96 protein-coding genes, 2 tRNA genes and 1 pseudogene (2 of these 99 running past the window's edge) are annotated in these 114,583 nt (G+C 64.4%); 66 read left to right on the top strand and 33 right to left on the bottom strand.

Annotated features, from left to right (window positions below; translation table 11 throughout):
* On the top strand, window positions 1-438 hold the 3' portion of the coding sequence (locus V6F88_RS16770) for a tripartite tricarboxylate transporter permease (protein ID WP_332610836.1). The gene continues 1,068 nt to the left of window position 1, outside the view; 438 of the gene's 1,506 nt are visible here — the last part of the coding sequence; its start codon lies off the left edge, out of view; it ends in the stop codon at window positions 436-438.
* Between the two features lie 111 nt (window positions 439-549).
* On the opposite strand, the gene V6F88_RS16765 is transcribed toward V6F88_RS16770, so the two are convergent.
* The 3 genes from V6F88_RS16765 to V6F88_RS16755 form a co-directional block, all read right to left on the bottom strand.
* On the bottom strand, window positions 550-1,098 hold the full coding sequence (locus V6F88_RS16765; protein WP_442880324.1) for a PIN domain-containing protein: 549 nt from the start codon (window positions 1,096-1,098) through the stop codon (window positions 550-552).
* Window positions 1,099-1,629: 531 nt separating this feature from the next.
* Window positions 1,630-3,165: a tetratricopeptide repeat protein gene (locus tag V6F88_RS16760; RefSeq protein ID WP_332610832.1), complete on the bottom strand. Its 1,536-nt coding sequence runs from the start codon at window positions 3,163-3,165 to the stop codon at window positions 1,630-1,632.
* A 57-nt stretch (window positions 3,166-3,222) separates the two neighbouring features.
* The gene (locus tag V6F88_RS16755; protein WP_332610831.1) at window positions 3,223-4,362 is read right to left on the bottom strand and encodes an RDD family protein; all 1,140 of its coding nucleotides are present in this window, start codon (window positions 4,360-4,362) and stop codon (window positions 3,223-3,225) included.
* A gap of 127 nt (window positions 4,363-4,489) precedes the next feature.
* Here V6F88_RS16755 and V6F88_RS16750 point away from each other — a divergent pair, with 127 nt between their 5' ends.
* From V6F88_RS16750 to V6F88_RS16735, 4 genes are all read left to right on the top strand, one after another.
* Window positions 4,490-5,410, top strand: a complete 921-nt coding sequence (locus V6F88_RS16750; protein WP_332610830.1) for a LysR family transcriptional regulator — start codon at window positions 4,490-4,492, stop codon at window positions 5,408-5,410.
* Window positions 5,411-5,600: 190 nt separating this feature from the next.
* The gene (locus tag V6F88_RS16745) at window positions 5,601-6,809 is read left to right on the top strand and encodes a CaiB/BaiF CoA transferase family protein (RefSeq protein WP_332610829.1); all 1,209 of its coding nucleotides are present in this window, start codon (window positions 5,601-5,603) and stop codon (window positions 6,807-6,809) included.
* 72 nt (window positions 6,810-6,881) lie between these two features.
* Window positions 6,882-7,841, top strand: a complete 960-nt coding sequence (locus V6F88_RS16740; RefSeq protein WP_332610828.1) for a Bug family tripartite tricarboxylate transporter substrate binding protein — start codon at window positions 6,882-6,884, stop codon at window positions 7,839-7,841.
* Between the two features lie 53 nt (window positions 7,842-7,894).
* Window positions 7,895-8,824 carry a hydroxymethylglutaryl-CoA lyase gene (locus V6F88_RS16735; protein WP_332610827.1) on the top strand — a complete coding sequence of 310 codons (930 nt, stop codon included), beginning with the start codon at window positions 7,895-7,897 and terminating at the stop codon, window positions 8,822-8,824.
* Between the two features lie 47 nt (window positions 8,825-8,871).
* Here the strand turns inward: V6F88_RS16735 and V6F88_RS16730 are convergent.
* Window positions 8,872-8,959: transfer RNA gene (locus tag V6F88_RS16730), tRNA-Ser, on the bottom strand.
* Window positions 8,960-9,099: 140 nt separating this feature from the next.
* On the opposite strand from V6F88_RS16730, the gene V6F88_RS16725 reads away from it, so the two are divergent.
* The 4 genes from V6F88_RS16725 to V6F88_RS16710 all read left to right on the top strand — a co-directional run bounded on the left by V6F88_RS16725 (window position 9,100) and on the right by V6F88_RS16710 (window position 11,880).
* Window positions 9,100-10,077: an NAD(P)H-quinone oxidoreductase gene (locus tag V6F88_RS16725; protein ID WP_332610826.1), complete on the top strand. Its 978-nt coding sequence runs from the start codon at window positions 9,100-9,102 to the stop codon at window positions 10,075-10,077.
* A 130-nt stretch (window positions 10,078-10,207) separates the two neighbouring features.
* Window positions 10,208-10,954, top strand: coding sequence for a triose-phosphate isomerase (tpiA, locus tag V6F88_RS16720; RefSeq protein WP_332610824.1), 747 nt, complete (start codon window positions 10,208-10,210; stop codon window positions 10,952-10,954).
* A gap of 21 nt (window positions 10,955-10,975) precedes the next feature.
* Complete coding sequence (gene secG / locus V6F88_RS16715) at window positions 10,976-11,443, top strand: preprotein translocase subunit SecG (protein ID WP_332610823.1); 468 nt, start codon at window positions 10,976-10,978, stop codon at window positions 11,441-11,443.
* Between the two features lie 352 nt (window positions 11,444-11,795).
* Window positions 11,796-11,880 (top strand) — tRNA-Leu (locus V6F88_RS16710).
* A gap of 102 nt (window positions 11,881-11,982) precedes the next feature.
* On the opposite strand, the gene V6F88_RS16705 is transcribed toward V6F88_RS16710, so the two are convergent.
* Window positions 11,983-12,288 carry a hypothetical protein gene (locus V6F88_RS16705; RefSeq protein ID WP_332610822.1) on the bottom strand — a complete coding sequence of 102 codons (306 nt, stop codon included), beginning with the start codon at window positions 12,286-12,288 and terminating at the stop codon, window positions 11,983-11,985.
* A 114-nt stretch (window positions 12,289-12,402) separates the two neighbouring features.
* On the opposite strand from V6F88_RS16705, the gene V6F88_RS16700 reads away from it, so the two are divergent.
* Complete coding sequence (locus tag V6F88_RS16700) at window positions 12,403-12,636, top strand: hypothetical protein (protein ID WP_332610820.1); 234 nt, start codon at window positions 12,403-12,405, stop codon at window positions 12,634-12,636.
* Window positions 12,637-12,684: 48 nt separating this feature from the next.
* Here the strand turns inward: V6F88_RS16700 and V6F88_RS16695 are convergent, their stop codons facing one another.
* Together V6F88_RS16695 and V6F88_RS16690 are read right to left on the bottom strand one after the other, a co-directional pair.
* Complete coding sequence (locus V6F88_RS16695; RefSeq protein WP_332610818.1) at window positions 12,685-13,443, bottom strand: tyrosine-protein phosphatase; 759 nt, start codon at window positions 13,441-13,443, stop codon at window positions 12,685-12,687.
* A 153-nt stretch (window positions 13,444-13,596) separates the two neighbouring features.
* Window positions 13,597-14,091: a MarR family winged helix-turn-helix transcriptional regulator gene (locus V6F88_RS16690; protein ID WP_332610816.1), complete on the bottom strand. Its 495-nt coding sequence runs from the start codon at window positions 14,089-14,091 to the stop codon at window positions 13,597-13,599.
* A 147-nt stretch (window positions 14,092-14,238) separates the two neighbouring features.
* Here V6F88_RS16690 and V6F88_RS16685 point away from each other — a divergent pair, with 147 nt between their 5' ends.
* The 3 genes from V6F88_RS16685 to V6F88_RS16675 are packed head-to-tail and all read left to right on the top strand — an operon-like array spanning window position 14,239 to window position 17,002.
* On the top strand, window positions 14,239-15,504 hold the full coding sequence (locus V6F88_RS16685; protein ID WP_332610814.1) for a flavin-dependent oxidoreductase: 1,266 nt from the start codon (window positions 14,239-14,241) through the stop codon (window positions 15,502-15,504).
* Window positions 15,501-15,986, top strand: a complete 486-nt coding sequence (locus tag V6F88_RS16680; protein ID WP_332610812.1) for a DUF3237 domain-containing protein — start codon at window positions 15,501-15,503, stop codon at window positions 15,984-15,986. Before V6F88_RS16685 ends, V6F88_RS16680 begins: the two co-directional genes overlap by 4 nt.
* A 50-nt stretch (window positions 15,987-16,036) precedes the next feature.
* Window positions 16,037-17,002, top strand: a complete 966-nt coding sequence (locus V6F88_RS16675) for a Bug family tripartite tricarboxylate transporter substrate binding protein (RefSeq protein ID WP_143215535.1) — start codon at window positions 16,037-16,039, stop codon at window positions 17,000-17,002.
* 106 nt (window positions 17,003-17,108) lie between these two features.
* Here V6F88_RS16675 and V6F88_RS16670 read toward each other — a convergent pair whose 3' ends face one another.
* Window positions 17,109-17,927, bottom strand: coding sequence for an aminotransferase class IV family protein (locus tag V6F88_RS16670; RefSeq protein ID WP_332610810.1), 819 nt, complete (start codon window positions 17,925-17,927; stop codon window positions 17,109-17,111).
* A gap of 104 nt (window positions 17,928-18,031) precedes the next feature.
* Between V6F88_RS16670 and V6F88_RS16665 the strand changes: the two genes are divergently transcribed.
* The 3 genes from V6F88_RS16665 (at window position 18,032) to V6F88_RS16655 (ending at window position 20,968) form a co-directional block, all read left to right on the top strand.
* On the top strand, window positions 18,032-18,988 hold the full coding sequence (locus V6F88_RS16665) for a LysR substrate-binding domain-containing protein (protein ID WP_332610808.1): 957 nt from the start codon (window positions 18,032-18,034) through the stop codon (window positions 18,986-18,988).
* A gap of 121 nt (window positions 18,989-19,109) precedes the next feature.
* Complete coding sequence (locus tag V6F88_RS16660; RefSeq protein WP_332610806.1) at window positions 19,110-19,709, top strand: nitroreductase family protein; 600 nt, start codon at window positions 19,110-19,112, stop codon at window positions 19,707-19,709.
* Window positions 19,710-19,912: 203 nt separating this feature from the next.
* Entirely contained in the window at window positions 19,913-20,968 is a 1,056-nt protein-coding gene (locus V6F88_RS16655) for a sensor domain-containing diguanylate cyclase (protein ID WP_332610804.1), read from the top strand.
* A 3-nt stretch (window positions 20,969-20,971) separates the two neighbouring features.
* On the opposite strand, the gene V6F88_RS16650 is transcribed toward V6F88_RS16655, so the two are convergent.
* Complete coding sequence (locus V6F88_RS16650) at window positions 20,972-21,910, bottom strand: hypothetical protein (protein WP_332610802.1); 939 nt, start codon at window positions 21,908-21,910, stop codon at window positions 20,972-20,974.
* Window positions 21,911-22,011: 101 nt separating this feature from the next.
* Here V6F88_RS16650 and V6F88_RS16645 point away from each other — a divergent pair, with 101 nt between their 5' ends.
* From V6F88_RS16645 to V6F88_RS16635, 3 genes are all read left to right on the top strand, one after another.
* On the top strand, window positions 22,012-22,920 hold the full coding sequence (locus V6F88_RS16645) for a lysozyme inhibitor LprI family protein (RefSeq protein ID WP_332610801.1): 909 nt from the start codon (window positions 22,012-22,014) through the stop codon (window positions 22,918-22,920).
* Window positions 22,921-23,103: 183 nt separating this feature from the next.
* Complete coding sequence (locus V6F88_RS16640; RefSeq protein ID WP_332610799.1) at window positions 23,104-29,205, top strand: DUF3320 domain-containing protein; 6,102 nt, start codon at window positions 23,104-23,106, stop codon at window positions 29,203-29,205.
* 434 nt (window positions 29,206-29,639) lie between these two features.
* Window positions 29,640-30,362 carry an META and DUF4377 domain-containing protein gene (locus V6F88_RS16635; RefSeq protein ID WP_332610798.1) on the top strand — a complete coding sequence of 241 codons (723 nt, stop codon included), beginning with the start codon at window positions 29,640-29,642 and terminating at the stop codon, window positions 30,360-30,362.
* Between the two features lie 112 nt (window positions 30,363-30,474).
* Here V6F88_RS16635 and V6F88_RS16630 read toward each other — a convergent pair whose 3' ends face one another.
* A complete protein-coding gene (locus tag V6F88_RS16630; RefSeq protein ID WP_332610797.1) occupies window positions 30,475-32,934 on the bottom strand; it encodes a penicillin acylase family protein in 2,460 nt (819 codons plus the stop codon).
* A 331-nt stretch (window positions 32,935-33,265) separates the two neighbouring features.
* On the opposite strand from V6F88_RS16630, the gene V6F88_RS16625 reads away from it, so the two are divergent.
* From V6F88_RS16625 to V6F88_RS16615, 3 genes are all read left to right on the top strand, one after another.
* Entirely contained in the window at window positions 33,266-34,852 is a 1,587-nt protein-coding gene (locus V6F88_RS16625) for a sulfatase family protein (RefSeq protein ID WP_332610795.1), read from the top strand.
* A 305-nt stretch (window positions 34,853-35,157) separates the two neighbouring features.
* A complete protein-coding gene (locus tag V6F88_RS16620) occupies window positions 35,158-36,087 on the top strand; it encodes a Bug family tripartite tricarboxylate transporter substrate binding protein (protein WP_332610794.1) in 930 nt (309 codons plus the stop codon).
* A gap of 241 nt (window positions 36,088-36,328) precedes the next feature.
* On the top strand, window positions 36,329-37,384 hold the full coding sequence (locus V6F88_RS16615; RefSeq protein WP_332610793.1) for a hypothetical protein: 1,056 nt from the start codon (window positions 36,329-36,331) through the stop codon (window positions 37,382-37,384).
* A 3-nt stretch (window positions 37,385-37,387) separates the two neighbouring features.
* On the opposite strand, the gene V6F88_RS16610 is transcribed toward V6F88_RS16615, so the two are convergent.
* From V6F88_RS16610 to V6F88_RS16580, 7 genes are all read right to left on the bottom strand, one after another.
* Complete coding sequence (locus V6F88_RS16610; protein WP_332610792.1) at window positions 37,388-38,533, bottom strand: M48 family metallopeptidase; 1,146 nt, start codon at window positions 38,531-38,533, stop codon at window positions 37,388-37,390.
* The gene (locus V6F88_RS16605) at window positions 38,439-39,509 is read right to left on the bottom strand and encodes a YjgN family protein (RefSeq protein ID WP_332610791.1); all 1,071 of its coding nucleotides are present in this window, start codon (window positions 39,507-39,509) and stop codon (window positions 38,439-38,441) included. The genes V6F88_RS16610 and V6F88_RS16605 overlap by 95 nt, the downstream gene beginning before the upstream one ends.
* A gap of 175 nt (window positions 39,510-39,684) precedes the next feature.
* Complete coding sequence (locus tag V6F88_RS16600) at window positions 39,685-40,005, bottom strand: DUF4148 domain-containing protein (protein ID WP_332610789.1); 321 nt, start codon at window positions 40,003-40,005, stop codon at window positions 39,685-39,687.
* 137 nt (window positions 40,006-40,142) lie between these two features.
* Entirely contained in the window at window positions 40,143-41,228 is a 1,086-nt protein-coding gene (locus V6F88_RS16595) for a LuxR C-terminal-related transcriptional regulator (RefSeq protein ID WP_332610787.1), read from the bottom strand.
* 316 nt (window positions 41,229-41,544) lie between these two features.
* Complete coding sequence (locus V6F88_RS16590; RefSeq protein WP_332610786.1) at window positions 41,545-42,642, bottom strand: ABC transporter substrate-binding protein; 1,098 nt, start codon at window positions 42,640-42,642, stop codon at window positions 41,545-41,547.
* Window positions 42,635-44,158 carry a sensor histidine kinase N-terminal domain-containing protein gene (locus V6F88_RS16585; protein WP_332610785.1) on the bottom strand — a complete coding sequence of 508 codons (1,524 nt, stop codon included), beginning with the start codon at window positions 44,156-44,158 and terminating at the stop codon, window positions 42,635-42,637. The genes V6F88_RS16590 and V6F88_RS16585 overlap by 8 nt, the downstream gene beginning before the upstream one ends.
* 2 nt (window positions 44,159-44,160) lie before the next feature.
* Entirely contained in the window at window positions 44,161-44,865 is a 705-nt protein-coding gene (locus V6F88_RS16580; RefSeq protein WP_332610784.1) for a response regulator transcription factor, read from the bottom strand.
* Window positions 44,866-45,007: 142 nt separating this feature from the next.
* On the opposite strand from V6F88_RS16580, the gene V6F88_RS16575 reads away from it, so the two are divergent.
* On the top strand, window positions 45,008-46,396 hold the full coding sequence (locus tag V6F88_RS16575; protein WP_332610874.1) for a CitMHS family transporter: 1,389 nt from the start codon (window positions 45,008-45,010) through the stop codon (window positions 46,394-46,396).
* Window positions 46,397-46,433: 37 nt separating this feature from the next.
* Window positions 46,434-47,174: an SDR family oxidoreductase gene (locus V6F88_RS16570; protein WP_332610782.1), complete on the top strand. Its 741-nt coding sequence runs from the start codon at window positions 46,434-46,436 to the stop codon at window positions 47,172-47,174.
* A 72-nt stretch (window positions 47,175-47,246) separates the two neighbouring features.
* Here the strand turns inward: V6F88_RS16570 and V6F88_RS16565 are convergent, their stop codons facing one another.
* Window positions 47,247-47,639 (bottom strand): type II toxin-antitoxin system HicB family antitoxin, encoded by a 393-nt coding sequence (locus V6F88_RS16565; RefSeq protein WP_332610781.1) that lies wholly within the window; start codon window positions 47,637-47,639, stop codon window positions 47,247-47,249.
* A gap of 62 nt (window positions 47,640-47,701) precedes the next feature.
* Window positions 47,702-47,881: pseudogene (locus V6F88_RS16560) on the bottom strand (type II toxin-antitoxin system HicA family toxin); the annotation flags it as partial.
* 119 nt (window positions 47,882-48,000) lie between these two features.
* Between V6F88_RS16560 and V6F88_RS16555 the strand changes: the two are divergent.
* Window positions 48,001-48,342, top strand: coding sequence for a hypothetical protein (locus tag V6F88_RS16555; RefSeq protein ID WP_332610778.1), 342 nt, complete (start codon window positions 48,001-48,003; stop codon window positions 48,340-48,342).
* 100 nt (window positions 48,343-48,442) lie between these two features.
* Here V6F88_RS16555 and V6F88_RS16550 read toward each other — a convergent pair whose 3' ends face one another.
* On the bottom strand, window positions 48,443-48,889 hold the full coding sequence (locus V6F88_RS16550; protein ID WP_332610777.1) for a hypothetical protein: 447 nt from the start codon (window positions 48,887-48,889) through the stop codon (window positions 48,443-48,445).
* Between the two features lie 478 nt (window positions 48,890-49,367).
* Between V6F88_RS16550 and V6F88_RS16545 the strand changes: the two genes are divergently transcribed.
* The 9 genes from V6F88_RS16545 (at window position 49,368) to V6F88_RS16505 (ending at window position 58,304) form a co-directional block, all read left to right on the top strand.
* On the top strand, window positions 49,368-49,571 hold the full coding sequence (locus tag V6F88_RS16545; RefSeq protein WP_006217928.1) for a cold-shock protein: 204 nt from the start codon (window positions 49,368-49,370) through the stop codon (window positions 49,569-49,571).
* A 40-nt stretch (window positions 49,572-49,611) separates the two neighbouring features.
* Complete coding sequence (locus tag V6F88_RS16540) at window positions 49,612-49,869, top strand: hypothetical protein (RefSeq protein ID WP_046802513.1); 258 nt, start codon at window positions 49,612-49,614, stop codon at window positions 49,867-49,869.
* A 251-nt stretch (window positions 49,870-50,120) separates the two neighbouring features.
* The gene (locus V6F88_RS16535) at window positions 50,121-51,038 is read left to right on the top strand and encodes a DUF808 domain-containing protein (RefSeq protein WP_332610773.1); all 918 of its coding nucleotides are present in this window, start codon (window positions 50,121-50,123) and stop codon (window positions 51,036-51,038) included.
* A gap of 413 nt (window positions 51,039-51,451) precedes the next feature.
* Window positions 51,452-52,321, top strand: a complete 870-nt coding sequence (locus tag V6F88_RS16530; RefSeq protein WP_332610772.1) for an alpha/beta hydrolase — start codon at window positions 51,452-51,454, stop codon at window positions 52,319-52,321.
* Window positions 52,322-52,382: 61 nt separating this feature from the next.
* Entirely contained in the window at window positions 52,383-53,327 is a 945-nt protein-coding gene (locus V6F88_RS16525; protein ID WP_332610770.1) for an ABC transporter permease, read from the top strand.
* Window positions 53,324-54,160, top strand: coding sequence for an ABC transporter permease (locus V6F88_RS16520; RefSeq protein ID WP_332610769.1), 837 nt, complete (start codon window positions 53,324-53,326; stop codon window positions 54,158-54,160). The genes V6F88_RS16525 and V6F88_RS16520 overlap by 4 nt, the downstream gene beginning before the upstream one ends.
* Entirely contained in the window at window positions 54,157-55,812 is a 1,656-nt protein-coding gene (locus V6F88_RS16515) for an ABC transporter ATP-binding protein (RefSeq protein WP_332610768.1), read from the top strand. Before V6F88_RS16520 ends, V6F88_RS16515 begins: the two co-directional genes overlap by 4 nt.
* A gap of 83 nt (window positions 55,813-55,895) precedes the next feature.
* Complete coding sequence (locus tag V6F88_RS16510) at window positions 55,896-56,516, top strand: GntR family transcriptional regulator (protein ID WP_332610767.1); 621 nt, start codon at window positions 55,896-55,898, stop codon at window positions 56,514-56,516.
* A 225-nt stretch (window positions 56,517-56,741) separates the two neighbouring features.
* Window positions 56,742-58,304, top strand: a complete 1,563-nt coding sequence (locus V6F88_RS16505; protein ID WP_332610766.1) for an ABC transporter substrate-binding protein — start codon at window positions 56,742-56,744, stop codon at window positions 58,302-58,304.
* Between the two features lie 55 nt (window positions 58,305-58,359).
* Here V6F88_RS16505 and V6F88_RS16500 read toward each other — a convergent pair whose 3' ends face one another.
* From V6F88_RS16500 to V6F88_RS16480, 5 genes are all read right to left on the bottom strand, one after another.
* Window positions 58,360-59,931, bottom strand: a complete 1,572-nt coding sequence (locus tag V6F88_RS16500; RefSeq protein ID WP_332610765.1) for an ABC transporter substrate-binding protein — start codon at window positions 59,929-59,931, stop codon at window positions 58,360-58,362.
* 36 nt (window positions 59,932-59,967) lie between these two features.
* Window positions 59,968-61,104, bottom strand: coding sequence for a C45 family peptidase (locus V6F88_RS16495; RefSeq protein ID WP_332610764.1), 1,137 nt, complete (start codon window positions 61,102-61,104; stop codon window positions 59,968-59,970).
* Between the two features lie 323 nt (window positions 61,105-61,427).
* The gene (locus tag V6F88_RS16490; protein ID WP_332610762.1) at window positions 61,428-62,927 is read right to left on the bottom strand and encodes an efflux transporter outer membrane subunit; all 1,500 of its coding nucleotides are present in this window, start codon (window positions 62,925-62,927) and stop codon (window positions 61,428-61,430) included.
* Window positions 62,927-66,091 carry an efflux RND transporter permease subunit gene (locus tag V6F88_RS16485; protein ID WP_332610760.1) on the bottom strand — a complete coding sequence of 1,055 codons (3,165 nt, stop codon included), beginning with the start codon at window positions 66,089-66,091 and terminating at the stop codon, window positions 62,927-62,929. Before V6F88_RS16485 ends, V6F88_RS16490 begins: the two co-directional genes overlap by 1 nt.
* On the bottom strand, window positions 66,088-67,179 hold the full coding sequence (locus V6F88_RS16480) for an efflux RND transporter periplasmic adaptor subunit (RefSeq protein WP_332610759.1): 1,092 nt from the start codon (window positions 67,177-67,179) through the stop codon (window positions 66,088-66,090). The genes V6F88_RS16485 and V6F88_RS16480 overlap by 4 nt, the downstream gene beginning before the upstream one ends.
* A gap of 249 nt (window positions 67,180-67,428) precedes the next feature.
* Here V6F88_RS16480 and V6F88_RS16475 point away from each other — a divergent pair, with 249 nt between their 5' ends.
* The 12 genes from V6F88_RS16475 (at window position 67,429) to V6F88_RS16420 (ending at window position 83,998) form a co-directional block, all read left to right on the top strand.
* Entirely contained in the window at window positions 67,429-68,097 is a 669-nt protein-coding gene (locus tag V6F88_RS16475) for a TetR/AcrR family transcriptional regulator (RefSeq protein WP_332610758.1), read from the top strand.
* A 160-nt stretch (window positions 68,098-68,257) separates the two neighbouring features.
* Window positions 68,258-70,228, top strand: a complete 1,971-nt coding sequence (locus tag V6F88_RS16470; protein WP_332610756.1) for a BCCT family transporter — start codon at window positions 68,258-68,260, stop codon at window positions 70,226-70,228.
* A 206-nt stretch (window positions 70,229-70,434) separates the two neighbouring features.
* Window positions 70,435-71,553: an efflux RND transporter periplasmic adaptor subunit gene (locus tag V6F88_RS16465; RefSeq protein ID WP_332610754.1), complete on the top strand. Its 1,119-nt coding sequence runs from the start codon at window positions 70,435-70,437 to the stop codon at window positions 71,551-71,553.
* Entirely contained in the window at window positions 71,550-74,651 is a 3,102-nt protein-coding gene (locus V6F88_RS16460) for a MexW/MexI family multidrug efflux RND transporter permease subunit (RefSeq protein ID WP_332610753.1), read from the top strand. The genes V6F88_RS16465 and V6F88_RS16460 overlap by 4 nt, the downstream gene beginning before the upstream one ends.
* A 10-nt stretch (window positions 74,652-74,661) precedes the next feature.
* Entirely contained in the window at window positions 74,662-76,176 is a 1,515-nt protein-coding gene (locus V6F88_RS16455; RefSeq protein WP_332610752.1) for a TolC family protein, read from the top strand.
* Window positions 76,177-76,267: 91 nt separating this feature from the next.
* The gene (locus V6F88_RS16450; RefSeq protein WP_332610750.1) at window positions 76,268-76,963 is read left to right on the top strand and encodes a helix-turn-helix transcriptional regulator; all 696 of its coding nucleotides are present in this window, start codon (window positions 76,268-76,270) and stop codon (window positions 76,961-76,963) included.
* Window positions 76,944-77,840 carry a LysR family transcriptional regulator gene (locus V6F88_RS16445; RefSeq protein ID WP_332610748.1) on the top strand — a complete coding sequence of 299 codons (897 nt, stop codon included), beginning with the start codon at window positions 76,944-76,946 and terminating at the stop codon, window positions 77,838-77,840. Before V6F88_RS16450 ends, V6F88_RS16445 begins: the two co-directional genes overlap by 20 nt.
* 129 nt (window positions 77,841-77,969) lie before the next feature.
* Entirely contained in the window at window positions 77,970-79,472 is a 1,503-nt protein-coding gene (locus tag V6F88_RS16440) for an ABC transporter substrate-binding protein (RefSeq protein ID WP_332610746.1), read from the top strand.
* Between the two features lie 84 nt (window positions 79,473-79,556).
* Window positions 79,557-81,356 (top strand): gamma-glutamyltransferase family protein, encoded by a 1,800-nt coding sequence (locus tag V6F88_RS16435; protein WP_332610744.1) that lies wholly within the window; start codon window positions 79,557-79,559, stop codon window positions 81,354-81,356.
* 98 nt (window positions 81,357-81,454) lie between these two features.
* Complete coding sequence (locus V6F88_RS16430) at window positions 81,455-82,429, top strand: diacylglycerol/lipid kinase family protein (RefSeq protein ID WP_332610743.1); 975 nt, start codon at window positions 81,455-81,457, stop codon at window positions 82,427-82,429.
* Entirely contained in the window at window positions 82,426-83,226 is an 801-nt protein-coding gene (locus V6F88_RS16425; RefSeq protein WP_332610742.1) for a metallophosphoesterase family protein, read from the top strand. The genes V6F88_RS16430 and V6F88_RS16425 overlap by 4 nt, the downstream gene beginning before the upstream one ends.
* 7 nt (window positions 83,227-83,233) lie before the next feature.
* Window positions 83,234-83,998, top strand: coding sequence for a phosphatase PAP2 family protein (locus V6F88_RS16420; RefSeq protein WP_332610741.1), 765 nt, complete (start codon window positions 83,234-83,236; stop codon window positions 83,996-83,998).
* On the opposite strand, the gene V6F88_RS16415 is transcribed toward V6F88_RS16420, so the two are convergent.
* Genes V6F88_RS16415 through V6F88_RS16405 form a run of 3 tightly spaced genes read right to left on the bottom strand, consistent with a single transcriptional unit; the run spans window position 83,972 to window position 85,490 of the window.
* Window positions 83,972-84,421, bottom strand: coding sequence for an NAD(P)-binding domain-containing protein (locus V6F88_RS16415; RefSeq protein WP_332610740.1), 450 nt, complete (start codon window positions 84,419-84,421; stop codon window positions 83,972-83,974). The two genes, V6F88_RS16420 and V6F88_RS16415, sit on opposite strands and share 27 nt — an antisense overlap.
* Window positions 84,418-84,861, bottom strand: coding sequence for a PaaI family thioesterase (locus tag V6F88_RS16410; RefSeq protein WP_332610739.1), 444 nt, complete (start codon window positions 84,859-84,861; stop codon window positions 84,418-84,420). Before V6F88_RS16410 ends, V6F88_RS16415 begins: the two co-directional genes overlap by 4 nt.
* Entirely contained in the window at window positions 84,858-85,490 is a 633-nt protein-coding gene (locus V6F88_RS16405; RefSeq protein WP_442880321.1) for a TetR/AcrR family transcriptional regulator, read from the bottom strand. The genes V6F88_RS16410 and V6F88_RS16405 overlap by 4 nt, the downstream gene beginning before the upstream one ends.
* 469 nt (window positions 85,491-85,959) lie before the next feature.
* Here V6F88_RS16405 and V6F88_RS16400 point away from each other — a divergent pair, with 469 nt between their 5' ends.
* The 17 genes from V6F88_RS16400 to V6F88_RS16320 all read left to right on the top strand — a co-directional run bounded on the left by V6F88_RS16400 (window position 85,960) and on the right by V6F88_RS16320 (window position 104,971).
* Window positions 85,960-87,075 (top strand): porin, encoded by a 1,116-nt coding sequence (locus tag V6F88_RS16400; protein ID WP_332610738.1) that lies wholly within the window; start codon window positions 85,960-85,962, stop codon window positions 87,073-87,075.
* 298 nt (window positions 87,076-87,373) lie between these two features.
* Window positions 87,374-87,733, top strand: a complete 360-nt coding sequence (locus V6F88_RS16395) for an NADH-quinone oxidoreductase subunit A (protein WP_006217959.1) — start codon at window positions 87,374-87,376, stop codon at window positions 87,731-87,733.
* 43 nt (window positions 87,734-87,776) lie between these two features.
* On the top strand, window positions 87,777-88,253 hold the full coding sequence (locus tag V6F88_RS16390; RefSeq protein ID WP_006217960.1) for a NuoB/complex I 20 kDa subunit family protein: 477 nt from the start codon (window positions 87,777-87,779) through the stop codon (window positions 88,251-88,253).
* A gap of 75 nt (window positions 88,254-88,328) precedes the next feature.
* The gene (locus tag V6F88_RS16385; RefSeq protein WP_332610737.1) at window positions 88,329-88,955 is read left to right on the top strand and encodes an NADH-quinone oxidoreductase subunit C; all 627 of its coding nucleotides are present in this window, start codon (window positions 88,329-88,331) and stop codon (window positions 88,953-88,955) included.
* A gap of 3 nt (window positions 88,956-88,958) precedes the next feature.
* A complete protein-coding gene (locus V6F88_RS16380; protein WP_006217962.1) occupies window positions 88,959-90,215 on the top strand; it encodes an NADH-quinone oxidoreductase subunit D in 1,257 nt (418 codons plus the stop codon).
* A gap of 47 nt (window positions 90,216-90,262) precedes the next feature.
* A complete protein-coding gene (nuoE, locus tag V6F88_RS16375; RefSeq protein WP_006217963.1) occupies window positions 90,263-90,757 on the top strand; it encodes an NADH-quinone oxidoreductase subunit NuoE in 495 nt (164 codons plus the stop codon).
* Window positions 90,754-92,121, top strand: coding sequence for an NADH-quinone oxidoreductase subunit NuoF (gene nuoF / locus V6F88_RS16370; RefSeq protein WP_046802540.1), 1,368 nt, complete (start codon window positions 90,754-90,756; stop codon window positions 92,119-92,121). The genes nuoE and nuoF overlap by 4 nt, the downstream gene beginning before the upstream one ends.
* A gap of 15 nt (window positions 92,122-92,136) precedes the next feature.
* Entirely contained in the window at window positions 92,137-94,464 is a 2,328-nt protein-coding gene (nuoG, locus tag V6F88_RS16365; protein WP_332610735.1) for an NADH-quinone oxidoreductase subunit NuoG, read from the top strand.
* Window positions 94,464-95,537 (top strand): NADH-quinone oxidoreductase subunit NuoH, encoded by a 1,074-nt coding sequence (nuoH, locus tag V6F88_RS16360; protein WP_332610734.1) that lies wholly within the window; start codon window positions 94,464-94,466, stop codon window positions 95,535-95,537. Before nuoG ends, nuoH begins: the two co-directional genes overlap by 1 nt.
* Window positions 95,538-95,558: 21 nt before the next feature.
* Complete coding sequence (nuoI, locus tag V6F88_RS16355) at window positions 95,559-96,047, top strand: NADH-quinone oxidoreductase subunit NuoI (protein WP_006217967.1); 489 nt, start codon at window positions 95,559-95,561, stop codon at window positions 96,045-96,047.
* Window positions 96,048-96,064: 17 nt separating this feature from the next.
* Complete coding sequence (locus tag V6F88_RS16350; RefSeq protein ID WP_120154225.1) at window positions 96,065-96,721, top strand: NADH-quinone oxidoreductase subunit J; 657 nt, start codon at window positions 96,065-96,067, stop codon at window positions 96,719-96,721.
* A complete protein-coding gene (nuoK, locus tag V6F88_RS16345; RefSeq protein WP_332610732.1) occupies window positions 96,718-97,026 on the top strand; it encodes an NADH-quinone oxidoreductase subunit NuoK in 309 nt (102 codons plus the stop codon). Before V6F88_RS16350 ends, nuoK begins: the two co-directional genes overlap by 4 nt.
* A 17-nt stretch (window positions 97,027-97,043) precedes the next feature.
* Complete coding sequence (gene nuoL, locus V6F88_RS16340; protein WP_332610731.1) at window positions 97,044-99,098, top strand: NADH-quinone oxidoreductase subunit L; 2,055 nt, start codon at window positions 97,044-97,046, stop codon at window positions 99,096-99,098.
* Complete coding sequence (locus V6F88_RS16335) at window positions 99,095-100,597, top strand: NADH-quinone oxidoreductase subunit M (protein ID WP_046802545.1); 1,503 nt, start codon at window positions 99,095-99,097, stop codon at window positions 100,595-100,597. The genes nuoL and V6F88_RS16335 overlap by 4 nt, the downstream gene beginning before the upstream one ends.
* Before the next feature lie 9 nt (window positions 100,598-100,606).
* Complete coding sequence (gene nuoN, locus V6F88_RS16330) at window positions 100,607-102,091, top strand: NADH-quinone oxidoreductase subunit NuoN (protein ID WP_332610730.1); 1,485 nt, start codon at window positions 100,607-100,609, stop codon at window positions 102,089-102,091.
* Window positions 102,092-102,104: 13 nt separating this feature from the next.
* On the top strand, window positions 102,105-102,434 hold the full coding sequence (locus V6F88_RS16325; RefSeq protein ID WP_046802547.1) for a DUF2818 family protein: 330 nt from the start codon (window positions 102,105-102,107) through the stop codon (window positions 102,432-102,434).
* 260 nt (window positions 102,435-102,694) lie between these two features.
* A complete protein-coding gene (locus V6F88_RS16320; RefSeq protein WP_332610729.1) occupies window positions 102,695-104,971 on the top strand; it encodes a TonB-dependent receptor in 2,277 nt (758 codons plus the stop codon).
* 94 nt (window positions 104,972-105,065) lie between these two features.
* On the opposite strand, the gene serB is transcribed toward V6F88_RS16320, so the two are convergent.
* Both serB and mfd read right to left on the bottom strand, forming a co-directional pair.
* Entirely contained in the window at window positions 105,066-105,923 is an 858-nt protein-coding gene (gene serB / locus V6F88_RS16315) for a phosphoserine phosphatase SerB (RefSeq protein ID WP_332610728.1), read from the bottom strand.
* 24 nt (window positions 105,924-105,947) lie between these two features.
* Window positions 105,948-109,430: a transcription-repair coupling factor gene (mfd, locus tag V6F88_RS16310; protein ID WP_332610727.1), complete on the bottom strand. Its 3,483-nt coding sequence runs from the start codon at window positions 109,428-109,430 to the stop codon at window positions 105,948-105,950.
* Window positions 109,431-109,459: 29 nt separating this feature from the next.
* Between mfd and ispD the strand changes: the two genes are divergently transcribed.
* The 3 genes from ispD to V6F88_RS16295 all read left to right on the top strand — a co-directional run bounded on the left by ispD (window position 109,460) and on the right by V6F88_RS16295 (window position 112,903).
* Complete coding sequence (ispD, locus tag V6F88_RS16305; RefSeq protein ID WP_104142975.1) at window positions 109,460-110,143, top strand: 2-C-methyl-D-erythritol 4-phosphate cytidylyltransferase; 684 nt, start codon at window positions 109,460-109,462, stop codon at window positions 110,141-110,143.
* Window positions 110,140-110,631 carry a 2-C-methyl-D-erythritol 2,4-cyclodiphosphate synthase gene (gene ispF, locus V6F88_RS16300; protein WP_332610726.1) on the top strand — a complete coding sequence of 164 codons (492 nt, stop codon included), beginning with the start codon at window positions 110,140-110,142 and terminating at the stop codon, window positions 110,629-110,631. Before ispD ends, ispF begins: the two co-directional genes overlap by 4 nt.
* 205 nt (window positions 110,632-110,836) lie before the next feature.
* Window positions 110,837-112,903: a DUF4344 domain-containing metallopeptidase gene (locus V6F88_RS16295; protein ID WP_332610724.1), complete on the top strand. Its 2,067-nt coding sequence runs from the start codon at window positions 110,837-110,839 to the stop codon at window positions 112,901-112,903.
* Window positions 112,904-112,998: 95 nt separating this feature from the next.
* On the opposite strand, the gene V6F88_RS16290 is transcribed toward V6F88_RS16295, so the two are convergent.
* The 3 genes from V6F88_RS16290 to risS all read right to left on the bottom strand — a co-directional run.
* On the bottom strand, window positions 112,999-113,517 hold the full coding sequence (locus V6F88_RS16290) for a carboxymuconolactone decarboxylase family protein (RefSeq protein WP_006223770.1): 519 nt from the start codon (window positions 113,515-113,517) through the stop codon (window positions 112,999-113,001).
* A 74-nt stretch (window positions 113,518-113,591) separates the two neighbouring features.
* Window positions 113,592-114,140: a peroxiredoxin gene (locus V6F88_RS16285; protein WP_006217982.1), complete on the bottom strand. Its 549-nt coding sequence runs from the start codon at window positions 114,138-114,140 to the stop codon at window positions 113,592-113,594.
* A 59-nt stretch (window positions 114,141-114,199) separates the two neighbouring features.
* Window positions 114,200-114,583: the 3' end of a sensor histidine kinase RisS gene (risS, locus tag V6F88_RS16280; RefSeq protein ID WP_006217983.1), read on the bottom strand. Its footprint extends 1,011 nt past the window's final position; the window shows 384 of its 1,395 coding nt (coding positions 1,012-1,395); the start codon falls outside the window, past its right edge; the stop codon is at window positions 114,200-114,202.

Below are 114,583 nucleotides of genomic sequence, written 5' to 3'. Positions count from 1 at the left end.
GGCCTGATCGCGTCCATGTGGATCGGCAACCTGATGCTGGTGATCCTGAACCTGCCGTTGATCGGTATCTGGGTGAAGCTGCTGCGCGTTCCCTACCGCATGCTGTTCCCGGCAATCCTGGTGTTCTGCACGATTGGCGTGTATTCGCTGAACTACAACGTGTTCGACATCTTCATGTTCGCCATCTTCGGCATCATCGGGTATGTGTGGAGCAAGCTGGGCTGCGAAGGCGCGCCGCTGTTGTTGGGGCTGGTGCTGGGCCCGATGATGGAAGAGAACTTCCGCCGGGCATTGCTGCTGTCGCGCGGTGAGTTCAGCACTTTCGTCACGCGTCCGCTGTCCGCCACATTGCTGGCGCTGGCCGCCATTCTGCTCGTGCTGGTGATGTTGCCGGCGCTGCGCAAGAAGCGCGAAGAAACGTTCGTCGAGGTCGACTGACCACGGGAAACACGCTTGGCTCCGGGCCTGGTGCGGCGCAAGCCGGCCAGGCCTTTTTTTTCAGGCCCGTATTTCAACCTGCATTTTTCACGGCGCCTTCCGCTGGGGCTTTCACCCAGCGTCGCGCGCCACCAGGCTCTTCAAGCCATACAGGCGCTCGCGATGCAGCGTCGTAGCCAGTGGTTCGGGCTCGCGGCCCAGTGCGACGTAGTCGTCGGGAATCTGTGCAATGGCCGTGCGCATGGCGTTCGCGTCGGCTTGCCACCATTGCACCAGCATGCGGTCGGGGTTGTACACGTCCAGCCCCTGGCGCCGCAACTCCGATCGGTTGAAGTCCTTCAGGTTCCACGTCAACACCTGCACCACGGGCGGCTGCTGCAAACCACAGCGCGCGCGGCGCGCCAGGCCGGCGGCAATCACATGGAAGTCCTTGGGGTCGCTGTAGCGCAAAGAAGCTTCATACACCTGCGTGTCGGCTTCATTGGCCTCGGGAAAGCGCGCGTTCATCTCGGCCCAGAATTCGGCCAGCACGTCGGGCGGGATATCCCAGATGCGCGACGCGTTGCGTCGCCATTCCTCGCCAATGCGTTCGGTCCATACCGGCGTGTACACGCCGGCATCCGCCAGACGCAACAGCAGCCGCCGCAAAATGCCGGACATCAGGACGCAGGCGTCCAGGACGATGAAAGGGGGGCGGGCGGCGGGGGCGTTCAAGACGACAGAAAGGAAGGGAAAACAGGGGAAAGCAGGCGAAAGCGCAGGGCAGGCGCAAGACAGGCGACCCGAAAGGCCGATGCCTTTCGATCGCAAAAGTGGTGCCCGAGACCGGAATCGAACCGGTACGACCTTGCGGTCGAGGGATTTTCTTACCACTTCGGCTTTCGCCGCCAGCGCGCGTGCGCTGTTCGTGGTCTGGAGCACGCCTTCACCATAGCCTTGCGGCCTTAGGTGCCCGCCGTCTGCTCTCTACACCTTCCCCGATTTTTCAATCGGGGCTTGGCTCGGCGTTGGCTCGGAACAAGTCCAGGGCATTCGCCGAGTTTGACGGGCTACACCTTTGAAGTTTCCTCCAAAGGGCTCAAATTTTTTCAAGTCCCTTGTGTCTACCAATTTCACCACTCGGGCGATGCGCGGCGCTTTGCAAGGGCCGGCAGCGGGCGTGACTATAACATCCCGCCGCCTGCGTACCGGCTACTTGCGGCCGAACAGCCGGCCAAGAAAGCCGGCGGGTTTGGCGGCGGCTGCTTCGGCTTCCAGGGCGTTCTTCATCGACAGCTCTTGAAAATAGGTTCTGCCGTTTTGCTGGTACGACGACGATGCCTGGCGGTAGGCCACGGCCGATTCGGCGTGACGCTTCATCTGGCCGTAGATCCGGCCGCGCGCAAATAGCGCCCAGCTGCGGTAGTCCGGGTCCAGACCCAGCAGGCGGTCGCAAGCGGCCAGCCCTTCGTCATTGCGCTTGGCGGCGATCAGCGCGTTGATGCGCTCGGCGTGCAGTGGGCCGCTGTCGGGCCAACGTTCCAGGGCGGTGTCGGCATAGGCCACGGCCTCGTCGGCGCGGTTCAAATGCGTCAGCGCTTCGATGCGCACGCGGCGCCATTTCAGCCAGTCCGGGTCCAGCGAAATGGCCACCTCGGCCAGAGGCAGCGCTTCGTCATGGCGTTCCAGGTAGTTCAGCATGTCGGCCGCGTTGCCGGGCAGGAAGTCGTCGCTGGGCGCCAGTTCGTACCCTTTCAGGTAGTACGCCAGCGCGGCCTCCCAGTTGCGCTGGTCGCGCTGGGCGTTGCCCGCCACGAACAGCAGCTGCGCGTCGCCGCTGTCAAGCGGGTCCAGGCCGATCAGCGCCTCTTCGGCACGTTTCGGTTCGCCACTGCGCACGTATTCGCGGGCCTGTTCCTTGCGGCCCTCCCAGCCCGTGTCGGATAGCGCATCCAGATGGCGCCACAAGGGCACGGCTTCGTCCGCGCGACCCAGCCGGTGCAGGGATCGCGCCTTGCCTTCCAGCGGCCAGTCCCAGTCGGGCTCGCGTCGCAGCAGGCTGGTCCATTCCTCGATGGCGTCGGCGTGGCGATCCATGGCTTGCAGGCAGGACGCGCGGTTGTGCTGGATGGCGTTCTGTTCGCCCAGGATGGCGCGCGCGCGGTCGAACATGGCGATGGCGTTTTGCAGGTCGCCCAGGCGCCGGTAGTTGTTGCCGGCGTCGTACAGAAAGCCGCCGTTGTTGGGCGCCAGCGCAACGGCGCGCTGGTGGTAGGGCAGGGCGTCCGTGTAGCGGCCGGCGTTGTGCAGGTTTGAACCGATATAGCAATGCGGCGCGGCGGCGGTCGACCGGATCTGAGAGGCACGGGTCCAGCTGGCGATGGCATCTTCCAGGCGGCGGTCGTTGATCAGCAGATAGCCTTCGGCCATCAGCAGGCCAAAGTGCGAAGGCGCGCGTTGCCGGGCGTCCCGCAATCCGCGCCAGGCTTGCTGCTTGTCACCGTCGTCGTATTGCACCACCGCCTGCACGGCAATGGCGTCGCTGCATTGCGGATCCAGCGCCAGGGCGCGCGCCAGGTCAGCGTCACGCTGAACGTAAGCCTTGCGCTGGGCGTGGCAGCGGGCACGCAAGGCCCACGCGGTGGCCCAGTTGGGCTGTTCGCGCACGGCTTGGTCGCACAGCGACAACATTTTTGGAAGGTCGCTACCGTCTTCGGCGCGGTGAATGGCTTCGATCAAGGCGGACATGCGTGGGTTCCGTCGTTACGTCGGTGGCTGGGCGGGTGCTGAGAATGGCCGGGTGGCCTAGCGCGAGAACGCGCTGGCGTCGTGGCGGCAACTGTAGGTGCGGTCGCTGGCGGGGATGTCGTCGCTGCCGCATTCCCACCGGCGCACGCCGCCGCCTTTGCGTTCGGCGCGCAGTTCGGGCACGTAGACCAGATGCTTGCCCGCCAGGCTGGGCGTGCCGTCGGTGCTGGGCGTGCCGGCAATGGTGAAGCGCAATACGCCGTTGACCGGGTTCATCTCCACCTTGGAAAAGCCGCTGTCCTGCATGGACTGCTGGCTGATGCCAAGGTCGTCCAGGCTGGCCGGGAACTTCTGCGTACGGCGATAGTGGTTCTCCGCCAAGCGGCGCACCGGGTCGGACACCAGGTCGTAGCGGTTGATGTCCGCATGCAGCGGGTTGTCGCTGTTGCGGTCGCCGGTGGCGTTCACGCCAATGACGATGCCCACCACCACCAGCACCAGGGTGCCGAACACGAAAAACAGAAACTTGCCCGCGCCGGTGACGGACGGGGCGCGCGCCACGGCCGCCTGCATCGCGTGCGGGTTCGCCTCCTGCGTGACCACATGCGTGCCGGCCAAGGCGTTGTGCATGGCGCGTTCGCCAAAGATCATTTGCTGCAAATGGTGGAACAGGCCGGGCAGCAGCATGTTCACCGTGTACTTCAGGGTGTGCCGCCACAATGACCGCACCAGGCCGGGCGCCTTGCCCTTGCGATTGACCACGCGCAGTTTCACGGCGCGCTTGCCCGGCGAGCCATTGCCCCACGCGTCCATGAAGGCGGGCAGGAACCAGCCGATCAAACCGGCGACCAAGGCAATCCAGAAAGGCGCCTGGTCACCGGTCAAGCCCTCGTAGGTCAGCTGGGACGCCAGGATCAAGACGGTCATTCCCACCGCCATCACGACGGCGTCGATCGCGCTTGCACCCAGCCGGGGCCAGATGCTGGGAAACACCAGCGCGCTGCCCGGTCCGGCGGCGGCGGAACGGGCGGCGGCCTTGGGCGCGGAGGTTTTCGTGGGTTTGGTTTTCTTCTTGCCCGTGGCGAATGCGCCGGTGGGCTGGGCGGCCGACGAAGCCGGGACAGGCAGCGGCGCCTGGCAACTGAAGCATTGCGTATTCGAGGCGGGGTTCTGCCAATTGCAGCGAGGGCATTGCATGGAAACTGAGATCCTGGGAGCGCCTGGAGGCCGTACAACAACGACCGGAGCGCGGATGATACTCAAGTCTTGCGCTAGGGAAAACCCGGATCACCGCGTGTGCGAACAACGCGGGACACTTTCGTCCATGAAGCCCGCCCAAGCCCCCGTCAGTCCGCCGCGCGATATTGATCCGATATCGCTGCGCCTGTTCTTATCCGCCCTGGAAGAGGGCAGCCTGGCGCGTGCCGCCGCGCGCGAGAACATCGTGCCCTCGGCCGTCAGCAAGCGCATGTCGGAAATGGAGGAAGCGTTTGGCGTGCCGCTGCTGGAGCGGGGCGTCAAGGGCGTGCAAGCCACGCCCGCCGGCAACGCGCTGGCCCCGCATGTACGCCGGCTGTTGCAGGACGTGGAACACATGCACCGCGAGATGGCGGGCTTTGCGAAAGGCGTGCGCGGGCGCGTGCGCCTGGCGGTCAGCGTGGCGGCGTTGTCGGGCGACCTGCCCGCGCAAATCCAATCGTTTCGCCGCGCCCACCCCGAGATCGACATCCTGCTGCAAGAAGACACGACGCAAGCCGCTTTTCGCGCCGTGCTGGAGGGGCAGGCCGACGTGGCGGCCGGATCCGACTTCGGGCATGACGGCTTGCAGGTGTTTGCCTGCGGCCATTGCGAGTTGGCCGCCGTGGTGCCGGGCCAACATGTACTGGCCCAGCGAGAAACACTGGATTACGCGCAGCTGCTGCCTTTCGAACAGATCGAACTGAACCGTGAAAACGGCATCAGCAGCGTGTTCGAACGGACTGCGCAGGCGAGGGGGGTGACGCGACGCATCAGCGCCCGGGTCAGCGGGCACGAAACGATCTGCACGCTGGTCGCGCGCGGCATGGGCGTGGCAGTCGTGCCGCTATACCTGAAGGCGCGCCACACCCACCTGGATATCCGCTTCATCCCGCTGACGGGGCCGTGGTCCAGCACGCCCTTGTGCATCGCCGTGCGCGACCCCGATGCGCTGGCCCCCGCCGCGCGCACCTTGCTGGCGCATTTGGGCGTGCTGCCTTCGGCTTGAAAACCAAGGTATTGCACCAAACGCTTTACGGGCTTTCCCGAACGTTCCGTAACGAGAATGCCCCAGTGCTGAAAGACCGCTACCCGCGATGCGGTCGCGCCCGCGATCATGCTTGCATCGTGGCTGCGGCAAGCTCACTTCGACTTGTGCGCGCCGATTCATTTCCACCGGCCAGCAAGAGGACCACCCGATGAGCGCAGCACCCCCTTCACCTTTCATGGACAGCTCTGAATTGCCCTTGCGCGGCATCAAGGTGCTGGAACTGTCGCACATGATCATGGGGCCGGCGGCGGGCCTGTCGCTGGCGGATCTGGGCGCCGATGTCATCAAGGTCGAACCTATTGATGGCGATCGCACGCGTCGGCTGAAAGGCTCGGGCAGCGGGTACTTTCCGGTGTTCAACCGCAACAAGCAAAGCCTGGCTATCGATTTGAAATCGGCGCAAGGCCAGGAACTGGTGCGCCGGCTGGCGCTGCAAACAGACATGATCGTGGAGAACTTCCGCGACGGCAGCCTGGCGCAGTACGGGCTGGATTATGAATCGCTGTCGGCGGAAAACCCTGGCCTGATCTATGTGTCGCTCAAGGGTTTTTTGTCCGGGCCATACAAGCACCGGACGGCGCTGGATGAAGTGGTCCAGATGATGGGCGGACTGGCCTATATCAACGGCGGCGCCGACACGCCCCAACGCGTTGCCGCATCGGTGAACGACATCCTGGGCGGCACGTTCGGAGTGGTGGGCGCGTTGGCCGCCTTGCATGACCGCCACGCCACCGGGCGCGGCCGCCACGTGCGGTCGGGCTTGTTCGAAAACAATCTTTTGCTGGTTGCGCAGTTCATTGCGCAGTTCCAACTGACCGGCACCGCGCCCAAACCGATGGGCGCCGAACGCAAGCCTCCATGGGGCGTGTACGACGTTTTCGAGACGGCTGACGGCCGCGTCTTCGTGGCGGTGGTGGGCGACGCGCAATGGCGCAACTTCGCGCAGAAATTCCTGCCGCCGGAATGGGCCGCCGACCCGCGCCTGGCCACCGCGGTCGATCGCGAAGCCGCGCGCTCCTGGTTGGTGCCGGGGGTGGCCGAGATCCTGAAATCCTGGAAGACGGCCGACCTGTGCGCCGCGCTGGAGGCGGCCAACCTGTCGTACGGCCCGATCCGCCAGCCCCACGACTTGCTGGAGGATGCGCACTTGAACGTCGGAGGCGCACTGCTGAAGACACGCCTGCCCGACGGCGGGGAGATATCGGCGGCGGCGCTGCCGCTGGAATTCGACGGACGCAAGGCCGGCAAGCGCATGGACCCGCCCCAGCAAGGCGGCCACACCCAGGCGATCTTGCAGGGGCTGGGGCTGGATGCTGCGCGCATCGATGCCCTGCGCGCTCAGGGAGTCATCGCATGACCGGGCCATAACGCCCGGATCCCTGTCGAGGCGGCGTCAGACCGCCAAGACATCCATCAAAGAGGAGACAACATGATCCGCAAACTAGTCGCGCTGGCCGTATTGGCCGTCGCCTGCACCGCCCACGCCGAGGACTATCCCAGCAAGCCCATCCGCATCATCATTCCGTCCACGCCGGGCGGGGGCACCGACTACATCGGGCGCCTGATGAGCAACAAGCTGCACGAATTGAATGGCTGGGCGGTCGTGCCCGAGAACAAACCGGGCGCGGGCACGGCACTGGGGCTGGCCGAAGCGGCGCGCGCGCCCGCGCAGGGCTATGACCTGGTAATCGGCCAGTCGGACAATGTCACGCTGATTCCGCTGCTGATGAAAGTGGCCTACGACCCCATCCGCGACCTGACGCCGGTTGCGCTGGTGGCCACCACGCCGATGGTGCTGCTGGTGTCGGATGCCTCGCCTTACAAGACGCTGCCGGAAGTGATCGAAGCGGCCAAGAAAGAGCCCAACACAATTTCATACGGCACCTCGGGCACCGGCGGCGGCGTGCATATCGCCATGGAAATGCTGCAACACGAAGCCGGCTTCAAGATGCAGCACGTGCCCTACAAGGGCTCGGCCCCCGCGCTGGCGGACCTGATGGGCGGACATTTGCAGTTTGCGGGGTCGTCGATTTCGTCGGCGGCGTCGCTGATCAAGTCGGGCAAGGTCCGGGCGCTGGCGGTGACTTCGCCCAAGCGCAACGCGGCCTTGCCTGATGTGCCCACCGTTGCCGAGCTTGGCTACAAGGATTTCAGCGTGGTGACCTATTACGGCGTGCTGGCGCCCAGCAAGACGCCCACCGACATCGTGCAGCGGCTGAACGCCGACTTCAACAAATTGCTGGCCAAGAAGGACGTGCGGGACGCGTTGGCGGCGCAGGGTCTGGAGGCCGAGCCCGTGTCCCCCGCGCAGTTCGCCTCGCTGATCCAGGCGGACATCGGCAAGGCGCGGCAAACGATCAAGAGCGCCGGGATTGTGGTCCAGCAATGACGGGACATCGACAAGGCGGCATCGATCGGGCGGCATTGACAACGGAGCGGCAGATGAACCAGGACGTCAGGATTTGCGAAGTTGGCCCGCGCGATGGGCTGCAAATGGCGCGCGGCATGATGTCCGCCGCCGACAAGTCGCGGTGGATCGGTCAACTGGCCGACGCGGGATTGCGTGAGATCGAGGTGGGCAGTTTTGTGTCGCCCCGGCTTGTGCCGCAAATGGCAGACACGGGCAGCGTGTTGCCCCAGGCGCTACGCATCGACGGCCTGACCGTCTGCGCACTGGCCTGCAACCTGAAAGGCGCCATCGCCGCGTACGAGGCCGGCGCGCACGTCGTGGCGTTTCCCATTTCGGTCAGCGACACGCACAGCCGCGCCAATGTGGGCAAGGGCACCGACGCGCAGGTGGAGATGATGGCGGCGATTGTTGACTGGGTGCGCGCCCAACCGCGCCCTATGCGGATCGACGCGGCGGTGGCCACGGCGTTCGGCTGTTCGCTGGAAGGGCCCGTGGCCGTGCGCCGCGTGGCCGAGGTGGCCGCCGCCGTGGCGCGTACGGGGATCGATGAAATTGCCTTGGCTGACACGGTGGGCTACGCGCATCCGGCGCTGGTCCGCGAGGTGGTGCGCGCCACCCAGGACGCGGTGGGCGCACAACTGACCAAACTGCATCTGCATGACACGATGGGGTTGGGGCTGGCCAATGCACTGGCGGGGCTGGACGAAGGCATCCGCGCATTCGATTCCTGCCTTGGAGGCCTGGGCGGTTGCCCTTTCGCGCCGGGCGCCTCGGGCAATATCGTCACTGAAGACCTGGTGTTCATGCTGGAAAGCATGGGCTACCGCACGGGCGTGGACCTGTCCCGCCTGTTGGCCGCGCGCGCGCTGCTGGCAGACGCCTTGCCGCAGGAATCGCTGCGCAGCGGCGTGGCGGCGGCCGGCATTCCGAAGACGTTTCGGGCCGGTCTACCACACAGGTAGGGGAACGCAGCCGCGCCGCAAAGGCGCGTTGGCTGCTGTCGAGGGTCTGGCGGAAGCGGTGAGATTCGAACTCACGAACGGTTGCCCGTTGCCGGTTTTCAAGACCGGTGCAATCGACCACTCTGCCACGCTTCCGGGGTGATGCCGCGCCGCGCGTCGGGTCGCGGCGTTACGGCTTGGGGATTCGGCCGTCAGGCAAACATTCTGCCCGATCGATCCCGCGAGATGCCGTAAAGGGCGCAATAATAATCTATTTGCTGCAAAGGAGGCACGCGATGCACGCTGTAGAAATCTCCCGCCCCGGCGGCCCCGAGGTCCTGGTCCCCGTAGAACGCCCCACGCCCGAGCCGGGCACGGGTGAAGTCCTGATCAAAGTCAGCGCCGCGGGCATCAACCGCCCCGACGTGTTCCAGCGCAAGGGCAACTATGCCCCGCCGCGTGGCGTGTCCGACCTGCCGGGCCTGGAAGTGGCCGGTGAAATCGTGGGCGGCGACGTCGCCGACAGCGGCTTTGCCATCGGCGACAAAGTCTGCGCGCTGGTGGCCGGCGGCGGTTATGCCGAATACTGCGTTGCGCCCGTGGCGCAATGCCTGCCCATCCCCAAGGGCTTGTCCGACGTCGAAGCGGCCGGTTTGCCCGAGACGTATTTCACGGTCTGGAGCAACGTGTTCGATCGCGGCCGTTTGTCCGAAGGCGAAATCTTGCTGGTGCACGGCGGCGCCAGCGGCATCGGCACCACGGCGATCCAGTTGGCGCGCGCCATGGGCAACCGCGTGTTCGCCACGGTCGGCAGCGACGACCGCGCCCGTGCCGTCGAGGCGCTGGGTGCTGAAAAGGGCATCAACTACAAAACCCAGGATTTCGTGAAGGAAGTCATGGACGCGACCGACGGGCGCGGCGTGGACGTCATCCTGGACATGGTGGCCGGCGACTACATCGCCCGCGACATGCAGTGCCTGGCCGATGACGGCCGCATCGTCATCATTGCGCAGCTGGGCGGTTCGCGCGCCGACGTGGACACCTCGCAGGTGATGCGCCGCCGCCTGACCATCACGGGCTCGACCTTGCGTCCCCGCCCGGTCGCCTTCAAGGGCGCCATCGCTCGCGCCCTGCGCGAACAGGCCTGGCCCTTGCTGGAAAAAGGGGCCATCAAGCCCATCGTGCACGCCACCTTCCCGCTGGCCGAGGCCTCCAAGGCCCACGCCATGATGGAAGGCGGTGAAAACATCGGCAAAATCATCCTGACAATGTAAGAATCGCGCGGCGATCGGCGTATCGCCGCGCAACAGGATACAATCTTGGGTTTCGCCTGGAATTTTTTCCAGGCAGGCCCGTGGGCGGTTGCATCATTGCCCGGGGCTCACCCCCACTCTGACACCTGCCATGACTTCAGTCGACAATCGCGCCCGCCTTGTGCTGGGCAACTGGAAGATGCACGGCAACCTGGCCGAGAACGCCGCGTTGCTGACCGAGCTGCGCGCCGCGGATGCCGCGAGCCACTGCGAGATCGGCATCTGTGTTCCGTTTCCCTATCTGGCGCAAGCCGGCTCGGCCCTGACCGGAAGCAGCGTGTCGTGGGGCGCGCAGGACGTCAGCGCACACCAAAAAGGCGCCTACACCGGTGAAGTGTCCGGTGCGATGCTGAAAGAATTCGGTTGCCGCTGGGCATTGGCCGGCCATTCCGAGCGCCGCGTACTGCACAACGAAACCGACGAAATCGTCGCCGCCAAGGCGCAAGCCGCGTTGGCCGCCGGCCTGACCCCGGTGGTCTGCGTCGGGGAATCGCTGGCGGATCGCGAAGCAGGCAACACGCTGGCCGTCATTGAACGCCAGTTGAAGCCCGTGCTGGCGCTGGGCGCCGAATCGGTCGCCCGCATGGTCCTGGCCTACGAACCCGTCTGGGCCATCGGCACCGGCCGCACCGCCAGCCCCGAGCAGGCGCAGGAAGTTCACGGCGCCATCCGCGCCGCCCTGCGCACGCTGGGCGCGGCGCAAGTACAAGTTTTATACGGCGGTAGCGTCAAAGCTGCCAACGCCGCCAGTTTGTTCGCCATGACAGATATCGACGGGGCCCTGGTCGGCGGCGCGTCGCTAGTGGCTGAAGAATTTTTGCGTATTGCCGCCATCTAAGTTTCCGTTCCGGAGTCTGTAATGCCCTTGATGCTTAAACTTTTGCTGGCCGTCCAAGTACTTTCCGCGCTGGCTATCATCGTCCTGGTCCTGCTGCAGCAGGGCAAGGGCGCCGACATGGGGTCCGCTTTCGGTAGCGGTTCGTCCGGCAGCCTGTTCGGTGCCACTGGCGCCGCCAACTTCCTGTCGCGCGCCACCAAGTGGGCCGCCGTGGTCTTCTTCGCGTCCACCGCCGGCTTGGCCTACGTCAGCCACAAGGGCACCAGCGGCCCGGCCGTTGACTCCGGCGTGATGCAAAGCTTCCCGGCCGACCGCTCCGTGCCGCAAGTGCCGGGTGCAGCCCCCGCTGCTCCTGCCACCGGTGGTGCTTCGGTTCCGGGTGCTGCTTCGGTTCCGGCGGCGCCTGCCGCGCCGGCCAAGCCCGACGCCTCGGTGCCCACTGCCCCGGCCGCTCCGGCCAGCAAGCCGGCTGAAACGCCCGCTAAGTAAGATCGGGCAAGGTTGAAAAAGCCGGCGTGCGCGCCGGCTTTTTTATTGGATCGGCCCGAAAAATTATCCAAATTATGCAGACGATTCCCGCCACCGAGGCATGTCGGTCGCGGGTTTTTTACGCCAAGAAAATATTGAGGATTGTTCTCGTGATCGATATGCTTCGCCGACTATTTCCAATAGCCCATGGCGTGCCCCGCAACGTGATGCTTCGCGCTCGGTACGCATACTAGAGGCGGGAAGGGGTCGGGAATGGCTCCGTTTTGGAAGGGATTCCGGGTTGAATAATTTCCATGCTAGAATGCTCGACTTTCTGGCACTGCCTATGGCGGTGACCGGAAATCTGGTGAAAGCCGACGTGGTGAAATTGGTAGACACGCTATCTTGAGGGGGTAGTGGCGAAAGCTGTGCGAGTTCGAGTCTCGCCGTCGGCACCAAGAATTCCTCGTAAAAAGCCCGCTGAAACGCTACGTTTCAGCGGGCTTTTTGCTTTGAGTTCGCGTTTGCTCCTGGCCTTGGACGCATGACCATTGAATGGCTCAATGCAGGTTCCCGCCAAACGCCACCACCGCCACCACGAACGTCGTGACCCCAACTGCCGCCAATCGATATGCCCGCTTCGCGGCATGCGCGTTGTTTCGGCTTAGCCCGATCAGCGTCGCCACCGTCGACCACAACCCCGTGAACGCCAGCAGCGCCAGCGTGTACACCCAATCCGACAGGTCATAGCCGCCACCCCCGATCGACACGGACGCCGACGTCCGTGGCCACAGCAACGCAATCAGTGTGCCGGCCACCACGGCAAAGACGGCAAGCCAGGCCAGAAATGCGCGGTCCTTCAGCATGGTTTCGATCCTAGGGTTTCAGTTAGGGGATGTAATGCGCACGGCAATACGCGCCAGATCCGTGATCCGGCACTGTTATAAAGGGCGTTGTGGTTTCAACAGTAGGGCAAGCTTATGTCGATTCAACAGTTGATCCGTTGCGGTGCGGCGGTGTCGCTTATCGCGATGGGTGCAGGATGTTCCATGGTTGGCTTGGGAGACTCCCGTAGCAGCGAGTGTCAGTGGTATCGCAGCAGCTGCATGCACGAAGGCTCGTACGACCCGGGCGAAGAAGACTACGCCGAGGACGAGGCAAAGCGGTTGAACAAGCAGTCTTCCGACCGGCTGCGCCGCAGCTCGGGCAACTGAAGCGGCTGAACCTGCCGACGCAGCCGAGCCCCGCCCGCGCGGCAAGGGTCAGGCTTCCAGATAATGGTTACGCAAGACGTCGGCGTCTATCTTCAGCGCGTCTTGCAGATACCGGTCCATGGTGCCGTATTCCTGCTTGATGGCTTGCACCGATGCGTCCAGATACGCCGGCGCCACTTCCAGCTGCGGCATCATCACGTCTTCCTTGATGCCGCTAGCGCTGGATTTTGCCAGGATGTCCTGGAAGAACCGGGCGTTGCAGTGATTCGATTCCAGATAATTCGACAGGATATCGTCCTGCGCCACGCCCAGCGCCGATAGCAGTAAAAGCGATGCAAAGCCCGTGCGGTCCTTGCCTGCCGTGCAGTGAAACAGCAGCGTCTTGCCGGTCATTGCCGTGTTCATGAAGCCGCCGAACGCGGCTTGGTAGCGCGAGGGAAACTCGCGGTAGATCTCGACCATCATGGTCGTCGCGAATGCCGGGGTGGCGTCGCGAAGGCGCGGCAGCAGGGACGCCATCGCCATATTGCCGTCCAGGACGGGCGATGCAATCCAGTGAAAGCGTTGGCCGAAGTGCGCCTCGTCGTGGGCTTTTTCGGGTTCAGCGCGAAAATCGATGACGGCTTCCAAACCCAGCGCGCCCAGCCGTTCCAGGTCGGTGGCGCTGGCCCGGCCCGGGTTGCCGCTGCGAAACAGTTTGCCCCGCCGCACGCGCCTGCCGTCGATCCCGGTCAACCCGCCCAGGTCGCGCGCATTGTGCACGTTCTCAAGGTCCAGGCGGCGTTGCATGGCCTCCGGCGTTGGCATGAATGGATCTTGTTGGCGCATGGGGGTCGGCATGGGTTCCTTCACGTGTAAACGGGTCGGACGATCGTAGCACCACCGACTCACTCACAGCGGTCATGCCACCCTTGCGCGAGGTGCGGCGCCGGCACTCGTTTCGGCAATAGCCGCCCGGGCCTAAGCCCCCAGTTTTCCCAGCAATTCAATCAGCTGCCGCTTTTCCGCCGCACCCAGTTCCTGGCTGATCCGCGCGTCATGCGCCTGCACGGCCTCTGTGATGTCGGCCAGCACGGCGCGGCCGGATTCGGTTGCTGCCAGGGAATAGGCGCGCTTATCGTGCTCGGCGTCCTGCCGTTCCACATAGCCCAGCGCTTGCAGCTGATTCACGATCTGCACGGCGCCCGACCGCGCAATGCCCTGGATGCGGGCCAGGTCCGTCAGTTTCAGGCGGGTATTTGCCGCAATCAACGTCAATGCCGAGAAGCGCTGGGGGGTGATGTCCCAGGGCGCCAATGCCGCCAGGAAGTCTTCATAGATAACGATCTGCGCACGTCGGATGGCGTAGCCGACCAGACCGTCCAGCGCGCCGTACTGGACGCCGGGAACGTGGGGCTGAAACTGCTCGCCTCGCGCGCCAGGGCGGCGGGGGCGTTGGGATGCGGCTCGTGACATGGCGGTGGCGCGGGGCAGGGTCCTGGTGTCAGGGGGCTCAACACTAATGCAGTCATGCGCGCCGCGCTACCGGATTACGGGAAATCCCCGGTGCGGAAATGGCGACGATTTTGTTATGTTGCATAACAAATAAGACCAGGAGTAGACATGCAAATCGTCATCGCCGGCGCCGGCATCGGCGGGCTGACGCTCGCGTTGATGCTGCATCGGCGCGGCATCGATTGCCGCGTATATGAAAGCGCCCAGGAACTGAAGCCGCTGGGCGTGGGCATCAACCTGCTGCCGCACGCGGTCAGCGAACTGGAACAGCTGGGGCTGATGCCCGCGCTGGCCGAACGCGCCATTGAAACGTCGCAACTGCACTACTACAACAAGTTCGGCCAGCCTATCTGGCGCGAGCCGCGTGGGGTGCAAGCCGGCTACCCCCTGCCGCAGTTCTCGGTGCACCGGGGCGAATTCCAGATGTTGCTGGCCCAAGCGGTGCGAGACCGTCTGGGCAACGACGCCATCGTGACGGGCATGGTGCTGGAATCGGCCGAGCAGGACGCGGACGGCGCCACGGCAGTGTTCCGGCGGCGCGCGGACGGATCGATGCACCGCGTGCGCGGCGACATCCTGGTGGGCGCCGACGGCATCCATTCCGCGTTGCGCCGCCAACTGCATCCGGTGGGCGATGAACCGCGCTTTTCCGGCCGCATGCTGTGGCGCGCGGTCACCGAGGCCCCGCCCTACCTGGACGGGCGCAGCATGTTCATGGCCGGTCATCAGGACCAGAAGTTTGTCTGCTACCCGATCTCTGAACCGCTGCGCCGCGAAGGGCGATCGCTGATCAACTGGATTGCCGAATTGTCCGTGCCGGGCGCCGAACTGCCGGCCACCGACTGGAACCGCCAGGTCGACAAGTCAGTGTTCGCGGACAGGTTTGCCAACTGGCGCTGGGACTGGATCGACATTCCCGCGATCATCGACGGCGCGCAAGCCATCTACGAATTCCCCTTGGTGGACCGCGACCCACTGCCGCGCTGGACACGGGGACGCGTGACGCTGTTGGGCGACGCCGCGCATCCCATGTATCCCATCGGTTCGAACGGTTCGGCGCAGGCCATACTGGACGCGCGCTGCCTGTCGGACTGGCTGGCGCAGGCGGCTGGCGGTCGGGTGCGCACGCCGGAAATCGCGTTGTTGGAATATGAGGCCGAGCGCCTGCCGCGCACCGCCGGCATCGTGCTGCGCAACCGCTTGAATGGCCCCGAACAGGTCATGCAGATGGCCGAAGAGCGGGCGCCGCAAGGTTTCACCGACATCCACGATGTGATTGCGCACGAGGAATTGGCGGCAGTATCGCTGCGCTATAAACAACTGGCGGGATTCGATCCCGCCGCCTTGAAGAAAAGCCGGGAAGCCACGCCATGAGCACCCACAACACACCGACCGACCCCGACGCTCCCCGGCTGGAACCCGTGACGACCGTGATCGTCCAGGTGGGCGCGCCGCAGGAAGTGGGCGACACGCCGCAAGGCCGCCGCCGCGTCATCCCGATTACGGGCGGCACCGCGCAAGGCCCGCGCCTGACAGGCAAGGTGCTGCCGGGCGGCGCCGATTTTCAGGTGATCCGCTCGGCCACGTATACCGACATCCACGCGCGCTACGTCATCGAAACGCCCGAGGGCGATCGCGTCTACGTCGAGAATACCGGCATCCGCACCGGGCAGGCGGACGACATTGCCCGTCTGGTGCGCGGCGAACCCGTGGACCCCGCCAGGATCTATTTCCGCAGCTATCCGCGCTTTGAAACGGCAGCGCCCGCATTGGGCTGGATGAACGAAAGCCTGTTCATCGGCACGGGAGCACGCTATCCCGACCGGGTCGAACTGCGCTTCTACCGCATTTGCTGAACCCGCGGCATCCGCCGCGGCATGACGATAAAAACGACTCGGAGACAACCATGACTTCAATGCTGCGCCGCCTGTTGGGCGGCTTCCTGCTGTGCGTGCCACTTGCCGCGATGGCGCAATTTCCCAATGGGCCGGTGCGGCTGAACGTGGGGTTTCCGCCCGGCACCGGGCCCGACATCGTGGCGCGCACGCTGTCGCAACATATGGGTCCGTTGCTAGGCCAAAGCGTGGTCGTGGAAAACAAGGTGGGCGCGGGCGGGCAGATCGCCGCGCAGACCGTGGCGCGCAGCCCGGCCGACGGCCAGACAATTCTGCTGGGCGAAGTTGGCTCCATCAGCATCTCGCCCGCCACCTACCGCAACCTGAACTACGATCCGCCGCGCGACTTCGCGCCGATCTCTGAAGTTGTGCGCGCCGACTTCGTGCTGGTCGTGCCGGCCGACTCCCCGTATCAGGACCTGACGGCGTTTATCGACGGCGCGAAGAAGGCGTCCGATCGCATCAACTTCGCCACTTTCGGGGCGGGTACGCCGGGCCACTTTGGCGCCGAGCTGTTTGCGCGCGAAGCGGGCATGAAGATCGAGGCCATCCACTACCGCTCGACGGGCGACGCGGTGTCCGGCCTGGTGTCCGGCGCGGTGCAGGCCGCGTTCGTGACGACCGCGCTGGCCGTGCCGCAAGTGCAGGGCGGCAAGCTGCGCGCCTTGGCCATCACCGGCGCGCAGCGCTCGCCCGCGCTGTCGGCGGTGCCGACCTTTGCCGAACGCAGCCTGCCCGCCGTGAACTTCGGCGCGTGGTTCGCGCTGTTCGCGCCCGCCGGCACGCCGGATGCGGTACTGGACCGCCTGCAAAAGGACAGCGCCGCCGCGCTGCGTCAGCCCGCTGCCGTACGCAGCCTGGCCGAGGCCGGCTTCGTGGTGGTGGGGTCCGACCGCCAGACGCTGCAAGCGTTGTTGACCAGCGAATCCAAGCGCTGGAGCGATGTGGTGAAGGCCACGGGTTTCCGCGCCGACTGATCGTTGCCGGCCCCCCGTTTGCCGGCATCCCGTTGCCGGCATCCCGTTGCGTGCATCCCGTTGCGGGCATCCCGTTGCCGGCATCCCGTTGCGTGGCCGAAAGCCATCACGGCGCCATCAGCGCTTCGGCCTGATAGGCGTCGTGCAGCAATGCCATGAACACGGGCGCGTCAGGCATCGCGGTGTCACCGATACGCCTCACCGCGACGCCGGGCGTCCAGGAGTTCATCACGGCGGCCCCCGCCATGGCCGGCAGGTCGGCCAACGTCACGGGCTGCACCCGCTGCGGTATCTGCCTGTCGTGCAGCTGCCGCTGCACGATGCCCATCGTCGTGCCGGTCAGCATTTGGGCATCGGGCCACACCACGGCCTGCCCATCCCAGAACGCAAGGTTCCAGATGGACGCCTCGCTCAAACGACCCTGCCGGTCGACAAAGGCTGCGTCGTCGGCCCCTTGTCGGGCCGCCTGCCGCAACAGATACGTCTTGGCGACTTCGCCCACATGCTTCACGGCTGGCAGCATCCGCTCGTGCTGCATCGCCGCCAACGACAGGGGCCCGGGCGGCCCGTTTGACGGCGGCCCGGTCCGTACCAGAATGTCCAGCGGGGTATCGCCTTGGGCAACGGTGAATTCGCCGGCTGGGGAATAGACGGTGGCGACCAGGGATAAGTCCTCGGGGCTGGCGCCGATGGCCGAACGCAGCGCATCCACGATGGCGGTATCGGGCAACGCCTGCCCGAACATCGTCAGCGAGGCCGCGCGCAAACGTGCCAAGTGCAGGTCCAGGCCCCTGAGCCGTCCGCCGCGTACCTGCATCGCGGTGAAGTGGGCGTAGCCGGCAAACGCCAGCGGGGCCAGGTCGGCGGCGGTGGCGGGCAGGCCGTTGCGTTGCGTGACATAGGGAAAACTATCTAGGGCGGGCATGAAGGACATCCGGGCTGATCATCAAGTTTCGCCACTATCCTGCATTGCCATTACCAGGGGAAACGAGTTATTTTCACGCCATTATCAAATTTGGCTTGAAGATCATGAATCGCCTGCTGCCCGGCACCCGTGCTCTGCGCACCTTGGAGGCCGCAGCGCGTCACCTGAACTTCACGCGCGCCGCCGACGAACTTGGGCTGACCCCGGCAGCCGTCAGCTATCAAATCAAAGAGATCGAAGAACAACTGGGCGTGGTGCTATTCACGCGCACCAGCCGCAGCATTCAATTGACGCCTGCCGGCACTGTGCTCTTCGACGCCGCTGCCGACGCGTTGCACACGTTGCAGCAGGCAGTGTCCAAGGCGCGACGGCTGACGCGGGGCGATGCCCAACTGCGGCTGTCAGTGGGCGCGCGCTTTGCCACGCAATGGCTGTTGCCGCGCCTGCCTCAGTTTCAGGCCGAACACCCCGGCTTGGCATTGACGTTCGACATCAGCGATGCCGTGCGCGACTTTGCCGCTGATGATGTGGACGCTGCCATCCGATTCGGCGCGGGCGCATACCCGGGCGCGCAGTCCCATCGGCTTTTTCATACCGTCGTCGTTCCCGTGTGCAGCCCGGCGCTGTTGCAATCTGGCCGCCCATTGGGTCGCCCGCGGGACTTGTTCAACCACACGTTGTGCTACGTAGACTGCCGGCCCGGCGGCATTGTCTGGCCGAACTGGCCGATGTGGATGGCGGCGGCAGGCGTTGATGGCTTCGACGATAGCCGTAGCGTCGCCTTCGCGGAATCCAGCCACGTGGTGCAAGCCGTGATGGACGGCGCGGCAGTGGGCTTGGTGGAATGGGAACTGGTCGAGCGCGACGTGCAAGCCGGCCGCCTGATCCGGCTGTTCGAAGTGGGGGTTCGGGTGGCGCCGGAATACGCCTATCACTTGGTGTATCCGGCGGCCAGCGCGTCCGACCCCCGGGTATGCGCATTGCGGGATTGGATGCTGCGGACCGTCAGCGGCGCGGATGTCACCAAACAGCACTATCAACCCGGCTCGTTCCACGAATAGAACAGTTTGTTCCGTCCAAAATCGGCCGTTTTGGCCCTTTTGCTAGTGCGCGTGTCAGGGTTCGGCCGTTAGAATTCGTTCCCATATCACCCCCTATCTACCAGTCGAAAGGTCAAGTCCCATGAGCAACGCTTATCTCGAGGCACTCAAGAAGCGCCGTACGCAGTATTCGCTGGGCCGTAATGTGTCGGCCTCCAAAGAAGAACTGGCCAGCCTGATCCAGGAAGCCATCAAGCAAAGCCCTTCGTCGTTCAACTCGCAAAGCTCGCGCGCCGTCATTCTGTTTGGCGATGAAAGCGTGAAGCTGTGGGACCTGACCATCGAAGAAGTGCGCAAGGTGGCGCCGGCCGAAGGTTTCGACAAGACCGAAGCCAAGCTCAAGAGCTTTGCCGCCGGCGTGGGCACCGTGCTGTTCTTCGAAGACCAGGACGTGGTGCGCAGCTTGCAGGAAAAATTCGCGCTGTACGCCGACAACTTCCCGGTGTGGTCCGAGCAGTCGGGCGGCATGGCTCAACTGTCCACCTGGGCAGCCCTGGCCAACGCCAACGTCGGCGCCAGCTTGCAGCATTACAACCCGCTGATCGACGGCGTGGTCGCGCGTGAATGGAACGTGCCGGCCTCGTGGAAGCTGCGCGCGCAAATGCCGTTCGGCTCCAACGAGAACGGTTTTGGCGACAAGCCTTTCATGGACGACGCCGAGCGTTTTCGCGTGGTTGGCTGATTGCCCCTGACCTGAATCAGGCGCCGGTCGCCTGATCAAAAACGTCCTGCAAGCCCGCCCTTCCGACAAAGGAAGCGCGGGCTTTTTCGTGGGGCGGTGCAAATTGTCGACAAGTGCATAATGGTCGTTTGTCCCGCCCGACCCATGTGGGCCGGGCAGCAATGCCGCGCGGCAGCAAGCGCGCCTTGAAGGAGAGATGCCTTATGGATCCGATACTTGCCGGGCTGTCCAAATCCTTGCCTCAGGCCAAGACGGTCGAGCAATTGACCCGCCCGCTGCTGGACATGCTGGGCAGCGTGACGGGATTGGAATCCACGTATCTGACCGAGATCGATCTGAAGGCGGATTTGCAGCATGTGCGCTACGCCCGCAACGTGGGGGATTTACAGATCCCCGAAGGCTTGTCCGTGCCATGGTCGGACACGCTGTGCAAGCGTGCCCTGGAAGGCGGGCGCTTGTGCACCAGCGATGTGGCCAATTGTTGGCCGGATTCCGAAGCCGCGCGCCAGCTGGGCATCCAGACCTACGTCAGCGCGCCCGTGCGTACCGACGACGGCCAGCTGTTGGGCACGCTGTGCGCCGCCAGTGCGCGCCAGTTGCAACTGGCACCGCAGGCCGAGTCCGTGTTGAAGCTGTTCTCCAACGTGATCGCCAACTTCCTGCAACGCGAAATGTTGATGGAACAACTGCACTCGGCCAACGTCCAGCTGATGTCCTACGCGATGACGGACCCGCTGACCGGCCTGCCGAACCGCCGTGCGCTATACGAAGAGCTTGAGCGCCTGGAACAGCGTGCGCTGCGCGAAGGCGGCAGCGTGTTGGTGGGCGTGATCGACCTGGACGGTTTCAAGGGCATCAACGACACGTACGGCCATCAGCAGGGGGATGTGTTTCTGCAAGAGATCGCACGCCGCGTCGCCGCCGCCTTACGCACGTCCGACATGCTGGGTCGCATCGGTGGCGACGAATTCGTACTGGTGGGGCCGGGGCCGGCGCTGGATCGCATGGACACCACGGCAGGCGCCGCCGCGCAACGCGGTGACGCCATGGAAGCCGCGCGGTCCCTGGAAGAACGCGCGACGGCGGCCACGATAGGGCGTTACCAACTGGGTGACGCCGCGGTGTCTTATGAAGGCGCCAGCGTCGGCGTGGTGGCCGTGGACCCGCGCGGCCTGGACGCCGAGGCGGCGGTCCGGCTGGCCGATGCACGCATGTACGAGATCAAGCGCGCGCGCAAAGCGGCGCGCACGATCCATTAAGAATCACCGATAGGCCCGCTCGGCCGCCGACCACTTCAACGTCTTGCGCCACTTGCCACCTTGCTGGCGCAGTTGCAGGTCAAAGTAGCCGTCCGTCTTCTCCGGCAGCACCACCAGGATGTTGCTGGCGTCGGACATGTCGTGATCGCGGGTGCCGTCGGGATGCCAGTCGCCCGCGATGGACTTGAAGAAGGACATGGGCTGGGCGAACACCACGCGCAGGGTAGGGCCGTCGATGTGGAACAGGTACAGGGCCTCGAAGTTGGCGCCGCCGCCTGAATAGCCTTCGCTCCATCCGGCGCGCACGCCGAAGGCCACGGCGCCGGGGGCGATTTTGTAGGCCGCCAGGTCGAAGCGTTTCCATTCGGTGGGCACCGACAGCACCGGGGCGTTGGCGTCTTCCGTTGCCACATCCTGGGGCAAGTCGATGTCGGTATCGCGCCAGTCGGTGGGCGTCTTGACGGGGCCGTTGGTGCGCGCCAGCAACGTGGGGGCCGCGCCCGGCGTCGTGCCGAACACGCCGAACCAGACGCCGTTCTTGTCGTCGTCGCTGGACAGGTCGGCGCATTCGCCGCCGCCGTATTTGATCAGCTGCGCCGCGCGTTCGGGCGTGGACGCCAGGCAGACCATTGCGACAAATGTGCCCGGGCGCTGCCCCCAGGGCTTTGCGCCGGCCACCAGCAGCCGCTTGGGGTCTTGGCCCGGGGCCAATTGCTGCACCAGGAATTCACGCGTGAAGCCGTCGGGCAGCGCAACGCCTAACCCGTCGGGTTGGGGCGCGCCACTCATCTGGCTGTCGTACATCCGGCGGGCGTCTTCCGTCTGGATGGCGCCGCGCGCCTTGTCCAGCGACGGCACCGTCGTGTCTGCCCATGCTTGCGGCACATACGACGCGCAGGCCAACAGGGGGGTCAACAGTAGCGAGGCGAATCGGATGCGCATGGGTAAGGGTAGCGTGTTGGGGGTTGAGGAAGCCGGCGCAGAATAGCGCGGGTGCACGTTTCAGAACGTTGAACTCTGTTTCTATTTTGTAAGTTGATTTCATGCAGAATGGCACGCCGGGTGCCCGGCGCCACGCCCAAGCGCGGGCTTACGCAAAGAGAGAAGACGCAATGACATTGGCACGTTTCGCACTGAACGCAGTAAAGAGCGTTTTTTTGGCCGGTATGTTCGCGTTGTCCGCGCCGGCGATGGCCATCAATTGCGCCAAGGCGAACACCGCCGTCGACAAGCTGATCTGCGCCGATAAGGCCACGGTGGCGGCCGATGCGAACCTGAATCGCGCGTACCAGGCAATCTTGAAACAGGCGCCCGACGACGGCATCCGAGCAATGCTGGTCGCGAGCCAGAAGCGGTGGCTGGCGGCGCGCGATCGTGCGCTTGAGCGCTTGCTTGGCGACCCGGACACCGTGCCCGATGACAAGACCGCCGGCGAGATCGCGCGCGAGCTGATCGAGAACCGCAGCGCGCAATTCACGGAAACCGGCAAAGGGGCCACCACGCCCGCGATCATACGTAGAGCGGTCGAGCAGCAAAAATTTCAATCGCAATTCACGGGCGGCGCGTTCGCCGGCTATTGGACGACTTGCGACGTGTTGCCGCACGATTATGTCGACTACGAGTGCTTCGCAATCCGTCATTACCAAAACAATGACCGCGTGTGCTCGGTGGACGAATCCTGGGCGTCGGGCGCCGTCTACACCAAACGCTACGTCGCCAACGTGGTTGATGGAAAACCGCGCGTCATCGCGTCGTGCTCGTTCAATAGCGCCGACGAAGCCTGCGCGACGGTCGCGGACACGAAGGCGAATTGGAACAGGCATCCCGAGCCACCAAAGTACGTGTATGCCGACGAGCCGCTGCCCAAGCTGGATGGCGAGATCGATGCGTCGGACGATGCGGAATGGGTGCAGGCCTGCCTGACCGACCCGGCGTATCCGCCGGCGCAATAACCGGGCGGCGGGGGCGCGCACATGGGGCGCGCTCGGGCGCTCAGGCCGGATTTCATCGATATTCAAACCGATACGCAAAACTTGCTGTTTCCAGAAGGCAGGGGCGTCATCGCGCCTTAAAATCCGGCATTGCAGATTTTCGCTGCCGGCATCGGCCCGCGCGGAACGAACCGAGAGATATCGATGGATAAGCGACAAGACCTGGAACCTCCGGCGATCCAGGAGGGCGCGGCCCAGACCGGCGCGGAGCAAACCGGCGCGGAGCAAACCGGCGCGTTGCGGATCGACGTGGTGCATGCTGACGTGCTGCATGCCACGGCGTCCGGCGCGCTGGATGCTATCGACGCCGAGGCGCCCGACGTCATCGATGCTACCGACGCCGCCAACACCGCCACCACCGCCGTCGCGACCATCGCCACCACCGCCATCGACGCCATCGCCATCGACATCGAAGCCGATCCCACGCTGGGCTACGCCTCGATTCAGAACGCGGTGCCCATCGTACGTACGTTGCGCGTGACGAACCGCTCGGCGCACACTTTCGAGAACATTGAAGTCCGGCTGCGCTGCAACCCCGCCTTTGCCCATCCTGTAACGCTGCGCTTTGACGCGCTGGTGCCGGGGGAAATCCGCCGTGTTTCGCCGCTGGACCTGACGCCGGACCACAGCTACGTAGCTGATCTGCAAGAGGCCGTGCGCGCCAGTATTGATGTCGTGGTGCAGTCAGCCTCGCAAGAACTGGGGCGGGCCTCGCAACCGATATCCGTGTTGGCGTATGACCAATGGGCCGGCACGCGCGCCCTGCCGGAATTGCTGGCCGCGTTTTCCATGCCGAATAATCCTGCCGTGGATGGGCTGATCGGCAAGGCATCCAAACTGCTGCGCGCACAGTACGCCGACCTGCAAATGAACGGCTACCAGTCCAAAAGCCGCGACGTCGTCTGGAAGCAGGTCTCCGCCATCTACAGCACACTGGCCGCTGAATCGCTGCATTACGCCGAACCGCCCGCTTCTTTCGGCGTGGACGGGCAGAAGATCCGCACGCCGGATCGCATCCTGGACGCGCGCGTCGCAACGTGCCTGGACCTGGCGATGCTGTTCTCGTCCTGCCTGGAGCAGGCGGGATTGCGCCCGGTGATTCTGATGAAGGACGGGCACGCCTGGGTAGGCGTTTGGCTGCATCAAGCGTGTTTTGCGGACCCGCTGACGGACGATGTGCAGGCGATAAGAAAGCGCGTGGACAGCGGTGAATTCCTGGTCTTCGAAACGACCGGCATCGCGCAGCATCCCAACTTCCGCCCGTCATTGCGGCGCGCGTTGGAGCAGGGCGCGGCGCATCTGCGCGAAGAAAATACCTTTCGCTACGCCATCGACGTGCACCGCGCGCGTGAGTTGCAGATCAAACCGCTGCCCTCGCGCGGGGTGTCGGTGGCGCCCACGGACGCCGATGACGTCGAGCGTCCCGCTGCCATCGAGCCCACGCCCGAGCTGCCGCCGCTGGACCCGGAGTTCGTGATCAGCCTGGAGCCCGCCGACGACACGCCGGAAGGGCGGCTGGCCAAGTGGAAGTCGCGCCTGCTGGACCTGACGCTGCGCAACCGGCTGCTGAACTTCAAGCTGACCAAATCCACCTTGCCGCTTGTGGTGCCCGACCTGGCAAAACTGGAAGACGCCATCGTCGACGGCAGCGAATTCCGCATTCGTCCGCTGCCCGCCGCGTTGATGGACGGCAGCGACCCGCGCGTTGCCGAGGTGCATGTGGGCCGGGGCGGCCGCGCGCCGCTGGACGACATGGCGCTGGACGCGCTGGGCAACAAGGAACTGATCGCCCGCGTCACCCAGGAAGCGCTGGACGCCAACCTGCTGACGATCTTCGGCGCGGCGCGCATCGGCCTGGAAGAGGGCGGCGCCAACACGCTGTACCTGGCGATGGGCATGCTGCGCTGGACGGAAAGCCCCGGTGCGGAAAGCGCGCATCTGGCGCCGCTGATCCTGGTGCCGGTGTCGCTGCAACGGCAGTCGGTGCGCAGCGGCTTTCGCCTGGTCCGCCACGACGACGAGACCATCATTAACCCCACGTTGCTGCAAATGCTGCGCAACAACTACGAACTGCGCATTCCGGGGCTGGACGTTTTGCCCGCGGACGACAAGGGCGTGGACGTGGCCCGGGTGTTGCAGGCGTTCCGCTTGGCCGTGCGGGAAATCGCCGGCTGGGAGGTGCTGGAACAGGTGCATCTGGGCATTTTCTCGTTCACCAAATACCTGATGTGGAAGGACTTGCAGGATCGGACCGAGCAGCTCAAAGCCAACCGCGTCGTCAAGCATCTGATCGACCACCCCGGTCAGGCGTTTGCCAAAGAGCCTTTCGACCAGCGCTTTGATCGCCTGGACGACAGCTACCGGCCTGAAGACCTGCTGACGCCGCTGCTGTCCGATTCGTCGCAACTGAAAGCGATCTGTGCGGTGGACGCGGGCCGTGACCTGGTGTTGGAAGGACCGCCCGGCACGGGCAAAAGCCAGACCATCACGAACCTGATCGCGCATCTGCTGGCGCGCGGCAAGACGGTGCTGTTCGTCTCGGAAAAAATGGCCGCGCTGGAAGTGGTGCATCGCCGTTTGGCCAATATCGGGCTGGGCCCGTTCTGTCTGGAATTGCATTCTTCCAAGGCGCGTAAATCCGAGGTCTTGCTACAGCTGGGCCGTGCCCTGGACCACAGCGGGCAGCGCACCAGCGACGATTGGGCGCGCGAGGCCGAACGCCTGAGCGTGCTGCGCCAGGATTTGAACGGGCTGGTCGATGCGCTGCACCACGCGCATGCCAACGGCCTGACGGTTTATGACGCCATCGGCACCTGCATACAGAACGCGGGCAAGGAGCCGTCGCCGATGTTCTGGGCCGACGCGCAGGCGCATCAATACAAAGACCTTGCGCAGCTGCGTGAGACCGCGCGCCGCATGTCGACCTTGTCCAAGGAACTGGGCGTGCTGCACGGACATCCTCTGGCGCATATCGGCATGGCCGAATGGAGCCCCAGCTGGCAAGACGCGTTACTGGAGGCGGCCCGGGTGCTGGACCAGGCGGTGGCAAGCTTGCAGGCGCAGGCGGCTGCCGTGGGTGATGGGCTGGGTGTGCCGGCGCGGTGCTTGAGTCTGAACGCCTATGCGCGTCTGGATACGCTGGCTGACATGCTGCTCGCCGCGCCCCAGGTGCCCGCGGGTCTGGCCACGCAGGCGCACGACCCCGCCGCCCGTTTTCAGGTGCAGGCGCTGGTGCGTCATGGCCAGGCGCGCAACACGCATTGGGCGCAGGTGGGTGGCCAATGGAACGCGCAATTGGCCGAGCTGGATGCCAATACGCTCAAGGCTGAGTGGCTGTCCGCCTGCTCGGCATGGTGGCCGAAGTCTGTCTTCGCCAAGGGCGGTATCCGCAAGCGGCTGGCGGGCTATCGCACGGACGGCCAGCGGCCGGACGAGGCGTCGATTACCGCCATGCTGGCGCCCTTGGCGCGGGTGAACATCGAAGACCGCGAACTGGCTGCGTTGAAGGCGGACGCGCAGCGCTTGCTGCAAGAGCGCTACACGGGGCTGGCCACGGATTGGGAGCAGGTGCAGCGGCATGAGCAATGGGCCGAGCGCTTTGCCGATGCGGTCACGCAGGCGGCGGGCGACCCGGTGTCGGCAGCGGACCTGCGCACCCGGCTGCAAGCACTCGTGGGCCAGAACCGCGCCTTGCTGCAACCTGGGGCACCGTTGGGCAAGGCTTTGCTGGCCTATCGGGATGCGTGGCGCGGCCTGCAAGATGGTTTGGCGCACGTGGATGCGCTGGCCAAACCGCCCGAAGCGCTGGCGGGCGCGCCGGACGCCAACGGTGCGCTTGAACGCATTCAGGGTGTACTGGCGGGCTGGCGCCACAACAGACAATTCCTGATGCCGTGGTGCGTGTGGCGTCAGGCGCGCGAGCAGGCCATAGCGATGCAACTGCAAGGCCTGGTCGCATCCCTGGAGCAGGGCCGTGTTCCGCTGGAGCAGGTCGAAGCGCATTTTGAATTCAGCTATCGCAACTGGTGGGTCAAGAAGGTCATTGACCATACGCCCGTGCTGCGCGCGTTTTCCAGCGCGGACCACGAACGCAAGATCCGGGAATTCCGCGACGCAGACGACCGCTTCCAGACGCTGACGTCGGCCTACATCGCGGCCGTGCTGGCTGCCAAAGTGCCCGATGGCAACGGCGTGCTGGTCAGCCCGGATAGCGAGCTAGGCCTGCTGCGCCGCGAACTGCAAAAAAAGACGCGCCACGTTCCCGTGCGCCAGCTGATGCAGCGCTTGCCGTCGCTGCTGCCCAAGCTAAAGCCATGCCTGCTGATGTCGCCGTTATCGGTGGCGCAGTATCTGGATGCGGGGCATTCGCAGTTTGACGTCGTGGTGTTTGACGAGGCCTCGCAGATTCCGGTCTGGGACTCGGTAGGCGCTATCGCGCGCGGCCAGCAAGTGGTGGTGGTGGGTGACACCAAGCAGTTGCCGCCCACCAGCTTCTTCAGCAAGTCCACGCCCGAAGACGATGGCGCGGGGGATGACGGACAGGTCGAAGACCTGGAAAGCATTCTGGATGAATGCCTGGGCGCCGACATGAACCGTTTGCGTTTGCAATGGCATTACCGCAGCAAGCACGAAAGCCTGATCACGTTCAGCAACGTGACCTATTACGACTCGCAGCTGATCACCTTTCCGTCGCCCGTGACGGATGACGTGGCCGTGCGTCTGGAAAAGGTTGCGGGCATTTACGACCGGGGCGGCAGTCGCACCAACCGCCTCGAAGCGGAAGCCATCGTGCAGGGCATCGAGCAGCATTATCTGGATAAGTCGCGCCGCCGCCAGACACTGGGCGTTGTGACCTTCAACCAGCCGCAGCAAGCCCTGATCGAAACCCTGCTGGACGCCCGCCGCCGCGCCAACGCTGAACTGGACAAGGCGATCTCGGCGCAATCCCGTGAGCCGCTTTTCATCAAGAACCTGGAGAACGTGCAGGGCGACGAGCGCGACGTTATCTATTTCTCGATCACCTTCGGTCCGGATGCCGCCGGCAAGATGACGATGAACTTCGGGCCGCTGAACGGCGAAGGCGGACACCGCCGTCTGAACGTGGCCATTTCGCGTGCGCGCGAAGGCGTGGTGATCTACAGCACGCTGATGCCGGAACAGATCGACCTGTCGCGCGTGCGCGCCACGGGTGTGCGCGACTTGAAGCACTACCTGGAATTTGCGCTGAAAGGGCCGCGCGCCTTGGTCGAGCAGTCGCTGCCGACCGGCCGCGAACCCGATAGCCCTTTTGAAACGCAAGTCATCAAAGTGCTGCGCGACCATGGCTGGGTAGTGCACCCGCAGGTGGGCTGCTCGGGCTACCGCATCGACATGGGCGTGGTCGACCCGCGCGCGCCGGGACGCTATCTGATGGGTATCGAATGCGACGGCCGCGCGTATCACTCGGGCGCCACCGCGCGGGATCGCGATCGTTTGCGGCAGGTGGTGCTTGAAGGGCTGGGCTGGACGCTGCATCGGGTGTGGTCCACCGATTGGTGGATCAACCCCGAACGCGAAGTGCAGAAGATGCTTGCCCGCTTGAACGCGGAGCTGGAACGCACGGTGGAGGACGAATCGCCCGTCGAATTCGTGATCACCACAGAGGAAGGCGATACCGCCGGGCCGCCGGCAGACGGCGTGACCCCGCGTGGCGTTGCGCCCTATCGCGTGGCGGACTTGAGCGCTGCCCCGGAGGGCCCTGACGCGTTCTACAGCCGCGCCAATAACGCGCGGTTGGCGGAACAATTGCGCTTGGTGATTGACACGGAAGGCCCCATCGCCGAGACGGTGCTGCACCGTAAAGTGGCCCGCGCGTGGGGCCTGGAACGCACGGGTGTCCGGATCATTGAACGGTTGCGCACGCTGACGCCGATGGACGTGGGTCAGACAGACGAAGGCGAGGCCACCTTCTATTGGCCGGCCGGCGTCAGCCCCGAAACCTGGAGCGGCTTTCGAGGGGCAAGCGACGACGACGCCACGCGCCGCCGCGTGGACGATGTCTGCATTCAAGAACTGGCGAACGGTGTCCTGCACGTACTGGCCATGACCGGCAACGCGCCGAAAGCGGATGTGATCAAGTCAGTGTGCCGGCTACTGGGCATGTCACGTACGTTGGCCGATGCGGAACCACGCATCGGGATCGCGATAGCGGGGCTGGCGCAACGGGGCGTGGTGCAAGAGGAAATGGGGAGGTTGCAGGCGGGGTAGGGGCGTGCACCAGCGTGAGTTTTCTGTCGCTGCCCGAAGAGAGCGGGCCCTCCACAATCGGGAATGTTCCATTGCCGGTTGGGGCATGAAACCATATCGCCCGGACGTAAGGTGTCATTCTGTAATCACCAGGGCGAGACGGCAGGGTTAATGACCTCGATGTTTTGGTCCTCCGACCTCCGTATGAAAGCACGGCTCGTCAGGCGGGCAAATAGCGGGCCCGCCATTCCCATCCTTCAGCAAGATTTTGAAACCCTCTGCCCGGCGCTTGGCCTGACCCGTCCACACCACGGACGTAGAATGCCGCTTTGCTTTAAGTGCCATTCGGCTTCCAGGAACGAACCATGAAAAAAATAATTCTTCTTGCGTCCGCATGCGCCGCGCTGCTTTCCGCTTGCGCTCCGGTTTCCTCTCCCAGCGTAGGATCCTCTTCCATGCCCGACACGACTGCCGCGTCGCCCGCCAGCCAGCTGACCTTGCCCGCGTATTACTGGCGCCTGGTTTCTGCCACCGATGCATCCGGCAAGTCGATTCCGACGTTGCAGCCGGGCGTTGAGCATCAGCTGCGCCTGGCCTTCACCAACGATGCGTTGAATATCCGGGGCGGTTGCAATACGCAATTTGGCGGCTACCGCTATCAGAACGGCGTGTTGAAGGTGGATAACCTGGCCTCCACGATGAAGGCGTGCGAGCAGAGCTTGATGCAGCTGGATGCCGAGATCAATGAGCGCCTGAAGGGCGACTTGCGTGCCACGCTGTCGGGCGACACGCACGAGCCCGCGCTGGAACTGGTGGGTAAGGACGGCACCGTGCTGAAGTTTGTTGGCGAACCCACGCCGGAAACGCTGTATGGCAGCGCCGGACAGGTCATGTTCCTGGAAGTGGCCGCGAAAAAGGCCGAATGCAGCCACCCCATGATTCCCAATTACCAGTGCCTGATGGTGCGCGAACGCCGCTACAACGAAGCGGGCGTGCAGCAGCCGACGCAGGATAAATGGCATCCGCTTTATCAATCCATCGAAGGGTTCAAGCACCAGGAAGGCGTGCGTACCGTGTTGCGCGTAAAGCGCTACGACTGGAAGAACCCGCCGGCGGACGCGCCGTCCAAGGTGTATGTGCTGGATATGGTGGTGGAGCAGGACGCATCGAAGAAGTAGTCGCAAGTAGTCGCGATTACTGCAACAAAAACGCCAAGCAAAACGCCAACCAAAACCCCAACAAAAATGCCGGGCCGCCCAAGCGACCCGGCATTTTTTTGTGGCCCGCCCGTCAATTCCCCGACGGCTTGAGCGTCAGCGTATCGGCGCGTTCGCTATCCACCTTGGCGCGGGTGAACGCCATGGGGAAGTACTCGCCGGTTGCCCAGCCCTTGAGCAAGTCCTGGTAATGCGGGCTGCGCGGGTCAGCCGATTGGCCCGGCACGTTCTGCACGCGTGAATTATCCCAGTTGGCCACGTCGATCACCTGTCGATACGACGACCCGCTGATCTGCCGGAAATCGCTCTTGCGGAACGTCGCGCGATGCACCGTGTCGTTGTCGCCGCCCACGGGATAGCGCGGCGTGCCCCAGGCCTTGGCGGTGTCCGGCGGCAGCAGGCTGGCCAGGCTGTGTTCGAACTGGATGTGATGCAGTTTGCCCCACTGCCACTGCGTGGAATCCGGCCCAAGCTTGGCGCGCAATTTCTGCACGCCATCGTTCAGCGCTTGCAGCAACAGCGCGTCGCGGCCCCGATCCGGCGGCGTGCCGAAGGCGGCATCTGGCGTGGCCAGCTTTTCCAGCGTCTTGCGGGTGGACAAGTCACCGAACGCCGCGCGGCCGTTCGCGGGCACGTAAAGGTCGGACACCCGCTTGACGACCTCGGGCAACCAGAACGCGTAGACCGTGGCGGCGCGCGAATCGGTCTCCATGCGGTAGTCCCAATCCTTCAGCAGGCCCAGCGCGTCGTTCAGCGCCGGGTCGGCGGAATTGAGCGCTTTGGCATAGCCGCCCAGTGCGCGCGCGGGTATCGACAGGTTGTCGTACTGCAAGTCCTGCGATTGCTGCACCGACAGCCGGCTGCCATCGGCCAGCACTTCGCGGATACGCTGAACGCGATAGGGTTCGGCCCAGGTGCGCGCCGACATGTCCTTATAGGCGTAGTCCGCCGGCAGGTTGTATTCGTTGGCGGTGGCAACATAGCCTTCGGGCGGGTTGTACGCGCGGGGCAGGGCGCTGCCGGGCAAGACGCCGCGCCATTCGAAATCGCCATTGCCCGGCACGGGCAACATGCCCGACCAGTCGTTACGCGGGCGTATCGGCGCGATGCTGCCGCCGAACCAGCCGATGTTGCCGTCCACGTCCGCGTACACCATGTTTTCGCTGGGCGTGTAGTGCTTTTCCATGCCGGCCACGAATTCATTCCAGTTCTGCGCCTGGTTCAAGCGCAGGCTGGCCAGGTAGGCCGCCGTGCCCGGAAACTCAAGATAGGCGGCGCGCAGCGCGTACGCCTTGTGGCGTACGGGGTCTTCGTGAATCACCGGGCCGTGACGCGTGAATTTCAGCTGGCGCACCGCCGCCGCCTGGCCGCGCACGGGAATGGACTCGTCCATCTGCCGCATTTTTTCCCAGCCGCCGCGATAACGGTATTCGTTGGGGTTGGCGGGGTTGGTGTCATAGACGTACAGGTCTTCTTCGTCGCCGAAGGCGAAGATCGTCAAGCCGAAGGCGATGCGGTCGTTATGGCCCATCGACACGCCGGGCAATGACGGTTCGCCCGCGCCGATCACGTTCCAGCCCGGCGCGTTCAAGTGCACCATGTAGCGCAACGACGGCATGGTGATCGACCGGTGGGGGTCGCCGGCCAGGATGGGTTTGCCGGTGTCGGTATGCTGCCCGCCAATGGTCCAGTTATTGCTTTCGTATCGCGTCGCCATCGGATCAAAGTTCGGATCCAGTGACGCCAGCTTGCCTTCGGACAGCGCGCTGGCAAGCGCCTCGCGCTTGTCCAGGGCCAGGGGGCTTTGCGGGAAGTCCGCCGCCACAAATTTCTGCCCATCGCGCGCCAGGGCGTAGTTCGCCAAGACCGACTTGTCGATCTGCCGCACATCCAGGCCGGCGGGCACCTGCAACGCCAAGGGCGGCTCGAAGGTGCTCAGGCCTTGCACGGCATTCAAGCCCAGGCCGGCCACCTGCTGCGCCATTTTCACTTCTTCATTCAGGTTGCGCGTCAGCCCGTAGATACGGATCAGCGAGGTCTCGGGGCGCCAATAGCCGGGCAGCGTGCCGGTCAGCTTGAACTCCGGCGGCAACTGATCGGGGTTTGCCTTCACCCAGTCCACATAGGCGTTGATGCCGGCGGCAAACGCGGTAAGGATCGCCTGGCCCTCGGGGTGATAGCTGGCGAATTCGGCCTGCATATCGCCCCGGAACAGGAACAGGCGCGCCGCGCGGTCCTGTTCGATGAAGCGCGGCCCGAACTGCTCGGCCATCTTGCCTTCGCCTTGTCGGCGCCACAGGTCCAGCTGCCACAGCCGGTCGCGCGCGGCCGAAAAGCCTTGTGCGAAGAACAGGTCATTCTGGTTTTGTGCATAGATGTGGGACACGCCATGTCGGTCCCGCACGATTTCCACCGGCTGGCTCAGCCCGGCCATGTTGATGGTGTCCTTCTTGCCGGTCGACGCGCAACCCGCCGTCAAGGCAATCAGCCCACTCGCCAGCAATGCGGCGATCCTGCGATTAAACAAACGCATGGCTCCTCCTCCAGGTTTATTGCTTTTGTATGCCTGTGGGCCCCGGGGCTCCTGCCGCCGGGTCAACCGCGCAAGCAACTGCTAGAACTAAATCAGTTGGCGCGGCAAAACTGTTTTATTTGTTGAGATTTGGGATGGCTTGTAACGCCGCGGTCGGTTGGAAGGCCAATCGAATCTGATGGATACATGTGTGGGCCGCAAAACACAGAGTGAGCGGACCGGTGAATGGGTCCGACAACCGGGGCATCTCTCTGTTCGACGCGCAAACCGCTACGCACAATGGCCGCATCAACACAGCCATGCCGGCATGAGCCGCAGGCAAGGAGATCTGATGCAGCCCAACTTTCTGCTATTCATCACGGATCAGCAGCGTGCGGACCACGTAGGCAGTTACGGCAACGCCGTGCTGCGCACCCCGGCCCTGGACGCCCTGGCCACCCAAGGGTGGTCCGCCGACCGCTTCTACGTTGCCTCGCCGATCTGCATGCCCAACCGCGCGACGTTGATGACGGGCCGCATGCCGTCGGTGCACGGGGTGCGCCACAACGGCATCGCGCTATCGCAGCGCGCAACGACCTTTGTGGGACGGCTGCGCGACGCGGGCTATTCCACGGCGTTGATCGGCAAATCGCACCTGCAGAACATGACGGGCATCGGCCCCGCATGGCCACCGGCAGGCGCCGCCGCGACGCAAGGCGAGGCCTGGCAGCTTGATGCGGGTGACTACGACCAAGAGTGGGCTCCCAAGTGGCGAGCCGACCCGGGTCACGAGGTGCAGACGCCGTTCTACGGTTTTGACCACGTGCGCCTGGCGCTGGACCACGGCGATCAAATCGGCGGCCATTACGCGCGCTGGCTTGCCCGGCAGCATCCCGAGGCGCGGCGGCAGTGGGGGCCGGAGCACGCGTTGCCCACGCCGGACTTCATGCTGGCGCAACATCGGCAGGCGTGGCGCACTCGCGTTCCCGAAGAATGTTCCGCCACCGCCTACATCGGCGACCAAACCATCACACAGCTGCGCCGGCAGGCCGGCAGCCGTGCGCCTTTCTTTATCCAATGCTCGTTTCCCGATCCGCATCACCCGTACACGCCGCCGGGAAAGTACTGGGGCCAATATCGGCCGGAGGACGTAACGCTGCCGGTATCGTTTCACGCCAGCCGGGCTGCTCACCATCACCCGCCGCCGCACGTGGCCTGGCTGTATCGGCAGCGCGATCTGAACATGGCGGTCAAGCACACGCCCGCCGTGTTCGCCTGCACCGAACGCGAGGCGCGCGAGGCCATCGCGCTGAACTACGGGTCCATCAGCCATATCGATGCCACGATCGGCCGCGTCATGCAGGCGCTGAGCGAGACCGGGCTGGACGCCAACACCGTGGTGATCTTCACCAGTGACCATGGTGACTTTTTCGGCGATCACCAGCTGCTGTTCAAGGGGCCCATCCATTACCAGGGGCTGATCCGCACCCCGTTTATCTGGCGCGACCCGCACGCAGCGCCCGCCGCGCCGCGCAGCCGGGCGCTGTGCGCCACCCCCGATGTCGCTGCCACCGTGCTGGCCCGCGCCGGGCTGCCGCCCTACAACGGCCTGCAGGGCCAGTCGATGCTGCCGCTGATGTCCGGTGCGGTCGACACGCTGCGCGACGCCGTGCTGATCGAAGAAGAGGGGCAGCGCACGATGTTCGGCTTTCCCGGCCGCACGCGGATGCGCACGCTGCAAACGGCGCGCTATCGCCTGAGCGTATATGCCGATGCGGACTGGGGCGAACTGTACGACCTGCACGAAGACCCGCACGAACTTCGCAATCTGTGGCACGACCCCGCAGCCGAGGCGCGGCGCGGTGAACTGCTGATTGCGCTTTCGCAAACAATGATCCGCCATGCGGAAACCAGCCCCCACCCCACGGCCATTGCCTGAAGCATGGCCAAAGAAACGGCGGCCTGCCGGCCGCCGCCACACCGGAGAGCAACATGAGTAACCCGTTCAAGCGCTTGTGGTTTGTCACAGTCTCGTTTCTTGCTGGCCGTTTCGCCGCGGCGCCGCCTTTCTCTGCTTCTCCTGTCTCTGCTTCGCCTTTCTCTGCTTCGCCTGTCTCTGCTTCGCCTGCCTCTGCTTCGTTTTTCGGTGCTTCGCTTTCCCCCGCCCTGTTCTTCGCTGCTTCGCTTTTCGCAGTCCCGGCTTTCGGCGCCTTGCTTGTCGGCGCCTTGCTTGTTGCAGCCCCCGTGTCGACGGCCGGGGCCGCCCCGGCCGATTACCCATCCCGCCCCATCCGGCTCATCGTCAATTCCTCTCCGGCCGGGCCATTGGACATCGGCGCCCGAGCCATCGCGCTGTACGCCAGCAAACTGATGGGCCAGACGATCATTGTCGAGAACCGCCCGGGCGCGTCCGGCAACGTCGGTGCAAAGGCGGTGGCCAATGCCGCGCCCGATGGCTACACGCTCTTGATGACGCTGGACACGCTGATGACCGTCAACCCGCACGTCTTCAAGGACGCCGGTGACACCTACCTGCGGCTGCTGGACCCGCTTAGCATTGCCGGCAGCTTCGGTCTGGCACTGACGGTGCGGCCCGACCTGGGCGTCGCCACCGTGGATGAGTTTCTGCGTTATGCCCAGGCCAACCCGGTGACCTATTCGTCAGCCGGCTACGGCAGCCCGGGCAACCTGGCATTTGAAAAACTGAAGCTGGCCACCGGCATCAACATCACCCACATCCCGTTCCGGGGCAGCGCGGGCGCGGTCAACGCCTTGCTGGGCAACCAGATCCAGGCCGGCTTCCTGGCAGCGTCCGCGGTGCAAGCTCATGTGCAGGCAGGCAAAATGCGCGCGCTGGCCATCTCGGCTCGCGAACCGGACCCCGACCTGCCCGGCGTGCCGGCCCTGCGCAGCGTGGGCGTGCAATCGCTGCAAGATTTTGACGCAGCCTTCGCTTTCCTCATCATGGCGCCGCAAGGCATGCCGCCCGACATCGCCCGCAAATGGGATGAAAGCCTGGCGGCCGTCTACGCCATGCCGGAATTTTCACGCAGCATCGCAAGCCTGGGGCTGGGCGCGCCGTTCGCGGGTAGCGCCGGGGCCAGGGAATGGGTATCGGCGCAGATCGAGAACTGGGCCCAGGTGGTTGAGGGGGCGGGGATCAGGGGGGAGTAGGGAATAGGACATAGGGTATCGGGATAGGAATTACGCGGTAGGGAACAGGAGAAGGGAACAGGAGTAGGGAACAGGAGTAGGGAAAAAGGGAATGGGGGCAGGCACGCAGGAAAGGTCGGGAAACACCTGGCGGAGAGCGGCCTGCGGAGCGTGCCGCGTGCGCAATCATGTGCGGTGTTGCCAATGGAAGAATCCTCGTCTATGTTTCCGCGACCCCCTCCCAATATTCCAAAGGCCGCGCATGCCGACCCCTTTCGCCGATCTCGCCAGCGTCCTCTCCGTGCCCGTCCTATCCGCCGACGACCTGGATACCCTGGAGCAGTTCTTCGACCGCCCCGAAGTTCGCGCGTTCTATGCGCAGAGCCAAGACCCGGCTTACACGTCTGCGAACCTGTTGGCGTGCGCCACGCTCCTTCCTGACCTGCATCCGAACCGGGCATCGGCCCTGGCGTTGTTGTGTGGGTCGATGGTCGAAGATGGCGCCGACCCTGCCATTCTGTTCGACAGCCTGCACGCCATGCTTCGCCAGTGGCTGCGCGCGCTGCGACCCTATTGCGCGCAAGAGGTGGAAGAGGACGACGACGAGGTGGACGAGGCCGACCGCAAAGCGTGGGTCGACGCCCAGGCGGAACTGGCCGCCGTGCCGTTGGACACGCGTTGGGAAGTGGAATCCTTACAGCAGGCCGTTGACGTGCTTGTTCTGCCTATGATGGCGATGCTGATGCGCAGTCAGCGCAACCATGAGTCGTTTATCGCGGACACAAGCCTGATGGCGCTGCTGCACCCCATGGCCACGAACAACGACAGCTTTCCCTTTGAAGAGCTGCATTTTTTGTGGCTGGCATCGCAGATCAGTTATGTGGACGAGCTTGTGGTGGTCTTGCCGACGTCGAAAACCGGATTCGTGGCGCGGGCGCACGGCGTCAACAATAGTTTCCATGCTTTCACACTGCTGCAAATCTTGATTGGCGAGCATGCACAAGCCCTGCAAGTCAAACGCGAGATCGCCGCCCGCCAGCCGGACATGGACCGCGACTCGGCCGATTTCCAATGGCTGCAAGCCGGCGCCTACGCCGACGGTGAACTGACTCAGCCCATGTTGTGGGCCTGGGGCGAAGCAGCCTTGCGCCACAACATGGCGCGGCACGGCAGGCCCGTGCTGATTGCGCTGGAAACGGACGAGGGCACAAAACGAAACTGGTCCGGCTTTAACGGCGCCATCCACGACGCGCAAGCGCCATCGATGACGTTCAAGCGTTATTTGACGGCGGAAGAAGTCGCGTCTTACCTGGCTTGAGCGTCATCGCGGCCTTCGGTCGGCGTTTTGCTCTGCGGCCTGCTGCCGGATGCGTTGGACACGCTCTGGCGTTGAGGGGTGGGACGAAAGCCATGCGGGAATAATGCCGCCAGCCTCGGTAAGACCCTCCAGGCGTTCCAGAAAAAAGGCCAATGATTCCGGGTCTTTGCCGGCCTGCCGCATCAGCGCGACGCCGCGCGTGTCAGCTTCCCGTTCGAAGTTGCGCGAGAACGAAAGTTCAAGCAACCCCGCGCCGAACACGCCGACGTCGTTCGCCATGCTGCTGGCGTCGCCCGTCATCAACAGGACGACGGCTGATAGGCCCATGACGCGACCTAATTGCCGGACGCCATGCCGATGATCGACGTGGCCGATCTCATGGGCCAAGACACCCGCCAGCGCCTCGGGCGACTCCGCGAGCGCGACGAGTTCGTCCGTGATAATCACGTGGCCGCCCGGCAGGGCAAGGGCGTTGGCACCGACCAGCGAACCGCCGCGTCGAAACGCCAAGCTAAGGCTTTCCGGCGCGTTGGCATGCGTCTTCAACTCGTCGAACACGGCAAGAAGTGCCTGCCGTGTCGGAGCCGGCAGTTCAGAAGGGTGCAAGGCTATGCGGTCCAGAGCTTTCAGGGTGTTCACGCCGATATGCGCTTCGACCGCCTGAGGCAGAAACGCGGCGGCGGTGTCTCCAAGCCACGGCAGCGTCCAGCGCAGGCTGATGAAGAAGGCCAACGTGGCAACCACAACAAGCGATAACAGTGCAGGGCGCAAGCGTTCCAGTCGGGACAGCGGAATGACAAAAGCACCACCACGGCGGCGCACCAGACGGTCGACTTGATCGTTGTCGCGGGTTTCGAAGACGGACCCGTCGGGTAGCGTGGCGCGACGCGACGTCGAGCCGATTCGGCTTGTCCAACTTAGCGCACTCTTGGGCAGATCGCGGCGCGTTTCGCCGTCGTCCAGGCAGACGGACCCATGCTCGGGTACCGATAACGTAGCCATGCGGCAGGCGGATGCGCCTGCCGCAAAAAGCCGCCCATGCAAAAGGAAGGAGTCAGAGCGATGCAACGCTGCCGAAGCCTTCAAATTCGCTGAGTTCTCCGCCGAAACTGTCTGGTGAAGCACGTTGCTCGGAAGCAAAATTTTCAAGGCCGGACGCTGCATGCAGGGTGGTGCATTTCATCAGATAACGATGTTGGCGCACGCACGCCCAAGGATAGGCCAGCGTTAGCGACGCGGCGGTGGCGACGAGCCCGGAAGCGACGATCCAGGTATAGACGGCCGGGTCTACCTGACTCTGTAGCCGGTGTCCGCCATCGATGGTGGTTTGCGTAAGCAACTCGTTGCGCACGTAAACGCCGTAATGGACCGACGCAATAAACAGCGCAACATAAAGGTCCATCGCGGCCAGTGGAAGGCTCTCAGGCCCCCAAAGAACGATTGCCAGCAGCCCAGGCAACAGGGCGACGAAGAACAGCACCGCGCTACGGATCAGGCCGCCGTACATCGTGGATACCTTGGGCTGCGTGGTGAACCGCGCGCCACCAAAGCGATAGCCTTCAGAAAGATACTTGCCCAGCATCTTCGAATAGAACGGCGCCAGCAGCCCCAAAGACAGCATGACAAGGATGGGCATCAACATGAACAGCAGTAGCGCGCGGCCGTAGTTGCCCTGGAATTCAAATCTGACGTTGCGCCATGAGGTCATGTGCGCGTTAAAGCGCAGGCCGGCATTAATGGCGGCGGGCATTGCCAGCATCCAGATTAGCCAAAGTACCGGGAAGAGACTTGGGACGAAGTAGCTGATTGCGCTCATGATGCCGATTACGACGATCGCAATGATGCGCCCTTGCAATATTTGCAATGGGCTGGCGTGGTAGTCGAAAGCATGGCCGTCGATGGTCGTATTGCCGAGGAACCACCGTTTGGTGCGGACTTTAGCCCAGGCAGACCAGATGCCCAGGGTGACAACCGTAAGCAAGAGGTTGACGATCCAGAAGCCAAAGAACTCGCTAGCCGTACCGTGAAACGCTACCGGCATGGGCTGCAATGCCGGGGAATCGTGCAAAGGACGAACGCTAGCTCCGTCCGTTGGGAAGGCACGTACCGGGCCATGCTGAATCATCGCGTTCTCCGTGGGATGGGATCCGATAAAGCTGGGATCCTATCGAACGAAAATCTCCGGGTACATCTGATGATTCTGAAATTGCTTGACTATCGATGGCACCGCGCCGACGGCACGGGGCCGGCGTCGTGCGACTGGCGACCGGCGGCCGTGCCGTCAAGAGCCGTCTCCAGCCCTACCACTTGCCCGTACTTTGCGACTGCATGGGCGGCACGGCATTGCTGGGGTGCACCGTGTCCACGTACTTCCTGTAGCTGGCGATGTATTCCGGGCTGTTGATGTCCGGCGTGTTGTCGCTATTCCAGTTTTTTTCGACGCCGGATTCGCGCCACGCGGCCAGGTCGCGCATGACATCGTCGCGGCTGAGAGCAACGTTGGGGCCCGGCATGGCGGTGGCGGGCGCGACGGCCTGCTGCGCGTGGGCGGGGCCGGACAGCAGGGTGGCCGCGATCAAGGCGGCGGGGGCAAGGGCGCTGAACAATTGAATCGTCTTCATGATGAATCCTTAATAACGAGAGCGACCCCTCCCTCTCATGGCTTCGGACACATCGTAGGGCCGCATGGGTGCCCACCGCATACCCAAGATTGATTACGCCTGCTCGGGCCGACCGGTCGGCTACCGGGGGCGGGGTGCTACAGCAGCGAGGCCAGCCTGACCAGTTCCGCCTGCCGGCTGCATTCCATCTTGTTGAGCAGGGACGCGACCTGTTTGCGTACCGTCAGCACCGATGATTGGCGCAGCGTGGCGATCTCTTCGACACTGTGGCCGGCGGCCAGGCCCGCCAGCACGGCGGCTTCGGCGTGGGTGATGGCGAACACGGATTCCAGCTTGTCCACGTCGGGCATGGCGAATGCACTTTTGCGGCGCAGGCGGGCCAGCAGCAGGCGGCCGCCGATCAGGCTCAATGAATCGGGCGCGACGCTGATGTCCATCCAATGGAATTCGCCCCAGCCCGTGGTGGTGGCCAGTGACCGGGAATGGCCATCGCGAATGGCGGCGGCGCAATGGGCATCGAACAGACGCTGGCATTTGGAATCGGCATGGCGCAGCTTGCCGCCCTGAACCCGCCAGCCGCGCGCGTCGTCCAGCAGCTGTCGGGCCAGCGCCGACATCTTGTTGACCATGCCGTCCCGGTTGATGAGCAGCACCGCCTCGTTAACTTCCGAGAATGCGCTTTCCACCGACTTCCAACCAATGGACAACGCCTTTTCCCGCTGACCCAACTGGCTTTGCAGCGTGCGGAAGTACTGCCCGAAATTGCCGGACTGCAAGCGTTCGCTGGCCTTGGGGTCAACCGTTGAACGCTGGAACCCGATCGAGGCGTGCAGCACGGCGTTGGATTCGACGATCAGCGACAGAATTTGCGCCATGCGGTGCTTGAGCATGAAGTCGGCGTAGAACTCGGTGCGTTGCAATTGTGAACGGCTGTACATGCGTGCCGTGTCAAGCCACGTGCCGGCCGGCGCATGCCGCGAATCGCGTTCCAGCACGTCGTGACGGTAGTAGTGCCCTTGGTAGTCGGCAAAGCAGGCGTCCGAAAAACCGATCGCGGACAGGTTTGAAAGGTGGTTGCGTGCGTCAAAGACGATCAGCGTGCCGCTGTCGGCGCCTACCAGGTCGCGCGCGGTGCGCAGAATGTCCTGCCAGGGGGGATCCGGATCAGTCAGATGTTGTACGGCGTCCATCGCGCGCGTGAAGACAAGCTGAGGCTCGACCATGGTGCGTCTCCAACGGGGCTGAATCGCAAAGGCGTTGCTGCGCGCCGCCAGGGGGCGGCTGCGGGCGCGGCTACGGGTGCGGCTACGGGAGCCGGTACGGTGCTGCCTTGCCATCGCGCGGCGGCCATGCGCCGGCGGAAAGCGGATCAGTGCGGGGACGGCGTTGGAGAAAGCAGGTGGGTGCCGTTGGCCCGAGCGGAAATTATGCTCGCGAATTTGTGATCAGTGGGCAAATTCCATAGGCCTGCATGGCCGCCGCCACGCCATGCGTGCACCAACGGTGCACGCGCACCGGGTCAATTCCATCAACACGCATTCAGCGCGCGTCGGTGGGCGCAAGAATGGCCGCGCGCCAGAGATCCAGGAAGTGGCGCTTTTTCAGCGCATCCAGATACACCAGCAGGCCGACGCCCAACGCCATGGGGCGCACGCCCGCTTCAGCGATGACCGACGCGTTGACGGGCCGCATGCCGGATTGCTTGGCCAGCATCTCTTGCCCACGCGGAGAAAGCAGATAGTCCAGCAGCAATGCGCCCAGGTCGCCGCGCGGCGCCTGCCTGGGAATGATGGCGGACCGCGACAGCATCAGCGTGTAGTCCTGCGGATAGATGATGGCAAGCCTGGCGCCCTGATCGATACGGTGGCGCGTGTAGGATTCCAGCAGGTTGTACGCCAGCGTTACTTCGCCGCGCTCCAGCTTGTCCAGCGCGTCTTCGGTGGATTGGTGCGTGGTGACCCCGTTGCGGCCGAACGCGGCCAGCAGTGCGCCGGCCATGCTGTCCAGCCGCGTGTCCTGCGTGGCGGCCAGATAGCCGATGCCGCTGCCTTGCACGTCGTATGTCGATATGCTTTGCGCCAATGGCCGGTCGGGCGCCTGCAACAGGGACAGCAGCTCGCGGCGCGTGTGCGGTGCGCGCGCGGCATCCAGTTTGTCGGTGTTGTAGACCATCACAATTGGGTCCGTGCCGATGCTGAATACCTCGTCGCGCCAATTCGCCCAGGCGGGCAGGGCGCGGGTCTGCGGTGAGACATGGGCTTGGGCGTAGCCGTCGTTCACAAGCTTCGTCTGCAAATCCATGGCGCTGCTGATGATCAGGTCGGGGCCGCGTTTGTTCGGCGCGTCCCGGCTCGCGCGATCCACCGTGTCCTGGTACAGCTGCTGCGTGGATAGCTCGGTGTATTCCAGGCGGATGCCTGGGTTCAACCGGCTAAAGTCCTCCAGCACGCCCTTGAAGACCTGCACGCTGTTGGACGCGTGCAGGACCAGTACCTGCGAGCTATCGGCCGGGCCCAGCGTAAGGCCGTCGCGGCTGACTTCGGCGGCCTGCGTGGCGGTATTGCCGGCGCAAAGCAGCAGCAGGGCAGCCGCGCCAAGCAGCCGTTTGGCCCAATGCCAGGCGCGTGGGTCAAGCATCGCGACGCTCCGCCGGCAAGACGATCACCGCGTCCAGACCGCCGCCCACTCGGTTGCTGAGGCTGAGCGTGCCCTGATGAATATCGACGACACGCTTGACGATGGACAGGCCCAGGCCCGCGCCGGGCGTGCGGGGATTGGGGCCACGGGCAAAGCGCTCGAAGGCGGTGTTGGCAAGGGCGGGTGGGATGCCCGGCCCGTGGTCGGCAACGGTGACGCGCCAGCCGCCGCCGTGGTGGTCCAGCGTGATGTCGATGCGGCCGTGGGCAGAGGCGTCGGTGTTGCCGTCGAGGTGGCCCTCAGTGCTGCCCTCGGTGCTGCCATCGATGCTGCCCTCGGTGCTGACATCGCCGGCCCCGCCGCGCATCACGCGCGCATCCCCCAGTCGGGAAGATCCGTGGCGCAGTGCGTTGTCGATCAGGTTCTTGAGCGCTTCGCGCAGCATCAGGCTGTCGCCCATGACGCGCGGTGCCGGGTTTGCACCCGTGGCGGGCAGGTGCAGGCGCACATCGGGAATGGGATCGGCTTGCGGCACGGTGTCGTAGGTGGCCTGGCGCAGCAGCTCGGCAAGGTCCACGGGCTGGAACTGCTTGACGTTGCTGCGATGGATGACGCTGGCGTCACTAAGCAGCTGGTTGACCAGCCGCGACAGCTTTTCAGCGTTGCGCAGCACTGCCAACAGGCTGCGGCGCTGCTCGCCCGGGTCTTCTTCGTCCAGCGCCACTTCCATCTGGGCGTGTAGCGCGGCAAGCGGCGTGCGCAACTGGTGCGCGGCTTCGGCAATGAACAGGCGCAGCGTGTCCAGGTTGTCGGACAGGCGCGCCATGAAGCCGTCCAGCGATTGCACCAGGGTGTCCAGTTCTTCGGGCACGGGCGCGGCGATGGGGTGCAGGTCGGACGCACTGCGGGCGGCCAGTTCCCGTTCGATGCGCTGGATAGGCGACAAGGAACGCCGTAGCCCCCAATAGGCCAGCGCCAGCGCCGCACCGGTGAACCCGATCAGCGCCAGGGTGCCTTGCCACAGGATGCTGTCGGCCAGCGCGTTGCGCGCTTCGCGCGTTTGCGCCACCTGAATCACGGCGGCCTCGGCGTTGCGCGGGCCGGCGATCTTGCGTTCCATCCACGCGACGCGCACGGGCTCGCCCTGGTAGCGGGACGTGTATAGCTGCGGCGTATCGGCCGTGTCGTTACGCTGGGGCTCGGCGGGCAGGTCGGCATAACCGGAAACCAGCGCGCCGGCTGCGGTCGCAACGCGATAGAACACCCGGTCGCGTGGGGCCTGTTCCAGCAAGGCCAAGGCGGCATAGGGCATGTCCATCTGCCATTCGCCTTGCACCAGTTGCAGGCTATCGGCCATGGACAGGACCGAGGCGCGCAGCAGTTGATCGTAAGTGGTGTCGGCGGTTTGCTGGGCGTAGCCGCGTACCAGCAGGTACAGCACGGCCAGGCCGACGGCGAACAGGCCCAACAGCATGGCAAGCAAGCGGCGGCGGACTGAAATGCGGCCAGGCTGCACGGTCAGTCCTGCTGCGGGCCGGGTGAGGGGCTGTCCGGCGGCGTTGTCGACGTCAGCAGGTAACCCGTGCCGCGCTGTGTTTCGATGCGCAGCGGAGACCCTTCCAGCTTGCGGCGCAGGCGGGCGATGTAGACCTCGATGGCGTTGGGCGCGGCATCGTCATCGAAGGCGAACAGCTTGTTGGCGATCTCTGTTTTGCTGACGGCGCGGTTCATCCCGGCCAACAGGATTTCCAGCAGGCTGTATTCGCGCTTGGGCAGGTCGATGCGCTGTCCGGCCAGCGACACATGGCGCGCGGCGCTGTCGATGACAAGCTCGCCAAAGCGCTGCACGCCGGTGGCCTGGGCGATGGGGCGGCGCAGCAGGGCGCGGCAGCGGGCTTCCAGTTCGCGGAAGTCAAAGGGCTTGGCCAGGTAGTCGTCGGCGCCGGTATCCAGGGCGTGAACCCGGTCTTCGATGTCGATGCGCGCGGTCAGCGCCAGAACGGGCGTTTTGCTGCCACGGTCGCGCAGCCGGTGCAGGATGTCAAAACCCGACATGCGAGGCAGGCCGATGTCCAGGATGACGAGATCGAAGGTTTCGTATTGCAGCACGCCATCGGCGCTGAGCCCGTCGCGTTGAAGGTCCACGGCGTGGCCAAGACGGCGCAACCGGCGGACAAGGGCGTCGGCCAGATCCTCGTCGTCTTCGATTACCAGGATGCGCATCGGCCGATTGTAGCTGCCTGGAGCGGGCCGATTTTCGGGCTTCCCGGGGGTGGGGCGTCGGGTTGAAACAGCGCGCCGGATTTCAAAAAACGACAGGTTCCAGACAGCTTTTATTCCTAGTCTTCGGCTCCTGCTTCCCTTGCTGGAAGCTGCGTCAAACATAACAACGACTAGTCGGAGATACCCCCTCATGCTTCTGACCCTGCTTGGCTTCGGCATGGTGATCACGTTCATGACGCTGATCATGACCAAGCGCCTGTCGCCGTTGGTCGCCCTTATCCTTGTCCCTATTATTTTTGCGTTGCTGGGCGGTTTTGGCGCCGGCATCGACAAGATGATGCTGGACGGTATCCGCAAGATCGCGCCCACGGGCGTGATGCTGATGTTTGCCATCCTGTACTTCGGGGTGATGATCGATGCGGGCCTGTTCGACCCCATCGTCGGCCGCATCCTGCGCGCGGTGAAGGGCGACCCCTTGAAAATCGTGGTGGGCACCACGGTGCTGGCGCTGGTGATCTCGCTGGACGGCGATGGCTCGACCACCTACATGATCGTGGTGGCTTCGATGCTGCCCCTGTATCGCCGTCTGAAGATGAACGCGCTGTCCATGACCTGCCTGGCGATGCTGGCCAGCGGCATCATGAACCTGACGCCGTGGGGCGGGCCGACGGCGCGCGCGGCCAGCGCGCTGCACGTGGACGCGGGGGATATCTTCATCCCGCTGGTGCCGGTGATGGGCGTGGCCATCGTCTCGCTGCTGATGTTGGCGTTCTTCCTGGGCCTGAAGGAACGCCGTCGCCTGGGCGTGCTGTCGCTGCCCGACGGCGCATCGCTGCATGCCGGCTATGACGAGGACGGCCCCAAGAACCTGCCCGAGATCGACGTCGATCACGACCTGCGCCGCCCCAAGCTGCTGTGGGTGAACGCCGGCTTGACGCTGGCGCTGATGGTCAGCCTGGTGATGAACATCCTGCCGCTGCCGGTGCTGTTCATGATTGCGTTCGCGATTGCGCTGATCATCAACTATCCGAACCTGGCCGAACAGCGCCGCCGCGTCGCGCAGCATGCGGGCAACGTGCTGTCGGTGGTGTCGCTGATCTTCGCGGCGGGAATCTTCACGGGAATCCTGTCCGGCACGGGCATGGTGGAAGCCATGTCCCGCAGCCTGCTGGCCGTGATCCCGGACGCGATGGGCCCTTACCTGGCGGGCATCACCGCGCTGGTCAGCCTGCCGTTCACGTTTTTCATGTCGAACGATGCCTTCTACTTCGGCGTGCTGCCGATCCTGAGCGAAGCCGCGCAGGGCTATGGCATTTCGGCGGTGGAAATGGCGCGCGCGTCCCTCATCGGCCAGCCGGTGCACTTGCTGAGCCCGCTGGTGCCGTCCACCTACCTGCTGGTGGGCTTGGCCGGCGTGGAATTTGGCGATCACCAGCGCTATGCGCTCAAGTGGGCCACCTTGGTCTGCATGGTGATGCTGGTTGCCGCCCTGGCGTTCGGCCTGTTCCCGCTGATGGGATCGGTTGGTTGAATCGCGGCGCACGCCGCACGTTGATAAAGGAAGGGTCATGGCTTTGCGTATCGCTTATGTCACCAGCGGAATGGGCCACACGGGCACCGCGATCTGCCAGGCGCTGCATCGCGCTGGCCACCGCGTGGTGGCCGGCTGCGGGCCGCGTTCGTCGCGCCGCGATAGTTGGTTGAAAGAGCAGAAGTCCCTGGGGTATGACTTCGTCGCTTCCGAGGGCGACGCCACGGACTGGGCGTCCACCGAAGCGGCGTTCGACAAGGTGCGGCGCGAAGTCGGCGAGATCGATGTGCTGGTCAACAACGCCGGCTCCACGCTGGACATGCGCTTTCGCCAGATGAGCTATGCCGACTGGTCGGCCGTCTTGCGCAGCAACCTGGACACGCTGTTCAACAGCACCAAGCAGGTGGTGGACAGCATGGCCGACCGGGGCTGGGGACGCGTCATCAACATCGGGTCGGTGGCGGCGGAAAAAGGCCAGATCGGGCAGATCAACACTGCCACGGCCAAAGGCGCGGTGATCGGCTTTACGCGGTCGCTGGCCCAGGAAGTGGCGGCGCGCGGCGTGACGGTAAACCTGGTGTCGCCCGGCTTCATCGCCGACGATACCGTCAAGGCATTTCCCCCGGCGCTGCTGGACCGCATCATCGAAAGCGTGCCCGTCGGCCGGCTTGGCACCGCGCAGGACCTGGCGGGCCTGTGCGCCTGGCTGGCCTCGGACGAGGCCGCCTTCGTAACGGGCGCCAACTACGCCATCAACGGCGGCGTTTATATGAGTTGAGTTGACGTGGGCCCGCGCGCGGGACAGGCCTGGTCGGGCCAGCTTGCAAGTCTGGCCCGGGCGCGCCCGGGTTCAGTGCGTCAAGGCCAGCTGCGCGATGTAGCCCGATCGGCTTTCGCCGGCGGCGCGGGCCTTCGCATCGATTCTGGCCAGGATGCGGCGCGGCAGCGTGATATTGACTCGTTCGATCGTGTCGTCCATCACGGCGGGGTCGATGTCGACAATGGCCCAGACCCACCCCGCGAATTCCGGATTGGCTTGATGAGCCGCGATGCTTCCCGGGGGCGGCACGGCGGCGCCAGTGTGCAGTGCTGTTTCGATCCAGAGCTCTATCGCTTCTTTGGCATTTTCGATGGCATCGTCAATGCCCGTGTCGGATGCGGAATAGCAGCCAGGCAGATCCGGTACGACCACGCCCCACGCTTGCGTGTCGCTGCCGGGCTCTATGGCGATCGGGTATTTCATGAGTTTCCTTGGTAAGCCTTGAAGAAACCAAAGGCGCCAGCCGTAGCGCCGCGAGCGGTCTGCTTCAGTCCTGCCTGCGTCAGCAGCTTGGCGACCAAGCCGATTCCCAAATCCTTTTTCGGATGGGGCACGCTGATATGTCCGGGCTTTTGCGGGTGGACATAAATGTGATGCGAGCCTCTCGCGTTGCGGTAGACCGAACCCGCCAGGCGGAGCTGTCTGATGATTTCGCGGCTGTCCATGATGTGTACCATGCACATCGGAAAGTTGAAAAGGCCGCCAACTGGGACAAACAGGTCCTGGTGTGATGACAGCCCTATGCCAAAATGCACGCCGTTCAACAGTTCAACAGGAGCGGTTCATGCGGCGTATGGGGTGGGCAGTGGCGGGGGTTTTTGTATTGGCGGGGCTTGCCGGTTGTGGCAAGAAGAACGAGTACCCCGAAGGCATACGCCTTGTGACCTATAGCTCGTGCGTGGAAGGCTTCAAGAAAAGCGCCGGGGCGTTGCCAGATGTGGACGCGCGTTCGGCAGCGTATTGCAGCTGCGTGCTGGACGGCTTGCAGAAGTCGGTGCCGCTCAACGACTACACCGCGTATGACCGGATGCTGGTCACGAACGAAAAAGGTCCCGAGCGTGACCGCATCGAAAAGCTGGTCAATAGCGTGGTCAATATGTGCGTGGAAACGCAGATCAAGAAGTAAGCCCGGCAAGCCGGGCAGGGCGTTTGCCGGCCGGGCGGCCGGCGATCCGGCGGCCGGCGATCCGGCGGCCGGCGATCCGGCGGGCTGAAGGCGTAGTGGCCTAGCGGCCCAGCTTCATCGACACGTCGGTGTGCGTGCCCCGGTCCAGGTCGGCGCCTAATGGCTGGTCCCAGTCGGACAGGTTCAACAGTTCCGTGCTGACTTCGCCGGCTTCGATGCGGCGCGCGATGTCGTCCAGCAGCAGCGTGCGGGTAGCGAACCCCTTGCCTTGCAGGTCGCGCGCAAACAGGCGGTAAGTCAGGTTGGGCTCTTCGCCCTTCATGACGCCCAGATTAAGAATGCGGCCTTGTTCATTGCGCATCAGCAGATGCCCGGGGCGGGCATAGATGCGGTAGATGCGCCACGGCGATGAGACAGCGGCATGGTCGCGCGCCACATTGCGCTGGCCGTCCCGACGCGGGGGCTCACCTCGGGGCGCAGGCGCGGACGGAAGCAGCTTGACGCAGGCGTTGGCGAATCGGGCGATAGACTTTTTGAGTGCGCTCACGCCGGATTCACGATTCGCACGGTTGTGCGAGCTGAGCCGGTGGCGATTTCGCGCGCGGAATAATCCGCAAGCGGGCGGATTTGCGCGGTGCGCGGGCAACGATGACGCATGGCCATACTCCTGTATGGCGATACGGCGAGGCGACGCACGTTCAAAGCACCATGGCGCGAGCATACGCGCTTTATCGTTCGCGCGTATGCGCGAGAGCGCCAAGGACGAAAAACGGCGCTTAATACGCGGCTAACCGTTGGCATCATTTTGTCTTTAATCGAGCGTTATTCACCGCGCGCGGGATGAATCCAGTAATTGGAAACGCCAATTGACTTTGCCGACCGCTGCACCCATAGTGGGATTGAAGCTTTTCGAGCATCGTGATTTTCGTCCGGTCTTGCTGCCCACGTGGCGCTACATTGTTCGCTGTCCTTTCCTTGATAGGCTCATCTTCGCGGGCAGTGCCCGCATTTAAAGGAATGAGATTATGGAAACCGGAATCGTGAAGTGGTTTAACGACGCAAAAGGATTTGGCTTCATCATGCCCGAGAATGGCGGCAAGGATTTATTTGCACACTTCTCGGAAATCGTGAGCGACGGACACAAAGTTCTGGTTGAAAACCAGCGCGTCAGCTACGTGACCGCACAGGGCGCCAAAGGCCCCCACGCCACTCAAATCCGCGCTCTGTGAATAAAGGCCCATTGGGCCTTTTTTCCAATTAGGGGGTTATATGTTTCACAATAATATGGTCTACAAGGGCTATCGGCTTACCGCGAACGTGTCGCGGATAGTCGTAGGCGGCACTGGCAGCCCGGCATTTACGGCTACCGTGGCAGTTGAATTGGCCGCTGACCGCGACCAGCTCAATGAACATCACGCCGTACCACTGTTTGAATCGGGCGGGTTTGTATCCAGCCCCGGCATGGCGGTGGATGCGGCGATCAACCACGGACGGCTTGTCGTGGACGCCCATGCCCGGCCTTCTTGATTCCCCGCAGCGCGACGCTGCCCGTTTGCCGACCGGCCGCCCCAATGGGCGGCCTTTTTATTGGCCGGCCTTTTTATTGGCGACACTTTCATTGGCGGCACGTTCATTGGCGGCCTTTTCCTGGGTGGTTTTTCACTACGTGCGCGCGATGGCGCGATACCGATACTTGCAAGCGCGTTTCGATTCGCCACACCGAAATTCGCACGGTCGCCTGTAAACTCGGATCACCTAAAAAGCGCAGGGGATGCTTGATGGCCGGTAGCAGTTTCTTCGCATTGTTCGACGACATCGCCACGATTCTGGACGACGTGTCGGTGATGACCAAAGTGGCGGCCAAGAAGACCGCCGGCGTGCTGGGCGACGACCTGGCGCTGAACGCTCAGCAGGTGACCGGGGTGCCGGTCAACCGCGAACTGCCCGTGGTGTGGGCGGTGGCCAAGGGCTCGTTCATCAACAAGCTGATCCTGGTGCCGTCGGCGCTGCTGATCAGCGCGTTCGTGCCCTGGTTGGTGACGCCGCTGCTGATGCTGGGTGGCGCATTTCTTTGCTTTGAGGGCGTTGAAAAGCTGGCACACAAGTTTTTGCCGCATGACCAGTCCGAAGAGGGCAGCCACGCCGCGCGTGCCCAGGCCTTGCAGGACGAGTCGGTGGACATGGTGGCGTTCGAGCGCAGCAAGATCAAGGGCGCGGTGCGGACCGACTTCATCTTGTCGGCGGAAATCATCGTGATCAGCCTGGGTGCGGTGGCCGGCGCTGACTTCACGCGCCAGGTGGCGGTGCTGTCGATCATCGCTATCGCGATGACGATAGGCGTCTATGGCCTGGTGGCCGGCATCGTCAAGCTGGACGATTTGGGCTTGCACCTTAGCCAGAAGCGCGCGCGAGCCGTGGCTTGGCTGGGGCGCGGCATCGTCGGCGCCGCGCCGTATCTGATGAAGACCCTGTCGGTGGTGGGCACCGCGGCCATGTTCATGGTGGGCGGCGCCATTCTGACGCACGGCATTGCGCCCGTGCACGCGGCCGTCGAACATGCCGCGGCCGCTGTGGGTGGGGGGGCCGTGGTGCAGGCGCTGACGTCCACCGTACTGAACGCGCTGTTTGGCGTGGTGGCCGGCGCCGTGGTGCTGGGCGTGGTCGCCGTCGCCAAGCGGATCTTCAAAAAGCACTGACCTGACGCGGCGAAGGCGGCGTGCCGGGCGCGTGGCGCCGCCATCCTGCGCTGGCGCTGCCATCCTGCGCTGGCGCCAAGCGCCAAGCGCCAAGCGCCACCCGCCAGGCGCCACCCGCCAGGCGCCTCCAGCCAGGCGCCACCCGCCAGGCGCCGCTCGCCTGGCGCCGCCCGCCAGGCGCCACCAGCCACCAGCCACACGCCACACGCCACACCCGCGCGATCGCCCGATTCGCCCGATTCGCCCGATTCGCCCGATTCGCCCGGCCGCCCGCTTCCCCCTAGCCTAGGGAATCCCCTGCCTTGTTGCCCGGAATTGCATCCGCCTAAAATTGGCGCCAATTTATGTGATCATTATTCGATCTTTGGCAGCCACCATGCGCCGCGTCTGGCGGCCATGGAGATGAGGAAAACATGCAGTCCAACGCAGCTATCGCTCTGACTCCCGACGCCGCCATGGCGCGGGCCATCTATGACCTGGGCCACAGCACGGTGTTCGCCGCGCGCACCGACCCGCGTTTTTCGTATTGCATGTACGTGCCGCCGCACATCGACACGGCCAAGCACCCCATGGAACTCGTGGTCATCATGCACGGCACGGGCCGCGCGTTCGTGGAATACCGCGACGCTTTTTCGGAGTTCGCGCGCTGGAACGACTGCATCGTGCTGTGCCCGCTGTTTCCGGTGGGGCCGCTGGGCGACGGCAACCGCGACGGCTTCAAGCAACTGCGCGAAGGCGACATCCGCTACGACCAGATCCTGTTGGACATGGTGGCCGAAGTGGGCGAAAAATTCGGCCTGCGCTTCGACAAGTTCGGCCTGTTCGGCTATTCCGGCGGTGGCCAATTCGTGAACCGCTTTGCCTACCTGCACCCCGAACGCCTGTGGGCCGTGTCGATCGGCGCGCCGGGCTCCGTGACGCTGCTGGACCCCAGCCAGGACTGGTGGGTGGGCGTGCGCGACGCCGAAACGCGCTTTGGCAAAGGCGTGGACATCGAAGCGCTCAAGCAGGTGGCGGTGCACATGATCGTGGGCAAGGCCGACCTGGAAACGTGGGAAATCACGCACCGCGAAGGCGGCAAGTTCTTCATGGCGGGCGCCAACGATGCCGGCAAGACGCGCCCCGAACGATTGGAATCGCTGCGCCGCTCTTTTGAATCGGCCGGCGTGCAAGCCGTGCTGGACCTGGTGGACAACGTGCCGCACGACGGCCTGAAGTGCGTCGGCCACGTGCAGGACTTTCTGGCGCGCGCGCTGCGCAAGCGGCGCAATGCAGAAAACTGAAACCGCGCAATCCGGGCGCCTTTGCCGCCCGCGCCGTCGCGTCCAGGAATAGGAGAGGGCCATGCTGCGTTTCGCGCTATCCCGAATTGTCATGGCTGTACCGACCCTGCTGATCGTGGCGGTGGCGGTATTCGTGATGATCCGGCTGATTCCGGGCGACCCCGCCCAACTACTGCTGGGCGATCTGGCAACGCCGGCCGCGTTGGCTGACCTGCGGGCGCGGCTGGGCCTGGACCAGACCTGGCTGACCCAGTTCGGCATTTGGTTCGGCAACATGCTGCACGGGGACCTGGGATCGTCCATCAACACCGGCCAGCCCGTGCTGGCGCTGGTTTGGGACCGCTTCCTGATCAGCGGCCGCGTGGTGTTGGTGGCCGTGGTGTTTGCCGCGCTGGTGGCGGTGCCGGCCGGCATGATCGCCGCCTGGAAGCAGAACAAATGGCCCGACCTGTTCCTGGTGGGCTCGGCCACGCTGCTGGTGTCGATTCCCACCTTCTGGCTCGGCCTGCTGCTGTTGATCTTCTTTGGCCTGAAATTACAGTGGCTGCCCGTGGTGGGCTATGTGTCGATCGGTGAAGACTGGAAGGCCGGCCTGCTGTACCTGGCCATGCCGATCCTGACCTTGTTCCTGCACGAGATCGGCGTGCTGATGCGCATGGCGCGCGCCAGCACGCTGGAAGTGCTGCGGCTGGACTACATCACCCACGCGCGCGCCAAGGGGCTGTCCGAATCCGCCGTGCTGATGCGCCACGCGTTTCGCAACGCGTTCGGCCCGACGTGGACGCTGATCGGCCTGGTGCTGGGCAACCTGCTGGGCGGCATCGCCGTGGTGGAAACCGTGTTCACCATCCCGGGGCTGGGGCGTCTGCTGGTTGATTCCATCTTTGCGCGTGACTACCCCGTCATCCAGGGCTGTTTATTGTTCGTGGGCGTGGTCTACGTGGTGGTGAACCTGCTGATCGACCTGTGCTATCCCATCTTCGACCCGAGAGTAACCGCCGAATGAAAACGCGAATTCCGACAAGGCGAATTCCCGCCAACGCGCTCCTGGGCGGCCTGATCGTCGGGGCGATGATCGTCGCGGCGCTCATGGGCACGTTCTGGACGCCTCACGACCCACTGAAGATCAACTTCATCTCGCGCCTGAAGCCGCCCGGTGGCGACTTCCTGCTGGGTACCGACGAATTCGGCCGCGACGAGCTTTCGCGCTTGCTGGCCGGCGCGTCCAGCAGCGTGTGGATCAGCCTGTTGACGGTGACCTTCGCCATCGTGGTGGGCACCGCCATCGGCACGCTGACCGGCTTTGTGCGCGGCTGGACCGACCGCATCATCATGGCCTTCAACAATGCGCTGCTGGCCTTTCCCGGCCTGCTGCTGGCGCTGGGGCTGCTGGCCGTGGTGGGCGCGAACAAGTACGGCATCATCCTGGCGCTGGGGCTGGCGTATACGCCGTCGGTAACGCGCATCGTGCGCGGCACGGTGTTGTCGCTGCGTGAAAAAGAGTTCATCGAATCGTCCCGCGTGCTGGGCAATTCCGAGCTCTACACGATGTTCCGACACGTGCTGCCCAACTGCGTGGCGCCCTTGACCGTGCTGGCCACGTCGATGTTCGGCTGGGTGATCCTGGCCGAAAGCGCGCTGTCGTTCCTGGGCCTGGGGGTGCCGCCGCCCGCGCCCACCTGGGGCAATATGCTGGCCGCCGCGCGGCCATTCATGGCGCAGGCGTCCTACCTGTCCATTCTTCCCGGCCTGGCCATCGCGCTGGCGCTGCTGGGCATCAACCTGTTGGGCGACGCGGTGCGAGACCGTCTCGACCCCCGCATGAGGGGCGTGCAATGAGCGCATTGGTATCCGTATCGAACCTGACGCTGACCGTCGGGCAGGGCGGCCGCGAGATCGTCAGCGGGGTGTCGTTTGACGTCGCGCCGGGCGAAATGGTCGGCATCGTGGGCGAGTCGGGCAGCGGCAAGACGCAAGCCGCGCGCGCCATCATGGGCCTGACGCCCGCGCCGCTGGTGGTGGCGGGCGGTGCCATCCTGTTCGAAGGCGTGGACGTCACCAAGGCCGACGCGGCAGTCTTGCGCAAGCTGCGCGGCGCGCGCATCGGCATGGTGTTCCAGGAGCCCATGACGTCGCTGAACCCCTCCATGCCCATCGGCCGGCAACTGGACGAAGGCTTGAAACTGCATCGCCGCGCGATGTCGCCCGCGCAACGCCGCGAGCGCATTCTTGAAATGCTGCGCCGCGTGGGGATCAGCGATCCCAAGGGCGCGATGGACGCCTGGCCGCACGAGTTTTCCGGCGGCATGCGCCAGCGCATGATGCTGGCCTCGGTAATGCTGCTGGAGCCGGCGCTGCTGATCGCCGACGAGCCCACCACCGCGCTGGACGCCGTGGTGCAGCGCGACGTGCTGGAACTGATGGTGGACCTGACGCGCGAACACAACACGGCGGTGCTGATGATCAGCCACGACCTGCCGATGGTGGCGCGTTACACCGAACGCATGGTCGTCATGCAGCACGGCAAAGTGCTGGAAGCCGGCACAACCGCCGGTATCCTGGAACGCCCGCGGCACCCGTACACGCGCAAGCTGCTGGACGCCATGCCGCGCCGCCTGCCGGCCCGCAAGCTGCCGCGGGAAGCGCCCATTGTTGAAGTCAAGAACCTGGTGGTGGATTACGCGGGCCATCAGCGCCTGTTCTCGCGCACCGGCGCCAAGCGCGCGTTGGACGGCATCGACCTGCACGTCAAGCCGCGCGAAGTGGTGGCCGTGGTGGGCGGATCGGGCTCGGGCAAGACGACGCTGGGCCGCGCCATTGCCGGCTTGCTTGCGCCCACGTCCGGCCAGATCCTGTTTCGCAACCAGCCGGTGGATCGGCGCTCGGCCGCGTGGCGCGACTATCGCCTGAATTGCCAGATGGTGTTCCAGGACCCGTATTCGTCGCTGGACCCGCGCATGACCATCGGCCAGTTGGTGGGCGAGGGCCTGCGCATGGTGGGCGACCTGTCGGCGGCGGATAAGCGCCGTCGCGTGGACGAGGTGCTGGCCGAAGTGGGCCTGGGGTCGGAATACGCCAAGCGCTTTCCGCATGAAATGTCCGGCGGCCAACGCCAGCGCGTGGCCATCGCGCGGGCAATCGTGCGCCGGCCGTCGTTCGTGATTGCCGATGAACCGGTGTCGGCGCTGGACGTGACCGTGCGCGCGCAGGTGCTGGATCTGTTCGCCGATTTGCAGGAACGCCACGGGTTTTCCTGCCTGTTCATCAGCCACGACCTGGGGGTGGTGGAACAGGTGGCGGATCGCGTGGTGGTCATGCGCAATGGCACGATCGTCGAGCAGGGCACGCGCGACGCGGTGTTCGACCGCCCGCAAGAGGACTACACGCGCAGCCTGCTGCAAGCCATTCCCGCCCTGGAGTCAACCGAAAACGGCGGCGTGCGGTTGCGGTGGCGCCTGGACGGCCACGAACTGGTGCGCGCCATTGCCTGACGGCGGGCGGGGAACTCCCCGCTTTCCCTGCAAGGACTTACGCCTAAAATACGCGCTTTGGAATTGATAGACGGGAGTGGTCCATGCCGAAAACGGCAGCGACGCAACCCGGCCTGGTCGACCGTATTGCCCATGATATTCAGTCGGGCGTGTATGGTCCTGGCGCCTGGTTGAAACAGATCGACCTGCAAGAGCGCTATGACGCCAAGCGTTTGGACGTGCGGCGGGCGCTGGACCAATTGGCCGCCAAGCGGCTGATTGCGCACATCCCGAACCGGGGCTATCACGTCTACGCGATGGACCCGGACGTGCATCACCAGATTCGCGATATCCGCATCCTGCTGGAAAGCGGGGCGGCTGCGGACCTGATGCCGAACGTCACCGCCGCCAAGGTGCGCGCGCTGCGCACGCTGGCGGAACGCTTTGCCAAGCTGCTGCAAGACGGCACCTTGCTGGAACAGTACGAGGTCAACCTGGCGTTTCACGCGGCCATGTACGACATGTGTCGCAACCGCGAACTGGCTGCGTTGATTCAGGACACGCGGGCGCGTGGCCCGGCCGCGCCGGCCAAGGAATGGGTGACGCGATCGCGCATCGAAATCTCGGCGCGTGAACACTTCGACATGGTCGAAGCGCTGGAAGCGCGCGATGTGAAGCGTTTGCAGAAAATCATTTCCCAACACGTCGGGCAGGATATTTCTTGATGCCTGTGCGCTGATCTGCTGTTGGCTTGTTCGCTTGTTCGCTTGTTCGCGGCGGCCTAAATCGCGGCGGCCCCTTCTGCAAAGGGGCCGCCGTTTTTTTGCCTTTTGCTTTTGCTTCAGGGATACCCCGTATGGCGGCAGGCGCCGCAGCCGCCATAATTAGCAGATTATTTTGGCGCCAAAAATACGCGTGATATCTGCGCCGCACGCCGGGGAGTCTTCTGCATGCACCACCATTTCGTACCCAGAGCGCTTGCGCTCTCCCTGGCGCTTGCCGCCACCGCCGTCCCGGTCCACGCCGCCGTGCTAACCATTGCCCAACCGGCAGACATCCGCTCGACGAACCCGGGCGTCAATCGCGACAACACCACCGATGGCGTGGTGCTCAATATTGTTGAAGGGCTGGTCGGCTACCGCGAAGACGGCACCGTGGGCCCCTTGCTGGCCAAGTCGGTCGATTTGTCGGCGGACGGGCTGACCTATACGTTCACATTGCGCGACGGCGTCAAATTCCACAACGGCGCCCCGCTGACGTCGGCCGACGTGCTGTGGAACTGGCAGCGCTACATGGACGCCAAGACGGACTGGCGCTGCCGCAGCGATTTCGACGGCCGCAATGGCTTGAAGGTCACCGACGTGACCGCGCCGGATGCGAAGACGGTGGTGATGAAGGTAGACCGCAAGTCGGCGGTGTTCCTGGATTCCCTGGCGCGCACGGACTGCGGCATGACGGCCATTATCTCCAAGGACTCGGTGGCGGCGGACGGCTCGTGGGTCAAGCCCATCGGCACCGGTCCGTACATGTTCAAGGAATGGAAGCGTGGCGAATACACGCTGCTGACCGCGTTCAAGGACTACGTCTCGCCCGCGGGCGAGAAGCCGGATGGCTATGTGGGATCAAAGCGTCCGCTGGTGGAAGAGGTGAAGTTCCTGGTGGTGCCTGACCCGTCCACCTCCAAGGCAGGCCTGATGTCGGGCGCCATCGACGCCAGCCAGATCACCAACACCGACGTCGGCGAACTGAAAAGCGTGAAGACGCTGACCGTGTTCAGCCCGCATGACGCCGTCAAGCACGTGCTGCTGTTCCAGACGCAGGACCCGGTGCTGAAAAACGTGAAGATGCGCCAGGCGATCGCCGCGTCGCTGGACATTCCGCAGGTGGTTGCCGCCGCGTCCGAAGGGCTGGGCCAATTGAACAATTCGGCGGTCTACGCGGGCTCGGCCTACTACAAGGACGCTGAGAAGAAGGGCTACAAATACGACCCGGCGCGGGCACAGCAGCTGCTGAAAGAAGCGGGCTACAAGGGCGAGCCGGTGGTGATCTATGCCAACAAGCGCGCCCACGTGCCCAGCTACCAGGTGGCGGTTATCGCGCAGGCGATGATGCAGTCGGTGGGGATCAACGCCAAGATCGAAGTGCTGGAATGGGCTACGCAGCTGGACCGCTACAACACCGGCAAATACCAGATCAGCTCGTTCTCGTTTTCGTCGCGGCTGGACCCGTCGTTAAGCTTCGAGCAGTTCTCGGGCGACAAGGCGAAGCAGCCGCGCAAAGTCTGGGATGACCCGGCCGCGCAGAAGCTGATCGACGACAGTTTCCTGGAGTCCGAGCCGGCCAAGCGGCAGGCGCTGTTCGATCAGCTGCACGCGCTGATGCTGGAACAGACGCCGATGCTGATGCTGTACAACGGCGCCGACGCGTGGGCGACGAACAAGCGGGTCGAGGGGTTCTCGGTATGGGAAGGCAAGCCGCGCGCCTGGGAGACCAAGGTGGTCGGCGCCAAGTAAGCGGGGGCCGGCGCGGCGCTACGACGCCGCCGCGCCACCTTTTTCGTGCCAGGCGCTACGGCGCGACGCGCTCGACTTCCCACGCACGCGGCTTCTTCACCGCCCAGGGTTGGTAGCCCTTGATGTTGCTGCGATACGCGCCGATGTCCAGCCCGTTGTACAGCGGAATGCTGGGCACGTCGGCCAGAAACAGCTTGTGCAATTGATCGAATGAAGCCTGCCGCCTGGTCCGATCGGAATCCACCGAGGCGGCTTCCACCAGCTTGACGGCGTCGGCGTTGTCCCACACCTTGCGCGGCTGCCTGGCCTTGTCGCCCGTCACCATTTCGTAGTTCAACGCCGCATCCAGGCGCGCGGAATACGGGAACGTCATCATCTGGTAAGTGCCCGCGTTATAGCGGTCCAGCTGGGTGGCCCATTCCACGACGGACAACTGCGCATTGATGCCCACGGCTTGCAGCATCGCTTGCACGATCACGGCCGAGTTATACGACTGCGGATAGCGTTTGGTGGTCAGGATCGTCAGCGGCTGCCCCTTGTAGCCGGCCTCTTGCAACAGCTTGGCTGCCCGTGCCGGGTCGTAGTCCCACCCCTGCCTTTGCGCGGCATCGTAGTAAGGCGATACCAGCGGCACGATGGAGTTGTTGGGCTGCGCCAGGCCTTCGGTGACGGCGGCTGCCAGTTGCTTGTAGTCGATGGCATGGGCCAGCGCCTGGCGCAGCTTGGGGTTAGCCAGCACGGGGTCCCTGGTTTGCAACGACAGCGCCGTCATGCTCATCACCGGGGCATAGGCCACCTTCACGTTCGGCGTGTTTTGCAGCACCGGCACGTCGTTGTTGGAGACGTCTTCAATGATGTCGATGTTGCCGCGTTGCAAGGCGGCCTTGGCGGTGGAGTCGTCGGGCACGATCATGAAGCGCACTTCGTCCACCAGGGGGCGCTTGGAGCCGGTGTAGCCGTCGCGCTTGCCGTCCAGGTTGGCGTAGCCTGCGAACTTGGTCAGGCGGATGTACTCGCCGCGCTTCCATTCGGCCAGCTCGAACGGGCCGGTGCCGATGGGTTTGATCCAGGCGCCGTCCGCACCCACCGAATCCCGGGAAAGTACGCCGGTGCCGCCGCAGTCGATACGCGCCAGCGATGCCAGGAACAGGCTGGTGGGCTTGTCCAGGTGATAGACGACGGTGCGCGCGTCGGGCGCCTGGACACCGGTGACCTTGACGGTGCCGCGCCCATCGAACTCGCTGGCGCAGCGCCAGCCGGAGTTGGCGGCGGTGTAGTGCTGCCAGCTCCAGAGCACATCGGCCGACGTCATCGGCTTGCCGTTGTGAAACTTCACGCCATCGCGCAACGTGAATGTGTAGGTCTTGCCGTCGGGGCTGATGTCCACCGATTTGGCCAGCAGCGGGCGCACCTCGGCGTCTTCGCCATAGGCCACCAGGCCTTCAACAATGTGCATGACGACTGCGTCGCTGTTGCTGTCGCGGTTGACGCCGGGTTCGGTGGAGCGGATGTCGGCGGTCATCGAAATGCGCAGCGGCGGGGCGGACTGCGCGCTGACCGGGCCGACGGCGCCGGACAGCCCGGCAAGCGCCAGCGCAACCGCAGCGCCAAGACGGGTTTTTTTCATTGGAAAATTCCTTCGATGGCGCGGGGCGCGCGGGTTTCAGGCTGCGGCCAGCAGTTCGGGTTCGGCGGTCAGGCTATAGCGGGTAAATGTGCCATTCAGCGCGGGCAGGGGCGCGACTTCCATCAGACCGATCGCCGGTTCCATGACCACCATGGCCACCGTGGCGGAAAGATTGTCGTGGCTGCCGGGGCGCGGCGGGCGGCACACGGAATAGGGCGCGCCAAAATCGTCGAACAGTGCGCGCTTGAGGTCCTCGCGCGTCAGTTGCGTCTTTTCGTTCAGCAGGCGGCGCACGCGCCAGTCGCGGTACGCGCTTTCAGGCGTGCTGGCGCGGCCGGTGTCGCGCAGCTTGGACAAGGCCACTTCGCTGACCCAGTGGTTGGCGTGCACGATCAGGTCGTCGCTGCCCGGGTAGATGGGAAAGGCTTCATCGGTGGTGCATTCGTAATCCACGCCAAACCCTGCGGCCATGCCCAGCATGATGTTGTTGGAGCACGACTTGGCGGTGGTGGCTACCGCCTTGATCGCCAGCGCGAAATGCTGCTGTTCCAGCACCTTGCGGCGGATCAGCGACAGGGGCACACCCAGTTGGCGGAAGTCGCGGTCGGACTCCAGGTAGTTGGCGGTGATGGAGACGCCGGCGCTGTTCAAGCCGCTGCGGGCCAGGCCACCGGCTTCGACGAACGTCAGGATGTCCGGGCCGTTGTCGCTGCGCACGCGCAGCACGATGGCAGTTTCGGCGCATTCCGCGCGCCAGTCCCAATTCTGTCCATGGATCAGGTTGCCGTTGGCCGAACGGGTGGGCAGGATCAGCGCGCCGGTGCAGCCGTCGCCGGGTTCCAGTTCGGCCGCCTTCTTCTTTTCGGCGCGCGCCTTGGCCACCACTTCCGTGCGCGCGTTGACCATCACGATGTCTTCAAACGGCACGTCGGCGCCTGCCGCGATGCCGCGCATTTCTTCCAGGTAGTGCGGTGCGAAGGCTTCGATTTCGCGCGCGAAATGGGCGATGAGTTCGGTGCGCGCCATGGCGTCGTAGCCCAGGTCGACCAGCGTCTGGCCGTACATGGCGGCGCTTTTGCGCACGCGCGCGGCAGCCTGTTGACCGTAGGAACGGCCGCGGGCCTCGGGGGTGCCGGAAACCGATACGAAGGGAAATTGGGGAATCTGGGTCATGGACGGAAGGCGGCGCCGCGCGCCGTGGGCTCGGGGATGTGGAAGGGGAAAAGGGAGGGAAGCAAGCTGCAAAAATGTTAGCTTATTTTGGCGCCAATATTGCTCAGGGTTTACCCAATGCGGGCGAAGATCCCACGGCGCGCCGGTTGGAAAAGCGCTTGCCACAGCGGGTGATAAAGCGTGTGCCACAGCGCTTGCCACAGCGGGTGATAAACCGGGCGCCACGGCGGGTGCCACAGCAGGGACGCTCGCGCTAACCGGCATGAAAAAGCCCCCGCGTATCCATCGCGGGGGCCGGCACCATCCGTTCAATAGCAAGCAGCTCAGAGCGGGCCGGCAGCCACCTCCGGCGCGCGGGTGGGCGACCCCATGGCCTGGAACAGCGCCGCCGTTTCCGTCAGCCGGGCGTTGGCGTATTCCAGTTCGCGCAGGCGCGCGGCCACGTAATGCTGTTCGGCCGCGTATTCGGTATAGGGCGCCAGCGCACCCAGGCGCACGCGGCTGGCCGTGTTGCGGTAAGACTGTTCTGCCGCGCGCCGCGAAGCCTCGGCCGAGGCCAGCGCCTGCCCGTCCGCGTCCAGGCGCGCCAGGGTGTCCGCCACATCCTGGAATGCCGTCAGCACCGTTTGCTTGTATTGCAGCACCGCCGCTTCGTAGCGTTCCTTGGCGGCGCGGCGTTCGGCCAGCAAGGCGCCACCGTGAAAAATGGGCTGCGTCAGCGACGCGCCAATCGCCCAGATCGACCCCGCCCCGGACAGGGCGGCCGGCCAACTGAAGCCGCCCTTGCCCATTGACGCGGACAACGACAGGCTGGGGAACAACTGCGCGGTGGCCACGCCTACGTCGGCCGACGCGGCCTGCACCACGGCGTCGGCCACCAGGATGTCGGGGCGCGAGGCCAACAGTTCGGACGGCACCACCACCGGCACCCGCGGCGGCACCGCAAGCGTGCTGAATGCCAGATCCTCGGGCGCCTGGTCCGGGCGGCGGCCCAACAGCACGGCCAGGGCGTGGCGCGTAGCCTGCCATTGCGCGCGCAGGCCGGGCAGCGACGCTTCCAGCGTGGCGGCGTCCTGGTCGGCGTCCAGCGCATCGTTTTGCGATGCAGATCCCAGTTCGTAGCGGCGCTGCGTATCGCGCGCCACTTGCCGCAGCAGCACCACCTGCTTTTCGGTCAGCGCCACGCGTTCGGCCAGCGAGGCCGATGTGATGGCGCCGGTGACGATATTGCCGGCCAGCGACCGCCGGGCCGATTCCAGCCGGAACGCCTGCTGTTCAACCTGCGCTGCCAGGGACGCGTTGGCAAAACGGGCGGCGCCGAACAGGTCCAGGTCGTAAGTGGCCTGTATCTGGCCGGTGAACACGTTATAGAGCGCTGTGGACTCGGGCAGATTCGGCATGGTCAGTGCGCGGTTGCGCGTGCCGCTTGCGCCCGCGTCCACCGACGGCAGCAATGACGAATTGACCTGCGCGCGCAGCTGTTCGCGCGCGCCGGCCAGGTTGCGCTCGGCGGCGGCAAGGTTGGGGCTGTTGGCCAGCCCTTCCTGCACCAGGGCGTTCAGCGCGTCGGACCCATAGCGCTTCCACCATTCGGGCACGGGCCGCGCGCCTTGTTCGAATTGCTGCGCGACGCCCTGGGCCGTGGCGCCCTGGGGCGGCGGGGCCTCTACGCCGTATTGCAAAGGCGTCGCGGTTGCCGGCGGCTTGCTGTCCGGGGCGAACGCGCAGGCGCTCAAGGCCAGCAACAGGGCCGGCGACAAGGCCGGCAATAAGGGCAGCGCCCGCAGCCGAGCTGAAAAACGCGTTGGATGGATTTTCATCATCAGGCTCCTCGTTGCAGCGTATCGGCCGCGTTGGCGCCGGGCGGAACGCCTTCGGGCTCGTCGCGCTCGTCATGGCGCACGCGGAACCATGCCGCGTACAAGGCGGGCAGGAAGAACAGCGTCAGCACCGTGGCGCTGGTAATGCCGCCCATCAAGGCCGTGGCCATCGGCCCGAAGAAGTTGCTGCGCAACAGCGGAATCAACGCCAGCACGGCGGCGGCGGCGGTCAGCACGATGGGGCGGAAACGCCGTGCCGTGGCGCCAACGATGGCGTCCACGCGCTTGTGGCCGTTCAGGATGTCCTGCTCGATCTGGTCCACCAGGATCACCGAGTTGCGCATGATGATGCCGAACATCGCGATAACGCCCAGCATGGCGACGAAGCCGAACGGCTTGCCGAACAGCAGCAACGCCGCCACCACGCCGATCAGGCCCAGCGGCGCGGTCAGCACCACCATCAGCACGCGCGAGAAGCTTTGCAACTGCACCATCAACAGCGTCAGCACCGCCACCGCCATCAGCGGCATCTGCGCATTGATGGACGATTGCCCCTTGCCGCTTTCCTCGACCGGACCGCCCACTTCAATGCGGTAGCCCACCGGCAGGTCCGCGCGGATGGCGTCCAGCTTCTTGTCGATGGCGTGGGTGACGTCGATGCCTTGCGCGCCGCTGGTCACGTCCGCCTGCACCGTGATGGTGGGCTGGCGGTCGCGTTCCCAGATGACGCCGTATTCCAGGTCATAGTGCACCTGGCCCAGGCTGCCCAGCGGCACGGGGCCATTGGGCGTGGGCATGGCCAGCGTGGCGATGCGGGCGGGGTCCACGCGTTCTTCTTTCGGGGCGCGCAGGCTGACGTTGATCAGCTTGTCGCGTTCGCGGTATTGCGTCACGGTGTAGCCGGACAGCGTCATTGCCAGGAAGTCGGATACGTCGCTGGCGCTGATACCCAGTTCGCGTGCTTTTTGCTGGTCGATGTCGAATCGCACCGAGCGTTCCGAAGGTTCGTCCCAGTCAAATTGCACGTTCACGGAACGCGTGTCGGCGCGCACTTCGGCGGCGACTTTTTCCGCCACCGCGCGCACTTCCGCGATCTTGTCGCCGCTGACGCGGAACTGCACCTGATAACCCACGGGCGGGCCGTTTTCCAGGCGCGACAGGCGCGTGCGTATGGCCGGGAATTTTTCCCGCAGCATCGGCTCAAGCCACTGGGCCAGCTGTTCGCGTTCTTCTACGGAGTGCGCGGTGATGACCAGCTGCCCGAAGTTCGGCGTGGGCAGTTGCTGGTCCAGCGGCAGGTAGAAGCGCGGCGCGCCGGTGCCCACGAAGCTGACCGAATGGTCGATCTCGGGCCGGCCTTCCAGCGCTTTTTCCAGCCGCTCGACCTGGCGCAGCGTGGCCGCGAACGACGCGCCCTCTTGCAGCCGCACGTCCACCATTAGTTCGGTGCGGTCCGAGCTGGGGAAGAATTGCTGCGGTACAAACTTGAAGCCCGCCATCGCCACGACGAAAATCACCACCGTGCCGGCCAGCACCCAGAAGCGGCGGTCCACGCACCACGCCACCCAACCGCGCAGACGCTGATAGAAGCGGGTGTTGTAGATGTCGTGTTCGTGGTCATGCGGCTGGTGGGCGTCGCGCTTGCGCTCGGGCAGCAGGCGGTAGCCCAACAGCGGAATCAACACCACGGCGGCAAACCACGAGGTGATCAGCGCAATGGCCGACACCTGGAAGATGGACCGCGTGTATTCACCGGTGCTGGACTTGGCCAGGGCGATCGGCAGAAAGCCGGCCACGGTGACCAGCGTGCCGGTCAGCATGGGAAACGCGGTGCTGGTGTAGGCGAAGGCGGCGGCGCGCGCGCGGCTCCAGCCCTGTTCCAGCTTTACCGCCATCATTTCCACGGCGATGATGGCGTCATCCACCAGCAGGCCCAGCGCCAGCACCAGCGTGCCCAGCGACACCTTGTGCAGCCCGATGCCGAACATATCCATGAACAGCGCGGTGATGGCCAGCACCACCGGGATCGAAATCACGACGACCATGCCGGTGCGCAGGCCCAGCGACACCAGGCTGACGATCAGCACGATGGCGACCGCTTCGGCCACCGAACGCAGGAATTCGTCAACGGAATCCGACACCGCGTCCGGCATGCTGGACACTTCCGTCAGCGTCAGGCCGGCGGGCAATTGCGCCTTCAGCTTGTCGAACGTCTTGTCCAGCGCCTCGCCCAGCCGCACCACGTCCTGGCCCGGTTGCATGGTGATGCCGATGCCCAGCACGGGGTTGCCGTTAAAGCGCATCTGCTCGGCGGGCGGGTCGTCATAGCCGCGATGGATCGTGGCGATGTCGCCCAGCCGGATCGACTTGTCGTTGACGCGGATCAGCGTGTCGGCCAGCGCGCGGCTGTTTTCGAACTGCCCCGTTGGCCGCACGAAGATGCGGTCGTCGGCCGTGGTCAGGGTGCCGGCGCTGGACACCGCGTTTTGCGTGTTGATGGCCTGCGCGATCTGCTGGGGCGTCACGCCTAGACGGCTTAGCTGCGTGTTCGAGATTTCGACGTAGACGTGTTCGGCCTGGTCGGCAAAGTAATCGACCTTGGCCACGCCCGGCACGCGCAGCAGCACGGTACGCAGGTTGTCGGCGTAATCGTGCAGTTGCGCGGGCGAAAAGCCGTCGCCATGCAGCGTATAGATGTTGGTATAGACGTCGCCGAATTCGTCGTTGAAGAACGGGCCTTGCACCCCTTGCGGCAGCGTGGCCTGGATATCGCCCACCTTCTTGCGGACCTGATACCACTGGTCGGCCACCGTGTTGGCGGGCGCCGAATCTTTCATGGTGTAGAAGATCAGCGATTCGCCGGGACGCGAGTAGCTGCGCAGGAAGTCCGTGTTGGGCGTTTCCTGTAGCTTCTTGCCGATGCGGTCGGTGACTTGTTCCTGCACCTGCTTGGCGGTGGCGCCCGGCCACAAGGTCTTGATCACCATCACGCGGAACGTGAAGGGCGGGTCTTCGGACTGGGCCAGTTTGGAATACGACAGCACGCCAAACAGCGTGACCAGCGTAATCAGGAAAATGACCAGCGGCTGGTGGCGCAGCGCCCAGGCCGACAGGTTGAACTTGCCTTCTTTGTGATCGTGGCCGGGATCTTCGGCGGGGTTGCTCATGATGCGAAGTCCTCGGCGTGCAGCGGCGCCACGGGCCGCACTTTTTCACCGGCGGTCACGGTGTGCACGCCTTGCCAGACCACGCGTTCACCCGCCGACACGCCGCCGGCCAGGGTCACGGTGCGCGCGTCAAAGCGCAACACCTTCACCCGGCGCAGTTCCAGCGTGTCTTCTTTCGGCTTGACGATCCAGACGGCGGGGTCCTTGCCGTCATGGAACAGTGCGGTGGCGGGTACGGTGTAGGTGGCCTGGTCGGCCGTGCCGTGGTTGTCGAAGCTGATGTTGGCCGTCATGCCCAGCCGCACTTGCGGCGACGGCGATTCCAGCGTGAGCTTGACGCGGTAAGTGCGGCTTTGCGGGTCGGCGGCGGGCGCGATTTCGCGCAGCGTGGCGGTGAAGTTCTGGCCGGGCAGCGGGCCCAGCGTCACGTTGGCGCGTTGGCCGATGGTCAAGCCGGCCAGCACGCTTTCCGGCACGTCGCAGATGGCGTCGATGTCGCCCGCCCAGGCCAGTTGGTAGACGGGGGTGCCGGCCGCCACATTCTGCCCCGTGTCGGCCTGTTCGGCGGTGATGACGCCCGCATGGTCGGCCTGTAGCGTCGTGTACTTGAGCTGGTCGGCCGATAGCGCGGCCTGCTGGGCGGCCTGATCGCGTTGCGCCAGGGCCGAGGCGTAGGCGTTGCGGGTTTGTTCCAGCTGGGTGGCGGCAATCAGGTTTTCACGGGCCTGGGCGCGGTCGCGCTCCAGCTGCTGCCGGGCGTAGTCCAGCTGATGCTGGGCCGCCGATAACTGAGCCTTGGCGGCCGCGGCGTTCTTGGTGGCGTCGGCGGGGTCAAGCTTGGCGACGACCTGGCCGGGCACGATGCTGTCGCCCAGCCGAACCTGCCGCTCGATGATCTTGCCCCCTACCCGGAAAGACAGCGGCGTGCTGTAGCGCGCCTGCACTTCGCCAGGCAGAGTCCACGCGGGCAGCCGTTCATCGGCCTGCGTCGGCATGGCGACTACGGGTCGCGGTGCCGGGGCGGTTTCTTCTTTGCGGCCGCAGGCCGACACGGCCAGGACCAGCACCAGCAGCGCGGGCAGCGTCATGCGGCGAGTCCATGGGGACCGCGCGGGCGTTGTCAGGGTTGCGGCAAGGGGGCGCGCCGACGATTGTGGGCTGGAGCCAGGAAAATTCACGAAACACCTCGCGGCGCGAAAAGGGCGAAAAGGGGGGGAAGGCCGAAAAAGGGCTAAAGGCATAAGCGAGTCAAGCTCGATACGGGCTGAATTCTAATGCGCTTCTGTATTCGGATACAAGGCTGTATTTGAGATCATTGCCAGTGCTAAACTCCCGCCATGTCAAAAGTGCGCTTAACCCGAGAGCAAAGCAGAGACCAGACGCGTCAGCGTCTGCTGGACGCTGCGCAATCGGTATTCCTTACCAAAGGCTTCGTGGCCGCCAGCGTCGAAGACATCGCCGAACTGGCGGGGTACACGCGCGGCGCCTTCTATTCCAATTTCGGCAGCAAGACCGAACTTTTCCTGCAATTGCTCAGGCGCGATCACGAAAAAGTGATGGCCGACATGCGCGCCATCTTCGAGGAAGGCGAAACGCGCCCGCAAATGGAGGCCAGCGTCGTCCAGTACTACAGCACGCACCACCGCGAAAACGACTGCTTCCTGCTCTGGATGGAAGGCAAGCTCCAGGCGGCGCGCGACCCCGATTTCCGCATCGGTTTTACCGACTGCCTGCGAGAGTTGCGCGCGGCCACCACGGAATACGTCCGGCAGTTTTCCGCGCACGTGGGCACACCGCTGCCCATGCCGGCCGAACAATTGGCGATTGGCCTGCTGGCCTTGTCGGACGGCATGCAATTTAGCTACGCCTTCGATCCGCAAGGCGTGAGCCTGGAAATGACCGAGGCCGTGTTGGCCGGTTTCTTCCGCCGGGTGGTGTTTGGCGACCCGCAGCCCGACGCGGCGCCCGCCGCCTTGCCGCCCGGCGCGCCGACTTCGGTCGGATAGCCTTGCCTGGGCCGGTGCATCGCGGCCCGAATCACCGATGCAGAACACCGATACAGATTGTCAGCCGCATGCCGGCCGTGATAGTAATAACCGCGGCGCAACGGTCGGGCTGAGGGGGCCGGCGCCGAAATTCGCAACCCTGGGCGAAAGGAGCGGCAGCATGTCTTCAGAAACCCGACCATCCACCATCAACCGCCCGGTGTTCTTCCCGGCGGCCATCTTCACGCTGTTGCTGGTCGGATTCGCGATTCTTGCGCCGCAGCGGGCGCAAAGCCTTTTTGAATCCGTGCAAGGCTGGATCCTGGGTAACGTCAGCTGGTTCTACATCCTGGTCGTGGCCATCATCCTGCTGGCCGTGGTGTTTCTGGCCTTGAGCCGCTATGGCGACATCAAGCTCGGGCCGGACCATAGCGAACCCGACTACCGCAATTTCACCTGGTTTGCGATGCTGTTTTCGGCGGGCATGGGCATCGGCCTGATGTTCTTCGGGGTGGCGGAACCGGTGATGCACTTTATGTCGCCGCCGGTCGGCGAGGGGGGCACGGCCGTCGCCGCGCGCGAGGCCATGAAGATCACGTTCTTCCATTGGGGCCTGCATGCGTGGGCGATCTATGCGGTGGTGGCGCTGATCCTGGCGTTCTTCAGCTACCGCCATGGGCTGCCGCTGACGCTGCGTTCTGCCCTGTATCCGCTGATCGGGAACCGCATCCACGGCCCCATCGGCCATGCCGTGGACATCTTCGCCATCATCGGCACGGTGCTGGGCGTGGCGACGTCGCTGGGCCTGGGCGTGGCGCAGATCAACAGCGGGCTGAACCACCTGTTCGGCGTCCCGGTGGGCGTGACGACGCAGATCATCCTCATCGTCGTCACTTGCGGCCTGGCCACGCTGTCGGTGGCCAGCGGTTTGGATAAGGGCATCCGCATCCTGTCCGAGACCAACCTGGTGCTGGCGGCCGTGCTGTTGCTGTTTGTGCTGGTGGTCGGCCCCACCGTGTTCCTGTTCCAGACCTTTGTGCAGAACACGGGCGCGTACCTGTCCGACATCGTCAACAAGACCTTCAACCTGTATGCCTACGAGCCCACCGACTGGATCGGCGGGTGGACCTTGTTCTATTGGGGCTGGTGGATTGCGTGGTCGCCGTTCGTGGGCCTGTTCATCGCGCGCATCTCGCGCGGGCGCACCATCCGCGAATTCGTCACCGGCGTGCTGCTGGTGCCGGCCGGGTTCACCCTGTTCTGGATGACGGTGTTTGGCGACACGGCCATCCACATGATCCTTGTGGACAAGGTGCAAGGCCTGGCCGAGGTGGTCGAAGCAGATTCGTCGCTGGCCCTGTTCGCCTTCCTGGAACATTTGCCTTGGAGCAGTGTGCTGTCGGTGGTGGCCATTGCGATGGTCGCGGTGTTTTTCGTGACGTCCGCCGACTCGGGCGCGCTGGTGGTTGACCTGCTGGCCTCGGGCGGGTCGGACCGCACCCCCGTGTGGCAACGCATTTTCTGGTCGGTGCTGATGGGTGCGGTTGCCATCGCGCTGCTGCTGGCCGACGGGCTGACCGCCTTGCAGACGGCCACCATCGCCAGCGCGCTGCCGTTCTCCATCATTTTGCTGCTGTCGCTATGGGGGCTGTTCAAGGCGCTGAAGCTGGACGCCACCAAGCGCGGTATCCGCTATCAGTCGTTGACCTTGTCGCGCCCCGCGCGCGGCGGCCAATCCTGGGAACGCCGCCTGCGCAACATGGTGATGATGCCGCGCCGCTCGCACGTGCAACGCTTCATCAGCGATGTGGTGCGGCCGGCGCTGGACGACGTGGCCGAGGAACTGCGCAAGCAGGGCTATGCGGTGGAAGTGCGTGAAGTTGAAGGCGACGGCAGCGCCATTCTTGAGGTCTCGCACGGCGAACACCTGGACTTTTCGTATGCCGTGCAACCGGAAGCCTTTGTGCGCCCCAGCCTGACGCCGGACGAAGCCGCCGACGAAGAAGAGCGCAAGTACTTCCGCGCCGAAGTGCATCTGCGCGAAGGCGGGCAGGACTACGACATCATGGGCTGGAGCCGCGACGCGGTTATCGGCGACATCCTGGACCAGTACGAACGCCATCGCCATTACCTGCACATGGTCCGCACCTGAACGGGCGCCGGACGCGTCCTGCCCGGCCAAGCCGCCTGACCCTGAAAGCCGCCAGCCTTGTCTGGCGGTTTTTTTTCGCCCGTGGCGCCGCTAGCGGCCGAGCCGATAGGGGTGCGCTATGCGACGCATTGCGACGTCCACTTTGACGAAATGGAGCGAATGAAGGATTATCCAAGCTTATTCTTGGATAAATAAAGAGAACGATCATGAAGGCGAGATCTGGAGCCTGGGCCGCAGGGGCCCTTGTGCTGGTGGGGGCGTTGGCGGGCGGGTGGGCGTGGAAGGCCGGCCGCGCGCCGCAGCAGGGCGGATGGGCGATGGCGCCGGCCAAGGTTGCGGTGGCGCCCGCCGTGCAGGCGGATTTTCCGCTGGCGCTGGCCGGCATCGGCTCATTGGAGGCCACGCGCCAGGTGCAAGTGCCCGCCGAAGTGGATGGCCGGGTCACCCAGATTCTTTTCACGGCGGGTCAAGCGGTGAAGGCCGGCCAACTGCTGGTGCAGATGAACGATGCGCCGGAACGCGGCGAGCTGGCACGGCTGGAGGCGCAGGCCCGCAATGCGCGCGCCTTGTTGGAACGCACGCGCCGGCTGCTGCCGCAACAGGCCGCCACGCGGGAACAGCTGGATCAGGCGCAGGCCGATTACGACCAGGCCGCCGGCGACATCCGGCGCGTACAGGCGCTGATCGAGCAAAAGCGCGTCAAGGCGCCGTTCGACGGCATGCTGGGCGTGCGCCGTGTGCATCTGGGCCAGTTCGCGCGCGCCGGCGATCCGCTGGTGTCGTTGACCGACGCTTCGACGCTGTACGCAAATATCACCCTGCCCGAACAGGCGCTGGGCGCCGTGCGCGCGGGCCAGCCCGTGACGGTGACGGTGGATGCATATGCCGACCGCCAATTCCCCGGCCAGGTCACCACCGTCGAACCGCAGGTGGACGCCGGATCGCGCACTGTGCGTGTGCAGGCAACGTTGGCCAACGCCGATGGCGCGCTTGCCGCCGGCATGTTCGCGCATGGCCGCATCCGTCTGCCCGACCGGCCCAACGTGATCACGGTGCCGGAAACGGCCATCAGCTATAGCGCTTACGGCGATTCCGTCTACGTGCTGACGACGCCCAAGCCGGGCGAAGCCGCCGTGCCCGCCACGGTGCGGCAAGCCTACGTCAAGACGGCCGAGCGCGTGCGTGGCCGGGTCGTTGTCACTGAAGGCTTGAACGCGGGCGATCAGGTAGTGACGTCGGGCCAACTGCGGCTGCACAACGGCGCGGCCGTTGACGTGACCGGCGCGGACACCGTCGCGTTGGGCGCATCGGCGGAGGCATCATGACATTCACCGATCTTTTCGTGCGCCGGCCCGTGCTGGCGCTGGTGGTCAGCACGCTGATCCTGTTGCTGGGCATCAAGGCGTTAAGCGGCCTGCCGGTGCGGCAGTACCCGCTGACCGAAAGCACCACCATCACCATCACCACCCAATACCCCGGCGCGTCGCCCGACCTGATGCAAGGCTTCGTCACGCAGCCTATCGCGCAATCGGTGGCCACGGTGGAAGGCATCGATTACCTGTCGTCCTCGTCCACGCAGGGCCGCAGCGTGATCACGGTGCGGATGAAGCTGAACGCCGATTCCAACAAGGCCATGACCGAGGTGATGGCCAAGGTCAACGAGGTCAAGTACCGGCTGCCGCAGGACGTCTACGACCCCGTGCTGGTCAAGTCGGCGGGCGAGGCGACCGCCGTGGCCTATGTGGGGTTTGCCAGTTCGACGCTATCGCTGGCGGCACTGACCGATTATTTGTCGCGCGTGGTGCAGCCGCAGTTGTCCTCGATCGACGGCGTGGCCAGCGTGGAACTGTATGGCGGCCAAAAGCTGGCCATGCGCGTCTGGCTGGACCCGGACCGCATGGCCGCGCGCGGCATCTCGGCGGGCGAACTGGCGCGGGCGCTGCGCGATAACAACGTGCAGGCCGCGCCCGGTCAGGCCAAGGGCCTGTACGTGGTGTCCAACATCCAGGTCAATACCGACCTGGTCAATGTGGCGCAGTTTCGCGACCTGGTGGTCAAGCGTGATGGCGACGCCATCGTGCGGCTGGGCGACGTGGCCACCGTGGAACTAGGCGCGGCATCCACCGATTCCAGCGGCTTGATGGACGGCGAACCGGCCGTCTACTTTGGCCTGAATGCCACGCCTGTGGGTAACCCGCTGGTCATCGTCAAGCGCTTGCAGGAATTGTTGCCCAACATCAAGCAGAACCTGCCCCCGGGCACCAGCGTGCAAGTGCCGTTCGAGCTGGCACGCTTCATCAGCGCGTCGATCGATGGCGTGATGCAGACGCTGCTGGAAGCCATCGCCATCGTCGTGGTGGTGATCTTTCTTTGCCTGGGCTCATTGCGCGCGGTGTTGATTCCCGTGGTCACCATTCCGCTTTCCATGCTGGGCGGGGCGGCCATCATGGCGCTGTTCGGCTTCAGCGTGAACCTGCTGACCCTGCTGGCGATGGTGCTGGCCATTGGCCTGGTGGTGGACGACGCCATCGTGGTGGTGGAAAACGTGCATCGTCACATCGAAGAGGGCAAGTCGCCCGTGCGCGCGGCGTTGATCGGCGCGCGGGAAGTGGCCGGGCCGGTAATCGCCATGACGATCACGCTGGCCGCTGTGTATGCGCCCATCGGGCTGATGGGCGGGCTGACCGGGTCGCTGTTCAAGGAATTTGCCTTTACGCTGGCAGGCGCGGTGGTGGTGTCGGGCGTCATTGCACTGACTTTGTCGCCGGTCATGAGTTCGTTCCTGCTGAACCGCCACGTGTCGGAAGGCAGGATGGCGCGCAACGCCGAACGCATGTTTGGCCGGCTGGGCAATGCCTATGGGCGCGTGCTGGACGTGTCCTTGCGGCATCGCTGGGTGACGGGCCTGATTGCGGTGGCGGTGCTGATCAGCCTGCCTTTCCTGTACAACGCCGCGCAGCGCGAGCTGGCGCCCGTCGAAGACCAATCCACCGTGCTGACCGCGATCAAATCCCCGCAGCACGCCAACATCGACTATGTGGAAAAGTTCGGCAAGAAATGGGACGACGTGATGAAGACCGTGCCCGAGCAAAAAGGGCGCTGGTTGATCAACGGATCGGACGGCGTGTCCAACAGCATCGGCGGCGTGGACTTTGTGGACTGGCAAGACCGCAAGCGCAACGCGGATGCCATCCAGGCCGACATGCAATCGCTGGCCAACCAGGTGGAAGGCAGCAACATCTTTGCGTTCCAGCTGCCGTCGTTGCCCGGGTCCACCGGCGGGCTGCCGGTGCAGATGGTGCTGATGAGCGCGGCGGATTACCGCGTCGTCTACGAGGCCATGGAAAGCTTGAAGCAGGCCGCGCGGGCCAGCGGGCTGTTCATGGTGGTGGATAGCGACCTGGACTACAACAACCCCGTGGTGCAACTGACGGTGGACCGGGCCAAGGCCAACAGCCTGGGCGTCACCATGAAGGACATCGGCGATACGCTGGCGGTGCTGGTGGGCGAAAACTACGTCAACCGCTTCGGCATGGACGGGCGTTCGTATGACGTCATTCCGCAAAGCCGCCGTGATCTGCGTGTGTCGCCCCAGGCCTTGGCACAGTTCCACGTCAAAAGCGCCAGCGGCGCACAGGTGCCGCTGTCGAACCTGGTGTCGGTGTCCATGGGCGTGGAACCCAATTCACTGACGCAGTTCAACCAGCTGAACGCCGCCACGTTTCAGGCCATTCCCATGCCCGGCGTCACCATGGGCGACGCGGTGACATTCCTGTCGCAACAGGCGCAGAACCTGCCTGCCGGCTTCAGCTTTGACTGGCAATCGGATGCGCGCCAGTTCAGCCAGGAAGGCTCGGCGCTGATGATCACGTTCCTGTTCGCCATCATCGTCATCTACCTGGTGCTGGCCGCGCAATACGAAAGCCTGCGCGACCCGTTCATCATCCTGGTCAGCGTGCCGATGTCGATATGCGGCGCGCTGATCCCGCTGGCGCTGGGCATGGCCACCGTCAATATCTATACGCAGATCGGGCTGGTGACGTTGATCGGCCTGATCAGCAAGCACGGCATCCTGATGGTGGAGTTCGCCAACGAGATGCAGGTCAGCCACGGGCTGGATCGGCGTGCGGCAATGGAACAGGCCGCGCGCATCCGCTTGCGTCCCATTCTGATGACGACGGCGGCAATGGTGATGGGGCTGATCCCCTTGCTGTTCGCCACGGGGGCGGGCGCGCATAGCCGCTACAGCCTGGGCATGGTCATCGTGGTGGGCTTGCTGGTGGGCACGCTGTTCACGCTGTTCGTGCTGCCTACCGTCTACACCGTGCTTGCGCGTGACCACCGCGCCGCCAGCGATACGCCGCGCGCGCGTGAACTGGCCGCGGCGCAAGCCGAAGACGGCCGCGCCGCTATCCCGCATTAAGGAGCCGACCATGATTGAAATTTCTGCATCAGAACCCCTGCGCCGCGCGGCCCTCATTGCGGGGTTCGAACGGTCGTGCCTGCCTCCGATCTCGGCTGCGCCGGATCGCCCGCGCCGCGCCGCCATCGTGCTGCGGTCAACGCTGTTGGCGCTGGTGCTGGCGTTGTCCGGCTGCGCCGTGGGCCCCCGGTACCAACGGCCGCAAGCCGCGCCCGTGGTGCTGGCCAGCCCCGAGCAGGCGCTGTTTTCTTCTGACGCGCTGCAACGCGATTGGTGGAAGCAACTGCAAGACCCCCAGCTGGACCAGCTGGTGGACCTGGCCTTGAGCCGTAATCACGACATCCGCATCGCCCAGTCTCGCCTGGCCGAGTCGCGCGCCGTGCTGGACGAGAAAGAGCTGGACCGCTTGCCCGCCGTGACGCTGGACGGGCGCTATGAACGCAGCCTGTCGCAGGCCAACGCGGGCACGGCCGGGCAGCGCAGCCTGGCCCAAAGCTATCGGGCGGGTTTTGACGCCACCTGGGAGCTGGACCTGTGGGGACGCCTGCGGCAGGCGGCCGAAGGTGCGGCGGCGCGCAGCGAAGGGCAGGCGGCCGACCTGGCCCAGACGCGCATCGTGGTGGCGGCCGAAGTGGCCCGCAATTACTTCGAACTGCGCGGCGCCGAACAGCGCCTGGCCGTGGCGCGGGCCAACCTGGAAAGCCAGCGCGACAGTCTGCGTGTGACTCAGGCGCTGGTGCAGGACGGCCGAGGCGATGAGGGTGATCTGGCCAGCGCGCGTGCCGAACTGGAAACCGTGCAAGCCAGCGTGCCCGTGCAAGTCACTGCCAGGCGGCTGGCGCAGTATCGGCTGGCGGTATTGGCCGGGCTGCGACCCGTGGAGCTGGCCGAACTGGATGCCGGTAAACCGCTGACCCCATTGGCAACGCGCCTGCCGATCGGGGACGTGGCGGCGCTGCTGTCGCGCCGGCCGGACGTTGCGGCGGCCGAACGCAATATGGCCGCCGCCAACGCGGACGTGGGCGTGGCCACGGCAGAGCTTTATCCGCGTATCGACCTGGGCGGGTTCCTGGGCTTTGTGGCGTTGCGCGGGGCGGACTTCGGCACGGCGTCCAGCCGGGCGTTCAGCGTGGCATCGGGCGTGAATTGGCCGGCCTTGCACTTGCCGACGGCGCTGGCCAGAAATCGCGCGGCCGTCGCGCGCGCCGACGGGGTGGTGGCGCGCTACGAGCAAACGGTGCTTCAAGCGGTGGAAGAACTGGAGTCGGCGCTGACCGAGTTTGGCCAGACCCAACAGCGCCTGGGCAATCTGGCACAGGCGGCGGCGCACAGCCGGCGCGCGGCGGAACTGGCGCGGTTGCGCTATCGCGAGGGTAGTGCGCCGTATTTGACGGTGCTGGACGCGCAGCGTACGCTTTTGCGCGCCCAGGACGCCGTGGCGGTCGCCGAAACGGATTCCTATACCCGTCTGGTGGCGCTGTACAAGGCGCTGGGGGGCGGCTGGGAAGCGGGGGCGCTGATGTGAGGCGCTGAAGGCTGGCGCTGATGCAACCGGCTGATGGGCCGCCAAGTTCATGGCACCATAGGAACCTTACGCCCGGAGTATCGATATCGTCATGTCCGACAGCCTGTCCCACCCCGTCACCTGGATGCCGCATCAGCCGGCGGACCGCGTGTTGATGACCTTGAAGACGCGCGGCCCGCAGTCGGTTGCCGTCATCGCCAAGGCCATGGACGTGACCGCCGAAGCGGTGCGCCAACAGATGACGCGGCTGCATGCAGACGGGCTGGTCGACTCCGAAAGCCACAGCGCCGGGCGCGGCCGGCCTACCCAGATCTGGTTTCTGACCGATGCCGGCCACGGCCGCTTTCCCGATACGCACGCCGAAATGACGGTGCAGATGATTGGGGCCGTGCGCCAGGTGTTCGGCGACGACGGCGTGGACAAGCTGATCCAGGCGCGCGAGGCCGCCATGCTGGAAGGCTATCAGCGCGCGATGGCGGGCGCGGAAGATCTGCCATCCCGCCTTGACCGCCTGGTGCAAGTGCGCTCGTCCGAAGGCTATATGGCCGAATTGCGCAAGGACGGCGCCGATTTCCTGCTTATCGAAAACCACTGTCCGATCTGCTCGGCCGCCAAGGCCTGTATGGGCTTTTGCCGCAGCGAGCTGGATCTGTTCCGGAAAGTGCTGGGCGCGGACGTACAGGTGGATCGCGAAGAACATATCCTGAGCGGCGCGCGCCGCTGCGCCTACCGCGTTCGGCAGCGAGGCCCCGCCCTACAATCCGCGCATGACTCTCAAGCAACTTGAAGCGTTCTACTGGGCCGCCACCTGCGCCAGCTTTGCCGTGGCCGCTGAACGGCTGCACCTGTCGGTGTCGTCGCTGTCCAAACGCATTACCGAACTTGAGGACGCGCTGGGACGGCCGCTGTTTGACCGCAGCGGGCATAAGGCTGCGCTGACCGACGCCGGTCAGCGCCTGCTGCCGCAGGCCCGGCAATTGCTGGCCGCCGCCGACCAGGTGCGGGCGTCCATGGCGGAAACGCCCGGGCTGCGCGGCCGCTGCCGCTTCGGCGTGGGGGAACTGACCGCGCTGACCTGGCTACCGCGCTTGATCGGCGTGGTGCGGGCCGCCTATCCCGACCTGGTGCTGGAACCCTATGTGGACATCGGCCAGGTGCTGGAGCAGCGCGTGGCCGATGGCGAGCTGGATTTCGCCGTCATCGCCGGCCGGTCCTCGCGCGCGAATATCGCGTCGACTCCGATCGGCCAGGCCCGCTTTGCCTGGGCGGCGGCTCCCGCCGCCCTGGGCTCGGACACCCGCATGACCCCCGCGTTGCTGGCTCGCTTGCCGCTGGTGACCCTGCCGGCAGGCGCGGGCACCACCCGCATCATCGATGACTGGCTGGCCGGGCGCGATGCCGCGGGCGAAAGGCTCTGCTGCAACAACTGGGGCGCGATCGTCGGCCTGCTGATCGAAGGCACCGGGGTAGGGCTGATACCCGAACATTGGGCCCAGGCCTTGCAAGCGGAAGGCAGCCTGCGTGTGCTGCAAGGCGACCCCGAGCCGGCCGCGTTGCCGTATTCGTTCCAGTACCGGCGCGACGACGCGCGGCCGCTGGTTGCCCGGCTACGCGAGTCCGTGACGGCGGCGGTGGACTTTTCCGCCCCTTGCCGCCTGCCTTGATTTCCCAGCCACCCGGCGTCCGCGAGGCGGCCGGTCGTGGGCCGTGTTTAGCAGCCGGACGGCCACCGCTCTATACAATCGCCGCGCGCCTGGCGCAGAATTCCACAGATGCAACGACGGAGAACACTCATGCGTAAACTTTGCCTCGCCATGGCCATGGCGGGAATGCTGGCCAGCGGTCTGGCGCAAGCCCAGTCCACCCTGCGTATCGGTCTGCAGGACGACCCGGACGTGCTGGACCCGGTGCGCGCGCGCACCTTCGTGGGCCGCATTGTCTTTGCCTCGCTGTGCGACAAGCTGGTCGACATCACCCCCGACTTGAAGATCGTGCCCCAACTGGCGCAGTCCTGGACGATAGGCCCGGACAACAAAACGCTGACATTCAAGCTGCGCACCGATGCCGTGTTCCATGACGGCACGCCGGTCAACGCCGCCGCCGTCAAGGCCAACCTGGACCGCGCCCGCACGCTGCCCGACAGCAACCGCAAGAGCGAGCTGGCCACCGTCGCCAGCGTGGACGCGCCGGATGCCAACACCGTGGTGCTGACCCTGTCCGAGCCCGACGCCTCGCTGCTGTCCCAGTTGTCGGACCGCGCCGGCATGATGATGTCGCCCGCCAGCTTCGATAAGGACCCAGGGGGCAAGCCGGTATGTTCCGGCCCGTATCAGTTCAAGGAGCGCGTGCAGAACGACCGCATCGTGCTGGAGAAATTTCCCAAGTACTGGGACGCCGCCAACTTCCATTTCGACCGCCTGGTTTTCACGCCGATCCCCGACAACACCGTGCGCCTGAACAACCTGCGCGCGGGCGACCTGGACATCATCGAACGGGTGGCGCCCAGCGACGCCAAGGCAGTCAAGGACGACGGCAACCTGCGCCTGGCGCCGGTGACGGGCCTGGGCTTTCAGTCGATCTCGGTCAACCTGGGCAATGGCGCGCGCGCCAACAACCCGTTGGCCAAGGACAAGCGCGTGCGCCAGGCGCTGGACCTGGCCATCGACCGCGATGTGCTGAACCAGGTGATCGGTGAAGGCATGTTCCAACCGGCCTACCAGCCGTTCCCGCCCGCCAGCTTCGCCTACAACACCGCCTTCGAACACAAGGGCCGCGACCCTAAGAAGGCGCAGGCGTTGTTGAAGGAAGCCGGCTATGACCGCGTGAAGTTCGAGATCACCTTCGGCAACAACACGACCATGCAGCAGGTGTTCGAGTTGGTGCAGGCCATGGGTGCCGAGGCCGGTTTCGACATCACGCTGCGCCCGGTGGAATTCGCATCGCTGCAATCTTCGCTGGCGCGCGGCGACTTTGAAGTGGGCCAAAGCGGTTGGTCGGGCCGGGTCGATCCCAGCGGCAATATCCATCAATACGTCAGCTGCAAGGGCAACCTGAACGACGGCAAGTTCTGCGACGCGGGCGTGGACAAGCTGCTTAACGATGCGCGCGCTGAAGCCGACACGGCCAAGCGCCGCGCGCTGTACGACCAGGTGTTGACCCGCATGCAGGACCAGCGCCCCATCGTTTACCTGTTCTATCTGCCGTGGACCTTCGGCGTGCAAAAGAAGGTTGAAGGCTTTGTGCCTTACCCCGACGGCCTGATCCGCCTGAAGGGTGTGAGCGTCGCCAAGAAGTAAGCCGGGCGACCAACGACGGGATCCGGTTTCGGATCCCGTTTTTCATACTTGCGGGCGGCGTGCGCCGCCGCTACAGGAAGCATCATGTTTACGACTCGCCCGGAAATCCTTGGCACCTTCGGTGTCGTGACCTCTACCCATTGGCTGGCCAGCGCGACCGGCATGTCGCTGCTGGAACGCGGAGGCAACGCGTTTGACGCCTGCGCGGCGTCGGCCTTCGTGCTGCAAGTGGTTGAGCCGCATCTGGTCGGCCCCGCCGGCGAAGTGCCGGCCATCTTCCATTCGGCGCGCACGGGCAAGCTGGAAGTGCTGTGCGGACAGGGCACGACGCCGGCGGCCGCCACGCTTGAGCGATACCGCGCCGAAGGGCTGAAGCTGATTCCGGGTAACGGCTTGTTGGCCACCGTGATTCCCGGCGCGTTCGACGCCTGGATGCTGCTGCTGCGCGACCACGGCACGATGCGCGTGCGCGATGTGCTGGAACCGGCCATCTATTACGCCGAACACGGGCATGCGCTGATGCCGCGCATCTCCAATACTATCGCTGGCCTGAAGGATTTCTTTGAAGCCCATTGGCCCACCACCGCGGCGGTTTACGTACCCGGCGGCAAGGTGCCCGAAGCGCGCAAGCTGTTTCGCAATCCGGCTCTGGCGCGCACGTGGACGCGTGTGCTGAAAGAGGCAGAAAGCGTGGGCAACGACCGCGAACGCCAGATCGAGGCGGCGCGGGACGCCTTCTACCGGGGCTTCATTGCCGAGGAAATCGAGCGCTTTGCTCGCAATACCGACGTCATGGACGAAAGCGGCACGACGCACCGTGGCGTCATCACGGCCGACGACCTGGCGGGCTGGTCGGCCAGCTACGACACCCCGCTGACTTACGACTACCACGGCTACACCGTAGCCAAGGCGGGCGCCTGGAGCCAAGGGCCGGTGTTTTTGCAAACGCTGGCGTTGTTGAAGAACATGGACCTGGCGGGCGTGGGCCCGAACAGCGTCGAGTTCATCCACCGGGTTACGGAGGCGATGAAACTGGCCTTCGCCGATCGCGAAGCCTATTACGGCGACCCGGCTTTCATCGACGTGCCGCTGGCGCACCTGCTGTCGGACGCCTACAACGACGAACGCCGCGCATTGATCGGTGAGACGGCCTCGCATGATCTGTTGCCCGGCCAGGTGCCCGGCTTCGAGGCGCAGGTGGCGCGCGTGATGGACACGCTGGAACGCCTGTCGTCGGTGTCGGCGCATGGCAGCGCCACCAACGAACCCACGCTGGCCGATATGCGCGCGTCGGCCAAGCGCGGCGACACCACGCATGTGGACGTAATAGACCGCTGGGGCAACATGATTTCGGCCACGCCGTCGGGCGGCTGGTTCCAGTCGTCGCCGGTGATCCCCGAGCTGGGCTTCGGGCTGAACACGCGCGCGCAGATGTTCTGGCTGGAAGAGGGCTTGCCGGGCACGCTGGCGCCGGGCAAGCGGCCGCGCACGACGCTGACGCCGTCTTTGGCGCTGCGCGATGGCAAGCCGTACCTGGCTTTCGGCACGCCTGGCGGGGATCAGCAGGAACAATGGCAATTGCTGTTCTTTCTGCGTCACGTGCATCACGGGCTGAATTTGCAGGAAGCCATCGACCTGCCGATGTCGCACACCATGCACTTTCCCACTTCGTTCTATCCGCGCGATCGCAAGCCGGGCCATCTGGCGCTGGAGGCAAGCTTTGGCGCCGACGTGATCGACGGGCTGCGTCAGCGCGGTCATCAGATCGAGGAATTGCCGCAGTGGTCGGTTGGCCGCTTGACGGCGGCCTCGCGCGATGAAGACGGGCTGCTACATGCAGCCGCAACGCCACGCCTGATGCAGGCGTACGCCATCGGCCGTTGACCGTGGGGGAACGGGCCTCGCCAAGCGAGGCCCGTTGAGGGGTCGGCGCAGCGCATGCCGCCTTGCGGCGTTTTACCGGCATGGGCTATCTTTCTCCCATGACTCCATCCGACCAGCGCCCAGGCACCGAAGCGCAATCCCTGACGGGACAAGAGCCGCTATTCATCGTCCTCAATACAGGATCGGGGCGCGGCGACGCGCAGGTCCTGCAAGACACCATCCGCGGCATTCTCGATGAAGCGGGCAGGCGTTACACGCTGATGCCGGTGGACGACCCGACCCGCCTCACCGAAACGGCACAGTCCGCCGTCAAGCGCGCGCAACACGAACAAGGCGTGGTCATCGCGGCGGGCGGCGACGGCACGCTGAACGCCGTGGCCGCCACCGTGCTGGGCAAGGGCGTGCCGTTCGGCATCCTGCCGCAGGGCACGTTCAATTACTTCGGGCGCGCCTACGGTATCTCGCAAGACACCGACGTTGCGCTGCGCGGCTTTCTGCAAGGCCATATCCAGCCGGTACGCGTCGGCCAGCTGAACGGCCGGCTGTTTCTTGTGAACGCCAGCCTGGGGCTGTATCCCACGCTGCTGGAAGACCGCGAGGCCTATAAGCAGCGCTTTGGCCGGAGCCGGCTGGTGGCGTTGTGGTCCGGCGTGGTGACCCTGCTGCGCGCGCCGCGCCAATTGCGGCTGCAACTGGAAGAAAAGGGCCAGGTAAGCGACCTGCGCACGCCGACGCTGGTGGTGGGCAACAACAAGTTGCAGCTGGAACATGTGGGTATCGAGTCCGAGGACCTGGACCGGGACCGGCTGGTGGCCATGACGGTCAAACCGGTGGGCACGCTGGCGCTGTACGGCCTGCTGCTGCGCGGCCTTTTCAGCCGCCTGGGCGAGGCCGAGCACGTCATCAGCTTCGGCTTTCACCGCATGACGGTGCGCATTCGGGGGCGCCATCGCGTCAAGGTCGCGATGGACGGCGAGATTTCATGGATGAACACGCCGCTGGAATTCAAGGTGGCCGACGAAAAGCTGCCGCTGGTGGTGCCCGCGGATTCGCAATACCTGGATCGCTCATGACGCGGATATTGCAATTGTCCGACACGCATTTCGGCACCGAGCGCAAACCTGTGGTCGAGGCCGCGCTGGACTTGGCGCGATCGCTGAACCCGGATCTGGTCGTGTTAAGCGGCGATATCACGCAGCGCGCGCGGCGCGGGCAATTCGCGGCGGCGCGCAAGTTCATCGAACGCCTGTCGCTGCCCGTCCTGGCCGTGCCGGGCAACCACGACATCCCGTTGATCAACGTGTTCGCGCGCGTGCTGAACCCCTATGGCAACTACAAGCGGGCGCTGGGCGCGGTGCTGGAGCCGGTGTTCGAAAATGCCGGCCTGCTGGCTATCGGCGTGAACACCACGCGGCCGCGCCGCCATAAGGACGGCGAAATTTCCGACGCGCAGATTGCCCGCGTGGCGCAGCGCCTGCGGCAGGCGCGCCCCGGGCAGTTGCGGGTGGTCGTCGCGCATCATCCCGTGCGCGCCAAGGTGGAATCCGACCTGTCCAATCTGCTTAACGGGCGCGAACGCGCGCTGGCGGCCTGGGCGCAATCGGGTATCGACCTGGTGTTGGGCGGGCATATCCACTTGCCCTATGTGCTGCCGCTGTCGGCGGCGGGCAAGCCGGCAGGCTGGATCGTGCAGGCGGGTACGGCGTGCTCAAGCCGGGTGCGGGGCAGCGTGCCCAATTCCGTGAACGTGATCACACGCGAAGGCGAGGGCGACCAGCAGATGTGCCATGTCGAACGCTGGGACTATGCCGAAGCCGCCCACGTGTTCGCACCGGTCGACAAGACGCTGGTCAGCACGGTCGAGCGGTGACCGCGCCATGACAGATCCGTACGCGCAATGGGCCGCGGCCCATGCCCTGGAATTGTTCATTGCATTGCCGTTGTTGACGGGCGCCTTTGCCCTGTACACCGTCCGTGTCGTGGCGGGCCGGCCGACTGACGCCCGCCGCGGCGCCATCGTGGCGGGCGTGGCGCTGGCGGTGGCGATCTTTGGGTTGCTGGCGTGGGCGGTGCATAGCCAGGGCGATGTGGTGGCCTTCGACGGCGCATTGGCCGACGCGTTGAGCATGTCGATGAACGCGTCGCTGCTGTGGCTGCTGTCCTGGTTCACGTATCTGGGCGACCGCAACTTCCTGACCGTGCTCAGCGTATTGATGACGCTTTATCTGCTGTGGACCGGGTGGTGGCGGCTGGCCGTGTTTTGCGCGCTGGCCACGGGCTTGGGCGGGGCGCTGAATTGGGTGCTGAAGCACACGTTTGAACGCGTCCGGCCGGAACACGATCACGGCTTCGCGGTAGCGGCGGGCTGGAGCTTTCCCAGTGGGCATGCGTCGGCGGCAATGGCGGTATACGGCACCGCCTGCTATCTGGTGTGGCGATTGTCGCCGGCCCAATGGCGCTGGCCGTGCGTGGCGGCGGCGGGCGCGCTGATCATGGCCATCGGCCTTAGCCGCATCTTGCTGCAAGTGCATTTCGCCAGCGACGTGGTGGCCGGCTTTGCCGTCACGCTGGCCTGGCTGGCGCTGTGCGTGGCCGTGGCCGAGCGCTATTGCAGATCAGGCCGGGCACAACAAGACGCGTAGCAGCCGGCGCTGTACGTTGCCCGCGATGCCGCTTGCGTCGCCGACGGCCAACCCCGGGATGCTGGTATAGCGGCCGCCCGCAAGCGCTACCGCGCGATCCAGCTGGTGCGCGCGTTCCGGCGGCGGCGGCGCCAGGTCCACGATGAGCTTGCCCCGGATCGGCGCGGTCACCGCGCCATCACTGAAGCGTTCCAGCGTGCGGTCAATTTCCCGTTCGCGCGGCAGGGCCAGCACGATGGTGTCTGATTCCATCAAGGCTTCGCGCGCGGAGGTGGCCAGCGTGGCCGAGCCGCGAAAAGGCTCGCAGCGTTCCGGGTCCAGGTCGTACAGGGTCAGCGCAATGTCGGGTTCGGCTTCCAGCAAGCGTCGCGCGGCCATCGTGCCGGTGTCGCCCATGCCTACGATGCTGATACGCAGGTTCATGGCTTGGGCACGGACCACGTGCTCACGATGTGGGCCACGGGTTCGTCCGAGCCCTCGCCTGTCAGGATGACTTCGCCGGCGGACAATCTGCCCACCTTCAGCAGCCGCGCATCGGCATGGATGGCGCCGGCGGGGCTTTTGCGCAGGAAATTGATGGTCAGGCTTGCCGTGACCGCGTGCGTCTGGCCCGTGGCCCCGACCACCGCGGCGTACATGGCCAGATCGGCCAGTCCCATCAGCATCGGACCGGCCACGATGCCGCCCAGCCGCTGGTGCGCCTCGCGGGCCGGCAGCACCGCGCGGGCGGTGCCGCGCCCGATGCGCACGACGTCTATGCCCAACAGCAGCGAAAAGGGATGCTGGTCGGCCAGCAGGATGTGAAAGTCGGCCAGGCTGATCAGCGGCGCGTCGGCGTCGGTGGCGGGAAGGGCGGCGGTCATCGTTGCTCCAGGACAAGGCAATAGTGGTCCAGCAGGGCGTCGGCCTGCTGCCCGAGGGATTTCAAGCGATGCGTGTGCTGCAACAGCAACAGTCCCATCAGATAGGTGAACGCGTTCATCTGTTCGACCGCCACGGTGGCCGGGTCCCAGGACTTGGTACGCGCCAGCGCGGCGCCGATATGGTCCACGCATTGGCGCAGCCGGGCGTTGAGCTTTTCGTCCATGTCCCTGCCCAGGCCGCGCGGCCCCAGCCCCTGGAACAGGTACAGGCCCAGCGAAAAATCCGTGGGGCGCTGGGCGTAGTACTCGAAAAAGGTGTGAATGGTCTTGCGCGCCGCCCCGGAAGCGGGCCAGGCTGCCGCGTCAGCCAGATGGTCGTGCAGGCCCAGCAGCGACTCGTCCAGCAGTTCGCCATAAAGCGCTTCCTTGCCGGCAAACCAGGGGTAGATCGCGCCGGTGGTGCAGCCGGCTTCCTTCGCGATTGCCCGGATCGTGGTCTTTTCCAGGCCGTCGCGCGCGAAGACGCGCTGCGCGGCATCCAGAATCATCTGTCGACGCAGCGCGTTGAGGCGTTCATTGCGCTCGCTGCGCTCATTGCGTTCCGGTTGGTCGGATGGGGAGACGGGCATGGGCAGAGGAAAAGGGGGGCAGGGGGGGCAGGGATGCAGGGAATAATATCGACGATTTTTATAAATAACAATGTTATGGAAATGTGGCGCGGTCACAGTCGGCGCGACGCCTGTTCACGGGGGCAAAACCGATTTCCGTGTACAAAGCCGATGTGTTGGTGCGCGAAAGGCGCCTGAAAGACAGCCGGGAAAACGCCCCGAATAATTAGGGGCAGGGCTGAAAGTCGCATGGATACGTGCTTACCCGTTTGGGGTCGGGTTAGCCCTAACACCACTGGAGCGGCACCATCGCGATGTTGCAAGATCCCAACAGGGGTGTCGCAAACCTGCACTTTTCTGATGCCGACCATAGCCAGTCCCCTCGATTTTTGATGCAATAGCGTCAACTTCCCTTCGCGGAGTTAGGGGGGCGGCAGGCTGGTTTGCTGGATTGCTGCTCTTGTCACTCAAATCAACGGAGATTTCTTAAATGAAAAAGACTCTGCTCGCTGCCGCCCTGCTCGCCGGTTTTGCCGGTGTCGCCCAGGCAGAAACGTCTGTCACCCTGTACGGCATCATCGACACGGGCCTCGGCTACAACAAGATCAGCGGCGCCCCGAACGATGCGGCGAACGGCAGCCGTTTCGGCATGATCAACGGCGTCCAGAACGGTTCGCGCTGGGGTCTGCGTGGTTCGGAAGACCTGGGTGACGGCCTGCGCGCTGTTTTCCAACTGGAATCGGGTTTCAACTCCGGTAACGGCAACTCCGCTCAAGGCGGCCGCCTGTTCGGTCGTCAAGCCACCGTCGGTCTGGCCAGCGACAGCTGGGGTCAACTGGACTTCGGTCGCCAAACCAACATCGCGTCGAAGTACTTCGGCTCGATCGATCCGTTCGGCGCTGGCTTCGGTCAAGCTAACATCGGCGTGGCTCTGAGCGCCGCCAACACGAACCGCTACGACAACATGGTCATGTATCAGACCCCGTCGTTCAGCGGCTTCCAGTTCGGCGTCGGCTACTCGTTCAACGTGAACGACACCAACGCTGCTCAAACCGGCTTCAAGACCGCCGACAACACCCGCGCCATCACGACCGGTCTGCGCTACGTCAACGGCCCCCTGAACGTCGCCCTGACGTACGACCAACTGAACGCCTCGAACAAGCTGTCGTCGGCTTCGGTTGATGCCACCCCGCGTCAGTACGCCATCGGCGGTTCGTACGACTTCGAAGTTGTGAAGCTGGCTCTGGCCTACGCTCGCACGACCGACGGCTGGTTCGCTGGTCAAGGCGTCGACACCAACATCGGCAGCGTGAACTTCGGTGCTAACGCTTTCGCTGACGGCTTCAAGGCCAACTCGTACATGGTCGGCCTGTCCGCCCCGATCGGCGGCGCAAGCAGCCTGTTCGGTTCGTGGCAAATGGTTGATCCCAGCAACACCAAGTTGACCGGCGGCGATGAGTCGACCCAAGTCTACTCGCTGGGCTACACCTACGACCTGTCCAAGCGCACCAACCTGTACGCCTACGGTTCGTACGCCAAGAACTACGCCTTCGTGGACGACCTGAAGTCGACCGCCGTCGGCGTGGGCGTCCGTCACCGCTTCTAATCCAATGCAGGGCGCAAGCCCTGTCTGGATATAAAGCGCAAGCGAACGAACGGGCTGCGGCTCGTTCGTATAAAGCCACCCTTCGGGGTGGCTTTTTTTTCGTGCTTTGTTCTGATTTTGTATGACGCTCGGGAGCTTGTCAGCTGAGTCCTGTATGCTTGCGCTTCTGGTCCGAAAACTGCGATTGTTCCATTTGAGGAATGCAGTCTTTCACCCGTTGTTCAAGCTACAGAGTTCAGCCGGAAGTAACCACGCGAATGCTACAATCCTAAGGTTTGCGCATTTGACGGACGCCTGAATGAACCTGCAACAGTATTTTCCCGTCCTGCTGTTTATCGTAGTGGCCACCCTTATCGGGTTCGCGCTTCTAACGGCCGGCTCCCTCCTTGGCCCGCGGCGTCCCTACGCTGAGAAGCTGTCGCCCTATGAGTGCGGCTTCGAAGCGTTCGAAGACGCCCGCATGAAGTTTGACGTGCGCTACTACCTGGTGGCGATTTTGTTCATTCTTTTCGACCTGGAAATCGCGTTCCTGTTCCCGTGGGCCATCGCCCAAGGCACAGTCGGACTCGTCGGTTTCTGGACGGTCATGGTTTTCCTAGCCGTGTTGACCGTCGGCTTCATCTACGAATGGAAAAAGGGCGCGCTGGACTGGGAATAAACCCCCACGGGTTTTTCTTCACCGCACGCTATCAGAGACGAATATGGCTATAGACGGCATTCTCAAGCAAGGGTTCATCACAACCAGCGCCGACAAGTTCCTTAATTGGGCGAAGACCGGCTCCATGTGGCCCATGACCTTCGGTCTGGCCTGTTGCGCGGTTGAGATGATGCACGCGGGCGCGGCCCGTTATGACCTGGACCAATTCGGCATCATCTTCCGTCCCAGTCCGCGTCAGTCCGATCTGATGATCGTTGCTGGCACGCTGTGCAACAAGATGGCGCCGGCGCTGCGCAAGGTCTACGACCAGATGCCCGAGCCGCGTTGGGTCGTGTCCATGGGCTCCTGTGCCAATGGCGGCGGCTACTACCACTACTCGTATTCGGTGGTTCGTGGCTGCGACCGCATCGTACCGGTAGACGTCTACGTGCCGGGCTGCCCGCCCACGGCCGAGGCGCTGGTCTACGGCTTGCTGCAAATGCAGAACAAGATCCGTCTGACCAACACGATTGCGCGCTGATCTCTCGCCCCGTCCGCGGCAGTCCTTGCCGCCGGCCCTGCGATACCAGCGTATCGGTTCACCTAAGCGTACAAGATGATGACCAGGCTCGAAACCCTGAAAAACAATTTGCAGACCACCCTCGGCGCCGATATTGCGCTGACCGAGGCGTTGGGCGAGCTCACGCTCGAAGTGCCCGCGCAGCAATGGTTCCCGGTCTGCAACAAGCTGCGCACCGAAGCCGGCCTGCGCTTTGAAACCTGTATCGACCTCTGTGGCGTCGACTACCTGACCTGGGGCAACGGCACGCGCCAGCTGCCCGAGGAACCCAGCGCCAAGGTGCACCGCGCGCGTTTCGCCGTGGTGATCCACCTGCTGTCGATCGAACACAATTGGCGCCTGCGTGTACGTACCTGGGCCGCCGATGACGAATTCCCAATCGTGGCGTCGCTGATGGAATGCTGGCCGGCCGTGGGCTGGTTCGAGCGCGAGGCGTTCGACCTGTACGGCATCGTCTTCGAAGGTCACCCCGACCTGCGCCGCATCCTGACCGATTACGGCTTCATCGGCCATCCGTTCCGCAAGGACTTCCCGCTGTCCGGCACCGTCGAAATGCGTTACGACCCCGAACAACGGCGCGTCATTTACCAGCCGGTCACGATCGATCCGCGCGAGATCACTCCGCGCGTGGTCCGCGAAGACTCCTACGGCTTGGGGCGTTAAATCATGGCAGAAATCAAGAACTACACGCTTAACTTCGGTCCTCAGCATCCGGCCGCGCACGGTGTGTTGCGCCTGGTGCTTGAACTGGACGGCGAAGTCATCCAGCGCGCCGACCCGCACATCGGCCTGCTGCATCGCGCCACTGAAAAGCTGGCCGAGCACAAGACCTACATCCAGGCGCTGCCCTACATGGACCGCCTGGACTACGTGTCCATGATGTGCAACGAGCACGCCTACGTCATGGCCATCGAAAAGCTGCTGGGCGTTGAAGCCCCGCTGCGCGCCCAGTACATCCGTGTGATGTTCGACGAAATCACGCGCCTGCTGAACCACCTGATGTCCCTGGGTTCGCACGCGTTGGACGTGGGCGCGATGGCCGTGTTCCTGTACGCCTTCCGTGAACGCGAAGACCTGATGGACTGCTACGAAGCGGTCTCGGGCGCCCGCATGCACGCGGCCTACTATCGTCCGGGCGGCGTCTACCGCGATTTGCCGGACACGATGCCGCAGTACGGCGACACCAGCAAATACCGTGGCGACAAAGAAATGCGCATCATGAATGACGCGCGTTCCGGCTCGCTGCTGGACTTCATCGAAGACTTCACCAACCGCTTCCCGGCCTGCGTCGACGAGTACGAAACGCTGCTGACCGACAACCGCATCTGGAAGCAGCGCCTGGTGGGCATCGGCGTGGTCGACCCCGATCGCGCCAAGGCGCTGGGCTTTACCGGCCCGATGCTGCGCGGCTCCGGCGTCGCCTGGGACTTGCGCAAGACGCAGCCCTACGAAGTCTATGACCTGCTCGATTTCGACATCCCCGTGGGTGTCAACGGCGACTGCTACGACCGCTATCTGGTCCGCATCGCTGAAATGCGTGAAAGTAACCGCATCATCCGCCAGTGCGTGGAATGGCTGCGCAACAATCCGGGCCCGGTCATGATCGAGAATCACAAGATCGCCCCGCCCAAGCGCACCGCCATGAAGACCAACATGGAAGAGCTGATTCACCACTTCAAGCTCTTCACCGAAGGTTTCCACGTGCCCCCGGGCGAGGCGTATGCCTCGGTGGAGCACCCCAAGGGCGAGTTCGGCATCTATCTGGTGTCGGACGGCGCCAACAAGCCTTACCGCCTGAAGATTCGGGCCCCCGGCTTTGTCCACCTGCAATCGTTGGATGAAATGTCGCGCGGTCACATGATCGCCGACGCCGTCACCATCATTGGTACGCAGGACATCGTTTTCGGCGAGATCGATCGCTGATCCGCCCAGACAGTCACGAGCACGCCCGCATAACCCGGATTCAAACTATGCTGCTTTCCGAACAGGCCTACCAGAAAATCGACCGAGAACTCGCGAAGTTCCCGGCCGACCAGCGGCAGTCCGCCATCATGGCCTCGCTTGCCATCGCGCAAGAAGAGAAGGGCTGGTTGGCTACCGAAACCATTGAAGATGTGGCCAATTACATTGGCGTCCCGCCCATCGCGGTGCAGGAAGTCGCCACGTTCTACAACATGTTCGACGTCAAGCCCGTCGGCAAGAACAAGATCGCCGTCTGCACGAACCTGCCCTGTGCCTTGCGCGATGGCGACCGTGCGGGCGAATACCTCAAGCGCAAGCTGGGTGTCGACTACCGTCAAACCACCGCCGACGGCCAGTTCACGCTGGTTGAAGGCGAATGCATGGGCGCCTGCGGCGATTCCCCCGTGCTGATCGTGAACAACAAGCATATGTGCGTGCGCATGACGGACGAGAAGCTGGACGCGCTGGTCGCGGCCCTCAAGGTCCAAGGAGAGTCGGCATGAACGCGCCCGACCTGTACAAGCAGTTCGCGCAAGGGCTTGATCCCAATCCGCTGAACGACCTGTCCAATTCGATGTGCCTGCATGGCCGGCACATCAAGCCGCAGATCATGGCCGACGTCGACGGCGCCAACTGGCGCCTGGAAGACTACGTCAAGCGCGGCGGCTACGAAGCCCTGAAGAAGATCCTGACCACCGGCATGAAGCCGGAAGACGTGATCGCCGAAGTCAAGGCATCGGGTTTGCGCGGCCGTGGCGGCGCGGGTTTCCCGACCGGCCTGAAGTGGAGCTTCATGCCGCGCGCGTTCCCCGGCCAGAAGTACCTCGTCTGCAACTCGGACGAAGGCGAGCCGGGCACGTTCAAGGACCGCGACATCCTGCGCTTCAATCCGCACATCGTGATTGAAGGCATGGCGATCGCGGCCTACGCCATGGGCATCAGCGTCGGCTACAACTACATCCACGGCGAAATCTTCGAAGTGTACGAACGCTTCGAGGAAGCGCTGGAAGAGGCGCGCGCCGCCGGCTTCCTGGGCGACAAGATCCTGGGTTCGGACTACAGCTTCCAGCTGCACGCGTTCCACGGCTACGGCGCCTACATCTGTGGCGAAGAAACCGCGCTGCTGGAATCGCTGGAAGGCAAGAAGGGCCAACCGCGCTTCAAGCCACCGTTTCCGGCCAGCTTCGGCCTGTACGGCAAGCCCACCACGATCAACAACACGGAAACGTTCGCGGCGGTGCCGTGGATCATCCGTAACAGCGGCCAGGCCTACCTGGAAGTCGGCAAGCCGAACAACGGCGGCACCAAGCTGTTCTCGATCACCGGCGACGTCGAACGCCCCGGCAACTACGAGATCCCGCTGGGCACGCCGTTCTCGACGCTGCTGGAACTGGCGGGCGGCATGCGCGGCGGCAAGAAACTGAAGGCGGTGATCCCTGGCGGATCCAGCGCCCCGGTGCTGCCGGCCGACATCATCATGGAATGCACGATGGACTATGACTCCATCGCCAAGGCCGGCTCGATGCTGGGCTCCGGCGCTGTGATCGTCATGGACGAAACGCGTTGCATGGTGAAGTCACTGCTGCGTCTGTCGTACTTCTATTTCGAGGAAAGCTGCGGCCAGTGCACGCCGTGCCGCGAAGGCACCGGCTGGCTCTACCGCATGGTGCATCGCATCGAAAACGGTCACGGCCGTCCGGAAGATCTGGACTTGCTGGACAACGTGGCAGGCAACATCATGGGCCGCACCATCTGCGCCCTGGGTGACGCCGCCGCCATGCCCGTCCGTGGCTTCCTCAAGCATTTTCGCGACGAATTCGCGCACCACATCGAGCATAAGTCTTGTGTGGTCCCGCAATATCTGTAGGTCTCAGGAACAGCAATGGTTGAACTAACCGTCGACGGCAATCAGGTCGAAGTGCCCGAAGGCAGCATGGTCATGCATGCCGCTCAGAAAGTCGGGCTTTACGTGCCGCATTTCTGCTACCACAAGAAACTGTCCATCGCGGCCAACTGCCGGATGTGCCTGGTTGAAGTGGAAAAAGCGCCCAAGGCGCTGCCCGCCTGCGCCACGCCCGTGACTAACGGCATGGTCGTCCACACCTGCTCTGAAAAGGCTCGCGCCGCTCAGAAGTCGGTGATGGAATTCTTGCTTATCAATCACCCCCTCGACTGCCCGATCTGCGATCAGGGCGGCGAATGCCAGTTGCAGGATCTGGCCGTGGGCTACGGTGGCTCGTCCTCGCGTTACCAAGAGGAAAAGCGCGTCGTGTTCCACAAGGACCTGGGTCCGCTGGTTTCCGCCGAGGAAATGACGCGCTGCATCCACTGCACCCGCTGCGTGCGCTTCGGCCAGGAAATCGCCGGCGTCATGGAATTGGGCATGCTGGGCCGTGGCGAACACTCCGAGATCACGACGTTCGTCGGCCGCTCGATCGAGTCCGAGCTCTCGGGCAACATGATCGACATCTGTCCGGTGGGCGCGCTGACCTCCAAGCCTTTCCGCTACAGCGCCCGCACCTGGGAACTGGCCCGCCGCCGTTCGGTCAGCCCGCACGACAGCCTGGGCGCCAACCTGGTGGTTCAGGTCAAGGGCGACCGCGTCATGCGCGTGGTTCCTTTCGAAGACGACGCCGTCAACGAATGCTGGATCAGCGACCGCGACCGCTTCTCGTACGAAGGCCTGAACAGCGACGACCGCCTGACCGCCCCGATGATCAAGGGCACCGACGGCAAGTGGCAGGAAGCCTCGTGGGCTGACGCGCTGCAAGCCGTGGCCCAAGGCCTGTCGCGCGTTCGCGACAGCTTTGGCGCCGGCCAGATCGGTGCGTTGGCGTCCGAATACGCCACCACGGAAGAATATGCGTTGCTGGGCCGCCTGGTCCGCGCGCTGGGTTCCGAGAACATCGACTTCCGCCTGCGCCAGACCGACCCGGCCTTTGACGCCGCGTTGACCGGTGCGCCGTGGCTGGGCATGCCCATCGCTGAACTCGACAACCTGGACCGCGTCCTGGTCGTCGGCTCGTTCCTGCGCAAGGATCACCCGCTGATGGCGCAACGCCTGCGCCAGGCCGCCAAGCGCGGCACGCAGATCCTGATGGTCGACAGCGCCGCTGACGATCCCCTGATGCCCGTCGCTGCCCGCATCACCGTGACGCCGTCCGAGCTGCCGCGCGCGCTGGCCGAAGTGGCCGTCGCCCTGGCGCAAGCCAAGGAACAGGCCGTGCCGGCCGAATTCGCCTCGGTCACCCCGGGCGAAAACGCCAAGCTCATCGCCGCCAGCCTGGCTTCCGGCGCCAACACCGCCGTGCTGCTGGGCAACATGGCCGTGGCCAGTGCGCAAGCGACGACGTTGGCCGCCAACGGCCGCGCCGTGGCAAACCTGGCCGGTGGCAAGTTCGGCTTCCTGACTTCCGGCGGCAACACCGTCGGCGGTTACCTGGCCGGCGCCGTGCCGGGCAAGGGCGGCAAGACCGCCGCTGCCATGCTGGCCGAGCCGCTCAAGGCCTACATCGTGTTGCACGCCGAACCGCTGCTGGACGCCGATAACGGCCAGCAAGCCATCGCCGCGCTGCGCGGCGCGCAGTTCGCCGTGGCCTTGACGCCGTACCGTTCGGCAGCCGCCGAGTGGGCCGACGTCATGTTGCCGGTGTCGCCGTTCACCGAAACGTCGGGCACCTTCGTCAACGCGCAAGGCCTGGCCCAAAGCTTCAAGGGCACGGTTGCACCGATGGGTCAGACGCGTCCGGGCTGGAAGGTTCTGCGCGTGCTGGGCAACGTGCTGCATCTGGCCGGCTTTGACGATGAAACGTCGGAATCGGTGCGCGATGCCGCGCTGGCCGGCGGCATCGAAGGCCGCTTGTCCAACGACGTCAAGGCGCCGTTGGGCCTGGGTCAGGCGCTGACCGGTCTGGAACGCGTCGCCGATGTGCCGATCTATCGCACCGACGCCATGGTCCGCCGCTCCGAGCCGCTGCAAGCAGCCCCCGCATCCCGCAAGCCCGCCGCCGCCATGAACGGCCGCACGCTCGCAAGCCTGGGCCTGACGGCCGGGGTCAAGGTGCGCGTGGCCGGTGCTGAAGGCGCCGTCGAACTTGAAACCGTGCAGGACGATGCCGTGGCCGATCGCGCCGTGCGCATTTCCGCAGCCTTTGAAAACACCGCAGCCCTGGGTGGCGCATTCGGTCAACTCAGCGTGGAGCGTGCCTGATGGAATGGCTTAATGTTCTTGAGAGCCACGGGCAGGAATTGCTGGGCCCGACGGTTTGGATGGTCCTCTGGACCCTCATCAAGATTGTGATCATCGCCGTGCCGATCATTCTGTGCGTTGCGTACCTGACGTACTGGGAACGCAAGATGATTGGCGCCATGCATGTGCGCGTGGGTCCGAACCGTGTCGGGTTCAGGGGGCTGTTGCAGCCGTTTGCCGACGTGTTCAAGCTGCTGACCAAGGAAGTCATCGTCCCCAGCGAAGCCAACAAGGTGCTGTTCGTCGTGGCCCCCGTGGTCACGCTGATGCCCGCGCTGGCTGCCTGGGCCGTGATTCCTTTTGGTCCCGATGTCGTGCTGGCCAACGTCAACGCCGGCCTGCTGTACATCATGGCTATTACGTCGATCGGCGTATATGGCGTGATCGTGGCGGGCTGGGCGTCGAACTCCAAGTACGCCTTCCTGGGCGCGCTGCGCGCTTCGGCACAGATGCTGTCCTACGAACTGGCCATCGGCTTCGTGCTTGTCACGGTGCTGCTGGTGTCGGGCAGCCTGAACATGTCCGAGATCGTCAACGTCCAGAACCGCGGCTGGTTTGCCGACAAGGGCCTGACGTTCATGTCCTGGAACTGGCTGCCGCTGTTGCCGCTGTTCGTGATCTACGTCGTGGCTATCGTGGCTGAAACCAACCGTCACCCGTTCGACGTCGTCGAAGGCGAATCGGAAATCGTGGCCGGCCACATGGTCGAGTACTCGGGTATGGCCTTCGCCCTGTTCTTCCTGGGTGAATACGCCAACATGATCCTGCTGTCGTGCATGGCGTCGATCATGTTCCTGGGCGGCTGGGCGTCCCCGATCGACATCGCGCCGCTGACCTGGATTCCGGGTTGGATCTGGCTGGGTCTGAAGACGTTCGTTGTGGTCTCGTTGTTTGTGTGGTTCCGCGCTTCGTTCCCGCGCTACCGCTATGACCAGATCATGCGTTTGGGTTGGAAAATCTTCATCCCGCTGACCGGCGTTTGGCTGGTCGTGGTGGCGATCTGGATGCAGACGCCCTGGAACATTTGGCGCTAAGCCGCCAGGCAGAGGCAGGATATGGAAGCGATCAAAGATTTCTTCGGCAGCCTGATGCTGACCGAGTTGCTCAAGGGCATGCGCCTGACGGGCAAGTACTTTTTCAAGCGCAAGGTCACCTTGCGTTACCCGCAGGAAAAAACGCCGACGTCGGCGCGATTCCGCGGCCTGCACGCGTTGCGCCGCTACCCCAACGGGGAAGAGCGCTGCATTGCGTGCAAGCTGTGTGAAGCCGTGTGCCCGGCCTTGGCGATCACCATCGAATCGGACCAGCGCGAGGACGGCACCCGCCGCACCACGCGTTACGACATCGATCTGACCAAGTGCATTTTCTGCGGCTTCTGTGAGGAAAGCTGCCCCGTGGACTCGATCGTGGAAACCCATATCCACGAATACCACGGTGAAAAGCGCGGCGACCTGTATTTCACCAAAGACATGCTGCTCGCCGTGGGCGACCGCTACGAAGCCGACATCGCCCGCCGCCGGGCCGACGACGCTCCTTACCGTTGAAGCCCAGGGTCTGATCCATGACTTTTACCACTGTCCTTTTCTACATACTGGCCGCCGTGCTGGTGATCGCGGCGTTCCGCGTGATCACCGCGCGCAGCCCGGTCACCGCCGTACTTCACCTGATCCTGGCATTCTCCAACGCAGCCATGCTGTGGATGCTGCTGGGCGCCGAGTTCCTGGCGTTGCTGCTGGTCCTGGTGTACGTGGGCGCCGTGATGGTGCTCTTCCTGTTCGTCGTGATGATGCTGGACATCCGCATGGACACCATGCGCCAGGGCATGAAGACCTACCTGCCGCTGGGCCTGGTGATCGGTCTGGTGCTGGTGCTGGAAATGTCCTTCGTGCTGGGTTCCACCTGGTACGGTTCGGGTCCGCAAGCCCCGGTTGCCGGCGACTACAACAACGCTCGCGCGCTTGGCGAAGTCATGTACACGCAGTATGTCTACGCCATTGAAGTGGGCGCCGCGCTGCTGCTGGTGGGTATGGTCGCCGCGATTGCGCTGACCCTGCGCCGCCGCCGCGACGTGAAGTACAACGACCCGGTAGCCGCCGTGCGCGTCCGTTCGAAGGACCGCTTCCGCATGGTCAACATGCCCGCCCAAAGCGAGCGTGCCCAGGCCAAGCGTGACGGAACGTCCGCCGCCGCCGCTGCGCCCGAAGGAGAAAAACAATGACGCTGACGCTGGCCCACTATCTGATCCTTGGGGCGATCCTGTTCGCCATCGGGATCTTCGGCATCTTCCTGAACCGCCGCAACCTGATCATTCTCTTGATGTCCATCGAGCTCGTGCTCCTGGCCGTCAACATTAACTTCGTGGCGTTCTCCAGCTGGTTCGGCGATACCGCCGGCCAGGTGTTCGTGTTCTTCATCCTGACCGTGGCCGCCGCTGAAGCGGCGATCGGCCTGGCCATTTTGGTGCTGCTGTTCCGCAACCTGAACACGATCAACGTTGACGAACTCGATCGCCTGAAGGGCTGACGGGGTATTGGAAGAAAATGTCTAGCTCACCCAATCTCTACTTGCTCATCGCGCTGGCACCGCTGGCCGGAGCAATTCTCGCGGGCCTTTTCGGCACCGGCTTCCTGGGCCGCCCCATCGGCCGCCGCGCGTCCCACGTCATCACCATTCTTGGCGTACTCATCTCCGCCATCGGTTCGGTGGTGGTGTTGGGCGACGTGCTCAACGGCCTGCGCTTTGACGGCGCGGTCTACACCTGGAGCCTGATCGGCCAGACCAAGCTGGAAATCGGCTTCCTGATCGATCCGCTGTCGGCCATGATGATGGTCGTGGTCACGTCCGTGTCGCTGATGGTGCACATCTACACCATCGGCTACATGGCCGATGATCCCGGCTACCAGCGCTTCTTCTCGTATATCTCGCTGTTCACGTTCTCCATGCTGATGCTGGTGATGTCGAACAACATGGTGCAGCTGTTCTTCGGCTGGGAAGCGGTGGGCCTGGTGTCGTACCTGCTGATCGGTTTCTGGTACACCCGCCCGACGGCCATCTTCGCCAACATGAAGGCATTCCTGATCAACCGCGTCGGCGACTTCGGCTTCGTGCTGGGTATCGGCCTGTTGTTCGCGTACGCCGGCACGATGCACTACGGCGACGTCTTCGCCCAAGCCGACAAGCTGGCCACGATGACCCTGCCGGGTTCTGACTGGATGCTGCTGACGGTGGCGTGTATCTGCCTGTTCATCGGCGCCATGGGCAAATCGGCCCAGGTTCCGCTGCACGCCTGGCTGCCCGACTCGATGGAAGGCCCGACCCCGATCTCCGCGCTGATCCACGCCGCCACCATGGTGACGGCCGGTATCTTCATGGTGGCGCGCTTCTCGCCCCTGTTCGAGCTGTCGGACGTGGCGCTGTCGTTCATCATCGTGATCGGCGCGATCGGCGCGCTGTTCCTGGGCATCCTGGGCATCATCCAGACGGACATCAAGCGCGTCGTTGCGTATTCCACGCTGTCGCAGCTGGGCTACATGACCGTCGCGCTGGGCGCCTCGGCCTACTCGGTGGCCATTTTCCACCTGATGACCCACGCGTTCTTCAAGGCACTGCTGTTCCTGGGCGCCGGTTCGGTCATCATCGGCATGCACCACGACCAGGACATCCGCAACATGGGCGGCCTGCGCAAGTACATGCCCATCACCTGGATCACCTTCCTGCTGGGCACGCTGGCCCTGGTCGGCACGCCGTTCTTCTCGGGTTTCTACTCGAAGGAGAACATCATCGAAGCCGCCGGCCACGCCAACGTCTGGGGCGCAAGCTTCGCGTACTACGCCGTGCTGATCGGTGTGTTCGTGACGTCGCTGTACTCGTTCCGCGTGTACTTCCTGGTCTTCCACGGCAAAGAACGCTTTGACACCACCGGCCACGGTCACGGCCATGGCCACAACGACCATGCCCATGACGACCACGGTCACGGTCACGATGACCACGGCCACGGCCACGGCCATCATGGCGGCAAGCCGCATGAGTCGCCCTGGGTGGTGACGCTGCCGCTGATCCTGCTGGCGATTCCGTCGGTGCTGGTTGGCGCCTGGGCGGTTGATCCGATGCTGTTCGGCAAGTTCTTCAACGGCGTGATCACGGTGCTGCCGCAGCATCCGGCCATGCACGAACTGCAAGAAGAATGGCACGGCTGGGTCGCCTATGGCCTGCATGCTTTCCAGACGCTGCCGTTCTGGCTGGTCGTTGCCGGTTTCGTCATTGCCTGGTACTGCTACCTGATCAATCCCAAGGTTCCGGCCGCGATCAAGTCCAGCCTGTCCGGCGTCAACAAGGTGCTTGAAAACAAGTACTACGTGGATTGGGTCAACGAGCAGATCATCGCTCGCGGCCTGCGCGCCCTGGGCCGTGGCCTGTGGAATACCGGCGACCGCGGCATCATCGATGGCCTGCTGGTCAACGGTAGCGCCCGCGTCGTGGGTTGGGTGGCAGCGGTCAGCCGCCACCTGCAATCCGGCTTCATCTATCACTACGCGTTCGCGATGATCATCGGCATCATGGCGCTGGTGACTTTCTTTGTGCTGATTCCCCAATGATGGCAAGCGAGATGGCATCCAACACTTTCCCCTGGCTCACGCTTGCGATCTTTGTCCCGATCGTATTCGGCCTGCTGGTGCTGGCGGTGGGCCGTGACGACCGTCCCGGTCTGACGCGCGGCCTGTCGCTGGTCGGCGCCTTTGCCGGCTTCCTCGTCACGATTCCGCTCTACACCGGTTTTGACAACACCACGGCCGCCATGCAGTTCGTGGAAAAGGCCTCGTGGATCGAAGCTTTCAACGTCAATTACCACCTGGGCATCGACGGCATTTCGTTGTGGTTTGTCCTCCTGACCGCGTTCATCACCATCATCGTGGTGCTGGCCGGCTGGGAAGTCATCACCAGCCGCGTGTCGCAGTACATGGCCGCCTTCCTGATCCTGTCGGGTCTGATGGTGGGCGTGTTCGCCGCGCTGGACGGCATGCTGTTCTACGTGTTCTTCGAAGCCACGCTGATCCCGATGTACATCATCATCGGCGTCTGGGGCGGACCGAACCGCGTGTATGCGGCGTTCAAGTTCTTCCTGTACACGCTGATGGGTTCGCTGCTGACCCTGATCGCGTTCATCTACCTGTGGCACGCATCGGGCGGTTCGTTCGACATCCTGACCTGGCACCAGGTCAAGCTTGGCCAGACCCCGCAGATCCTGATCTTCGTGGCGCTGCTGGCGGCGTTCGCGGTGAAGGTGCCGATGTGGCCGGTGCACACGTGGTTGCCGGACGCTCACGTGGAAGCGCCCACGGGCGGCTCCATCGTGCTGGCCGCGATCATGCTGAAGCTGGGCGCCTATGGCTTCCTGCGCTTCTCGCTGCCGATCACGCCTGACGCCTCGCACAGCCTGGCGGGCTTGATGATCACGCTGTCGCTCATCGCGGTGATCTACATCGGCCTGGTCGCGATCATCCAGGAAGACATGAAGAAGCTGGTGGCTTATTCGTCCGTCGCCCACATGGGTTTCGTGACGCTGGGCTTCTTCATCTTCAACACGGCCGGCGTCGAAGGCGCCATCGTGCAGATGATTTCCCACGGCTTCGTGTCGGGCGCCATGTTCATGTGTATCGGCGTGCTCTATGACCGCATGCACTCGCGCCGCATCGCCGATTACGGCGGCGTGGTCAACGTGATGCCGCGCTTCGCGACGTTCTTCATCCTGTTCTCGATGGCCAACAGCGGCCTGCCGGCCACCAGCGGTTTCGTCGGCGAGTTCATGGTGATCATGGGCGCCGTCGAGCACAACTTCTGGATCGGCCTGTTGGCGGCTACCGCCCTGATCCTGGGTGCTTCGTATTCGCTGTGGATGGTCAAGCGTGTGGTCCTGGGCGACATCGCCAATGACCACGTCCGCGAGCTGACCGATATCAACCGCCGCGAATTTGTGATTCTTGGCGTGATGGCGATCGCCGTGTTGTACATGGGGATCTATCCCAAGCCCTTTACCGACGTCATGCACGTGTCGGTCGAGGCCCTGCTGCAACACGTTGCCGTCTCGAAACTGTAAGACAAGACAATGATGCAATCCCAAATCGATTTCGCCCTGGCGGCGCCGGAAATCCTTCTGCTGGTTTCCGGCCTGGCTATCCTGCTCGTCGACGCGGTCAGCAATCACCCCGAGCGCAAGCCGACGTTCCTGCTGACCATGCTGGTATTGGGCGCGCTGACCGTTGTGTCGGCCGTGCAATGGAAGAACGGCGTGACGGGCGCAACCTTCAACGGCCTGTACGTCACCGACGAACTGTCGCACCTGCTGAAGATCGCCTCCTACATCGCCGTGGGCGCCACGCTGGTGTACGGTCGTGTCTACGCCCAAGTGCGTGACATGCTCAAGGGCGGCGAGCTCTACGTCCTGACGTTGTTCGCGCTGCTGGGCCAGATGGTCATGATTTCCTCCGGGAACCTGATTTCCATCTACCTGGGCCTGGAACTAATGTCGCTGGCGCTGTACGCGCTGATCGCACTGCGCCGCGACGACGTCGTGGCCACCGAAGCCGCCATGAAGTACTTCGTGCTGGGCGCGCTGGCATCGGGCTTCCTGCTGTACGGCATGTCGATGGTCTACGGCGCCACGGGTCACCTGGACCTGGCCGAAGTGTCCAAGGTCATCGCCGCCGGCAAGGCCGAGAAGATGGCGCTGGTGTTCGGCATCGTGTTCCTGGTGTCGGGCCTGGCCTTCAAGCTGGGCGCCGTGCCGTTCCACATGTGGGTGCCGGACGTCTACCAAGGTTCGCCGACCGCCGTCACGCTGATCCTGGGCGGCGCGCCCAAGCTGGCCGCCTTTGCCATCACGCTGCGCCTGCTGGTGGACGGCCTGCATGGGCTGGCCGCCGACTGGCAGCCGATGCTGATGATCCTGGCGGTGCTGTCGCTGGCCATCGGTAACCTGACCGCCATCGTGCAAACCAACTTCAAGCGCATGCTGGCTTACTCGACCATTTCGCACATGGGCTTCGTGCTCCTGGGCCTGATGTCGGGTTCGGTGGCGGGCAAGCCGGAACTGTCGTCCGCCGCCTATGGCGCGTCGCTGTTCTACATGCTGACCTACGTCCTGACCACGCTGGCCAGCTTCGGCATCGTGCTGCTGCTGTCGCGCCAAGGTTTCGAGTGCGAGCACATCGACGACCTGAAAGGCCTGAACCGCCGCAGCCCGTGGCATGCTTTCATCGTGCTGCTGCTGATGTTCTCGCTGGCCGGCATTCCGCCGCTGGTGGGCTTCTACGCCAAGCTGGCCGTGTTGCAAGCGCTGATCAGCGCCGGCCACGTGACGCTGGCCGTGGTGGCGGTGCTGTTCTCGCTGATCGGCGCGTTCTACTACCTGCGTGTCGTCAAGGTCGTGTACTTCGACGAGCCGGTGGCTGATGTTGCCCCGATCGTCGCCACGGTTGGCCAGCGCGGTCTGCTGTCCATCAACGGCGCCATGATGCTGCTGTTGGGCCTGTTGCCCGGTGGTCTGATGGCGCTGTGCGTGCAGGCGATTCGTTCGTCGCTCAGCCTGTAAACGGACCCCGGCCGTGAACCAGACGCTGGCGGTATGGCTGTTGATCGCGCTGGCGCTGGTCAGCGCCAACCTGCCGTTCCTGACGGAACGCGTGTTCGCCGTCTTGCCCTTCAAGCAGGGCGGGGCGGTGACGGTCAAGCCGTTCTGGATGCGCCTGGTGGAAGTGCTGGTGTTCTACGCGCTGGTTGGCGCCTTGGGTTTCGCTTTCGAGTCCACGCTGGGCAATCGTTTTGCCCAGACGTGGGAGTTCTACGCGATTACCCTTAGCCTGTACCTGGTACTGGCCTACCCGGGCTTCGTGTACCGCTATCTATTCAAGCGCCACCCTCGCCTGCGGGTGTAAAAGCCCCGCCAGTGCCCTGAAAACGCCCTGCGGGGCGTTTTTCTTTTGGGCGCTTGAAACGCACCACACTTTGGGTGGCGACGCATGGTGGGGCCATGGCGGGCGGCGCCGACCGTGTCCCCCCATGTGACGCACTGTTGTTTTTTCATCTTTTCGTGCGCTACCCGGCTTTCATTCAGGTGTCATTCAGCGTCCAGGATCAAAATCGCAACCGGTAAAAAAATAAGAATCGTTGCTATTCACATTCTGGAGAAGCTGGTTTGAAGCCCCAAGATTCGTATTCGCTGAATACGCTCGCTACCTCGCTTGCCGCGGCCATTGCGGCGCCCGCCCTGTTTATCAGCCCCTACGCCGCCGCCCAGTCCGCGGATTCCGGCGTGACGCAGCTTTCGCCGGTTCGGGTGGAGGGCGAAGGGTCTTCGTACCAGACCAGCACCGTGCCGTCGCCCAAGATGACCGCGCCGCTGCTCGACACGCCGCGCACGGTGCAGGTGGTGCCCAAGCAGGTCATCCAGGACCAGGCCGCATCGACGCTGCAAGATGTGCTGCGCAATTCACCCGGCATTACGTTCGGCGCCGGCGAAGGCGGCCGTCCGGGCGGCGACTTGCCGATCATCCGGGGGCAGAACTCGGCGGGCAGCCTGTTCCTGGACGGCATTCGCGACAGCAGCACGCAGGTGCGCGACACCTTCAACCTGGAACAGGTGGAAGTCATCAAGGGCCCGGACTCGGTGTATTCGGGCCGGGGCGGCGCGGGCGGCAGCATCAACATGGTCAGCAAGGCGCCCAAGGCAACGGACTTCACCGAAGCCACCGCGCAGATCGGCACCGACAACAACTATCGCGGCACCATCGACAGCAACTGGCGCCTGGCCGACAAGGCCGCGTTTCGCTTGAACGTGATGGGCAACAAGGGCGATGTGGCCGGCCGCGACAATGCCGTGGATTTCGAACGTTGGGGCGTGGCGCCCTCGTTGATGCTGGGCGTGGGTACGCCGACGCGCATCACGCTGAGCTACTACCACTATCAAGACGACAGCATGCCGGACTACTCCATCCCGTATGACCCCAAGACGGGGCAGCCGGTGACGGAGACCATGGGAGTCAGCCGCAAGTCGTTTTACGGCCTGACCGGGCGCGACTTCATGAAGACACGCGACGACGTGGCCACCGTGGACTTCCAGCATGACTTTTCCGACAAGCTGCAACTGCGCAACGTGACCCGCTATGGCCGCGGCACGACGGACTTCGCCGCCACCAACCCGGACGACAGCAAACTTAACGTGCCCAATGGCCTGGTGTATCGCGCCTTGAAGTCGGGTTACTACGTCACCAAGAGCTTCGCCAACCAGACCGACCTGACCGGCGAATTCGAGACCGGCAGCCTCAAGCATTCGTTCGACCTGGGCTTCGAATACAGCAACATCAAGCAGAACAAAGACGGCTACACCGAGTCGGGCGTGCCCGCCGGCGGCAGCAACTGCGTTACCGCGACCACCAACGGCCGCAACACCTACGCCAACCCCGCTTTGTGCGCGTCGTTGTGGGACCCGGACCCGGGCACCAACTATCCGGGCAAGCTGAACCGCAACAACAACCCCGCCCGTTACAACACCGACACGCTGGCCCTGTACGGCTTCGACACCATCAAGTTCAACGAGCAGTGGCAAGCCAGCCTGGGCGCGCGCTGGGACAACTACCGCACCAGCGGCAGCAACATCGCCGCCGGCCGCAACGACCCGGCCGGCACCCCGGCGTTCTACAGCACCAGCCGCGACGACAGCCTGTTCAACTATCAGGTCGGCCTGGCGTACAAACCGGTGCCCAACGGCACCATCTACGCCACCTACGGCACCTCGTCCACGCCCTCGGCCATCGCGGCCGGCGCGATCAGCGATGCCACGTCGATCAGCAATTCGTCGCTTGAACCCGAAAAGAGCCGCACCGTGGAAGTGGGCACCAAGTGGCAGGTCTTCGACGATCGCCTGACCTTGTCGGCAGCCGCTTTCCACGACACCCGCAAGAACACCAGCGTGGCCGTGTCGGCCACCGAAGTCGCGCAAGTGGGCGAGGCCAAGGTGCGCGGCATCGAACTGGGCTTCTCGGGCAACATCACGCCCAAGTGGAACGTGTTCGGCGGCTATACCTTCATGGACAGCGAAATGACCAAGGGGGCCTACAACAGCGGCGCCGTCGGCCAGGACCTGCCCAACACTCCGCGCAATGCCTTCAGCCTGTGGACCACCTACAAGGTGCTGCCCAAGCTGACGGTGGGCGGCGGCGCCTATTACGTGGACAAGGTCTACGGCAATTCGGATGCCACCCGCAACGCGGACGGCACGCCCAAGGCGCGCTGGGTGCCGTCGTACTGGCGCTTTGACGCCATGGCGGCCTACGAATTCAACGAACACTACTCGGCGCAACTGAACGTGCTGAACCTGTTCGACGAAACGTACTACACCAAGGCCTACGCGGCGCATTATGCGGCGCTGGGTACGGGGCGCGCGGCGTTGCTGACGCTGAAGATGCGCTACTGATCAGACGCGGTAACCCGACGCGGGAATGAAAAATAGCCACCTTGCAGGTGGCTATTTTTTTCTTGATCTACGGCGCGATCGATCTCAGGCGCGATCAGCTTTCAAACCAGTTCAACACCCCATCCAGCCCCGTGACATTTAAGGCAAAGCGCGTCTGCTCGCGCACGACCGGCTTGGCGTGATAGGCCACCGGGAAGCCCGCGGCGCCCAGCATCAGCAGGTCGTTCGCGCCGTCGCCGATGGCGATGATCTGGTCTTGGGTGGCGCCGTGCGTGCGCGCGAATTCGCGCAGGTAGACGGCCTTGGCCTGGGCGTCCAGGATGTCGCCCAGCACGTGGCCCGTCAGCACCCCGTTGTCGATTTCCAGCGTGTTGGCGTGCGCGCTGTCCAGGTTCAAGCGTTCGCGCAGGCGATCGGTGAAGAAGGTGAAGCCGCCCGAGACCAGCAGCACCTTGATGCCTGCGGCTTGCGCGGTGGAAACCAGGCGTTCGGCGCCCGGGTTCAGGCGCAGCTTTTCCACATAGACCTGTTCCAGCGCTTCGGCCGGCACGCCCTTGAGCAGCGCGACGCGGCGGCGCAGGCTTTCCGCGAAGTCCTTGATTTCGCCGCGCATGGCGGCTTCGGTAATTTCCGACACCTTGTCTTTGACGCCGACCACGCCGGCGATCTCGTCGATGCATTCGATATTGATCAGCGTGGAATCCATGTCCATCGCCAGCACCTTGCACTGCGACAGTTTCAGCCCGGCGGGCACGAAGGCCACGTCAACGCTGTTGCGGTCGGCCCAGGCCACCACTTCGGCGCGGGTCAGCGCATCGTGCTGCACGTCCAGCAGCCGCGCGGCGGTGTTGCTGATGCGCGCTACGCCCTGGGCCTGGGCCAAAGCGGCCAGCTGTTCCGCGTGTTCGACGGTCAGGCCGGGGGATTGGACGACTAAGTGATGGGTGGTCATAAGAAAAAGGAAGGGTCCGGGGAATTACTTCAAGGCACGCAACACGGCGCGAATGGCGTCTGAACGGGCGGGGATTTGCGCGGCTTTGATCTCAACGCGCAATTTATCCTGTCCTGCCAGTTTGATGTTGCGTTGGCGCTGCACCAGTTCAATGATGCGCGCGGGGTCCACACTGGTCTTGGGGCCGAACTGGATCAGCGCCTGCGTTTCACTGGCGTCGATCTTGACGATGCCCAGCGGTTGCGCCGCCAGACGCAGGCGATGCGTCGTCAGCAGCGTCTGTGCGGCTTCGGGCAGCTTGCCGAAGCGGTCGATCAGTTCTTCCTGGATGTGGATCAGGTCGTCTTCATCGGCCGCGTGGGCCAGGCGCTTGTAGATGCCCAGGCGCGCATGCACGTCGGCGCAATAGTCGGAAGGCAGCAGGGCCGGGGCGTGCAGGTTGACTTCGCAAGCCAGGTTGAACGGCGCGTCCAGGTCGGGCTCTTCGCCCGCGCGCAGCGCCCTCACGGCTTCGTTGAGCATCTCGTTGTACATCGAGAAGCCCACTTCCTGGATGTTGCCCGATTGCGAATCGCCCAGCACTTCGCCGGTGCCTCGGATTTCCAGGTCGTGCATGGCCAGGTAGAAGCCGGACCCCAGCTCTTCCATCGCCTGAATGGCCTCCAGGCGCTTCTTGGCATTGCTGGTAATGGCGTCTTCGCCCGGCGTCAGCAGGTAGGCATACGCCTGATGGTGCGAACGGCCCACGCGCCCACGCAGCTGATGCAGCTGCGCCAAGCCGAAGCGGTCGGCGCGGTGGATGACGATGGTGTTGGCGCTGGGCACGTCAATGCCTGTTTCGATGATCGTGGTGCACAGCAGCACGTTGTAGCGCTGCTGATAGAACCCCTTCATCACCTGTTCCAGCTCGCGCTCGGGCATCTGCCCGTGCGCGACCGCGATGCGTGCTTCGGGCACCAGTTCTTCCAGCCGGGCGCGCCGGTTGTGGATGGTCTCGACTTCGTTATGCAGGAAGTAGCACTGGCCGCCGCGCTTGAGCTCGCGCAGCAGCGCTTCGCGCAGCGTGCTGCCGTCTTCGCGGCGCACGAACGTCTTGATGGCCAGGCGCTTTTGCGGCGCGGTGGCGATTACGGAGAAATCCCGGATGCCCTCCAGCGACATGCCCAGCGTGCGCGGAATCGGCGTGGCGGTCAGCGTCAGCACGTCGACTTCGGCCCGCAGCGCCTTCAGCGCTTCTTTCTGGCGCACGCCAAAACGGTGTTCTTCGTCGATGATGACCAGGCCCAGGCGTTTGAACTTGACGTCCTTGGACAGGATCTTGTGCGTGCCGATCACGATGTCGACGCGGCCGTCGTTGATGCCTTCGACGGCGGCCGCCACTTCCTTGGCGGAACGGAAACGCGACAGCTCGACGACGCGCACCGGCCAATCGGCGAAGCGGTCGGAAAACGTCTGCGCGTGCTGTTCGGCCAGGAGCGTGGTCGGGCAGAGCAGGGCGACCTGCTTGCCGTTGGCCACGGCCAGGAAGGCGGCGCGCAAGGCAACTTCCGTTTTGCCGAAACCGACGTCGCCGCACACCAGCCGGTCCATCGGGCGGCCGGAGGTCATGTCGGCAATCACGGCTTCGATGGCGGCGGCCTGGTCCACGGTTTCTTCAAAGCCGAAGCCTTCGGCGAAGGCCTGATAGTCGTTCAGCGGCAAGTTGAACGCAAAGCCCTCGCGCGCGGCGCGCTGCGCATACAGCGCCAGCAGCTCGGCGGCCGTGTCGCGCACCTGCTTGGCGGCCTTGCGGCGGGCCTTGTCCCACTGGCCCGAACCCAGCTGGTGCAACGGCGCGGCATCGGGGTCCGCACCGCTGTAGCGGGCGATCACGTGCAACTGCGATACGGGCACGTACAGCGTGCTGCCGTTGGCGTATTCAAGATGCAGGAATTCCATCTCGCCTTCGCCCATGTCCATGTTGACCAGGCCGTGATAGCGGCCGATGCCGTGCTGGGCGTGGACGACGGGGTCGCCGGCGCGCAGTTCGGACAGGTCGCGCACCATGGCTTCGACGTTGCTGGCCCGTTCCTGGTCGCGCTTGCCTCGGCGCCCGGTGCCCGCGTGGCCCGGGTACAGGTCGTTTTCGGTCAGGAAGGCCAGATTGGCCTGGGGCAGGCCAAAACCCGTGGCCAGCGGCGCGGCCACGATGCCGAAGTTGGCGTCGGACGCCAGAAAGGCTTCGATGGTGTCGGGCTGCGCATCGGGCGTGACGCCGAACTCGTTCAGCATCTGCACCAGCGTCTCGCGCCGACCGGCGGAGTCCGCGCACAGCAGCACCCGGGTCTGACGCGTTTGCACCAGGGCACGAAGTTTGGCGATGGGGTCGTCGGAACGGCGCGCCACGCTGACATCGGGCACGGCGCGAAAGTCCGGGTGCGGGTCACCCGCGGTCAACGACAGGCGGCGGAATTCCTTCAAGCGCGTGTACAGCGTTTCGCTATCCAGGAACAGGGCCGAAGGCGGCAGGACGGGGCGCTCGCGATCGCTTTTCAAGAAGCCGTAGCGGCTGGACGTGTCCTGGTTGAAGCGCTGGATGGCGTCATCGATATCGCCGACGGTCACGGTGACCGTGCCCGTGGTCAGGTAGTCGAACAGCGTGGCGGTTTCTTCGAAGAACAGCGGCAGGTAGTATTCGACGCCGGCGAACGGGATGCCGTTGCCGATGTCCTTGTAGGGCAGGGCGCGCGACGGGTCGCCTTCGAACACTTCACGGAAGCGCGCGCGAAAGCGGGTTCGCGAGTCTTCGTCCATCGGGAATTCGCGCCCGGGCAGCAGCTGCACTTCCCGCACGGGGTACAGGCTGCGCTGCGTGTCCACGTCGAAGCTGCGGATGGTTTCGATTTCGTCATCGAACAGGTCCAGCCGGTAGGGCACGACCGACCCCATCGGGAACAGGTCGATCAGCCCGCCACGCAGGCAGAATTCGCCCGGTGCCGTGACCTGGGTGACGTGGTTGTAGTTGGCCAGCGTCAGCTGCGCGCGCAAGGCGGCTTCGTTCAGCTTGTCTTTCTGCTTGAACGAAAACGTGTAGGCCGCCAGAAACGAGGGCGGGGCCAGCCGATACAGCGCCGTGGTGATCGGCACGGTCAGCACGTCCACCGTCTTCATCATCAGCGAATGCAGGGTATGCAAGCGCTGCGAAATCAAGTCCTGGTGGGGCGAAAAGGCGTCGTAGGGCAGCGTTTCCCAGTCGGGCAGCTGGCGCACGCGCAGGTCAGGGGCAAACAGCTGGATTTCTTCGGCCAGCCGCTGGGCCTCTACCGGTTCGGCCGTCAGGATGACTAACGGCGCCTGCGCCTGCCGGGCCAGATCCGCCAGCAACCAGGCGTCGCCGGAGCCGGGCGGCCGGGGCTGCGCATAGCGCGCGCCGGGTTTCAGCGCGGACAAAGTAGGGGCGGTCGCGGGGACGGGCGGCGCGGCGGTGACGGGGGAAGTGGCGGTGGGCATCAGGGTGGAAGCAGGCATCAAGCGGAAGATTATAAAATCACCGCACCATGTCTGACTCAATCATTGCGATCGTTCCCGCAGCGGGCGTTGGCGCCCGCGCCAGCCAGCCCGGCGTCGAACCCGTTCCCAAGCAATACCGTCCATTGGCCGGACAGCCCATGTTGCGCCATGCGGTGAGTGCGCTGCTGGCCGATGAGCGCGTATCGCAGGTGCGCGTGGCCGTGACGCCCGGCGACGGCTGGGTCGACGCGGCGCTGGCTGGCCTGCCTCGCACGGTCTGGCGGGCCTGCGGGGGGGCCACCCGAGCCGACACCGTGGCAGGCGCCTTGGCCGAAAGCGGCGTGGCCGACGACACGTGGGTGCTGGTGCACGATGCGGCGCGGCCCGGGTTACCCCAGGCCGCCTTGCGCCGCCTGATCGACGCCTGCCTGGCGGACCCCGTGGGCGGCTTGCTGGCGTTACCGGTGGCCGACACCGTCAAGGGCGGTCGCGACCGGGTCGAACGCACGCTGGATCGCAATGGGCTGTGGCTGGCGCAGACCCCCCAAATGTTTCGGGCCGGCGTGCTGCGCGATGCGCTCACGGCGGCCTCTGTGAATGGCGTCACGGTCACCGACGAGGCCTCGGCCCTGGAGGCCGCCGGCTATGCGCCGTTGCTGGTCCCCGGTGCCCTGCGCAACTTCAAGGTGACCTGGCCGGACGATTTTGAACTGATGGAAAAATGGCTATGAGCATTCCTTTTCGCGTCGGGCAGGGCTTTGACGTGCACGCCCTGGTGGCCGGCCGGCCGCTGATCATCGGCGGCGTGACGATCCCGCACACGCACGGCCTGCTGGGCCATTCCGATGCGGACGTGCTGTTGCACGCCATCACCGACGCGCTGCTGGGCGCCGCCGGACTTGGCGATATCGGCCGGCATTTCCCGGATACGGACCCGGCCTTCAAGGGCGCGGACAGCCGCGTGCTGCTGCGCGAAGCCATGGCGCGTGTGCGCGCAGCGGGCTGGGCGCCCGTCAACATCGATGCGACTTTGCACGCGCAGGCTCCCAAGATCGGCCCGCACGCACCGGCCATGGTGCGGAACATTGCCGCTGACACGGGCCTGGCCGAGGCCGACGTGAACATCAAGGCCAAGACCAACGAGGGCCTGGGCTACTTGGGCCGCAAGGAAGGCATCGCGGCCACCGTCGTCGCCTTGTTGGCGCGTGTCGACAGTTGAGGCGTGCGCCGGCCCCTTGCGGGGGCTTCATTTACTTTGGCATACATCTTTAACAAATAAATAAGCGGGTCCATATGATTCGGAATATTCTGCGCGCTACTTAAATCGGATCACATGAGATATTCGGATGCATCTACGTGGCGCAGCCCTGCTTTTAGCCCTTGCCGCAGTATGTGCGCCCGCGCACGCGGAATTTGAACAGCAGTTGGGTCCGCTGGCTGGCGGGGTCCGACAGCAGCTGTTGCAGGGTTGGACGGCGGGCTTGCAAGACGGCTGGTTCACCTTGCAGAACAAAGGCACGCCCGGCAGCGAGCAAACGCTGTACGTCACGGCAGGCCCCGCGCCGGAAGCCGGCCGCATCACCGACGTCAATGTGGTCGTCAATTCGCAGAATCCCAAGGCATCCATCGGCGTTGTGATGAACAACCGCGCCACCAAGAGCCTGTGCCTGCTTGAAATCATGGCCGATAAAAACACGAAGCTGTTCTGCCTGGAAGGCCAGAACCGCCGTGATTTCGGCTCCGTGCCGAATGTCGCCAAGCTGGATGGGTCGGACCGCATCAAGGTGGTCGAAGTGCCGGGCGCCGCGCGCTTTATCGTGAATGGCCAGAAGATCGGCGACGTGGCGGACGTGTCCGCGCTGGGCGCCGACATCGGCATCATGGCGTACGACGTCGGCACGTTCGGCATCGCGGATTTTTCCATCACCACCAATCAAGGATCCAAGCAGCCGCCGGCCGCACCGCCGTCCACCGGCTTGCCGCCTCGTGGCGGCGGCGCGGCCAGCCCGCCGCCCGCGGGCCTGCCTCCGCGCGGGGGCGGCACGGGCGCAAGCCCGCAGAACACGCAGCCGCGCGTCAACACGCCGCAGGCGGCGCCGTCTTCGGGTGGCAATAATTCCGGCCTGCCCGGCTCTGGCCCGTATCCCCGATTCGGCGGCGATACCGAACGCATCGTCGCCGTGTACATCGGGCTGATGAAGAGCATCTTCATGCACGAGTTCGGCCATGCGCTGATCGGCGAACTGCAATTGCCGTCCACCGGCGCCGAAGAAGACGCGGTGGATATCTACGCGGCGTTGCAGATCGTGGAACCCACGATGTACCCGTCGGGCAGCAAGGATGTGGACCGCATGGCGCGCGAAGCGGCCACCTACGCCGCCCTGCAGTGGTACTACAGCGGCAAGCTGTCGGAAAGCCGTGGCCAGGCGCCGTCGGCATGGCAGGACGAACACACGGGCGACCTTAAGCGCTTCCGCAACATGCTGTGCATCATGTACGGCGGCAACCCCGCCGTATTCGAAACGGTGGTTCAGCAAACCGGCTTCGAAGACCGCACCAAGGCCCGTTGCACGGACGAATTCAATAAGCAGAACCGTGCGTGGCGCAAGATTCTGGCGCCATACACGCGCGTCGGCACCTGGACGCCGGACGGCGAGCAAGCGGCCAACGCGCCCGGCGCGCCGGTGAACGTGGTGTTCGAGCCGTCCAAGCGCAAGATCGGCAACCTGTTCGCGAACAACCTGTCGGCCGCCATCGGCGAGAACATCAAGCTGCTGGGCAAGACGTATGTGCTGCCCCGGCCGGTGAACGTGGTTTTCAAGGATTGCGGCAAGCTCAACGCCTGGTACAGCCCGCGTGAAGGCTCGATCACCATGTGCTATGAGCTGATCGAGAACATTGCCGTAATGATTTCGGACATCGAAATGGGCACGGTGGGCGGTGAAATCGTGGCCAAGGACGGCTCGGCTCCGCCTGCCCGTCAGCAGCAGGCGCCCGCGGGCCAGGGGCAGGGCGCCGCCGCCCCGACCGGCGGTTTCGATGAATTGAAGGACAGCGGCATCCCGGCTACGACCTTGCTTTTCTCGGCGCCGTACAAGGGACCCACGCCGGTCCAGCACTACCGCGCCAAGGTCATCACCACGGGCGACCTGGTGCAGCTGATCAAGAACAACAAGAATCTGATCATCGTGGACAGCAGCGGGCTGCGCGACACCTTGCCCATCGCCTATCCGCTGGCCGACGCGGGTTCGGACGGCAGCGTCAAGGACAGCCTGCAAGGTCCGCTGGACGATTGGCTGATGAAGAAGTCGGGCGGCAACCGGGGCGTGCCGATCGTGTTGATGGGCGCCGGCATGAACGACCGTTCGTCGTACAACGCGGCGTTGCGTGTCGGCACCTTGGGCTGGGACGCCTACTGGTATCGGGGGGGCCTGGAAGCCTGGGTGGCCAACGGCTTGCCGACCTCGCCCGTGAAGCCGGCGCAGAACTAATCGGGCTGTCCCCGTCGGCGCGCCCACCTTGGCGCGCGGCAATAAAAAGCCCGCCTGTTTGCACAGGCGGGCTTTTTTTCGTCTTCAGACCGGGCTTACTTGCCTTGGGCGGCCAGCGCCAGGGCGGCGGCGTTGACGACGGCGGCGATACGGCCGGCGTCGCGCAGCTGTTCGGTCGACAGGCCGTCGTTCTTCAGGTTTTCGTAGTGCGAGGCCACGCAGAAATGGCACTTGCCGATGATCGAAGCAACCAGCGCGAACAGTTCAAAACGCTTTTTCTCGACGCCGCCATGGGTGGCGTAGGCGTTCATGCGCAGCTGCGCGGGCAGGCTCTTCAGGTTGGCGTCGCCCGTCATTTCGACATAGGGATACCAGGTGTTGTTCATGCCCATCAGCGCGGAAGCGGTCAGGGCGGCATTGGCGTCGCCTTCCGACAGGCCGCTCTTGAAGGCTTCGACCAGCACCGGGCTGCGCGCAGCGTAAGCGGCGGACAGGGCGGCGCCGACGGCGTCTTCAGGGGCCAGCGTGGAACGGGCGATGACGGCGTCCAGATTCAGGCGGATGTCCTTGGCCCAATCCGGCAGCTGTTCCTTAATGGTCGTAAGAAATTCCATAGTTTTTACCTATAATCTAGAGCAAGTAAAGCCCGGCGCCGGGCCTGCGTACAGGTCCGGGACCGGGCTGGAAATTACAGCGTAGCGCCGCCAACCGTACGGTTGCACGGGCAGAGCTCGTCGGTTTGCAGACCGTCGAGCAAACGCAGAACTTCTTCCGGGTTACGGCCGACGTTCAGGTTGTTCACCGAAACGTGCTGGATCGTGTTGTCCGGGTCAACGATGAACGTGGCGCGCAGAGCAACGCCAGCACCCTTTTCACGGACGCCCAGTTGGTCGATCAGGGCACCGGTGGTGTCGCCGAATTGGTAGTGGCCCAGCTTGTTCAGGTCCGGATGCTCACGGCGCCATGCCAGCTTGACGAATTCGTTGTCGGTGGAGCCGCCCAGCAGGACGGCGTCGCGGTCTTCGAAATCCTTGGCCAGCTTGTTGAAGCCGACGATTTCGGTCGGGCACACAAACGTGAAGTCTTTCGGGTAGAAGTAGATCACCTTCCACTTGCCGGGGAACGAGCTTTCGGTGATGTCTTCAAACGCCGACACGCCATTCTCTTCGTGCTGGTTGAAGCCGGGCTTGACGCCGGTGACCTTGAAGGGCTCGAGTTTGTCGCCAACAGTTTTCATGTTTACTCCCAGTAGTTGTTGGTGGAGATAAGGCAGTGCCTTAAACCATAAATTCTACGCTATGGATTATCGTTGTCTAATTGATAATTCCTAAACTTGGCTTTGGGCAACTCTATCCGCGCGGTCAGCCCACCGCCTTCGCGAGGCAGCATCCGCAGCGTGCCGCCCACGTGCTTGAGCAGGCGTTCGACAATGGCCAGACCCAGGCCCGCGCCGCTGACACCAGTACGCGCCGCCTCGCCACGCGAGAAAGGCCGCAGCAGCCGGTCGACATCTTCCGGGGCGATGCCAGGACCGCGGTCGCACACCTCGATCACGATCATGCCGCCTTCGGCTTGCAGCGTCATGACAAGGTGCGCCATGCCGTCGCTGGACCGGCCATAGCGCCGCGCGTTTTCGATCAGGTTGCTGACCACCCGCTTCAGGTCCAGCGCCGTGATCCG

The organism is Achromobacter sp. ESBL13 (assembly GCF_036668755.1).
Classification (GTDB): Bacteria; Pseudomonadota; Gammaproteobacteria; order Burkholderiales; family Burkholderiaceae_B; genus Achromobacter.
The sequence above is the reverse complement of the archived record's forward strand: the minus strand, read 5'-3'. Positions and strand labels throughout refer to the sequence as shown.

Excerpts from the sequence above, each read along its gene's own strand:
- V6F88_RS16520 (WP_332610769.1), top strand. The coding sequence starts at position 53,324 with ATGAAAACGCGAATTCCGACAAGGCGAATTCCCGCCAACGCGCTCCTG.
- V6F88_RS16580 (WP_332610784.1), bottom strand. The coding sequence starts at position 44,865 with ATGCGCATCCTGGTAATCGAAGACGACGAGGATCTGGCCGACGCCCTT.
- V6F88_RS16390 (WP_006217960.1), top strand. The coding sequence starts at position 87,777 with ATGGCTATAGACGGCATTCTCAAGCAAGGGTTCATCACAACCAGCGCC.
- V6F88_RS16445 (WP_332610748.1), top strand. The coding sequence starts at position 76,944 with ATGACTCTCAAGCAACTTGAAGCGTTCTACTGGGCCGCCACCTGCGCC.
- nuoI (WP_006217967.1), top strand. The coding sequence starts at position 95,559 with ATGGAAGCGATCAAAGATTTCTTCGGCAGCCTGATGCTGACCGAGTTG.
- V6F88_RS16690 (WP_332610816.1), bottom strand. The coding sequence starts at position 14,091 with ATGTCACGAGCCGCATCCCAACGCCCCCGCCGCCCTGGCGCGCGAGGC.
- V6F88_RS16570 (WP_332610782.1), top strand. The coding sequence starts at position 46,434 with ATGGCTTTGCGTATCGCTTATGTCACCAGCGGAATGGGCCACACGGGC.
- V6F88_RS16590 (WP_332610786.1), bottom strand. The coding sequence starts at position 42,642 with ATGCTTGACCCACGCGCCTGGCATTGGGCCAAACGGCTGCTTGGCGCG.
- ispD (WP_104142975.1), top strand. The coding sequence starts at position 109,460 with ATGTCTGACTCAATCATTGCGATCGTTCCCGCAGCGGGCGTTGGCGCC.
- V6F88_RS16650 (WP_332610802.1), bottom strand. The coding sequence starts at position 21,910 with ATGCGCATCCGATTCGCCTCGCTACTGTTGACCCCCCTGTTGGCCTGC.
- V6F88_RS16685 (WP_332610814.1), top strand. The coding sequence starts at position 14,239 with ATGCAAATCGTCATCGCCGGCGCCGGCATCGGCGGGCTGACGCTCGCG.
- V6F88_RS16745 (WP_332610829.1), top strand. The coding sequence starts at position 5,601 with ATGAGCGCAGCACCCCCTTCACCTTTCATGGACAGCTCTGAATTGCCC.
- V6F88_RS16540 (WP_046802513.1), top strand. The coding sequence starts at position 49,612 with ATGTTTCACAATAATATGGTCTACAAGGGCTATCGGCTTACCGCGAAC.
- V6F88_RS16660 (WP_332610806.1), top strand. The coding sequence starts at position 19,110 with ATGAGCAACGCTTATCTCGAGGCACTCAAGAAGCGCCGTACGCAGTAT.
- tpiA (WP_332610824.1), top strand. The coding sequence starts at position 10,208 with ATGACTTCAGTCGACAATCGCGCCCGCCTTGTGCTGGGCAACTGGAAG.
- V6F88_RS16725 (WP_332610826.1), top strand. The coding sequence starts at position 9,100 with ATGCACGCTGTAGAAATCTCCCGCCCCGGCGGCCCCGAGGTCCTGGTC.
- V6F88_RS16600 (WP_332610789.1), bottom strand. The coding sequence starts at position 40,005 with ATGAAGACGATTCAATTGTTCAGCGCCCTTGCCCCCGCCGCCTTGATC.
- V6F88_RS16285 (WP_006217982.1), bottom strand. The coding sequence starts at position 114,140 with ATGAAAACTGTTGGCGACAAACTCGAGCCCTTCAAGGTCACCGGCGTC.
- V6F88_RS16380 (WP_006217962.1), top strand. The coding sequence starts at position 88,959 with ATGGCAGAAATCAAGAACTACACGCTTAACTTCGGTCCTCAGCATCCG.
- V6F88_RS16640 (WP_332610799.1), top strand. The coding sequence starts at position 23,104 with ATGGATAAGCGACAAGACCTGGAACCTCCGGCGATCCAGGAGGGCGCG.
- V6F88_RS16625 (WP_332610795.1), top strand. The coding sequence starts at position 33,266 with ATGCAGCCCAACTTTCTGCTATTCATCACGGATCAGCAGCGTGCGGAC.
- V6F88_RS16545 (WP_006217928.1), top strand. The coding sequence starts at position 49,368 with ATGGAAACCGGAATCGTGAAGTGGTTTAACGACGCAAAAGGATTTGGC.
- V6F88_RS16400 (WP_332610738.1), top strand. The coding sequence starts at position 85,960 with ATGAAAAAGACTCTGCTCGCTGCCGCCCTGCTCGCCGGTTTTGCCGGT.
- V6F88_RS16335 (WP_046802545.1), top strand. The coding sequence starts at position 99,095 with ATGATGGCAAGCGAGATGGCATCCAACACTTTCCCCTGGCTCACGCTT.
- V6F88_RS16635 (WP_332610798.1), top strand. The coding sequence starts at position 29,640 with ATGCCCGACACGACTGCCGCGTCGCCCGCCAGCCAGCTGACCTTGCCC.
- V6F88_RS16525 (WP_332610770.1), top strand. The coding sequence starts at position 52,383 with ATGCTGCGTTTCGCGCTATCCCGAATTGTCATGGCTGTACCGACCCTG.
- V6F88_RS16675 (WP_143215535.1), top strand. The coding sequence starts at position 16,037 with ATGACTTCAATGCTGCGCCGCCTGTTGGGCGGCTTCCTGCTGTGCGTG.
- V6F88_RS16460 (WP_332610753.1), top strand. The coding sequence starts at position 71,550 with ATGACATTCACCGATCTTTTCGTGCGCCGGCCCGTGCTGGCGCTGGTG.
- V6F88_RS16420 (WP_332610741.1), top strand. The coding sequence starts at position 83,234 with ATGACAGATCCGTACGCGCAATGGGCCGCGGCCCATGCCCTGGAATTG.
- V6F88_RS16535 (WP_332610773.1), top strand. The coding sequence starts at position 50,121 with ATGGCCGGTAGCAGTTTCTTCGCATTGTTCGACGACATCGCCACGATT.
- V6F88_RS16735 (WP_332610827.1), top strand. The coding sequence starts at position 7,895 with ATGAACCAGGACGTCAGGATTTGCGAAGTTGGCCCGCGCGATGGGCTG.
- V6F88_RS16510 (WP_332610767.1), top strand. The coding sequence starts at position 55,896 with ATGCCGAAAACGGCAGCGACGCAACCCGGCCTGGTCGACCGTATTGCC.
- nuoN (WP_332610730.1), top strand. The coding sequence starts at position 100,607 with ATGATGCAATCCCAAATCGATTTCGCCCTGGCGGCGCCGGAAATCCTT.
- V6F88_RS16435 (WP_332610744.1), top strand. The coding sequence starts at position 79,557 with ATGTTTACGACTCGCCCGGAAATCCTTGGCACCTTCGGTGTCGTGACC.
- V6F88_RS16750 (WP_332610830.1), top strand. The coding sequence starts at position 4,490 with ATGAAGCCCGCCCAAGCCCCCGTCAGTCCGCCGCGCGATATTGATCCG.
- nuoG (WP_332610735.1), top strand. The coding sequence starts at position 92,137 with ATGGTTGAACTAACCGTCGACGGCAATCAGGTCGAAGTGCCCGAAGGC.
- V6F88_RS16505 (WP_332610766.1), top strand. The coding sequence starts at position 56,742 with ATGCACCACCATTTCGTACCCAGAGCGCTTGCGCTCTCCCTGGCGCTT.
- secG (WP_332610823.1), top strand. The coding sequence starts at position 10,976 with ATGCCCTTGATGCTTAAACTTTTGCTGGCCGTCCAAGTACTTTCCGCG.
- V6F88_RS16455 (WP_332610752.1), top strand. The coding sequence starts at position 74,662 with ATGATTGAAATTTCTGCATCAGAACCCCTGCGCCGCGCGGCCCTCATT.
- V6F88_RS16440 (WP_332610746.1), top strand. The coding sequence starts at position 77,970 with ATGCGTAAACTTTGCCTCGCCATGGCCATGGCGGGAATGCTGGCCAGC.
- nuoH (WP_332610734.1), top strand. The coding sequence starts at position 94,464 with ATGGAATGGCTTAATGTTCTTGAGAGCCACGGGCAGGAATTGCTGGGC.
- V6F88_RS16555 (WP_332610778.1), top strand. The coding sequence starts at position 48,001 with ATGCGGCGTATGGGGTGGGCAGTGGCGGGGGTTTTTGTATTGGCGGGG.
- V6F88_RS16605 (WP_332610791.1), bottom strand. The coding sequence starts at position 39,509 with ATGATTCAGCATGGCCCGGTACGTGCCTTCCCAACGGACGGAGCTAGC.
- V6F88_RS16450 (WP_332610750.1), top strand. The coding sequence starts at position 76,268 with ATGTCCGACAGCCTGTCCCACCCCGTCACCTGGATGCCGCATCAGCCG.
- V6F88_RS16490 (WP_332610762.1), bottom strand. The coding sequence starts at position 62,927 with ATGATGAAAATCCATCCAACGCGTTTTTCAGCTCGGCTGCGGGCGCTG.
- V6F88_RS16410 (WP_332610739.1), bottom strand. The coding sequence starts at position 84,861 with ATGACCGCCGCCCTTCCCGCCACCGACGCCGACGCGCCGCTGATCAGC.
- V6F88_RS16665 (WP_332610808.1), top strand. The coding sequence starts at position 18,032 with ATGAATCGCCTGCTGCCCGGCACCCGTGCTCTGCGCACCTTGGAGGCC.
- ispF (WP_332610726.1), top strand. The coding sequence starts at position 110,140 with ATGAGCATTCCTTTTCGCGTCGGGCAGGGCTTTGACGTGCACGCCCTG.
- V6F88_RS16670 (WP_332610810.1), bottom strand. The coding sequence starts at position 17,927 with ATGCCCGCCCTAGATAGTTTTCCCTATGTCACGCAACGCAACGGCCTG.
- V6F88_RS16530 (WP_332610772.1), top strand. The coding sequence starts at position 51,452 with ATGCAGTCCAACGCAGCTATCGCTCTGACTCCCGACGCCGCCATGGCG.
- V6F88_RS16495 (WP_332610764.1), bottom strand. The coding sequence starts at position 61,104 with ATGACCCAGATTCCCCAATTTCCCTTCGTATCGGTTTCCGGCACCCCC.
- V6F88_RS16765 (WP_442880324.1), bottom strand. The coding sequence starts at position 1,098 with ATGTCCGGCATTTTGCGGCGGCTGCTGTTGCGTCTGGCGGATGCCGGC.
- V6F88_RS16645 (WP_332610801.1), top strand. The coding sequence starts at position 22,012 with ATGCAGAATGGCACGCCGGGTGCCCGGCGCCACGCCCAAGCGCGGGCT.
- serB (WP_332610728.1), bottom strand. The coding sequence starts at position 105,923 with ATGACCACCCATCACTTAGTCGTCCAATCCCCCGGCCTGACCGTCGAA.
- nuoE (WP_006217963.1), top strand. The coding sequence starts at position 90,263 with ATGCTGCTTTCCGAACAGGCCTACCAGAAAATCGACCGAGAACTCGCG.
- V6F88_RS16425 (WP_332610742.1), top strand. The coding sequence starts at position 82,426 with ATGACGCGGATATTGCAATTGTCCGACACGCATTTCGGCACCGAGCGC.
- nuoL (WP_332610731.1), top strand. The coding sequence starts at position 97,044 with ATGTCTAGCTCACCCAATCTCTACTTGCTCATCGCGCTGGCACCGCTG.
- V6F88_RS16705 (WP_332610822.1), bottom strand. The coding sequence starts at position 12,288 with ATGCTGAAGGACCGCGCATTTCTGGCCTGGCTTGCCGTCTTTGCCGTG.
- V6F88_RS16755 (WP_332610831.1), bottom strand. The coding sequence starts at position 4,362 with ATGCAATGCCCTCGCTGCAATTGGCAGAACCCCGCCTCGAATACGCAA.
- V6F88_RS16485 (WP_332610760.1), bottom strand. The coding sequence starts at position 66,091 with ATGAGCAACCCCGCCGAAGATCCCGGCCACGATCACAAAGAAGGCAAG.
- V6F88_RS16700 (WP_332610820.1), top strand. The coding sequence starts at position 12,403 with ATGTCGATTCAACAGTTGATCCGTTGCGGTGCGGCGGTGTCGCTTATC.
- mfd (WP_332610727.1), bottom strand. The coding sequence starts at position 109,430 with ATGCCTGCTTCCACCCTGATGCCCACCGCCACTTCCCCCGTCACCGCC.
- nuoK (WP_332610732.1), top strand. The coding sequence starts at position 96,718 with ATGACGCTGACGCTGGCCCACTATCTGATCCTTGGGGCGATCCTGTTC.
- V6F88_RS16465 (WP_332610754.1), top strand. The coding sequence starts at position 70,435 with ATGAAGGCGAGATCTGGAGCCTGGGCCGCAGGGGCCCTTGTGCTGGTG.
- V6F88_RS16475 (WP_332610758.1), top strand. The coding sequence starts at position 67,429 with ATGTCAAAAGTGCGCTTAACCCGAGAGCAAAGCAGAGACCAGACGCGT.
- V6F88_RS16655 (WP_332610804.1), top strand. The coding sequence starts at position 19,913 with ATGGATCCGATACTTGCCGGGCTGTCCAAATCCTTGCCTCAGGCCAAG.
- V6F88_RS16680 (WP_332610812.1), top strand. The coding sequence starts at position 15,501 with ATGAGCACCCACAACACACCGACCGACCCCGACGCTCCCCGGCTGGAA.
- nuoF (WP_046802540.1), top strand. The coding sequence starts at position 90,754 with ATGAACGCGCCCGACCTGTACAAGCAGTTCGCGCAAGGGCTTGATCCC.
- V6F88_RS16480 (WP_332610759.1), bottom strand. The coding sequence starts at position 67,179 with ATGACGCTGCCCGCGCTGCTGGTGCTGGTCCTGGCCGTGTCGGCCTGC.
- V6F88_RS16595 (WP_332610787.1), bottom strand. The coding sequence starts at position 41,228 with ATGGTCGAGCCTCAGCTTGTCTTCACGCGCGCGATGGACGCCGTACAA.
- V6F88_RS16290 (WP_006223770.1), bottom strand. The coding sequence starts at position 113,517 with ATGGAATTTCTTACGACCATTAAGGAACAGCTGCCGGATTGGGCCAAG.
- V6F88_RS16515 (WP_332610768.1), top strand. The coding sequence starts at position 54,157 with ATGAGCGCATTGGTATCCGTATCGAACCTGACGCTGACCGTCGGGCAG.
- V6F88_RS16395 (WP_006217959.1), top strand. The coding sequence starts at position 87,374 with ATGAACCTGCAACAGTATTTTCCCGTCCTGCTGTTTATCGTAGTGGCC.
- V6F88_RS16385 (WP_332610737.1), top strand. The coding sequence starts at position 88,329 with ATGATGACCAGGCTCGAAACCCTGAAAAACAATTTGCAGACCACCCTC.
- V6F88_RS16615 (WP_332610793.1), top strand. The coding sequence starts at position 36,329 with ATGCCGACCCCTTTCGCCGATCTCGCCAGCGTCCTCTCCGTGCCCGTC.
- V6F88_RS16760 (WP_332610832.1), bottom strand. The coding sequence starts at position 3,165 with ATGTCCGCCTTGATCGAAGCCATTCACCGCGCCGAAGACGGTAGCGAC.
- V6F88_RS16500 (WP_332610765.1), bottom strand. The coding sequence starts at position 59,931 with ATGAAAAAAACCCGTCTTGGCGCTGCGGTTGCGCTGGCGCTTGCCGGG.
- V6F88_RS16350 (WP_120154225.1), top strand. The coding sequence starts at position 96,065 with ATGACTTTTACCACTGTCCTTTTCTACATACTGGCCGCCGTGCTGGTG.
- V6F88_RS16470 (WP_332610756.1), top strand. The coding sequence starts at position 68,258 with ATGTCTTCAGAAACCCGACCATCCACCATCAACCGCCCGGTGTTCTTC.
- V6F88_RS16740 (WP_332610828.1), top strand. The coding sequence starts at position 6,882 with ATGATCCGCAAACTAGTCGCGCTGGCCGTATTGGCCGTCGCCTGCACC.
- V6F88_RS16405 (WP_442880321.1), bottom strand. The coding sequence starts at position 85,490 with ATGCCCGTCTCCCCATCCGACCAACCGGAACGCAATGAGCGCAGCGAG.
- V6F88_RS16415 (WP_332610740.1), bottom strand. The coding sequence starts at position 84,421 with ATGAACCTGCGTATCAGCATCGTAGGCATGGGCGACACCGGCACGATG.
- V6F88_RS16630 (WP_332610797.1), bottom strand. The coding sequence starts at position 32,934 with ATGCGTTTGTTTAATCGCAGGATCGCCGCATTGCTGGCGAGTGGGCTG.
- V6F88_RS16695 (WP_332610818.1), bottom strand. The coding sequence starts at position 13,443 with ATGCCAACGCCGGAGGCCATGCAACGCCGCCTGGACCTTGAGAACGTG.
- V6F88_RS16430 (WP_332610743.1), top strand. The coding sequence starts at position 81,455 with ATGACTCCATCCGACCAGCGCCCAGGCACCGAAGCGCAATCCCTGACG.
- V6F88_RS16565 (WP_332610781.1), bottom strand. The coding sequence starts at position 47,639 with ATGAAATACCCGATCGCCATAGAGCCCGGCAGCGACACGCAAGCGTGG.